Source organism: Bradyrhizobium sp. B117 (genome assembly GCF_038969555.1).
Classification (GTDB): domain Bacteria; phylum Pseudomonadota; class Alphaproteobacteria; order Rhizobiales; family Xanthobacteraceae; genus Bradyrhizobium.
Map to the genome: position 1 here is coordinate 5129081 of NZ_CP152414.1, position 110883 is coordinate 5239963.

General features: G+C 64.9%; 108 protein-coding genes, 1 tRNA gene and 1 pseudogene (2 of these 110 only partly in view). 56 read left to right on the forward strand and 54 right to left on the reverse strand.

Annotated elements, in window-relative coordinates:
- Both AAFG16_RS25165 and AAFG16_RS25170 read left to right on the forward strand, forming a co-directional pair.
- Positions 1–659, forward strand: the end of a protein-coding gene (locus tag AAFG16_RS25165) for an acyl-CoA synthetase (RefSeq protein WP_342729654.1). Its footprint begins 940 nt before the window's first position; 659 of the gene's 1599 nt are visible here — the last part of the coding sequence; its start codon lies off the left edge, out of view; the stop codon is at positions 657–659.
- Positions 660–677: 18 nt separating this feature from the next.
- A complete protein-coding gene (locus AAFG16_RS25170) occupies positions 678–1538 on the forward strand; it encodes a DUF296 domain-containing protein (RefSeq protein ID WP_342729656.1) in 861 nt (286 codons plus the stop codon).
- Positions 1539–1672: 134 nt separating this feature from the next.
- Here AAFG16_RS25170 and AAFG16_RS25175 read toward each other — a convergent pair whose 3' ends face one another.
- Positions 1673–3736 carry a DUF1217 domain-containing protein gene (locus AAFG16_RS25175; RefSeq protein WP_342729658.1) on the reverse strand — a complete coding sequence of 688 codons (2064 nt, stop codon included), beginning with the start codon at positions 3734–3736 and terminating at the stop codon, positions 1673–1675.
- Positions 3737–4758: 1022 nt separating this feature from the next.
- Between AAFG16_RS25175 and AAFG16_RS25180 the strand changes: the two genes are divergently transcribed.
- The 3 genes from AAFG16_RS25180 to AAFG16_RS25190 all read left to right on the forward strand — a co-directional run bounded on the left by AAFG16_RS25180 (position 4759) and on the right by AAFG16_RS25190 (position 6607).
- Positions 4759–5325 carry an SRPBCC family protein gene (locus AAFG16_RS25180; protein ID WP_342729660.1) on the forward strand — a complete coding sequence of 189 codons (567 nt, stop codon included), beginning with the start codon at positions 4759–4761 and terminating at the stop codon, positions 5323–5325.
- 2 nt (positions 5326–5327) lie between these two features.
- Positions 5328–6281 carry a cytochrome D1 domain-containing protein gene (locus tag AAFG16_RS25185; protein WP_342729662.1) on the forward strand — a complete coding sequence of 318 codons (954 nt, stop codon included), beginning with the start codon at positions 5328–5330 and terminating at the stop codon, positions 6279–6281.
- 98 nt (positions 6282–6379) lie between these two features.
- Positions 6380–6607, forward strand: a complete 228-nt coding sequence (locus AAFG16_RS25190) for a hypothetical protein (protein WP_342729664.1) — start codon at positions 6380–6382, stop codon at positions 6605–6607.
- Positions 6608–6648: 41 nt separating this feature from the next.
- On the opposite strand, the gene AAFG16_RS25195 is transcribed toward AAFG16_RS25190, so the two are convergent.
- The 6 genes from AAFG16_RS25195 to AAFG16_RS25220 all read right to left on the reverse strand — a co-directional run bounded on the left by AAFG16_RS25195 (position 6649) and on the right by AAFG16_RS25220 (position 13877).
- Positions 6649–7293, reverse strand: a complete 645-nt coding sequence (locus tag AAFG16_RS25195) for an HAD family hydrolase (protein WP_342729666.1) — start codon at positions 7291–7293, stop codon at positions 6649–6651.
- A 54-nt stretch (positions 7294–7347) separates the two neighbouring features.
- Positions 7348–7911 (reverse strand): DinB family protein, encoded by a 564-nt coding sequence (locus AAFG16_RS25200; protein WP_342729668.1) that lies wholly within the window; start codon positions 7909–7911, stop codon positions 7348–7350.
- Positions 7912–7958: 47 nt separating this feature from the next.
- Positions 7959–10937, reverse strand: coding sequence for an excinuclease ABC subunit UvrA (gene uvrA, locus AAFG16_RS25205; RefSeq protein WP_342729670.1), 2979 nt, complete (start codon positions 10935–10937; stop codon positions 7959–7961).
- A 336-nt stretch (positions 10938–11273) separates the two neighbouring features.
- Positions 11274–12029: an outer membrane beta-barrel protein gene (locus tag AAFG16_RS25210; protein WP_342729672.1), complete on the reverse strand. Its 756-nt coding sequence runs from the start codon at positions 12027–12029 to the stop codon at positions 11274–11276.
- A gap of 154 nt (positions 12030–12183) precedes the next feature.
- The gene (locus tag AAFG16_RS25215) at positions 12184–12873 is read right to left on the reverse strand and encodes an outer membrane protein (protein WP_342729674.1); all 690 of its coding nucleotides are present in this window, start codon (positions 12871–12873) and stop codon (positions 12184–12186) included.
- Between the two features lie 236 nt (positions 12874–13109).
- The gene (locus tag AAFG16_RS25220; protein WP_342729676.1) at positions 13110–13877 is read right to left on the reverse strand and encodes an outer membrane beta-barrel protein; all 768 of its coding nucleotides are present in this window, start codon (positions 13875–13877) and stop codon (positions 13110–13112) included.
- 452 nt (positions 13878–14329) lie between these two features.
- Here AAFG16_RS25220 and AAFG16_RS25225 point away from each other — a divergent pair, with 452 nt between their 5' ends.
- The 3 genes from AAFG16_RS25225 (at position 14330) to gyrA (ending at position 18328) form a co-directional block, all read left to right on the forward strand.
- Positions 14330–14827 carry a single-stranded DNA-binding protein gene (locus AAFG16_RS25225; protein ID WP_027559281.1) on the forward strand — a complete coding sequence of 166 codons (498 nt, stop codon included), beginning with the start codon at positions 14330–14332 and terminating at the stop codon, positions 14825–14827.
- Between the two features lie 195 nt (positions 14828–15022).
- Positions 15023–15421 (forward strand): DUF2306 domain-containing protein, encoded by a 399-nt coding sequence (locus AAFG16_RS25230; RefSeq protein ID WP_283079109.1) that lies wholly within the window; start codon positions 15023–15025, stop codon positions 15419–15421.
- 168 nt (positions 15422–15589) lie between these two features.
- On the forward strand, positions 15590–18328 hold the full coding sequence (gene gyrA, locus AAFG16_RS25235) for a DNA gyrase subunit A (RefSeq protein WP_342729682.1): 2739 nt from the start codon (positions 15590–15592) through the stop codon (positions 18326–18328).
- Between the two features lie 9 nt (positions 18329–18337).
- On the opposite strand, the gene AAFG16_RS25240 is transcribed toward gyrA, so the two are convergent.
- From AAFG16_RS25240 to AAFG16_RS25255, 4 genes are all read right to left on the reverse strand, one after another.
- A complete protein-coding gene (locus AAFG16_RS25240) occupies positions 18338–19297 on the reverse strand; it encodes an aminoglycoside phosphotransferase family protein (RefSeq protein ID WP_342729684.1) in 960 nt (319 codons plus the stop codon).
- 58 nt (positions 19298–19355) lie between these two features.
- Positions 19356–20996 (reverse strand): serine hydrolase, encoded by a 1641-nt coding sequence (locus AAFG16_RS25245; RefSeq protein ID WP_342729686.1) that lies wholly within the window; start codon positions 20994–20996, stop codon positions 19356–19358.
- A gap of 66 nt (positions 20997–21062) precedes the next feature.
- The gene (locus tag AAFG16_RS25250) at positions 21063–22916 is read right to left on the reverse strand and encodes a KUP/HAK/KT family potassium transporter (RefSeq protein WP_342740963.1); all 1854 of its coding nucleotides are present in this window, start codon (positions 22914–22916) and stop codon (positions 21063–21065) included.
- Positions 22917–23113: 197 nt separating this feature from the next.
- Positions 23114–23371 carry a hypothetical protein gene (locus tag AAFG16_RS25255; RefSeq protein WP_342729688.1) on the reverse strand — a complete coding sequence of 86 codons (258 nt, stop codon included), beginning with the start codon at positions 23369–23371 and terminating at the stop codon, positions 23114–23116.
- Between the two features lie 258 nt (positions 23372–23629).
- Here AAFG16_RS25255 and coaD point away from each other — a divergent pair, with 258 nt between their 5' ends.
- The 5 genes from coaD (at position 23630) to queA (ending at position 26823) form a co-directional block, all read left to right on the forward strand.
- Positions 23630–24127 carry a pantetheine-phosphate adenylyltransferase gene (gene coaD, locus AAFG16_RS25260; protein WP_283079113.1) on the forward strand — a complete coding sequence of 166 codons (498 nt, stop codon included), beginning with the start codon at positions 23630–23632 and terminating at the stop codon, positions 24125–24127.
- A 37-nt stretch (positions 24128–24164) separates the two neighbouring features.
- Complete coding sequence (locus AAFG16_RS25265; RefSeq protein ID WP_283079114.1) at positions 24165–24740, forward strand: peptidylprolyl isomerase; 576 nt, start codon at positions 24165–24167, stop codon at positions 24738–24740.
- A 16-nt stretch (positions 24741–24756) separates the two neighbouring features.
- Positions 24757–25167, forward strand: coding sequence for a hypothetical protein (locus tag AAFG16_RS25270; protein WP_342729691.1), 411 nt, complete (start codon positions 24757–24759; stop codon positions 25165–25167).
- A complete protein-coding gene (locus AAFG16_RS25275; protein WP_018642141.1) occupies positions 25164–25628 on the forward strand; it encodes a peptidylprolyl isomerase in 465 nt (154 codons plus the stop codon). Before AAFG16_RS25270 ends, AAFG16_RS25275 begins: the two co-directional genes overlap by 4 nt.
- Positions 25629–25749: 121 nt before the next feature.
- Complete coding sequence (gene queA / locus AAFG16_RS25280; RefSeq protein WP_342740964.1) at positions 25750–26823, forward strand: tRNA preQ1(34) S-adenosylmethionine ribosyltransferase-isomerase QueA; 1074 nt, start codon at positions 25750–25752, stop codon at positions 26821–26823.
- 108 nt (positions 26824–26931) lie between these two features.
- Here queA and AAFG16_RS25285 read toward each other — a convergent pair whose 3' ends face one another.
- The 4 genes from AAFG16_RS25285 to AAFG16_RS25300 all read right to left on the reverse strand — a co-directional run bounded on the left by AAFG16_RS25285 (position 26932) and on the right by AAFG16_RS25300 (position 31109).
- Positions 26932–27969: an aspartate-semialdehyde dehydrogenase gene (locus AAFG16_RS25285; RefSeq protein ID WP_342729696.1), complete on the reverse strand. Its 1038-nt coding sequence runs from the start codon at positions 27967–27969 to the stop codon at positions 26932–26934.
- A gap of 216 nt (positions 27970–28185) precedes the next feature.
- Entirely contained in the window at positions 28186–28788 is a 603-nt protein-coding gene (locus AAFG16_RS25290; protein ID WP_283079117.1) for a PepSY domain-containing protein, read from the reverse strand.
- A 250-nt stretch (positions 28789–29038) separates the two neighbouring features.
- The gene (locus AAFG16_RS25295; RefSeq protein WP_342729698.1) at positions 29039–29821 is read right to left on the reverse strand and encodes a TetR/AcrR family transcriptional regulator; all 783 of its coding nucleotides are present in this window, start codon (positions 29819–29821) and stop codon (positions 29039–29041) included.
- Positions 29822–29951: 130 nt separating this feature from the next.
- Positions 29952–31109, reverse strand: coding sequence for a patatin-like phospholipase family protein (locus tag AAFG16_RS25300; protein ID WP_342740965.1), 1158 nt, complete (start codon positions 31107–31109; stop codon positions 29952–29954).
- A gap of 230 nt (positions 31110–31339) precedes the next feature.
- Here AAFG16_RS25300 and tgt point away from each other — a divergent pair, with 230 nt between their 5' ends.
- Positions 31340–32473, forward strand: coding sequence for a tRNA guanosine(34) transglycosylase Tgt (gene tgt, locus AAFG16_RS25305; RefSeq protein WP_342729700.1), 1134 nt, complete (start codon positions 31340–31342; stop codon positions 32471–32473).
- A 14-nt stretch (positions 32474–32487) separates the two neighbouring features.
- On the opposite strand, the gene AAFG16_RS25310 is transcribed toward tgt, so the two are convergent.
- Positions 32488–32706 (reverse strand): hypothetical protein, encoded by a 219-nt coding sequence (locus tag AAFG16_RS25310; RefSeq protein WP_283079120.1) that lies wholly within the window; start codon positions 32704–32706, stop codon positions 32488–32490.
- Between the two features lie 223 nt (positions 32707–32929).
- On the opposite strand from AAFG16_RS25310, the gene cysK reads away from it, so the two are divergent.
- Both cysK and AAFG16_RS25320 read left to right on the forward strand, forming a co-directional pair.
- Positions 32930–33907, forward strand: coding sequence for a cysteine synthase A (cysK, locus tag AAFG16_RS25315; protein WP_342729702.1), 978 nt, complete (start codon positions 32930–32932; stop codon positions 33905–33907).
- 3 nt (positions 33908–33910) lie between these two features.
- Positions 33911–34150 carry a BrnA antitoxin family protein gene (locus AAFG16_RS25320; protein ID WP_283079122.1) on the forward strand — a complete coding sequence of 80 codons (240 nt, stop codon included), beginning with the start codon at positions 33911–33913 and terminating at the stop codon, positions 34148–34150.
- A 224-nt stretch (positions 34151–34374) separates the two neighbouring features.
- Here the strand turns inward: AAFG16_RS25320 and AAFG16_RS25325 are convergent, their stop codons facing one another.
- Together AAFG16_RS25325 and AAFG16_RS25330 are read right to left on the reverse strand one after the other, a co-directional pair.
- A complete protein-coding gene (locus AAFG16_RS25325; protein WP_342729705.1) occupies positions 34375–35802 on the reverse strand; it encodes a caspase family protein in 1428 nt (475 codons plus the stop codon).
- A 202-nt stretch (positions 35803–36004) separates the two neighbouring features.
- A complete protein-coding gene (locus AAFG16_RS25330) occupies positions 36005–36880 on the reverse strand; it encodes a DMT family transporter (protein ID WP_342729707.1) in 876 nt (291 codons plus the stop codon).
- A 147-nt stretch (positions 36881–37027) separates the two neighbouring features.
- On the opposite strand from AAFG16_RS25330, the gene AAFG16_RS25335 reads away from it, so the two are divergent.
- On the forward strand, positions 37028–37426 hold the full coding sequence (locus AAFG16_RS25335) for a RidA family protein (RefSeq protein WP_342729709.1): 399 nt from the start codon (positions 37028–37030) through the stop codon (positions 37424–37426).
- 51 nt (positions 37427–37477) lie between these two features.
- Here AAFG16_RS25335 and AAFG16_RS25340 read toward each other — a convergent pair whose 3' ends face one another.
- From AAFG16_RS25340 to AAFG16_RS25350, 3 genes are all read right to left on the reverse strand, one after another.
- Entirely contained in the window at positions 37478–38023 is a 546-nt protein-coding gene (locus tag AAFG16_RS25340; RefSeq protein WP_283079126.1) for a hypothetical protein, read from the reverse strand.
- The gene (locus AAFG16_RS25345; RefSeq protein WP_084334320.1) at positions 37968–38318 is read right to left on the reverse strand and encodes a hypothetical protein; all 351 of its coding nucleotides are present in this window, start codon (positions 38316–38318) and stop codon (positions 37968–37970) included. Before AAFG16_RS25345 ends, AAFG16_RS25340 begins: the two co-directional genes overlap by 56 nt.
- A gap of 213 nt (positions 38319–38531) precedes the next feature.
- The gene (locus AAFG16_RS25350; RefSeq protein ID WP_342729714.1) at positions 38532–39119 is read right to left on the reverse strand and encodes a formyltransferase family protein; all 588 of its coding nucleotides are present in this window, start codon (positions 39117–39119) and stop codon (positions 38532–38534) included.
- A gap of 203 nt (positions 39120–39322) precedes the next feature.
- Between AAFG16_RS25350 and AAFG16_RS25355 the strand changes: the two genes are divergently transcribed.
- Both AAFG16_RS25355 and AAFG16_RS25360 read left to right on the forward strand, forming a co-directional pair.
- Positions 39323–39607, forward strand: a complete 285-nt coding sequence (locus AAFG16_RS25355) for a hypothetical protein (RefSeq protein ID WP_342729716.1) — start codon at positions 39323–39325, stop codon at positions 39605–39607.
- A gap of 337 nt (positions 39608–39944) precedes the next feature.
- Complete coding sequence (locus tag AAFG16_RS25360) at positions 39945–40181, forward strand: hypothetical protein (protein WP_283079129.1); 237 nt, start codon at positions 39945–39947, stop codon at positions 40179–40181.
- 106 nt (positions 40182–40287) lie between these two features.
- Here AAFG16_RS25360 and AAFG16_RS25365 read toward each other — a convergent pair.
- Positions 40288–40591 (reverse strand): annotated as a pseudogene (locus tag AAFG16_RS25365) (hypothetical protein).
- A 208-nt stretch (positions 40592–40799) separates the two neighbouring features.
- On the opposite strand from AAFG16_RS25365, the gene AAFG16_RS25370 reads away from it, so the two are divergent.
- A complete protein-coding gene (locus tag AAFG16_RS25370; RefSeq protein WP_342729718.1) occupies positions 40800–41012 on the forward strand; it encodes a hypothetical protein in 213 nt (70 codons plus the stop codon).
- A 102-nt stretch (positions 41013–41114) separates the two neighbouring features.
- On the opposite strand, the gene AAFG16_RS25375 is transcribed toward AAFG16_RS25370, so the two are convergent.
- From AAFG16_RS25375 to AAFG16_RS25385, 3 genes are all read right to left on the reverse strand, one after another.
- Positions 41115–43163 carry an acetoacetate--CoA ligase gene (locus AAFG16_RS25375; protein ID WP_342729720.1) on the reverse strand — a complete coding sequence of 683 codons (2049 nt, stop codon included), beginning with the start codon at positions 43161–43163 and terminating at the stop codon, positions 41115–41117.
- Between the two features lie 170 nt (positions 43164–43333).
- Positions 43334–43561, reverse strand: a complete 228-nt coding sequence (locus tag AAFG16_RS25380) for a hypothetical protein (RefSeq protein ID WP_342729722.1) — start codon at positions 43559–43561, stop codon at positions 43334–43336.
- A 127-nt stretch (positions 43562–43688) separates the two neighbouring features.
- The gene (locus AAFG16_RS25385) at positions 43689–43910 is read right to left on the reverse strand and encodes a hypothetical protein (RefSeq protein WP_283079134.1); all 222 of its coding nucleotides are present in this window, start codon (positions 43908–43910) and stop codon (positions 43689–43691) included.
- A 145-nt stretch (positions 43911–44055) separates the two neighbouring features.
- On the opposite strand from AAFG16_RS25385, the gene AAFG16_RS25390 reads away from it, so the two are divergent.
- Positions 44056–45141, forward strand: a complete 1086-nt coding sequence (locus tag AAFG16_RS25390) for an AI-2E family transporter (RefSeq protein ID WP_342729724.1) — start codon at positions 44056–44058, stop codon at positions 45139–45141.
- A 107-nt stretch (positions 45142–45248) separates the two neighbouring features.
- Positions 45249–45641, forward strand: a complete 393-nt coding sequence (locus AAFG16_RS25395) for an NUDIX hydrolase (RefSeq protein ID WP_235546306.1) — start codon at positions 45249–45251, stop codon at positions 45639–45641.
- A 39-nt stretch (positions 45642–45680) separates the two neighbouring features.
- On the opposite strand, the gene AAFG16_RS25400 is transcribed toward AAFG16_RS25395, so the two are convergent.
- A complete protein-coding gene (locus AAFG16_RS25400; protein WP_342729726.1) occupies positions 45681–45863 on the reverse strand; it encodes a hypothetical protein in 183 nt (60 codons plus the stop codon).
- Between the two features lie 265 nt (positions 45864–46128).
- Positions 46129–46368 (reverse strand): hypothetical protein, encoded by a 240-nt coding sequence (locus AAFG16_RS25405; protein WP_342729728.1) that lies wholly within the window; start codon positions 46366–46368, stop codon positions 46129–46131.
- Between the two features lie 694 nt (positions 46369–47062).
- On the opposite strand from AAFG16_RS25405, the gene AAFG16_RS25410 reads away from it, so the two are divergent.
- The 3 genes from AAFG16_RS25410 (at position 47063) to AAFG16_RS25420 (ending at position 52069) form a co-directional block, all read left to right on the forward strand.
- On the forward strand, positions 47063–50170 hold the full coding sequence (locus tag AAFG16_RS25410) for a DEAD/DEAH box helicase (protein ID WP_342740966.1): 3108 nt from the start codon (positions 47063–47065) through the stop codon (positions 50168–50170).
- Positions 50171–50536: 366 nt separating this feature from the next.
- Positions 50537–51220: a hypothetical protein gene (locus AAFG16_RS25415; RefSeq protein WP_342729730.1), complete on the forward strand. Its 684-nt coding sequence runs from the start codon at positions 50537–50539 to the stop codon at positions 51218–51220.
- Between the two features lie 663 nt (positions 51221–51883).
- Positions 51884–52069 carry a hypothetical protein gene (locus tag AAFG16_RS25420; protein ID WP_283079138.1) on the forward strand — a complete coding sequence of 62 codons (186 nt, stop codon included), beginning with the start codon at positions 51884–51886 and terminating at the stop codon, positions 52067–52069.
- An 82-nt stretch (positions 52070–52151) separates the two neighbouring features.
- On the opposite strand, the gene AAFG16_RS25425 is transcribed toward AAFG16_RS25420, so the two are convergent.
- Both AAFG16_RS25425 and AAFG16_RS25430 read right to left on the reverse strand, forming a co-directional pair.
- On the reverse strand, positions 52152–52310 hold the full coding sequence (locus AAFG16_RS25425; protein WP_283079139.1) for a hypothetical protein: 159 nt from the start codon (positions 52308–52310) through the stop codon (positions 52152–52154).
- A gap of 114 nt (positions 52311–52424) precedes the next feature.
- Positions 52425–52583, reverse strand: a complete 159-nt coding sequence (locus AAFG16_RS25430) for a hypothetical protein (RefSeq protein WP_342729732.1) — start codon at positions 52581–52583, stop codon at positions 52425–52427.
- A 203-nt stretch (positions 52584–52786) separates the two neighbouring features.
- Here AAFG16_RS25430 and AAFG16_RS25435 point away from each other — a divergent pair, with 203 nt between their 5' ends.
- Entirely contained in the window at positions 52787–53020 is a 234-nt protein-coding gene (locus tag AAFG16_RS25435; protein ID WP_342729734.1) for a hypothetical protein, read from the forward strand.
- Positions 53021–53210: 190 nt separating this feature from the next.
- On the opposite strand, the gene AAFG16_RS25440 is transcribed toward AAFG16_RS25435, so the two are convergent.
- Positions 53211–53381, reverse strand: a complete 171-nt coding sequence (locus AAFG16_RS25440) for a hypothetical protein (RefSeq protein ID WP_283079140.1) — start codon at positions 53379–53381, stop codon at positions 53211–53213.
- A gap of 125 nt (positions 53382–53506) precedes the next feature.
- Here AAFG16_RS25440 and AAFG16_RS25445 point away from each other — a divergent pair, with 125 nt between their 5' ends.
- Both AAFG16_RS25445 and AAFG16_RS25450 read left to right on the forward strand, forming a co-directional pair.
- A complete protein-coding gene (locus tag AAFG16_RS25445; protein WP_342729736.1) occupies positions 53507–54163 on the forward strand; it encodes a methyltransferase domain-containing protein in 657 nt (218 codons plus the stop codon).
- Positions 54164–54244: 81 nt separating this feature from the next.
- On the forward strand, positions 54245–54397 hold the full coding sequence (locus AAFG16_RS25450; protein WP_342729738.1) for a hypothetical protein: 153 nt from the start codon (positions 54245–54247) through the stop codon (positions 54395–54397).
- 15 nt (positions 54398–54412) lie between these two features.
- Here AAFG16_RS25450 and AAFG16_RS25455 read toward each other — a convergent pair.
- The 3 genes from AAFG16_RS25455 to AAFG16_RS25465 all read right to left on the reverse strand — a co-directional run bounded on the left by AAFG16_RS25455 (position 54413) and on the right by AAFG16_RS25465 (position 58289).
- Positions 54413–54488: transfer RNA gene (locus AAFG16_RS25455), tRNA-Lys, on the reverse strand.
- 316 nt (positions 54489–54804) lie between these two features.
- Positions 54805–57474 (reverse strand): glycosyltransferase, encoded by a 2670-nt coding sequence (locus AAFG16_RS25460; RefSeq protein WP_342729740.1) that lies wholly within the window; start codon positions 57472–57474, stop codon positions 54805–54807.
- A 218-nt stretch (positions 57475–57692) separates the two neighbouring features.
- Positions 57693–58289, reverse strand: coding sequence for a beta-1-3, beta-1-6-glucan biosynthesis protein (locus AAFG16_RS25465; RefSeq protein WP_283079143.1), 597 nt, complete (start codon positions 58287–58289; stop codon positions 57693–57695).
- A 222-nt stretch (positions 58290–58511) separates the two neighbouring features.
- On the opposite strand from AAFG16_RS25465, the gene AAFG16_RS25470 reads away from it, so the two are divergent.
- Positions 58512–60176, forward strand: a complete 1665-nt coding sequence (locus AAFG16_RS25470; protein WP_283086966.1) for a beta-(1-6) glucans synthase — start codon at positions 58512–58514, stop codon at positions 60174–60176.
- Here AAFG16_RS25470 and AAFG16_RS25475 read toward each other — a convergent pair.
- Positions 60136–60516 carry a hypothetical protein gene (locus AAFG16_RS25475; protein ID WP_283079144.1) on the reverse strand — a complete coding sequence of 127 codons (381 nt, stop codon included), beginning with the start codon at positions 60514–60516 and terminating at the stop codon, positions 60136–60138. The genes AAFG16_RS25470 and AAFG16_RS25475 overlap by 41 nt on opposite strands.
- Before the next feature lie 101 nt (positions 60517–60617).
- Positions 60618–62000 carry a hypothetical protein gene (locus AAFG16_RS25480; RefSeq protein ID WP_342729743.1) on the reverse strand — a complete coding sequence of 461 codons (1383 nt, stop codon included), beginning with the start codon at positions 61998–62000 and terminating at the stop codon, positions 60618–60620.
- Positions 62001–62168: 168 nt separating this feature from the next.
- On the opposite strand from AAFG16_RS25480, the gene glmU reads away from it, so the two are divergent.
- Positions 62169–63521: a bifunctional UDP-N-acetylglucosamine diphosphorylase/glucosamine-1-phosphate N-acetyltransferase GlmU gene (glmU, locus tag AAFG16_RS25485; RefSeq protein ID WP_342729745.1), complete on the forward strand. Its 1353-nt coding sequence runs from the start codon at positions 62169–62171 to the stop codon at positions 63519–63521.
- A 47-nt stretch (positions 63522–63568) separates the two neighbouring features.
- Positions 63569–63751 (forward strand): hypothetical protein, encoded by a 183-nt coding sequence (locus tag AAFG16_RS25490; RefSeq protein ID WP_342729747.1) that lies wholly within the window; start codon positions 63569–63571, stop codon positions 63749–63751.
- A gap of 9 nt (positions 63752–63760) precedes the next feature.
- Here AAFG16_RS25490 and AAFG16_RS25495 read toward each other — a convergent pair whose 3' ends face one another.
- Positions 63761–63979 carry a hypothetical protein gene (locus tag AAFG16_RS25495; RefSeq protein WP_283079147.1) on the reverse strand — a complete coding sequence of 73 codons (219 nt, stop codon included), beginning with the start codon at positions 63977–63979 and terminating at the stop codon, positions 63761–63763.
- Between the two features lie 221 nt (positions 63980–64200).
- Here AAFG16_RS25495 and glmS point away from each other — a divergent pair, with 221 nt between their 5' ends.
- From glmS to AAFG16_RS25510, 3 genes are all read left to right on the forward strand, one after another.
- On the forward strand, positions 64201–66027 hold the full coding sequence (gene glmS, locus AAFG16_RS25500; RefSeq protein ID WP_342729749.1) for a glutamine--fructose-6-phosphate transaminase (isomerizing): 1827 nt from the start codon (positions 64201–64203) through the stop codon (positions 66025–66027).
- A 79-nt stretch (positions 66028–66106) separates the two neighbouring features.
- Positions 66107–66874: a DUF502 domain-containing protein gene (locus tag AAFG16_RS25505; RefSeq protein ID WP_283079149.1), complete on the forward strand. Its 768-nt coding sequence runs from the start codon at positions 66107–66109 to the stop codon at positions 66872–66874.
- A gap of 104 nt (positions 66875–66978) precedes the next feature.
- The gene (locus tag AAFG16_RS25510) at positions 66979–67836 is read left to right on the forward strand and encodes a DUF1932 domain-containing protein (protein ID WP_342729751.1); all 858 of its coding nucleotides are present in this window, start codon (positions 66979–66981) and stop codon (positions 67834–67836) included.
- A gap of 10 nt (positions 67837–67846) precedes the next feature.
- Here the strand turns inward: AAFG16_RS25510 and AAFG16_RS25515 are convergent, their stop codons facing one another.
- Positions 67847–68368: an AAA family ATPase gene (locus AAFG16_RS25515; protein ID WP_342729753.1), complete on the reverse strand. Its 522-nt coding sequence runs from the start codon at positions 68366–68368 to the stop codon at positions 67847–67849.
- A gap of 146 nt (positions 68369–68514) precedes the next feature.
- On the opposite strand from AAFG16_RS25515, the gene panE reads away from it, so the two are divergent.
- Positions 68515–69444, forward strand: a complete 930-nt coding sequence (gene panE, locus AAFG16_RS25520) for a 2-dehydropantoate 2-reductase (RefSeq protein ID WP_342729755.1) — start codon at positions 68515–68517, stop codon at positions 69442–69444.
- On the opposite strand, the gene recG is transcribed toward panE, so the two are convergent.
- Complete coding sequence (gene recG, locus AAFG16_RS25525; protein WP_342729757.1) at positions 69441–71549, reverse strand: ATP-dependent DNA helicase RecG; 2109 nt, start codon at positions 71547–71549, stop codon at positions 69441–69443. The two genes, panE and recG, sit on opposite strands and share 4 nt — an antisense overlap.
- Before the next feature lie 193 nt (positions 71550–71742).
- Here recG and AAFG16_RS25530 point away from each other — a divergent pair, with 193 nt between their 5' ends.
- Both AAFG16_RS25530 and mfd read left to right on the forward strand, forming a co-directional pair.
- The gene (locus tag AAFG16_RS25530) at positions 71743–72033 is read left to right on the forward strand and encodes a succinate dehydrogenase assembly factor 2 (protein ID WP_283079153.1); all 291 of its coding nucleotides are present in this window, start codon (positions 71743–71745) and stop codon (positions 72031–72033) included.
- Entirely contained in the window at positions 72030–75548 is a 3519-nt protein-coding gene (gene mfd, locus AAFG16_RS25535) for a transcription-repair coupling factor (RefSeq protein WP_342729759.1), read from the forward strand. The genes AAFG16_RS25530 and mfd overlap by 4 nt, the downstream gene beginning before the upstream one ends.
- Positions 75549–75666: 118 nt before the next feature.
- Here mfd and AAFG16_RS25540 read toward each other — a convergent pair whose 3' ends face one another.
- The 3 genes from AAFG16_RS25540 to AAFG16_RS25550 form a co-directional block, all read right to left on the reverse strand.
- Positions 75667–76890 carry a GGDEF domain-containing protein gene (locus AAFG16_RS25540; RefSeq protein ID WP_342729761.1) on the reverse strand — a complete coding sequence of 408 codons (1224 nt, stop codon included), beginning with the start codon at positions 76888–76890 and terminating at the stop codon, positions 75667–75669.
- An 85-nt stretch (positions 76891–76975) separates the two neighbouring features.
- Positions 76976–78478, reverse strand: coding sequence for a class I adenylate-forming enzyme family protein (locus AAFG16_RS25545; RefSeq protein WP_283079156.1), 1503 nt, complete (start codon positions 78476–78478; stop codon positions 76976–76978).
- Positions 78479–78501: 23 nt separating this feature from the next.
- Complete coding sequence (locus AAFG16_RS25550; protein WP_342729763.1) at positions 78502–80328, reverse strand: extracellular solute-binding protein; 1827 nt, start codon at positions 80326–80328, stop codon at positions 78502–78504.
- Positions 80329–80601: 273 nt separating this feature from the next.
- Here AAFG16_RS25550 and AAFG16_RS25555 point away from each other — a divergent pair, with 273 nt between their 5' ends.
- On the forward strand, positions 80602–81423 hold the full coding sequence (locus AAFG16_RS25555) for an invasion associated locus B family protein (RefSeq protein WP_283079158.1): 822 nt from the start codon (positions 80602–80604) through the stop codon (positions 81421–81423).
- Between the two features lie 75 nt (positions 81424–81498).
- On the opposite strand, the gene hspQ is transcribed toward AAFG16_RS25555, so the two are convergent.
- A complete protein-coding gene (gene hspQ / locus AAFG16_RS25560) occupies positions 81499–81831 on the reverse strand; it encodes a heat shock protein HspQ (protein WP_027559220.1) in 333 nt (110 codons plus the stop codon).
- A gap of 106 nt (positions 81832–81937) precedes the next feature.
- Here hspQ and AAFG16_RS25565 point away from each other — a divergent pair, with 106 nt between their 5' ends.
- On the forward strand, positions 81938–82891 hold the full coding sequence (locus tag AAFG16_RS25565) for an AEC family transporter (protein WP_342729766.1): 954 nt from the start codon (positions 81938–81940) through the stop codon (positions 82889–82891).
- Positions 82892–82912: 21 nt separating this feature from the next.
- Here AAFG16_RS25565 and AAFG16_RS25570 read toward each other — a convergent pair whose 3' ends face one another.
- Entirely contained in the window at positions 82913–84097 is a 1185-nt protein-coding gene (locus AAFG16_RS25570) for a UbiH/UbiF family hydroxylase (RefSeq protein WP_342729768.1), read from the reverse strand.
- Between the two features lie 87 nt (positions 84098–84184).
- Here AAFG16_RS25570 and pcsA point away from each other — a divergent pair, with 87 nt between their 5' ends.
- The 4 genes from pcsA to metG all read left to right on the forward strand — a co-directional run bounded on the left by pcsA (position 84185) and on the right by metG (position 88671).
- Positions 84185–84952 carry a phosphatidylcholine synthase gene (gene pcsA / locus AAFG16_RS25575; RefSeq protein WP_283079161.1) on the forward strand — a complete coding sequence of 256 codons (768 nt, stop codon included), beginning with the start codon at positions 84185–84187 and terminating at the stop codon, positions 84950–84952.
- Positions 84949–85683 carry a TerC family protein gene (locus AAFG16_RS25580; protein WP_342729771.1) on the forward strand — a complete coding sequence of 245 codons (735 nt, stop codon included), beginning with the start codon at positions 84949–84951 and terminating at the stop codon, positions 85681–85683. Before pcsA ends, AAFG16_RS25580 begins: the two co-directional genes overlap by 4 nt.
- 75 nt (positions 85684–85758) lie before the next feature.
- A complete protein-coding gene (locus tag AAFG16_RS25585) occupies positions 85759–86733 on the forward strand; it encodes a quinone oxidoreductase (RefSeq protein ID WP_342729773.1) in 975 nt (324 codons plus the stop codon).
- A gap of 255 nt (positions 86734–86988) precedes the next feature.
- Positions 86989–88671 carry a methionine--tRNA ligase gene (metG, locus tag AAFG16_RS25590; RefSeq protein ID WP_342729775.1) on the forward strand — a complete coding sequence of 561 codons (1683 nt, stop codon included), beginning with the start codon at positions 86989–86991 and terminating at the stop codon, positions 88669–88671.
- Between the two features lie 48 nt (positions 88672–88719).
- Here the strand turns inward: metG and AAFG16_RS25595 are convergent, their stop codons facing one another.
- The 3 genes from AAFG16_RS25595 to AAFG16_RS25605 form a co-directional block, all read right to left on the reverse strand.
- A complete protein-coding gene (locus AAFG16_RS25595; protein WP_342729777.1) occupies positions 88720–89910 on the reverse strand; it encodes an acetylornithine transaminase in 1191 nt (396 codons plus the stop codon).
- Positions 89911–90176: 266 nt separating this feature from the next.
- Entirely contained in the window at positions 90177–90818 is a 642-nt protein-coding gene (locus AAFG16_RS25600; RefSeq protein WP_342729779.1) for a hypothetical protein, read from the reverse strand.
- A gap of 121 nt (positions 90819–90939) precedes the next feature.
- Positions 90940–92088, reverse strand: coding sequence for a tetratricopeptide repeat protein (locus AAFG16_RS25605; protein ID WP_342729781.1), 1149 nt, complete (start codon positions 92086–92088; stop codon positions 90940–90942).
- Positions 92089–92213: 125 nt separating this feature from the next.
- Here AAFG16_RS25605 and AAFG16_RS25610 point away from each other — a divergent pair, with 125 nt between their 5' ends.
- The 3 genes from AAFG16_RS25610 (at position 92214) to AAFG16_RS25620 (ending at position 94101) form a co-directional block, all read left to right on the forward strand.
- Positions 92214–93161 (forward strand): hypothetical protein, encoded by a 948-nt coding sequence (locus AAFG16_RS25610; RefSeq protein WP_342729785.1) that lies wholly within the window; start codon positions 92214–92216, stop codon positions 93159–93161.
- Between the two features lie 156 nt (positions 93162–93317).
- Entirely contained in the window at positions 93318–93749 is a 432-nt protein-coding gene (locus AAFG16_RS25615) for a MerR family transcriptional regulator (RefSeq protein ID WP_342729787.1), read from the forward strand.
- Positions 93682–94101 carry a carboxymuconolactone decarboxylase family protein gene (locus tag AAFG16_RS25620; RefSeq protein WP_014495189.1) on the forward strand — a complete coding sequence of 140 codons (420 nt, stop codon included), beginning with the start codon at positions 93682–93684 and terminating at the stop codon, positions 94099–94101. Before AAFG16_RS25615 ends, AAFG16_RS25620 begins: the two co-directional genes overlap by 68 nt.
- A 211-nt stretch (positions 94102–94312) precedes the next feature.
- On the opposite strand, the gene rimO is transcribed toward AAFG16_RS25620, so the two are convergent.
- A complete protein-coding gene (gene rimO / locus AAFG16_RS25625; protein WP_342729789.1) occupies positions 94313–95632 on the reverse strand; it encodes a 30S ribosomal protein S12 methylthiotransferase RimO in 1320 nt (439 codons plus the stop codon).
- Positions 95633–95916: 284 nt separating this feature from the next.
- Between rimO and AAFG16_RS25630 the strand changes: the two genes are divergently transcribed.
- From AAFG16_RS25630 to AAFG16_RS25660, 7 genes are all read left to right on the forward strand, one after another.
- Positions 95917–96480, forward strand: coding sequence for a hypothetical protein (locus tag AAFG16_RS25630; protein ID WP_342729791.1), 564 nt, complete (start codon positions 95917–95919; stop codon positions 96478–96480).
- Between the two features lie 354 nt (positions 96481–96834).
- Positions 96835–97092, forward strand: a complete 258-nt coding sequence (locus AAFG16_RS25635; RefSeq protein ID WP_342729793.1) for a hypothetical protein — start codon at positions 96835–96837, stop codon at positions 97090–97092.
- Positions 97093–97501: 409 nt separating this feature from the next.
- Positions 97502–98092 (forward strand): ANTAR domain-containing protein, encoded by a 591-nt coding sequence (locus tag AAFG16_RS25640; RefSeq protein ID WP_283079174.1) that lies wholly within the window; start codon positions 97502–97504, stop codon positions 98090–98092.
- Positions 98089–99252, forward strand: coding sequence for a CmpA/NrtA family ABC transporter substrate-binding protein (locus AAFG16_RS25645; RefSeq protein WP_342729796.1), 1164 nt, complete (start codon positions 98089–98091; stop codon positions 99250–99252). The genes AAFG16_RS25640 and AAFG16_RS25645 overlap by 4 nt, the downstream gene beginning before the upstream one ends.
- A gap of 336 nt (positions 99253–99588) precedes the next feature.
- The gene (locus tag AAFG16_RS25650; protein WP_342729798.1) at positions 99589–101370 is read left to right on the forward strand and encodes a NirA family protein; all 1782 of its coding nucleotides are present in this window, start codon (positions 99589–99591) and stop codon (positions 101368–101370) included.
- Positions 101367–102974, forward strand: coding sequence for a sulfite reductase subunit alpha (locus tag AAFG16_RS25655; RefSeq protein ID WP_342729800.1), 1608 nt, complete (start codon positions 101367–101369; stop codon positions 102972–102974). The genes AAFG16_RS25650 and AAFG16_RS25655 overlap by 4 nt, the downstream gene beginning before the upstream one ends.
- 336 nt (positions 102975–103310) lie before the next feature.
- Positions 103311–103463 carry a hypothetical protein gene (locus tag AAFG16_RS25660; RefSeq protein ID WP_283079178.1) on the forward strand — a complete coding sequence of 51 codons (153 nt, stop codon included), beginning with the start codon at positions 103311–103313 and terminating at the stop codon, positions 103461–103463.
- Between the two features lie 110 nt (positions 103464–103573).
- On the opposite strand, the gene AAFG16_RS25665 is transcribed toward AAFG16_RS25660, so the two are convergent.
- From AAFG16_RS25665 to pxpB, 3 genes are read right to left on the reverse strand one after another with little or no spacing between them, the layout of a single operon-like run.
- The gene (locus tag AAFG16_RS25665; protein ID WP_342729803.1) at positions 103574–104344 is read right to left on the reverse strand and encodes a 5-oxoprolinase subunit PxpA; all 771 of its coding nucleotides are present in this window, start codon (positions 104342–104344) and stop codon (positions 103574–103576) included.
- Between the two features lie 27 nt (positions 104345–104371).
- Positions 104372–105409 (reverse strand): biotin-dependent carboxyltransferase family protein, encoded by a 1038-nt coding sequence (locus AAFG16_RS25670; protein ID WP_342729805.1) that lies wholly within the window; start codon positions 105407–105409, stop codon positions 104372–104374.
- The gene (gene pxpB, locus AAFG16_RS25675; RefSeq protein ID WP_342729807.1) at positions 105406–106137 is read right to left on the reverse strand and encodes a 5-oxoprolinase subunit PxpB; all 732 of its coding nucleotides are present in this window, start codon (positions 106135–106137) and stop codon (positions 105406–105408) included. Before pxpB ends, AAFG16_RS25670 begins: the two co-directional genes overlap by 4 nt.
- Before the next feature lie 257 nt (positions 106138–106394).
- On the opposite strand from pxpB, the gene AAFG16_RS25680 reads away from it, so the two are divergent.
- Together AAFG16_RS25680 and AAFG16_RS25685 are read left to right on the forward strand one after the other, a co-directional pair.
- On the forward strand, positions 106395–107093 hold the full coding sequence (locus AAFG16_RS25680) for a ribonuclease activity regulator RraA (protein WP_128951761.1): 699 nt from the start codon (positions 106395–106397) through the stop codon (positions 107091–107093).
- An 18-nt stretch (positions 107094–107111) separates the two neighbouring features.
- On the forward strand, positions 107112–107516 hold the full coding sequence (locus AAFG16_RS25685; protein ID WP_342729812.1) for a cupin domain-containing protein: 405 nt from the start codon (positions 107112–107114) through the stop codon (positions 107514–107516).
- Positions 107517–107590: 74 nt separating this feature from the next.
- Here the strand turns inward: AAFG16_RS25685 and AAFG16_RS25690 are convergent, their stop codons facing one another.
- The 3 genes from AAFG16_RS25690 to AAFG16_RS25700 form a co-directional block, all read right to left on the reverse strand.
- On the reverse strand, positions 107591–107947 hold the full coding sequence (locus AAFG16_RS25690; protein WP_342729814.1) for a hypothetical protein: 357 nt from the start codon (positions 107945–107947) through the stop codon (positions 107591–107593).
- 176 nt (positions 107948–108123) lie between these two features.
- Positions 108124–108996: a DUF2147 domain-containing protein gene (locus tag AAFG16_RS25695; protein ID WP_342729816.1), complete on the reverse strand. Its 873-nt coding sequence runs from the start codon at positions 108994–108996 to the stop codon at positions 108124–108126.
- A 229-nt stretch (positions 108997–109225) separates the two neighbouring features.
- Entirely contained in the window at positions 109226–110008 is a 783-nt protein-coding gene (locus AAFG16_RS25700; protein WP_342729818.1) for a transporter substrate-binding domain-containing protein, read from the reverse strand.
- A gap of 114 nt (positions 110009–110122) precedes the next feature.
- Here AAFG16_RS25700 and AAFG16_RS25705 point away from each other — a divergent pair, with 114 nt between their 5' ends.
- Positions 110123–110620, forward strand: coding sequence for a DUF1993 domain-containing protein (locus AAFG16_RS25705; protein ID WP_342740967.1), 498 nt, complete (start codon positions 110123–110125; stop codon positions 110618–110620).
- A 191-nt stretch (positions 110621–110811) separates the two neighbouring features.
- Here the strand turns inward: AAFG16_RS25705 and AAFG16_RS25710 are convergent, their stop codons facing one another.
- Positions 110812–110883, reverse strand: the 3' portion of a protein-coding gene (locus AAFG16_RS25710) for a hypothetical protein (protein WP_342729820.1). It continues 420 nt past the right edge of the window; the window shows 72 of its 492 coding nt (coding positions 421–492); its start codon lies off the right edge, out of view; its stop codon occupies positions 110812–110814.

Here is a 110883-nt window from a genome sequence, read left to right on the forward strand (position 1 = left end):
AGTATTTTGGATTGGGCGAGGTCACCGGCAACATCACGGTTCTGCCGGCGGCACTGCACGATCCAGAGGACGGCCCATATGCGAAGATCGGCACCTGCGGCTTCGAACGCACGGCCATGCAGGTCTCGATCCAGGACGACGAGGGCCGCGAGCTCGCAGCCAACCAGGGCGGCGAGATCTGCGTGATCGGGCCTGCGGTGCTCGCCGGCTACTACGACAACCCCGAGGCCAATGCGAAGGCGTTCCGCAACGGCTGGTTCCGCACCGGCGATCTCGGCCACATGGACGAGGAAGGCTTTATCTACATCACCGGCCGCGCCTCCGACATGTACATCTCCGGCGGATCCAACATCTATCCGCGCGAGATCGAGGAGAAGATCTTGACGCACCCCGCCGTTGGCGAGGTCGCCGTGCTCGGCGTGCCCGATGCGACCTGGGGCGAGGTCGGCGTCGCCGTCTGCGTCCCGCGTGAAGGCGCGAAGCCGGTGAGCGAAGCCGAGATGGCGGCGTTCCTGTCGCCGAAGGTCCCGCGCTACAAGATGCCGAAGCGCTTCTTCTTCTGGGAGGCGTTGCCGAAGTCCGGCTATGGCAAGGTGCCGAAGCGCATGGTGCGCGACGAGCTCGAGGCGCGTGGGTTGCTCGACCTCGACAAGACCTAGGCGGGCTGAGCGTAGGGGATGAGGAGTATCAAGCAGCCGGGCGCGCCGTTTCCCGAACGCATCCAGTGGGTGGAGGCGAGGGGGCGTGCCTTTTCGTTTACGCTTCAAGCCGGCCTGCCGTTGCTTGAAGCCGCGCGCCGCGGCTTTGCCGCGGAGGGATTTGCCGGTGGCGTGCTGAATTTCGGCCGCGGCGCGCTCGGCCCGTTCGCCTATGTCATGCCGGCGCTGTCGAAGAGCGGCGAGAACGCAGCGTTCTACAGCGATACATTTCGGCCCGGCGGCGTGGCGCGCACCAGGCTCGGCAGCATGACGCTCGGCACGCGCGACGGCGCGCCGTTCTTCCATTGCCACGGCCTGTGGACCGAGGCGGACGACAAGGCGAGCGGCGGCCACATGATGCCGGACGAGACCATTGTCGCCGAGCCGTTCGAGGTCGAGGCGTTCGGCCTCGATGGCGCAGCGTTCACGGCCGAGGTCGATCCGGAGACCAACTTTAGGCTGTTCGGACCGGTGGTCTCCACAAGTACCGACGCGGGCACGACGAGCCGCGCCTTCGCCTTGCGGCTGCGGCCTAACCAGGATTTTGCCGGCTGCCTCGAAGGCTTCTGCCGCGCGCACGGCATCGCCCGCGCGAAGATTCACGGCGGCGTCGGCTCCACCATCGGCGCGCGCTTCACCCATGGCGGCGTGACCCAGCCGTTCGCGACGGAGCTGGCGGTGACGGCGGGTACGATTGCGCCGGGCGCGTCGGGCGCACCCGAAGCGGCGCTCGACATTGCCCTGATCGACTACACCGGCGGCATCGCGGAGGGCCGCTTGATCCGTGGCGACAATCCCGTGCTGATGACCATGGAGCTGGTGCTCGAGGTTCTGGGCTAAAGCATGATCCGGAAAAGTGCGCAGGGTTTTCCCTCGCGACAAACGCGGAACGCGTTTGCGCGGAGATCATGCGCAAACAACAAGCTGAAGCGCGATGACTGATCTCATCGCGCTTTAGGATCGCCGAGCGATCATCAGTGCGAACGTAGCTTGGCAATGGCCAGGTACGTCGAGTCGCTCAACCCCGAGTTCGATCCCTGAAAGAGGTTGAGCAGAGGAGATTGAGCCTGACCGGTGCTCTGGCTGTTTCTGATGTCATACATCGCGGAGAAACGGTTCAACAGCTTTGCAACCTTGGTGGGATCGGACAGATCCGTGATCTTCATGAATCTGTCCACGAACTTGGCCTGCTGATCGATCGGCATCGCTGCCATCGAGTCCGGCAGATCGAAGGTGGTCCTGAACACCTCCGAGAGAGCCTTGTCGGCGAGGATGTCGTATGCGGAGGTGATTTCGCCCGCCTTGCGCTGGAAATAGAGCGCGAGGCGCACGCCGGGATTCGTCTCACCCTGCTGCTGCTCCAGGCTTTGCTGAAGATAGTTCGCCTGTGTTTCCCGGAATTGATCCCGCTTCTGGGGGCCCATCATCGGCAGGCGCGCGACGTTGCCTTTGCTGTCGAAATTGAACGATGCCACGATTTCAGCGAAGCGAGGATCCTTCTCGGTGTTGGCGAAGCTCTTTGGATTGTTCAGATCGGAGGCGAAGATCTTCTTGAGATATTCGGTGCTGACCTTCTTGGGATCCAGGCCTTTTGCGGCGAGAATGAAATCGACCATCTTCCGGTTATCAAGCAGCTCGGAAACGCTGTCGATGCCAGCGATGGCTTCCTGATAGGACGTCGCGTCTTTCTGGGCTTGTGCCCGAACGGCCTTCTGCTGATCGGGGCTAGCCTGCTTCACCGCTTGAATGACGTAGTCCCTCGCAATATCGAGGACTTCAGCCGGGTCCTGAGCCACCAGGGGCGTCGTCAGGTTGCCCTTTGCGTCGAAGTTGAAGGCGCGCGCAAGCTCGACGTAGCGATTGTCCTTGAGCGTATAGACGTAGCTCTTGGGATCGCTGAGGTCGCTTTCGAGCACCTTCTTGACGGTGTCCTGCGAGACCTCTGCGGGATCGAGCCCGACGGCGCCCAGCGCGAAGTCATACACCGCTGGAGTCGATACGAACGTCTGGAGCGAATTGATGGTGAGGACGGCCGTCCTGAATTGCCTGATGGCGAAAGCTTCGTTCAGCGGGCTTGCCGCCGCATAGACCGCGGACTTGCTGTCGTCGAACGCCTTTGTCGTGAGCGTGACGTTTGCGGCAGTCTGGGCGGACGCACCTGACGGAAGCGACCCGTCAGGCGAAAACTCGAACGCGCCGGCCAGGTCTACGAAGTTGCCGATCGTCGCGATCTGGTCGCCGAGGTCGGATACGCTCTTCGTGTATGATTCCAGGTGATATTTCTCGACCAGGATCTGGACCTTCAACTGGGACACGTCTGCGCCCGGCTGCGAGAGTTGGGCAGTGTAGTCGGCGATCTTCGTATTGGTGGCGCTCACGTCCGATTTGGCTTGAGCGAGCTGGGCGTTGAGGCCAGTTAGTTGAGATGCGAAGGTGGTGTTGACGTAGCTGTTGGGATCGGATGGATCGCTGCGCAGGACCTGGCTTATCGTGTCACGCGGCCACTTGCTTTCATCGATCCCGAACGCCGAATAGACGTAGTTGCGAAGACGATCGTCGTTCAGGAGCTGGTCTGCACTGGTGATGTTGCCGATTTTGGCGTTGTAGTATTTCGTGTCGTCGGCAAGCGCGTCGACCTGGCTCTTCTTGGTCGCCGTGTACAGACCGATCATCTCGTCGGTCTGATCGTCCGATTGCGCGACCGGCGTTGCCGCGCCGTTGAAGGAAAATGCCGCGGCAAACTCCCGGTAGCGCTTGTCGACCAGCTTGTTGACGAAGCTCTTGGAGTCGTTGAGATCGCTCTCCAGCACCTTTTTCATGAAAGCCTTGGCGTAGGCCATGTCCTCCAGGCCATATGCCTTCATCGCATAAGGATAGAGGCGATAGTCCTTCATGAAATCGTCGACGGTCTTCACCTTGCCGATGTTGGCCTTGTAATAGGCGGCCTCCCGCGCGACGTCCGTTTGCTGTTCGACCCGCGTCAGCGACTGCTTGAGATTGCGCGTGATGTAGCTGTAGCTGAAATAGGTTGTGACCATCGCGCATTCCTCGCGGCTTTAGTGTCCCGGACGTCCGTCAATCATTGCCGGGGTCGCGAGGTGGGAGCCGGCCTCATGCCAGCAAACTGTTTTACGTCGTCTCGGGGCGTTGCTGGCCTGCAATCTCAAGTGTTAGTTCGTGCCCAGTAACGCTTGCCGGGTCGATTTCTGTTTATTTCTAAATGTTTCTCAGATGCAGCTTTCGCGAGGGTTGCGTTCCCGTTATGTTCCGGTCGAGCGCTCTCCGTAGACGGACTGAGGTGACATGCTTTGTCTTCATTTGGCATTTAAACTCGCGGATACACTTTCGCATTCTCGCGGCACGTCGTGCCCGAGCTTTGCGGCCGCCCCCAAAAATGCCGAGGGCGCAGGGAAGGCCGGGTGCCGGCTGGGCACCCACGGTCCGCTGTGCGCGAAATGCGCTGGAAGATGATGCACAGCGGCATACAGGTGAAGCCAAACATCCGGCCTTCCCTGCGCAGTAGTTTGACGGCTTATGTCGCGCTCTCCCCGGGGAGCGATGCACTATTGCCCCCGTCGCCTTGCGGATGGCTGACGCGCGGACCCGGTCGGGCACCACGCATCACCGCAAGATTTGGCGCACAGACCCCCGGGCGCCAGGACCACACGATTTTGCCGTACGCAGGCTGCACCGGTCGTGTGCGCGCTAGCCGTTGCTCCCGGTGTGACCCGCCCTGCAAACCGCCTTCGCGCCGACGCCGCCTGCGCCCACCACGTCCCACCCCGCATGTCGTGACGATCGCGATACGCCCCTCGGCCCCGGGCTGGGATGGCCGAAATATATGCGGTACTTCCGAATTCGCGTAAAGCGAATTGTTTTCGCGCCGATACATTGACCCTGCTCTTGCGTGTGTTGCCTGTCGGGCAACGCAACGGATGGTGTGGATGGGCGAGCGCCTCCGCCACAGCCGTGCCGCGAACCGGTCTCGCCACGGTCCAAAAATGCGCTACCATGGCCTCAGCGCGCCTCAAGTCGCGCAGATGAAGAGTGAGGAAACGGTATGAGGACGAGAAGCGGAACGGCGATCGCCGGGGTGGCGGCGCTGGCGGTGGCGGGGATGGCTCTGACGGCTGCGCTCGAGCCGGTCTGGGCCCACGGGCCGACCCGGCAGAAGGTGCGGGAATCCATCGAGATCAACGCGGCCCCGGCCAAGGTGTGGGCGGTGATCGGCAATTTCCAGGACATGAGCTGGCTTCCGCCCGTGACCAAAACCGAGGGCGACAAGGGCAACGAGATCGGCGCGACGCGGAAGCTGACGCTGGCCGGCGGCGCCACGGTTGACGAGGAGCTCTACAAGTTCGACGCGGCCGCGATGACCTATTCCTACCGGATCACCACCGTTGACGTGAAGGTGCTGCCGGTGACCAATTATTCCTCGACGTTGACGGTCACGCCCGGCGCCGACGGCAAGGGTTCGACGCTGGAATGGGCTGGTGCGTTCTACCGCGGCTATCCCAACAACGATCCGCCGCCAGAGCTGAGCGACGAAGCCGCCAAGACCGCGGTGAGCGGCCTCTACAAGACCGGCCTCGAGGCGCTGAAGAAGAAGATCGAGAGCGGAAGCTGAGCGTGCGCACCCTGGTTCTGGCGGCACTCGCCGCCAGTATCTGCATCGTGGGTCTCGGCTGCGCGTCCGCCGAAGAGGCGTTCGTCACCAACCAGCTCAGCGACGATCTGATGGTCGTGGACCTCGCGACATCACGCAGCGTTGCGACCATCCCGATCGGCGGCAAGCCGGCCGGCATCGCCGTCAGCCCGGACGGGCGCTTTGCCTATGTCACGAGCCCCGACGCCAAGGCGGTGACGGTGGTCGACGCCGCAACGCGGCAGGTTGCTGCCCGCATCGAGGTCGGCGGCGGCCCGCTCGGCATTGCGGTGGCGCCCGACGGCCGCACCGTCTATGTCGCCGACTGGTATGCGGCGGCGGTGCGGGTGATCGATGCGGCCTCGCGGCGCCTCACCGCCAGCATCTCGGTCGGCGCTTCGCCCTCGGGGCTCGCGGTGACGCCCGACGGCAAGCTGCTGCTCTCGGCAGACCGTGACGACGACAGCGTTTCGGTCGTGGCTACCGCGACGGGCGAGCGCAAGGCGAGCATCAAGGTTGGCACCCGTCCATTCGGCGTGACCATCGATGCCGAGGGCAAGCGCGCCTACACCGCCAATGTCGGCTCCGACGACGTCTCCGTGATCGACATCGCTGAGGGGCGTGAGATCGCCCGCGTGCCGGTCGGGATGCGCCCCTACGCGGTCGCGCTGACGCTTGGGCGCGGCTTCGTCACCGACCAATATGGCGGCACCGTCAGCGTGTTCGATCTCGCGAGTTTGAAGCCGGTCAAGCGCATCAATGTCGGCGACTATCCCGAGGGCATCAACGCGACCGCCGACGGCAAGCGCGTCATCGTCGCCTGCTGGGAGAGCAACACGCTAAGCATCATTGACGCGGCTGAGCTGAAGGTGATCGGCGAGGTCAAGACCGGCGACGGGCCGCGGGCGTTCGGGGCGTTTTTGCGGAAGACGGAGTAGGGCGTCTACGGCATTGCATCGAACCGGATGTTGCGCTGAGCCGACAGATGCTCTCCAGGATCGATGAGCGCCGGGCGGGCGGACGTGGAGATTTTGCGATGGACAAATGGGCTGAGCTTGCGGTGTCGTGGCTGCCGTTCCTGCTGCTGATCGGGCTGTGGTTCTGGTTCTCGCGGCGAGCCGGAATGCAGGCACGCGGCAAGTCGGGCGTGACCATGATCGAGCTCTACGAGCAGCAGGTCGCCGAGACCCGGCGGATGAACGGCTTTCTGGAACGGATCGCGCTGTCGCTGGAGAAGCACGAGCCGCCGCGCGGCGGTTCGTAGGGTGGGGTTAGACTTGGGGCTGCGCGAAGCGGAGCCGCGTGCTAACCCACCCTACGAGTCCGGCATAGCGCCGACGCAATCTCATCCATCCGCTCAAACGTATAATCCGGCCCGTGGGCCCGCAGCGCCGCCGGTGCCGCGTAGCCCCAGTTCACCGCACCGCAGGTAATTCCCACCGCGCGCGCCGCCTCGATGTCGCGGACCTCGTCGCCGATCGCGATGACACGGCCCGGCTCCACGCCGGCGCGGCGGATGACCCGGCGGAATTTCGCGGGCTTGCCGAACAGCGACGCCGCGCAGTCGTAATGCGCAAACAGCGCGGCGGCATCGCCGAGCTTTTCGCGCGCATTGGCTTCGCTGTCGGAGGTCACCAGCGCGAGCTGCACGCCGTTCTCGGTCAGCGTCCGCAGCATCGCCTCGACGCCTGCAAACAGCGGAATCTCGCTAGCCGCCTCCGCCTTAAGCCGCCGCGCATGCCGCGCGATCGCCGGCAGCTTCCACAAGGGCACCTCGAGCCGGGCGAGGATCTCCCGTGACGAGGCATGCCGCAGCCCCTCGACGTCCTCATCGGCGACGCGGCGAAAGCCGAAGCGATCGGCGACGTCGTTGATGGTGCGCAGGAACCAGGGGAAGCTGTCGACGAGCGTGCCGTCGAGGTCGAAGATGGCGAGGGCGTAGGGAGGCATCGGGGGAGCTGACGACGGGTATCAAGGGCAGGCGAACGCTGTCCGGTTCATCCCCTATGATATCCAAACGGTGCTCTCGGTCCAGCCGAGGTCGGCAAACTCGGCGGCCCGGAGCGGTGCTTCTCCCTCCGCGAAGAATTCATCGAGTTGAGGCGGTGCGACGGCCGTTGCGGACAGCATGGCGTTCGCCTGCCCGCGATGATGGATCTGATGCTGAAAGAGATGCATGAGCAGCCGATCGCGGCGTTCGGTCTGAATCCGCGAATCGCGGTTGATCCTGACGACCCCGTCGAGAAGGTCGGCCGTCAGCGCATCGCAGACTGCGATCAACCGCCTGTCGATCGCGGCTTGGGCGGGCTTCAACGCGGCCAGCGTTGGGTACGGGACTTCGTTCTTCCAGGCCGCAGGTCCGAGCCATCCACCCTCCAGCGCATCGACATAGAAGAGGTCGATGACATAGATATGGTTCAGCGTGCGCTGCAGGCTCGGGAAAAAGCCGGTTCGCTCGGCTTCAAAATCGCCCTGGCTCAAAGCGGTGCAGGCAGTCAGCAGCCGGTGGTTCGCCCAGGCATTGTTGTGGGCGAAGGCGCGGTAGGTTTGCACAAAGCCAGCGGACAAGCTTGATCTCCCTTGGACCAATCGTCGGCGGATTTCGCTCGGTTCGCTTACTCCGCCGCCTCGCTCGTGCTCCTTCGCTTCGGCTTCCGTGCCTTCTTCAGCACCGGCTCCAGGAACTTCCCCGTGTAGCTCCGCGGCGCCTTGGCGATATCCTCCGGCGGACCCCAGGCCACGATCTCGCCGCCGCCGTCGCCGCCTTCGGGGCCGAGGTCGATGACCCAGTCGGCGGTCTTGATGACCTCGAGATTGTGCTCGATCACCACGACCGTGTTGCCCTGCGCGACCAGCTCGTGCAGCACCTCCAGCAGCTTCTTGACGTCGTGGAAGTGCAGGCCGGTGGTCGGCTCGTCCAGGATGTAGAGCGTGCGGCCGGTGGCGCGCTTTGACAGCTCCTTTGCCAGCTTGACGCGCTGGGCTTCGCCGCCGGAGAGCGTCGTGGCCTGCTGGCCGACATGGATGTAGTCGAGGCCGACGCGGTGCAGGGTCTGGAAGGTCTCGCGCACGCGCGGCACCGCCTTGAAGAACTCGGCGGCTTCCTCGACGGTCATGTCGAGCACGTCGGCGATGGACTTGCCCTTGAACAGGACCTCCAGCGTCTCGCGGTTGTAGCGCTTGCCCTTGCAGACGTCGCAGGTGACGTAGACGTCGGGCAGGAAGTGCATCTCGATCTTGATGACGCCGTCGCCCTGGCAGGCCTCGCAGCGGCCGCCCTTGACGTTGAAGGAGAAGCGGCCGGGTTCATAGCCGCGCGCTTTCGCTTCGGGGAGGCCGGCGAACCATTCGCGGATCGGCGTGAAGGCGCCGGTATAGGTCGCCGGGTTCGAGCGCGGGGTGCGGCCGATCGGCGACTGGTCGATGTCGATGATCTTGTCGATGTGCTCGAGGCCCTCGATGCGGTCGTGCGGCGCCGCGCCCTCGCTGGCATTGTTCAGCTTGCGGGCGATGGCGCGGTAGAGCGTGTCGATCAGCAGCGTCGACTTGCCGCCGCCGGAGACGCCGGTGACGCAGGTGAACAGGCCGAGCGGAATCTCGGCGGTGACGTTCTTGAGGTTATTGCCGCGCGCGTTCACCACCTTGATGGTCCGGCGGTGGTTGGGCGGACGCCGCTCCGGCACCTCGACCTCGAGCTCGCCGGTGAGGTACTTGCCGGTCAGTGATTTCGGGTTGCGCATGATCTCGGCGGGCGTGCCTTCGGCGACGATGTGGCCGCCATGCATGCCGGCGCCGGGGCCGATGTCGAGCACGTAGTCGGCGAGGCGAATGGCGTCCTCGTCATGCTCGACCACGACCACGGTGTTGCCGAGGTCGCGAAGCCTCTTGAGAGTATCGAGCAGGCGCGCGTTGTCGCGCTGGTGCAGGCCGATCGAGGGCTCGTCCAGCACGTAGAGCACGCCCGTCAGGCCCGAGCCGATCTGCGAGGCCAGGCGGATGCGCTGGCTCTCGCCGCCGGACAGCGTGCCGGAGGAGCGGGACAGAGTGAGGTAGTTGAGGCCGACGTCGAGCAGGAAGGTGAGGCGCTCGCGGATCTCCTTGAGGATGCGGCCGGCGATCTCCTTCTGCTGCGCGTTCAGCGCGTCCGGCACGGTCTCGAACCAATCTCCGGCCTTCTTGACCGACAGCTCCGAGATCTCGCCGATATGCTTAGCCCCGACCTTGACGCAGAGCGCCTCGGGTTTGAGCCGGAAACCGTTGCAGGCGCCGCAGGGCACGTCGTGGAAATACTTTGCGAGCTCCTCGCGCGCCCACTCGCTCTCGGTTTCCCGATAGCGGCGGTTGATGTTGGTGATCACGCCCTCGAACGGCTTCTTGGTGTCGTAGGAACGGACGCCATCCTCGTAGGAGAACTTGATCTCGTCCTCGCCGGAGCCGTGGAGGATCGCGTTCTGCGTCTTCTTCGGCAGATCCTTCCATTTGGTGGTCAGCGTGAACTTGTAGTGCTTGCCGAGCGCGGTCAGCGTCTGCGTGTAGTAGGGTGACGACGACTTAGCCCAGGGCGCGATCGCGCCCTTGCCGATGGCGAGCTCCTTGTCGGGGATGACGAGGTCCTCGTCGACATGCTGCTCGACGCCGAGGCCGCCGCAGGCCGGGCAGGCGCCATAGGGATTGTTGAACGAGAACAGGCGCGGCTCGATCTCGGGGATGGTGAAGCCGGAGACGGGGCAGGCGAACTTTTCCGAGAACAGGATGCGCTCGGGGCCGCTCTTGTCGTGGATCTTTGCGGTCTTCTTCTTCTCCTCCGCGGGCGCGGCCGCTGCGGGCGCGTCGGCGAACTCGACGACGGCGAGGCCCTCGGCGAGCTTCAGCGCGGTCTCGAAGCTTTCAGCGAGGCGCTGGCCGATGTCGGCGCGGACCACGATGCGGTCGACCACGACGTCGATGTCGTGCGGGAATTTCTTGTCGAGGCTAGGGGCTTCGGCCAGCTCGTAGAAGGTGCCGTCGATCTTGACGCGCTGAAAGCCCTTCTTGAGCCATTCGGCGAGCTCCTTGCGGTACTCGCCCTTGCGGCCGCGCACGACTGGGGCGAGCAGATAGAGGCGGGTGCCTTCCGGCAGCGCCAGCACGCGGTCGACCATCTGCGAGACGGTCTGGCTCTCGATCGGCAGGCCCGTGGCCGGCGAATAGGGCACGCCGACGCGCGCCCAGAGCAGGCGCATGTAGTCGTAGATCTCGGTGACGGTGCCGACGGTCGAGCGCGGATTCTTCGAGGTCGTCTTCTGCTCGATCGAGATCGCCGGCGACAGGCCGTCGATCTGGTCGACGTCAGGCTTCTGCATCATCTCCAGGAACTGGCGGGCATAGGCCGAGAGCGACTCGACGTAGCGCCGCTGGCCCTCGGCATAGATGGTGTCGAAGGCGAGCGAGGATTTGCCGGAGCCGGAGAGGCCCGTGAACACCACGAGCTTGTCGCGGGGAATCTCGACGTCGATGTTCTTGAGGTTGTGCTCGCGCGCGCCACGGATCGTAATTGCGCGCAGGCTCGAGCCCGCGTTCTGTTGTTGGCGCTTCGCCTTGATCACTTCATCCATCCGAGTTGCCCTCAAGGAATCCCATGGGTGCGCGACCGCGCCAACGCTGGAGGCGCGCTTCGCCCGGAACCGGGATCGGCGCCGATGGGTATGGCAGCGAACGTAGGAAGAACGAGAGCGGATTTCCAGTGGACTTTGCGAATCGTCAACGGATTGTTTGCGCGCTGGCGGCATCTGGCAGGAGCAAGGGCCTCCGGAACAGGCGAAGGGCCGGCGCGAGGCCGGCCCTTCGTTCGCGGTTGAGTGCGGAGCTGGGGAATCCGCGCTGGAGCAGGACTGGCAGTGTCGGACTCGGAATTCGGACTTGGAGTATTGGGGAGTTCCTGCGGGCCTGCCTCAGTATTTGGCGACGACCGGACCGCCCCAGCGGTAGTTGACGCGGATCAGGCCGATATCGATGTCCTGGCCGATCCGGTCGGTGTGCGCCGCCAGGCCGCCGACCAGCGTGGCGAAAGCGGCGCCATGGTGGCCGAGGAAGATGTGGTTGTATTCGCCGCCGACCGTCCAATTTTCGGTAAATCCGTACTCGATGCCGAAGCCGGCGGAGTAGCCCCAGCGGGTCTGGTTGACACTGTTGAATGCTGGCGCGCCCGCGCCCGGAACGAAAGTATCGTACTGGTCGTGGGCCACCGCCGCGCCGGCCTTGCCGTAGAACAGCAGGCTGTTCACGGCGTAGCCGAGCTGACCGGTGAACAGGCCGAAGCTGTTGATCTTGGTCTGGTTGGTCAGCGGCGCCAGCACCACGCTGACATTGCTGCCCTTGAAGTCGGCCCAGTTGCCCTGGCCTTCCACACCGAGAACCCAGTGGCCCTTCTGCCAGCGATAGCCGATCTGGCCGCCGACGGTGCCGCCGCTCGCGTTGTGACAGCCTTCGCCGATCGGCGGGTCGACCGCGACGCGGCCCGCATTGGAGATGCCCCAGCAGGAATGGGCGAGGCCGCCGCCGCCATTGATGCCGACATAGGCGCCGGTCCAGTCATAGGCGAGCACGGGCGCCGCCGGCGCCTTGTACAGCGGCAGATCGGCAGCACCGGCCGGTGCGAGCGCGCCGAGCGCGAGCAAGCTGACCGAGGCTAGCACCAACGTCTTCATGTCAATTCCCCAACGGACCAGAGCCAATCAGCGGCGCGCTATGCACACCGCACTCTCGATTCCATGACGGTTGGGCGCGAGGTCGCGCGAAAACAAAAAGGCCGGCGCGAGGCCGGCCTTCCGTGACGATGTGACGTCGGTCGTGAGACGAAGCTCAGTACTTCGCGACGACCGGGCCGCCGAAGTGATAGTTCACGCCGACCTGGACGGTATGAAGGTTGAGCGTGCCCGTGGGCACGATGCCCGAGAAGTAGGTCTCGCCGCCGAGGCTGCGATAGAGGTACTCGCCCTTGACCGACCACTGCGGAGCGAAGAACGCCTCGACACCCGCACCGACGGTCCAGCCGGAGTGGAACTTGCTGTCGGAGACCGAGAGGGCACCCAGGCTGGCGGTGAGCTTGTTGTCGATCCAGGCGTAACCACCGGTGCCATAGAACAGGACGTTGTTGACGGCCCAGCCGATGCGGCCGCGCACGGTGCCCATCGCGTCGGTCTTGGAGCTCAGCGAGGCGGGGATGCCACCGACGCCGGCGACGAAAACCGTACCAGCGGCCGAGGCGCTGACGTCAGCCCAGGCGCCGTCGGCTTCAACGCCGAACACGACGTTGCCGGTCTGCCAGTTGTAGCCGGCGGTGCCGCCGACGAAGCCACCCTTCATCTTTGGGTCGCCCGAGCCGTTTTCCCAGGCGCCGCCGCCGACGATACCGAGGTAGAAGCCGGTCCAGTTGTAGACCGAGGCCACAGCCACCGGAGCCTTGGTGTAGGGGCGGGCCGCGAGATCAGCCGCCGACGCGGGGGCAGCGAGAGCGAACAAACAGGCCGAAGCCAACAAAACTTTCTTCATTTCAACCAAAATCCCAGTCCCAGTTTCTGTTGTTGCCTTCCGCGCGCAGAAGGGTATCGGACGCCGTGGTCCAACTGGCGGCGTGCTTACACCACCAAATCCGCAAGTTGTGTCTCTCAAAAGCCACAACAGTCACAAAACGTAACGATTGCTGACACATTGTCGCGTCGCGTGCACCCAGCAAAAAAGGCCGGCGCGAGGCCGGCCTTTGATCTCTAAATGATATCAGATGGATATCAGTATCGCCCGATGACCGGGCCACCCCAGCGGTAGTTCACGCGGATGAGGCCGATATCGACGTCCTGGCTGATGCGATCAGAGCGTGTAGCGACGCCAAGCGGGCCGAGGAAGAAGTTGCCGGAGCCGCTGAAGCCGATGGTACGGGTGCCGAGGAAGAGGTGATCGTACTCGAAGCCGACGGTCCAGTTCGGCGCGAATCCGAACTCGACGCCGGCCCCCACGGCGCCACCCCAGCGGGTCTCGCTGGCCCGGTCGAATTCGAGACCGGTCGGGACATCGTAGCTGCGATAGCGATCGCTGACGACCGCGCCGCCGCCCTTCACGTAGAACAGCACGTTATTCCAGGCATAGCCCATCTGGCCGGTGATCAGGCCGAAGGCGTCGATCTTGGAGCGATCGCGCAGGCCGCTGACCGCACTGATGTTGTCGCCGGAGAAATCCGCCCAGTTGCCCTGGCCTTCCAGTCCGAACACCCAGTTGGCCGACTGCCAGCGATAGCCGATCTGGCCACCGGCCGTCCCGCCGGTCGCACTATGGCAGCCCTCGCCGAAGAGAGCGCCGCCAACGCCGACGAAGTCCCAGCACTTGCGGGCCGAGCCGCCGCCGCCGTTGATGCCGATGTAGAAGCCGCTCCAGTCGTAAACGGTCGCCACGACCGGCGGCGGGGCCTTCGTGTAGGGACGCGCTGCGAGATCCGCCGCGCTTGCGGGAGCCGACAGGCTCAACGCCATGGCACCGATTGCACCAATCAAAATCTTATTCATTGCAGTCTCCCCAGTTTCGTCCGCTTCTTTGAAGTCCCCGAAGCGGTTGATCAGGCGCGACGCCCATATGAACTCAATTCCAAGGCGAGCGTAGCTTAACGGGGAGGCAGAGTCCGTCTCCGAAATGCAACAGCCAGAGACCTTATGAAGCGCTTCTAACTTGATGAATGTTAACCGCTTTTGCCCGTTACCGGGAACTCGAAAAAGTTCCATTCGACCTTCGCGATTTTTGACGCCATCTCAGCGCGCTCCTGCCACGCGTTCACTGTGGCCTGCATAAGAACAAATCTGGAACAAGTTGAGGGCGGATGCTATATGTGGGGATAACCCCGGGGGTGACGGACTGATCGCCTCGCGCGAGCGTATAGGGTCGGCTCAACGGGGCGGCGGAGCTTCGCGGCGCGCGGGTTCGGCCTTTTGAAATTCAGTGGCATTTGGAGTGGAGAGCGGCGATGGCGGGAAGCGTCAACAAGGTCATTCTGGTTGGAAATCTCGGCAAGGATCCTGAAATCCGCCGCACCCAGGACGGGCGGCCGATCGCGAATTTGAGCATCGCCACCTCGGAGACCTGGCGCGACAAGAACAGCGGCGAGCGCAAGGAAAAGACCGAGTGGCACCGCGTCGTGATCTTCAATGAAGGTCTCTGCAAGGTCGCCGAGCAGTATCTGAAGAAGGGCGCCAAGGTTTACATCGAGGGCGCGCTCCAGACCCGCAAATGGACCGACCAGAGCGGCGCCGAGAAGTACTCCACCGAGGTCGTGCTGCAGGGCTTCAACTCGACGCTGACGATGCTCGACGGCCGCGGCGGCGGCGGAGGAGGCGGCAGCTTCGGCGACGAGCCGGGCGGCGATTTCGGCTCCTCGGGTCCCGTCAGCAGCGCACCGCGCCGTCCCGTGGCCGCCGGCGGCGGTGGCCGCAACAGCGACATGGACGACGATATCCCGTTCTGAGGCTCACGGGCGTCTCGCCGCGAACGCCGGCCGCTCGCGTAAAGTGACAGGATTCCTTACCAATTGACGGGCAAAGCTCGGTTTTTCCGGGCTCGCCTCAGGTGCTGCCTCAAGCCTTTGACCGGTGGCGATGTGAATGGTATTAACTTGATGTTAATCCTGTTTACATAGCTGTTCCGCCGGAGGATGCTCCGCATGAGCCTTGCGCCGCTGCTTGAGGCCGCTCCAGCGATCCCGCTGCATGCTTTCGCCGCGATGGCCGCCTTCGTGCTCGGCCTCGTCCAGTTCGCCGCGCCCAAGGGAACGTTGCCGCACCGGACGTTCGGCTGGATCTGGGTGGTGCTGATGACCGTAGTGGCGGCGTCGTCGTTCTGGATCCACCAGATCCGTCTGGTCGGGCCGTTCAGCCCGATCCATCTCTTGTCGATCTTCACGCTCGTCGTGCTGCCGCTCGCGGTTTGGCGGGCGCACACCCATCGCGTCGCCGATCACCGGCGAATGATGATCTTCATTTTCGCCGGCGCGCTGGTGATCGCGGGCCTGTTCACCCTGGTGCCCGGGCGCATCATGCACCGGGTGATTTTCGGGGCTTAAGGGGCGGTTCCACCCCGCTCATTCCGGCGCCGTCCTAGGCCATGCCGGGAAGGGCGTAAGTCTCTGGAAAAACAGTCGGAAAAAGCGCTTTCCTAACCCTTGCAAGGGTGGTTATCGGGGCGTCGATGCGCTATATGATTCCCAGATAAAACCTCACCGGATTTCCCCTTGGCTGACGACGACAACAAGCCCGGCGACCAGCCGGCGCAACCCTCGGACATTCGCCCCGTCTCGATCTACGAGGAGATGAAGAAGTCCTACCTCGATTACGCCATGAGCGTGATCGTGTCGCGTGCGCTCCCCGATGCGCGCGACGGGTTGAAGCCGGTCCATCGCCGCATCCTCTTCGCGATGAACAATCGCGGCGACACCCCGGACAAGAAGCACAAGAAGTCCGCCGGTGCCGTCGGTGAGGTCATGGGTAAGTACCACCCCCATGGCGACCAGGCGATCTACGACGCGTTGGTGCGCATGGCGCAGGACTTCTCGATGCGCGCGCCCCTGATCGACGGACAGGGCAATTTCGGCTCGGTCGACGGCGATCCGCCGGCGGCGATGCGCTACACCGAATCCCGCCTGACCAAGATCGCTCTGAAACTGCTCGAGGACATCGACGACGACACGGTCGATTTCCAGGACAACTATGACGGCTCCGAGCGCGAGCCGGTGGTTCTGCCGGCGCGGTTCCCGAACCTGCTCGTCAACGGCGCCGGCGGTATCGCGGTCGGCATGGCCACCAACATCCCGCCGCACAATCTCGGCGAGGTGATCGACGCCTGCGTGGCGCTGATCGACAATCCGTCCCTGACCATCGACGAGCTCAACAACATCATCCCGGGCCCGGATTTCCCGACCGGCGGCATCATCCTCGGACGCCAGGGCATCCGCAGCGCCTATCATCTCGGCCGCGGCTCGATCGTGATGCGCGGCAAGGTCACCTTCGAGACCATCCGCAAAGAACGCGAGGCGATCGTCATCACCGAGATCCCGTATCAGGTGAACAAGGCGACGATGGTCGAGCGCATCGCCGAGCTCTACAAGGAAAAGAAGATCGAGGGCATCTCCGATCTGCGCGACGAATCCGACCGCGACGGCTACCGCGTCGTCGTCGAGCTCAAGCGCGACGCCGTGCCCGACGTGGTGCTGAACCAGCTCTACAAGTTCACGCCGCTGCAGACGAGCTTCGGCGTCAACGCTGTTGCGCTCGATAGCGGCCGTCCGCAGACGATGAACCTGAAGGATATGCTGACGATCTTCGTCGGCTTCCGCGAGCAGGTCGTCACCCGCCGCACCAAGTACAAGCTGCGCAAGGCGCGCGAGCGCGCGCATGAGCAGGTCGGCCTTGCGATTGCGGTCGCCAATATCGACGAGATCATCCGCGTGATCCGGCATTCGCCAACGCCGGCTGCCGCGCGCGAGACCCTGATGACGCGCGACTGGCCCGCGCGCGACGTCGAGGACATCATCACGCTGATCGACGATCCCCGCCATCGCATCAACGAGGACGGCACCATCCGCCTGTCGCTGGAGCAGGCGAGGGCGATCCTCGAGCTGCGGCTGGCGCGCCTCACCGCACTCGGCCGCGACGAGATCGGCGAAGAGCTGGCCAAGCTCGCCGGCGAGATCGAGGACTATCTCGCGATTCTGCGCTCGCGCGCCCGCATCCTCGACATCATCAAGACCGAGCTCGCCGAGGTGAAGGCCGAGTTCGCCACCCCGCGCCGCACCGTGATCATGGAGCAGGAAGGCGAGGTCGAGGACGAGGACCTGATCCAGCGCGAGGACATGGTCGTGACCGTCTCGCACGCCGGCTATGTCAAGCGCGTGCCGCTGTCGGCCTATCGGGCGCAGCGCCGCGGCGGCAAGGGCCGCGCCGGCATGCAGACCCGCGACGAGGACTTCGTAAGCCGCCTGTTCGTGGCCTCCACGCATACGCCGGTGCTGTTCTTCTCGTCTCGCGGCCAGGTCTACAAGGAGAAGGTCTGGCGGCTGCCGATGGCCGCGCCAAACGCGCGCGGCAAGGCGCTGATCAACATCCTGCCGCTGGAGCAGGGCGAGCGCATCACCACCATCATGCCGCTGCCGGAGGATGAATCCACCTGGGCCCAGCTGGACGTGATGTTCGCCACGACCGGCGGCAATGTCCGGCGCAACAAGCTGTCCGACTTCGTCGACGTCCGCCGCTCCGGCATCATCGCCATGAAGCTCGATGACGGCGAAGCGATCGTCGACGTCCAGATCTGCACCGAGCGCGACGACGTGCTGCTGACCGCTGCCGGCGGCCAGTGCATCCGCTTCCCGGTTCCCGATGTGCGCGTGTTCACCGGGCGCACCTCGATGGGCGTGCGCGGCATTGCACTTGGCGAGGGCGACAAGGTGATCTCGCTGGCGATCCTGCGCCATGTCGAGACCACCTCCGACGAGCGCTCGGCTTACCTGAAGATGCGCCGCGCGGTCGCCGGCGAAGCCGCGGCTGACGAGGCGCCGGCCGATGCCGAGGCCGAGGAGACCTCCGGCAGCTTCCAGCTTCCGCAGGAGCGCTATGTCGAGATGTCGGCGGCCGAGCAGGTCGTGCTCACCGTCTCCGTGAACGGCTACGGCAAGCGGACCTCGTCCTACGAGTACCGCACGACGGGGCGCGGCGGCAAAGGCATCGTCGCCATGAGCGTCAACAACCGCAACGGCAACCTCGTCGCGTCCTTCCCCGTGGAGGATGCCGACCAGATCATGCTCGTCACCGACAAGGGCCAGCTGATCCGCTGCCCGGTCGAAGGCATCCGCATCGCCGGCCGCTCGACCCAGGGCGTCATCGTGTTCGACACCGCCGAGGACGAGCACGTCGTCTCGGTCGAGCACATCACGGAAGAGGCCGAGAGCGGGAATGGCGAGAACGGCAACGGGGCGTAAGGCCCCGTTCTAGGCGGTGTTCGCAAGCTCTCTCGTGAGATCGGCAAGGGCCTCGTGCTTGCCGATCTGTGCCATCCAGCACCAGAGCTCCAGCGTGCAATACATGCGGTAAAGGTCGAGCGTCTGCTGCCAGTCGGGGCGCGCGATCGTGCCATAGCCGGCGAGCAAGCCGTCGCGCTTCGGCGCATCCTTCGGCGTGAAATAGTACAGCGCTTTCGCGATATCCATCAGCGGATCGCCCGATGTTGCATTCTCAAAGTCGACGATGCCCGTCAGATGCGGCTCGTCTTCCGGCGTCACCAGCACGTTGCCGGCATGGAAATCGTAGTGGCACAGGCGAGGGTGAGACGCTGCCTCGAACAAATGCTGCCGTGCCGTGACGCTATCGCGCAAGCGCGCCGCTAGTGCGGGATCACCGCCGCGTGTGCAGAATTCCGTCAGCTTCCTCTCGAATTGCGCGGACATGTAGGCATGGTTGCTCGGATGCGCCGTCCAGACGCCGTTGGGGCCGATATAGCCAAAGCTATCGAGGGTGACGTCGTTGATCCGGCGCAGCGCCGCGCCCATCTCGGCATAGACCGCAAACAGCTGGGTCTCCGACAGTGTCGCCTCGCGTCGGCCGAGTACCGTGCCGTCGAGCCGGGTCATGAGCAGATAGTTCAGGTCGATCGCCGTTCGCGTGTCGTCGGCGAGCAGGATTTTTGGAATGGCCGCGCCGACCCCCCGCAGGAGACCCAGCACGTAGACCTCCTTCGCCATCTTCCACTGTAGCGATTCCGGATAGACCTTGAGGATGCAGGCGGGCGCATCCGCGAGCGTTAGCTCGAGGACGGTGCTGATCTCGCCGCCGTGCAGCTCGGTGACGCCGCGCACCGAGGCGCGCGGAGACATCCGGCGGATGATCGATTGCGCCTGATCGACCGAGATCGTCAGCCGGGGTTTCAGACGCAGAGGCGTGTCGCCAGTCATGGGTATTCTCTCCGAGCCGCCCGAGGCGGTCGCCTGCCACTGGACGATCGACGCAAACCTAGCGACGTTCGCCTTTGAGGACCTGTCCTCGCTGTTTCAACGTCAGCGCGACGACCTTGTCGTTGGCGTCACGCTCGAAATCGATTTCGGCGGCAACGGATTCGGCCACAAAGACATCCCGTTCGACGGATGCGAGTTCGAGCGGCCGCTGATTGGTGCCTTGCACGAATAGCTTTGTGTCGGTGGAGAAAATCCGGAGCGCGAAACCGGGTGTCAGTGGATAGTTGCCGATATAGTCCTTGAGCTGGTCTTCGGAGGGCGACCATTTGGCCGCAGCCGGACGGGTGCCGATTTGCTCGGCGTCGGCGACGCCCCCAAGTTGAAACCAGGTGAAGGTATAGGTGCCGTCCGCCTTGCGCTTGGGCCGCAGCAGGGCATCGAATTCGCGCGGATAGAAGTCGCCGGCGCTGTCGTAGCCCATCTCGAATTCCGGCTGTCCATCCGCCTGGATGGTCAAGCTGCTGCCCTTGTGGCGCAATTCCATGCCGAGCCCGCCCTTGAGGCGATATTTGCCAACGAGTGCGTCGATCAATTTGGCGTCCGCTGTGGCGACCACGCGCGGTGCGCCGGCCGACGCCGACGGATCGAGCAGATGCGTCCCGAGCTGTCCCAGGCCGCCGGTGGACGTCAATGCGGTATCGCAGAGCAGAACAACGGCCCGTTTGGTCGCGCGATCGACTCCTGCGTAGGACGAGAAGCCGCCGGTGCCACCTTCGTGCACGATGATGGTCCGCCCGTTTCGGGTGAACAGGCTCCAGTTCATGCCCATCCTGTGTCCGTCGACGTCTGCGATCTGCGCCTGGGTTTGGGCCAAGGCAGGCGTAATCGTGCTCTCACGCGTGCCCAGCTGGCCCTCGAGGTACCGGAGCATGTCCGGCAACGTCGCGCGAACGCCCCCGACCCCGGCCATGTCAGGCGGAAAATCCCAGGGACTGGTGGGCGTTGTGTTCGGGAGGTGCCCCTGAGCGGCGCGAACCTGCGCAGGGCGGTGGGCCACATAGGTCTCGGTCATGCCGAGCGGAACGAGCAGACGTTCGTGAAGGAGCGTCTCGGAGTCCTTGCCTGCGCGCTTGGCGAGCGCGTAGGACAACATCATCATGGCAAAATTCGAATATTCCCACTTCGCGCCGGGCTCGCGTGTCAGCTTGGTTTCGGCCAAGGCGTCGAGCAAGTCGCGCTCGGTTACGGCGGCATAGGGATTGTTGATGTCGGGCGGGCGATAGTGCGCTGGAATGCCCGGCAGGCCAGACATATGCGTCACGATTTGTCCGATGGTGATGTCGTGGCCGTTGAACGCGGGTACGTGCGTCCCCGGCGGCAGCAGCCTGGCGATGGGATCGCTGAGGGCGACTTCACCGCGCGCGATGAGCTCAGCGAGCAGCGCCGCCGTCATCGTCTTGCTGATCGAGCCGATCTCGAAGGCAGTGTGGTCGTCGTAGGGACGCTGTGAACTCGGGTCGGCGCAGTAATAGGCTGTCGCGATCGTGCCGGCGTCGATCACCCCGGCTGCGATGCAGGCGCCGGTGCGGTCGCCCTTGAAACGCAGCTCGAGCGCCGCGCGCACATCGTCATTGCTGATGGCAAGGCCAGGCGTCGCGTAGAGCATGATGGTCGAAACAAGAAAGAGCAGCGCTCTCATCGTCTCTCGCAATCCGTCGTTCGGCGCGACCCTGCCGGTTCATCGGGCCCTGAACGAACCGACGCCCTAAATCTCCAGCTCCGTCCCGAACTCCACCACCTGCTTGGTCGGCACGCCGAAGAACGCGGCCGAGCGTTCGGCGTTGCGCTGCAGGAAGGCGAACAGGCCTTCGCGCCAGACCCACATGCCCGGGACATCCTCGCGCGGGATGATGGTCTCGCGGCCGACGTAATAGGTGATGTCGGCGAGGTCGATGCCGGGCAGCTTGCCCTGCCGGCACGTGAGGGTCAGCCCTTCGTAGATGGTCGGGTTCTGCATGAAGCCGTAATGCAGGACCACGCGGGTGATACCGGGGATGATCTCGATCACCTCGGCGCGTTCCTCATCGGGAATGTGCGGGGATTCCTCGATCAGCACGGTGACCAGCAGCACGCGTTCATGCAGCACGCGATTGTGCTTGACGAACTGGGTCAGCGCGAGCGGCACGCCGCGCGCCGCCGACGCCAGGAACACGGCGGTGCCGGGGAGCCTTGCGCTGCATTTGTTGACGGCGGTCTCAATCAGGTCCTCCTCGGGCTGGCGCAGCCGGGCGCGGGCCGCCTCGACCAGCTTCACGCCGGCGCGCCAGGTCAGCATCAGGAAGGCGACGAGGGCCGCGAGCAGCAGCGGAAACCAGCCGCCCTCGAACAGCTTGATCGAATTCGCGGAGAAGAAGATCACGTCGATGATGAAGAAGAAGCCGTTCACGGCGACCACGAGCCAGGGCGAATAGCCCCACTGGATCGCGACCAGGGCCGCGAGCAGCGTCGTGATCGCCATCAGCAGCGAGACCGCGATGCCATAGGCGCCGGCGAGCGCGTCGGAGGTGCCGAAGCTCAGCACCGCGCCGAGCGTGGCGGCGGCGAGCAGCCAGTTCACCAGCGGCACGTAGATCTGGCCGATCGCATCGCTGGTGGTGTGGCGGATCTGCATGCGCGGCAGGAAGCCGAGCTGGATCGACTGCTGGGTCAGCGAGAACACGCCGGAGATGATCGCCTGCGAGGCGATCACGGTCGCGACCGCCGAGAACGCGACCAGCGGATAGTGCAGGAAATCAGGGCAGAGCTGGAAGAACGGATTCTCGATCATGCTGGGGTCGGTGATCAGCAGCGCGGCCTGGCCGAAATAGTTCAGCACCAGCGCCGGCAGGCAGATCGCGAACCAGGCAAGCCGGATCGGGAAGCGGCCGAAATGCCCCATGTCGGCATACATGGCTTCGCCGCCGGTCACCGCGAGGAAGGCGGCGCCGAGGATAGCGAACGAGATATGAAAATCCTGGTGGATCAGGAAGTCGAAGGCATAGAACGGGCTGAGCGCGGCCAGCACCGCCGGCGCCTTGACGATGCCGTGGATGCCGAGCGCGGCCAGCGCGACGAACCAGGCCAGCATCACCGGTCCGAAAATGCGGCCGATGAAGCCGGTGCCCTGCTTCTGCATCATGAACAGCCCGATCAGGATGGCCACGGTGATGGGCACCACGACGGGCGCGAGCGAGGGCGCGTCGACCTTGAGGCCCTCGATGGCTGAGAGCACCGAGATCGCCGGCGTGATCGCGCCGTCGCCATAGAGCAGGGCGGCGCCGACGAGACCGACGACGAGCAGATGCGCGCGCCAGGTGCCGGCCTGGGCGTGGCGGGCATGGAGCAGGGCCAGCAGCGCAACGATGCCGCCTTCGCCGCGATTGTCGGCGCGCAGGATCAGCAGCGCGTATTTGAGCGAGATGATCAGCAGCAGCGCCCAGAGGATCAGCGAGGCAACCCCCAGGACAGCGTCGTGACTTAGGGTGCCGCCATGGGCCGCCGCCTTGGCGGCTTCCTTCAGGGCGTAAAGGGGGCTGGTGCCGATATCGCCATAGACCACCCCGAGGGCGCCCATGGTCATGGCAAGTGGCAGCGGATCAGGATGATGGTGGCCGGAGGCGACTGCGGGCGTACTGGACAATGGCGACCCCCCGATGGGATCGCGCCCGGCGGGCCATTCCGACGGGCGCGAACATCAGACAGTCTGCGACGAGACGTCGCAAATTTCCATGAAATTTATATCAGTAAGCTTTTCTGACGCGAAGCTGACAACCGCAACTACGGCGTGCGATCGGCGGTCACGAGGCGCGCCTCGCGGACGTCGGCCTTGGTGCCGGCGCGGCGCAGGCAGGAGGCTTCGAAATTCGGCCAGGTCTGCTGCGAACAGTCCTTGCCGATGGTGCGGATGTCGAGACGGTCGCTCTTGGCGAGCGGCTGCGGGACGCTGGCCTCGACCTTCGGGGCAAAGCCTGGCAGGAGGGTGAGGGCGGCAGCAACACACGCAGAGATGGCGATGGCCGAGAGAGCCTTGATCATTGACAGTCCCCTGTGATGCGGCCGCGACGCCCAGTGTGCGGCCCGTCGTTTGTTGGGCGGATTAGTAACCATGGCCAGTTTCCGGACGTCTTCGCGGATGTCGGAAATGGTTTCGTTCGCGCTCCGTTTTGTTTCGTGGCCGCCCCGAGGACGAAACAAACGGGCCGCAGCCGACAGGATAGGCCGCAGAATCCGCGCTGAACGGGCAGGGAACCTGTCCGGCTTGCCGGGCCGGGCCGGGCGCGGTAGGACGTGGCCATGCCGCGCATTGCCTTCTACCCAGGTTCCTTCGACCCCATCACCAACGGCCATCTGGACGTGGTCCGGAGCAGCGCCCCGCTGTGCGACCGGCTGGTGGTCGCGGTCGGGATCCACCCCGGCAAGAAGCCGCTGTTTTCGACCGAGGAGCGGCTCAAGATGCTCCATGACGTCTGCGGGCCGGTGGCAGCCCAAGGCGGCTGCACGCTCGAGGCTGTGACCTACGACGATCTCGCGGTCACCGCGGCGCGCAAATACGGTGCGACCATCATGATCCGGGGTCTGCGCGACGGCACCGATCTCGACTACGAGATGCAGCTCGCCGGCATGAACGGCACCATGGCGCCCGAGGTGCAAACCGTCTTCCTGCCGGCCTCTCCGCTGGTCCGCCCGATTACCGGCACATTGGTGCGTCAGATCGCCGGCATGGGCGGAGATGTCTCGGCCTTCGTACCGCCGCTCGTCGCAAACCTGCTCAAGGCCAAATTCGCCGGATAACGGCGCGCTGTTTCATCTCACCTGATCCGGAGTTTTCATGATCCGTCGTCTCGCAATTCTTGCCACGATGTTCGTCGCGCTCTTCAGTGCAGCGCCGGCGATGGCGCAGCAGCTGCCGGCGAACCTCGACAAGGCCAATGCGCTCGTCATCGACACCACCAAGGGCCGCATCGTCATCAAGCTGCGCACCGACATCGCGCCCCAGCACGCCGAGCGCCTCAAGCAGCTCGCGCGCGAGGGCTTCTACAACAACGTGCCGTTCCACCGCGTCATGGACGGCTTCATGGCCCAGACCGGCGACGGCCAGAACGGCAACGGCACCGGCGGCTCGAAATATCCGAACCTGAAGCAGGAATTCTCCAAGGTGCACTTCGCGCGCGGCATCGTCGGCATGGCCCGGCGCGGCGACAGCGTCGACAGCGCCAACTCGCAGTTCTTCATCATGTTCGCCGACGGCGGCAGCCTCGATAACCAGTACACCGTGATCGGCGAGGTCGTGCAGGGCATGGACGTCGTCGACAAGCTGAAGAAGGCTCCGCCCGGCTCCCCCGGCGGCACCGTCACCGATCCCGACAAGATGGTGAAGGTGCAGGTCGCCTCCGACATCAAATAGGACACAGGAGAACGCCATGGCGCGCTGCGGCAACAGGCTTGTGCTGATTGCCGCGGCGCTGCTCCTCGGCGTCTCCAGCGCGGCTGCCGAGGACGCGAAGGTCAATACCATCGCTGATATCTCCAGGTATCTGCAAACCTGCTGGAAACCGCCGCCGCCGGCCAAGGCCCGCCCTATCGACATCACCGTCATCGTGAGCTTTAACCGGGCCGGAAACATTTTGGGCCATCCGCGAATTTCCTATGAGTCCGCGGAGGCCTCCGACGAGGACCGGCTGCAGTACCGCATTGCGGTGATGGAGACATTGCAACGCTGCACGCCGTTGCCATTTACCGATGCAATGGCTGGCGCCGCCGCGGGGCGTCCCTTCGTAATCCCGATCCGCAGACGGAAGACTTCACCCCCAACGCAAGAGAGACGAGCATGAGCGTCACCGAAAACACATTGATCCTCGAGACCACGCAGGGCCCCGTCACCATCGAGATGCGGCCTGACCTCGCGCCCGGCCATGTCGCGCGCATCAAGGAGCTGGTCCGCGAGGGATTCTATGATGGCATCGTGTTCCACCGCGTCATCGAGGGCTTCATGGCGCAGACCGGCTGCCCGCACGGCACCGGCACCGGCGGCTCCGGCAAGAAGCTGAAGGCCGAGTTCAACAAGGAGCCGCACGTGCGCGGCACCGCCTCGATGGCCCGCGCCGCCAACCCCGATTCCGGCGACAGCCAGTTCTTCATCTGCTTCGACGATGCTCGCTTCCTCGACAACCAGTACACGGTGTGGGGCAAGGTCACCGAGGGCATGGAGAACGTCGACAAGATCAAGCGCGGCGAGCCGGTGCAGAACCCCGACAAGATCGTCAAGGCGCGCATGGCGGCGGATAAGGAATAAGCGGTTTTGCCGGTGTCATGCCCCGCGCAGGCGGGGCATCCAGTAATCACCGGCGGTGGTTACGACTGAGATAGTGAGTACTGGATCGCCCGCCTGCGCGGGCGATGACAAGTTCGAGGGCATGCGCACCGATCTCTTCGATTTCGACCTGCCGCCCGAGCGCATCGCCTTGCGCCCGGCGAGCCCGCGCGACTCCGCGAGGATGCTGGTCGTGGAGAACGGCGCGTTGCGCGACCAGACCATCGCCGACCTCGCACAATGGCTGAGGCCGGGCGACCAGCTCGTCGTCAACGACACCAAGGTCATCGCGGCGCAGTTGAAGGGCCGCCGCATCGGCCGCGAGACCGAGCCGAAGATCGAGGCGACGCTGATCAAGCGGCTCGACGGCTCGCGCTGGCAGGCGCTGGTGAAGCCGGCGAAGAAGCTCACTGCCGGCGACCGCATCCGCTTCGGCAATGAGGGCAAGGTCTGCCTGCTCGGCCATCTCGATGCCGAGGTCGAGGCCAAGGGTACCGAAGGCGAGGTGACGCTGTCGTTCTCGTTCCACGGCCCCGCGCTGGATCAGGCGATCGCCGATCTCGGCAGCCCGCCGCTGCCGCCCTACATCGCCTCGAAGCGTACGCCCGACGATCAAGACCTCGCCGACTACCAGACCATGTTCGCGGTCAACGAAGGCGCGGTCGCAGCGCCCACTGCGGGCCTGCATTTCACGGCGGCACTGGAACAGGCGCTGCGCGAGCGCGGCGTCGGCATCAACCGGATCACGCTGCATGTCGGGGCAGGGACGTTCCTCCCCGTGAAGGTGGACGACACCGAAGGCCACAAGATGCATGCCGAGTGGGGCACCATCTCGGCCGAGACGGCCGAGCGGCTCAACAGCGTGCGGAGGAACGGCGGCCGCATCGTTGCGGTCGGCACAACGTCGCTAAGGCTGCTGGAGAGCGCGGCCAGCGAGGACGGCACAATTCAGCCGTTCGCGGCGGAAACCTCGATCTTCATCACGCCCGGATACCGCTTCCGCGCCGTCGACGTGCTGATGACGAACTTCCACCTGCCGAAGTCGACCCTGTTCATGCTGGTGTCGGCATTCGCCGGCCTGGACACGATGAAGCAGGCCTACGCGCACGCGATCGCGAGCGAGTACCGGTTCTACTCGTATGGAGATGCGTGCCTGCTGTTTCGGGCGGTGCCGTAGGGTGGGCAAAGGCGCACAGCGCCGTGCCCACCATCAAGAGTGCACGGGACGTAAAGGTGGGCACGCTTCGCTTTGCCCACCCTACGATACCGGTCGCTGCGATGCTGATTACGCCATCACCCGCTGCGGCAGCAGCTCGGCGATCTGCACGGCATTCAGCGCGGCGCCCTTGAGCAGCTGGTCGGCCGCGACGAACATCGAGATCGAATGGCCGCTAGGATCGCTGAGGTCCTTGCGGATGCGGCCGACCAGGACGTCGTCCTGGCCCGAGGCGTCGATCGGCATCGGGAAGTAATTCTTCGCGCGGTCATCGACGATCTTCACGCCGGGCGCCTGCGCCATGATGGCGCGGACCTGGTCCTCGGTGATCTCCTTCTCGCATTCGAAGGTGATGGCCTCGCAATGCGCGCGCAGCACCGGCACGCGGACGCAGGTGACGCCGATGGCGATCTTCTCGTCCTCGAAGATCTTGCGGGTCTCCTTGATGACCTTGGTCTCTTCGTCGTTGTAGCCGGTCTCGGGGTCGACCGCGGTGTTGTGGTTGAAGAGATTGAAGGCGTAGGGGTGCGGCATCACCTTGGGCGTATAGACCTGCCCGTTGAGATTGGCGCGGGTGGATTCGACGAGTTCCTCCATCGCGGCAGCGCCGGCGCCTGAGGCCGCCTGGTACGTCGAGATGATGACGCGCTTGATGCGGTTCTTCTGGTGGATCGGCCAGAGCGGCACCAGCGCGGTGATCGCGGCGCAGTTCGGGTTGGCGATGATGCCCTTGTGGTCGCGGATGCGGTTGCCGTTCACCTCGGGGATCACCAGCGGCACGTTCGGATCCATGCGGAAGGCCGAGGAATTGTCGACGACGACGGCGCCGGCCTTGACCGCGATCGGCGCGAACTTCTTCGAGATGCCGCTGCCGGCGGAGAACAGCGCGATATCGACGCCCTCGAAGGCGCGCTCGGTCAGCTCCTCGATGACGACGGTCTGGCCGCGGAACGACACCGTCTTGCCGGCGGAGCGGGCGCTCGCCAGCGCCTTGAGCTTGCCGACACGAAAACCGCGCTTGTCCATGGTGGCGATGAATTCGGCGCCCACCGCACCGGTGACGCCGACAATCGCGACGACGGGATCGTTACTCACTGTGTCCTCCATTGAGATCGATTGAGACAACAAAAAAGCCCCTGACCATCGAGGGCGGGGCTTCGGTAGAGCTGATGCGTTTTAGTCGACGACTACGCGCGCACGCCTCCCCGGGCCCCGAAGGCCGTGGTGGTTTTGGTCGTGCGTTTGGTGGTCGTGAACATGGCGGCGACTTATGCGGGAGAGTCTTGCGCCCGTCAATGGCTTTTCGGCGGGATTGTGGCGGAGTTATTTGGCCCGGGCGCCGGGCGGCTCGAGGGTGACCTCCTTGAGGTCGTCGCCGCTGACGACGACGATCGAAAAATTCAGCCGGCCGCGTTCGCGCACGAGGCCGCCGCTGATCGCCTTGCCTGAGGCCGCGCGCTCGGCGACGCGTACGGCGTCGGCGAGGCGGTGCCTGATCGCGCCGAGCGCTGCGAGGTTGTCGCGGTCCTCGAGGTCCAGCTCGGCAAGGGGGAGGGCAGCCTCGCCGCCGACGAGCTCGCCGGTCCTGGCGTTGATGGTATGGCGCCAGATCCGGTCGTTGTGCAGGGTCTTCACCCGATACACTGGCACGCCGGAGCCGCCGTCGAAGCTCACATCGGCGGTGGTGGCGCCGGCGTGACGGGCCTCCGCGATCGCCATGGCCTGGCTGATCGAGATCGACGAGCTGCGGAAGCGTTCGATCTCGCGGCTGACCGCTTGGCGGTCGGCCTCGGCATCACCATCTGTGTCGCTGGGAAGGGCGGTCGGCGTCCCAGTGGTCACGATCGCGCGCGCGGGCGCGGCAAGAAGGAGCGCGGACAGGCTGATCGCCAGTAGCGGCAAGGTCCATCGTGTGGCTGTCGTCATGCTCGAAACCTTTGGTCGGCGAGCGGGCTTGGTCACTCAGAGAAGACGCGGCCGACCTTGGGCATCGGTCGGCCGCTGAACGTCGTGGCGGGCTGTACCCGTCGCGGCGATCAAAGCGCGGCGGACCCCTTTGGGGCTGGTGAAAAAGTGGTCCGCATCGCCTTATAATTAAACCATACCGTATCGTTTTGTTTTGGTCAATGGCGAGAGCGCGGCCCCGTTGGGGATAGATCGCGAGCTCACGGAATTGTCAGCGGGAGGGGCGGCGCCGTTGCGGGCTCTTAGCGGCGTCCTTGGCACCATCCTTGGCACCATCTTTGGCCGCGTCGTGGACGCGATCCGCAGGTCCGAGCGCACCGGCCAGGAACAGCTTGATCGCGGCGCGCATGCGTTTCTCGGCGGCCTTCAGTTCCAGCGACATTCCGAACGTCGCCATGCGGTGGGTGTGACCGGCAACGACGTCGAGGAACACTTCCGCTGCGATCGTGGTGTCTTCGACGTCCAGCGCGCCCTGCGCCACCAGATGGTCGAAGAAGCGCGCCGTGGTGGCGACCGCCTTGAGCCAGCCTTCCTCCTTGCCGAGCTTGGCGACGTCGGGGAAGTTGATGGCCTGTGACGTCATCATGCGGCTGAAGGCGACGGCATCGGATCCGCAGGTGAAGGTCAGCATCTCGCGCCCGATCTCGACCAGGCGCTGCTCGACAGAGATATCCGAGGCGCTGGAGAGCTGGGTCTCCGCCGCTGCCGACAGCGGCGCCAGCCAGCGCTCGATCTCACGCCTCAGCACGGCGGCAAACAGGCCGCGCTTGTCGCCGTAACGGGAATAGACGGTGGGCTTGCTGACCCGCGCCGCTTCTGCGACCGCATCGAGCGAGGTCGCATCAAAACCGCGGTCCAGGAACAGGCGGGTGGCGACCTCGATCAGCCGCTGGTCGCGCTCGATCGCGGCGGTTTTGGTCGGCCGGCCGCCGCGCGATTTCGGCACCTCGCGCCGTTGCGCTGCCGATCTGGTCCTGGTCGCAGTCAATCCCATGCCCAATGATTCCTGCGCGTTGCCTGTCATTCGCTCTATATCGCGCGGGAGCGAGGGCGTCATCGCGAATCTGGCCGAATTGGCCGTATCGTCAACGGTCTCGATACGACCTCGTTCCGTCACGGCGTGCTCATGGGAGCGTCGAGGTCCAGGCCTCGCCCGCCGCCGCCTTCTCATATCCGTACTGGTACAGTGCCCGCATATAGGCGGTGTCGAACCCTTCGGAAGGAGGCGCGGGATAATCGCGCGCGATGTAGGAGAGATGGAAGCCGAGGCGATTGCGCTTGGCGAAATCATAGGTGGAGAAGATAATCGAACGCGTCTGCGACTGTGTGATCGCCGACAGGCTGCGCGAGGCGACGTCGATGGTGCCGTTGGACACCAGCTCGAAATTGCGTTCGATCTTCTTGTTGACGAGGATGTAGATGTCCATCTTCGCGGTGCCCGGCAAGCGGCTGCCCTGGAACAGCAGGGCCTCCGGCAGCGTCAGCACCGGGGCGGTCACGCCGCCGTCGACATGCATCTCCTGAAATTTGCGGCCCTGGCCTTCGGCGTCGATCATGATCGGCGGAAACACCAGCGGAATGCTGGCGGAGGCCGCCATCACGTCGCGAAACAGCTTGAGCGCCTCGGGCGTGCCGACCGCGGCGATCTTGCCCATGTCCCAGATGGCGGTCCGCTGGGTGTCGAGATCGGTAGTGACCACCAGCAGCCTTCGGCCCTTGGCATTCTCGCGCGCGACCTGCGCCAGGATTTCCGGCCCGACATAGCGGGCGACCAGCTCGCGCAGCCGCGTGTTGCCGAACAGGCCGGATCCGAACAGCACGCGTATGATGCTGGGATCGTTCAGGAGGCTCTCCGCGATGCCGCTGGTGTAGACCTCTTTCAGCGTGTCGTCGTATTGCGACCCCAGAAACGCAAACGGCGCGATCAGGCCGCCGGTGCTCACGCCCGAGACGACCGAGAAGGTCGGACGGGTTCGGGCCGCGGTCCAGCCGTTGAGCACGCCGACGCCATAGGCGCCGTCGGCGCCGCCGCCGGAGAGCGCCAGATAGGTTTTCGCCGCGGTGCTGGTGTCCTTCTCGAAACTGAATTTCGTGACCGGCTCGTCGGCGTAGCGCCTGAGGCCGTCGATATCGAGCACACGCGATGCGCTCGCCTCGGCTGCCGTATAGGGCGTGCGGGGCAGGGAGGTGCAGGCTCCGAGCGCCAGGCTGCACGCCAGGGCCAGGATTCCAGTCAGGCGGGCACCTTGCTGCCTGATCCAGCCGCGCGCGGGGCCGAACATCTCGGTCGAACATGAAGCGGGGGACATTGTCGGTGGCTGGCGATCACGCATCTATGGCCGCCGGCAATTTTGCCGCGGCATCCCGTCCAGCCCCAGGGTAAAACTACACTGTATCGTTTTATTTAACAAGCGCGGCGGACGGTAATATCCGCGTCGATTGTGTCCCAGTCTGGCGCATAGCGCGGCCTGAGCGGTTGATCGGCCTCGTCCGACACGCAATAAGCACGGCCATGACTCTACCCAATCATTTCGAACTGCTCGCCACCGATGGCTCCGCCCGCACCGGGCGCCTGACCACGCCGCATGGTGTGGTGCGCACGCCCGCCTTCATGCCGGTCGGAACCGCCGGCGCCATGAAGGGCATGCACTGGCGCGAGGTGCGCGATGCCGGCGCCGACATCGTGCTCGGCAACACCTATCACCTGATGCTGCGTCCCGGCGCCGAGCGGATCGCGGCGCTCGGCGGCTTGCAGAAATTCACCGGATGGAACGGGCCGATGCTGACGGATTCCGGCGGCTTCCAGGTGATGTCGCTGGCCGACTTACGCAAGGTCAGCGAGCACGCCGTGACCTTCCGCTCGCATATCGACGGCGCCAAGGTCGAATTGTCGCCGGAGCGCTCGATCGAGGTGCAGCGCTTCCTCGGCTCCGACATCGCCATGCAGATGGACGAATGCGTGCGGCTGCCGGCCGAGCGTGACGACATCGACCGCGCGATGCGGCTGTCGCTGCGCTGGGCCGAGCGCTCAAAGCGCGCCTTCGAAAGCGCACCCGACGGCTACATGCTGTTCGGCATCGTCCAGGGCGGCGACATCCCGCAGCTTCGTCACGCCAGCGCGCAGGGCCTCGTCGAGATGGGGTTTCACGGCTATGCGATCGGCGGCCTCGCCGTCGGCGAGCCTCAGGCGGTGATGCTGGCGATGATCGACGAGACCGCGCCGGCGCTGCCGACCGAGCGGCCGCGCTATCTGATGGGTGTCGGCACGCCCGACGACATTCTCGAGGCGGTGAAGCGCGGCGTCGACATGTTCGATTGCGTGATGCCGACGCGCAATGGCCGCCACGGCGTCGCCTTCACGCGTTTCGGCCAGGTCAATCTGCGCAACGCGCGCCACGCCGACGATCCGCGCCCGCTCGATGAGGAGAGCACGTGGCCGTCGGCGCGCAACTACGCACGCGCCTATCTGCATCATCTCGTCAAGGCCGGCGAGACGCTGGGGGCGATGCTGCTGTCCGAAATCAACATCGCCTACTACCAGTTCCTGATGCAGGGCATCAGGGACGCGATCGCACATGGAACGTTCGAGGCGTTCTATCAGCGTACGCGCGAGGACTGGGCGAGGGGCGACATCGCCCCGCGCTGATCAATGGCGCAACGTCAGTTGCAGACAATCCGCTGCTTGACGGCGTGCTTGGTCACGAAGCCGTAGCCGCAATTGTCGCAGGTCCAGAGATAGGAGATCATTTGGTCCGAGACGTAGGCAGATGCTTCGGCGGCGACCATGGAGTCAGCGCAGACGGGACAGGTGGGCAATTCGCTACAACGCGGATCGCGATGATGCGCGACGGTCGACAACACTTCAGCAACTGCTGACATCGTGGTGACCTCCCTGCTTTGAGACCTAAGTCTAACATAAGCAGAATCAGTTGACGAGGTCGCAACACAAATGCGTTGGTTTTCTGCTAATTACAGCTCACGCGATTTTGCGATGCAGCGTATTTAACATGTGCCGCATTGCCGCTTGCGTGCCGTCGCAAGCTGTCCGTAATTGCGCAAGAGCCGTGAAAGAAGCGCGAATTGTCGCCACAGGGAGTTCATCATGGACGCATCGTCCCAGACGGGTGCAGCGCACCAACCCGGCCGCGGCCGGATCTATTCTTCGATCGTCGAGGCCTTTGGCGACACGCCGATCGTGCGCTTGCGCCGCCTGCCGGGCATGCATGGCGTGAACGCGACCATTTTGGCAAAACTTGAATATTTCAACCCTGCCGCGAGCGTGAAGGACCGCATCGGCGCGGCCATGATCATCGCGATGGAGAAGGCCGGCATCGTCAAGCCCGACACCGTGCTGATCGAGCCGACCTCCGGCAACACCGGCATCGCGCTCGCTTTCGTCGCGGCGTCGCGCGGCTACCGGCTCAAGCTGGTGATGCCGGAATCGATGTCGATCGAGCGGCGCAAGATGCTGGCCTTCCTCGGCGCCGAGCTGGTGCTGACGCCGGCCGCGCAGGGCATGAAGGGCGCGATCGCGACCGCCGAGGAGCTCTTGAAGACGACGCCGAACTCGGTGATGCCGCAGCAGTTCAAGAACCTCGCCAATCCCGAGGTGCATCGCCGCACCACCGCGGAGGAGATTTGGAACGACACCGCGGGCGACATCGATTTCTTCGTCGCCGGGGTCGGCACCGGCGGCACCATCACCGGCGTCGGTCAGGTGCTGAAGCCGCGCAAGCCTTCGCTGCGTGTCGTTGCGGTCGAGCCTGAGGAAAGTCCTGTGCTGTCGGGCGGCCAGCACACGCCGCACAAGATCCAGGGCATCGGCGCGGGCTTCGTCCCTGACATTCTCGACCGCTCCGTGATCGACGAGATCGTGAAGATCAATTCGACCAGCGCAATCGAGACCTCGCGCGCGCTGGCGCGGCATGAGGGGATTCCGGGCGGCATCTCCTCGGGCGCGGCGATTGCGGCGGCGCTTCAGATCGGCAAGCGGCCGGAAGCAGCGGGAAAAACCATCCTTGCGGTGGTGCCGTCGTTCTCCGAACGTTATCTTTCGACGGCTCTGTTTGAGGGAATCTAGGACATGGCGGATCAACCGAGGCGGCCGCGCACATTGGGTGACGCGCGAACCGAGGCCGAAGCGGCATTCAAGAAGGTGACGGCCAAGGTCGCCGCGGCGCCACCGAAGCAGAACGTGGCGCCGGGGGTCAGGGAGCAGGTCACACTGCGTATCGACCAAGACGTGCTGGAGTTCTTCCAGGCGGGCGGGCCGGGCTGGCAGGACCGCATCAACGAGGCGCTGCGCAAGGCGGCGGGGAAGTAAGGCTCGCTCGGTTGCCCGCCCGCCCGCGGGCTGAGGCGTCCGCGAGCGGCGCATCTCTGTCCTCGTCATTGCGAGGAGCCCTTGCGACGAAGCAATCCAGACTGTTGGCGCCGAGAGAATCTGGATTGCTTCGCTGCGCTCGCAATGACGGAGGTTGCTGAGTGCGACCAAAAGAAAAAAGCCCGGCGCGAGCCGGGCTTTTGTGTTTCGCGAACTGGCCTGCCTCAGCGGCGGAACATGCCGCCCATCATGCCGCCGACGACACCGCCGACGAAGGCTGCGCCGGCCGCATCACCGGGGCTGCTGCGTTGGGGCGCCGGTGCCGGCGCGCTGCTGCCCGCGGGGGCGCTGGCACGGCGGGCCGCCTTCTGGCTGTTATCGCTTGCGGTCGGCGGCGCGGCCACGACCTCGGCGAGCAGGGCCTTATGCTGGGGCCTGTTGAGATAGCCCGACGAAGGATAGCCGCGCGCGGCCTGCCAGCGCTTGATGACGGACCGGGTCTCCTCGCTGAACACGCCGGTCTGCTTGGTGTCGAAGCCAAGCCCGGTGAGGCGACGCTGCACGTCGCGGCGCTGGTTCTTGTCGAGGCCCATCTGGTCCTCGGTGAGCTGAGAGGCCTCATCGGTGAAGGCTGCGGGATCGACGCCAGCATTGAGGGTGCGGGTCGCCGTCGACGGGCCGCTCTTGATCGCGGCGAGCCGCGCCAGCGCGAGCGCTTTGAACTGGCCGTTCGGATAGGCCGCGAGATAGGCGTTGAGCTCTTCCGGCTTGTTGCTCTCCTTCACCGAGCGCCAGTATTCGAGCTCGACACCGTCATTGCTGCCGCTTGCCGCCGGTACGACGCCGGAAGCGGTGGGGGCCGCGTTCGCAACCTGGGTGGTCGGAGCCTGGTTGAGATAGACCGCGCCGATCAGATTGGTATGGCCCCAGGGCAGCTGGCCCTTGTGGGTCTCTTCGTTGACCTGGGCGCGCACCGACGTCATCGCCTGCTGGATCTCGACGCCGGGCCTGGTGATGTTGTCGATCAGCGCGCGGGTGAACGGGCTGTTGTTTCCTTCCTGGCCGTCGAGCGCGGTCTGGCCCGGACCGGTGGCGAACGCGATCAGCGTGCCTTCGCCGGACTTCATCTCGGCCAGGCCGCTCTGCACGTTGACGCTGCGGGTTGCCGAGTTCGATTTGATCTTGGCGGCGAACGGATTGTCGCGGCAGGCATCGAGGAACACGAGCTTGACCTTGGCATCGCCCATGGTCTGCTCGAGCGTCAGGTCGATGTTGATGGCGGCGCCAAGCTTGACGTCCATCTCCGACTTGATGTCGGCGTCGACCGGCAGGAGATAGTTGGTGCCGCCGACGGCGATGCCGTGGCCGGCATAGTAGAACAGCGCGATGTCGGAGCCCTGCGCCTTGCGGCCGAAATCGAGCAGCTTCTCCGTCATCTGGTCGCGGCTGAGGTTGGATCCTTCGATCACGTCGAAGCCGACATTGCGCAGCGTCGCCGCCATCGCCTTGGCGTCGATCGGCGGGTTCGGCAATTGCGCGACGTTCTTGTAGGAGCCGTTGCCGACGACAAAGGCGACGCGGCGGTCCGCTTTCGCGGCGCTGACCGACAAGGCCATGCACATCAGCGACGCGAGGAGGGTGAGATAGCGCATCTGAAATCCCCAGAATCGAATTGCAGGCAGCAACAAATCGACAACGAACCTACACGAAGTGCCCGACTTCGCGCCACCAGAACGGCGGTACGGTCCACTCAACCCATTGCTGTGTGGCCGAATGTGCACGATGGAGTGCCCCTCCAAAGTGATCCAAATCACGCTCGACCACTTTGTTTGGTCGCGCGAGGCGGCGCTGGGTTCACTGCGCGCGGGCGGGAACCGGCGAAGCCGGCTTTAAATTCAGGAGATTGCCGCAGAGGATCAGCGTTGCGCCGAGGACGGTCCAGGCATCGAGCCGTTCGGAATAGAGCAGCCAGCCAGCGGTGGCGGTCAGCGGAACCCGCAGGAAGTCCATGGGAACCACGATCGTCGCGTCGGCGTAGCGGAGCGCGCTGGGGAGGCAGTAGTGCGAGAATGTGCCGCAGACCCCGATGACGAAGAGCCAGCCCCAAAGGGTGGCTGACGGCCAGGTCCAGACATAGAGCGTCGGCAGCAGGCCTACGACAAACTGCACCACGGTCATCCAGAACAGGATCGACAATGCGCTCTCGGTCCTGGTCAGCGATTTCGCCAGGATCATGGAGATGCTGAAGCCGATTGCGGCTCCGAGCGCAATCAGCTGGCCCGGATTGATCTCGCTGGTGGCGGGACGCACGATCATGACGACGCCGACGACACCCAGCGCGACCGCGGCGATCTTCCAGACGGTCATGCGCTCGGACAGGAAGGTTGCGGCCATCAGCGCGGTCCAGATCGGCATGGTGAATTCGATCGCCACCACCTGGCCGATCCCGATCAGCGTCAGGGCATAGAACCAGCCGAGCTGTGCGAAATAGTGGACGCCGTTGCGGGCGAGGTGCTGGGGCAGGCGTTTGGTCGCGACCGCCTTGAAGCCACCGCTCCGGTAGATCATCGGCAGCAGCAGCGCGAACCCGATCACCGAGCGCACTTCTATGATTTGGAAGACGTTGAGATCGCGCGTGGCCTCGCGCCCGGCCACCGCCAGGACCAGCATCAGCGCCAGCCAGCCGGCCATCCAGAGTGCAGCCATCGATTTGGACGGTGTCGGGGGCATTGGCGGCGCGGGAGATCGAACGTGAGGGGACGGCCGGTATCGGCGACATCGGCGCGGTTTGCAACGGCCAAAACTGCGGATGCAGCGATGCAGGATGGCGTGCTAAGGCTTGGGTGAACAACGACAAAAAACGGGAGAATTTCGCTCATGCGCATCTTGCAGCCGGCCGAATGGAAAAAACCGCGCGGCTTTTCTCATGGCGTGGAGGTGGAGGGGCCTGGCCGATGGGTAGTGCTGGCCGGCCAGACCGGCGGCGACGAGGCCGGCAATTACGCGCCCGACATGGCAGCACAGGTTGCGATCGCGCTGAAGCGGATCGTCAAGCTCCTGGGCGAGGCCGGTGCCGGTCCCGAGCACATCGTCCGCCTGACCTGGTACCTGACCAGCCGCAGCGAATATGAAGCTGCGGGCGCCGGCATCGGCGCAGCCTGGAAGGAAACGCTCGGGCGCAACTTCCCGCCCTCGACACTCCTCTATATCGGCGGTCTCGTCGACGAGCGCGCCAAGGTCGAGATCGAGGTCACCGCGTTCGTGCCTGTCGCATAAAAAAATCGACCCGGCGCGGACGCCGGGTCGATTGTCGTATCACTGACAGTCCTACTTCGACAGCGAGATGTTGGCGCCGCGGAACTGGCTGTCGGCGCGCATCGCGACGCTCTGCTTGTTGCCACTCGTCTTCAGCGAGATGTTGGCGTTGAAGCCGGCGGTGGAGGCGACCAGCTCGTAATTGCCGCCGGCGCCACGGCCCTGCAGCGATCCCGAGATGTTGCGGCTGGCCTCGGACCAGCTGCCGGCGATGGCGCCGCCTTCAGCCCTGACGTTGGCGCCGAGGTTGAACTTGTAGGCGTCGCTGGCGCAGGTCAGCGACATCTCCATGGTGGGGCCGATCGGGGCGTATTTGGCCCGGCAGCGGATCCGCTCGGTCGAGCCGTCGTCCAGCGTCACGGTGCCGCTACCGTTCCACGTACCCGCCAGTGGAGCAAACGGGCCGGACTGGGCCTTGCCTTCAGAGTGGGCGAGCCCTGCCGCAAACAAAACGGCGGCCGCGATCAGCAGCCGCCGGTTTCGGGCGCGAGCCTCGATAGGTTTATTGGCGCGATGCTTCCCACCGCCCACTGCACGGTATGCCTGCAGATGCTCCATTCCACTTCCCCGATCCGGCGTTGCCGTTGAGTTGACCGTTGGCATATGCACCATTGATCGAAACTTTCACAAGTCCCCCGCTGCCGATGGTGCCGGAAACGTTAGCGCCGGGCGCGGTGATCTTGCCGTCGGCGACGGTGAGCATGGAGCTTGCGGTGGGCTCGCAGGAGCCGGTCTTGGTCACGATGGTGACGTGCCAGTTGCCGTCATAGGGGCTCTGGGCGAAAGCGGGAGCGGCAAGGGTGCCGGCGACAACTGAAGCGGCACAGAACGCCGCGATGCGACCAAAACGCATGAATTCCGTCCTTGAATGTGTCTGAGATGCTGACGCTTATTCGGACGAAATGTGACGGAAATTTGTTGCAATGCCAAAGCGAAAATTGTTCCAGTGGAAACAATAGTTTATTTGCGTTTTCGGCTCCAATTTTCGAAGCAAAATCAATGCGGCCTCACGTTAATTGTAAACGTGAGGCGAGAGACTCAGGGGTGGGACTTAGGAAAGGCCTGCTTAGGAAAGGCTTGGCGCCGAAGTCGCGAACTGCTCGTCCTGGACCTTGGCCGGCAGCGCCTTGTGGACCTTGGCATAGTCGATCACGTCGGCCAGCAGCTTGAGGCCCAGGGGGGCGAGGGCGCGCTCCCAAAGTTCGCGAGGGGTCTCGCCCTTTTTCACGAAGCACCAGTCCTGGGCGGCGATGGCGCCGGCGTCCATGCGGTCGGCGAGATGATAGATCGTGCCGCCGGCGATCGGATCGCCCTCCTTGATGGTCCATTCCACCGCAGCCTTGCCACGATGTCGCGGCAGCAGCGAGGGATGATAGCCGATCCCGCCGAGCTTCGCGGCGGCGAGGGCGTCCTTGCCGATCCGGGCGTGGCTGTGTGCGGTGATGATCAGATCGGTGTCGGGGGCGATTTCGGAGGCGACCACCAGCTTGGGATTGGTCTGCACCGCCACCTCGATCCCGGCCGCCTTGGCGGCCGCAGCGAGGCGATCCTCGGCGTCGGCCACCACGACCCGCACAACCGGAAAGCCGTGCTCCCGGAGCATGTTCAGGGTGGTCACGCCGAAATGGCGGGAGCCGACAAGGGTAATGCGCATGGGTGTCCGATCTCTCTCGCAACTGCGTCATACTCCCGATAACACGCTGGAGCATCCTGTCACCACCCACGAGGCATTACGGCCGGTTATCAACAATGCTTCGGGCGGGGACTGCGCCGAACTCGGCGATTGCGCGGCCGTCCGCACCGGTGTTTCCATTGGCGCGTTTCCATGGGCGCACCTTGAGGGCCAGGAGCGAGCGAATGCGAAGCGCGTGGTTTGTTGGTCTCGCCGCACTGATCGTGGCGGCTCCGGCGCAGGCCGGCGGGCCGTACCCGGCGATACCGCCCGAAATCGGCATCGCGCCGTTCATCGGCCCGACCTGGGACGTTTACCGTTGCGCCGAAGGGCTGCCCTATAATTTCTACCACGGCGCCTATTACGGCGAGGAGCCACCGGCGATCTATCGCGGCTACGCCTACCGGCCGTATTACCGCTACAGCGCCTATCGCAAATGGCCGCGCAAGTATTTTTGCGTGGTCGATTGAGCGTTGCCGTGCGGCCACGATCGGACGGCAAATGCGGATGCGCCGGTTCCTGTGTTTCTTTTCAGACAGAAGGCCACCCGGCGCGCCGCTAGACTAGCGTCCACCGGGGCTGGCGACATTTCAATCCGGATCCCTTTTCGAACCCGGCTTAAGCCGCTGGCGTGATCGCCAGCGGCTTTTTCATGCCGCGCACCACGAAATCATACAACGGTAACACGTTCTCAACCTGGCTGTCGTATCGACGAATCCGTCGCGGATTTGTATTGCGTACCGCGACACCAAGAATGTCCCGCCGGCGTGGGTGCGCCGCGCGGGCATTTTTGCCGGGATCGATTTCATGCCGAGCGCAATTGAGCAGATCGTGGACGCCTATGTGCGGCTGAAGAACCGCCGTGGGCTCGACCAGCTCATGATGCACAGGCAGCGGCTTGCGGTCGATCTGAAGAGTAGGTCGGGCTACGATTTCAGCGAGCCGATCGAAAAGATCGACGAGGAGATCGCCGTCATCGAGGCGGGTCTCAGCCGGCTGAAGGCCGGCGATTCCGCCACATCGGGCGGCCGCCAGCCAATCTGACGGAGCAAAGCATGATCCGGAAAAGTGCGCAGCGGTTTTCCGAAAGATCATGCGCAAAAAAGACAGGCTAAAGCGCGATGACGATTCATCCTGATCTCATTGCGCTTTAGTCGCGCCGGCCGCCGTCGATGACGGTGAACAGCGGCCGTGCCGGGGTCGGCTCGACCAGCAATTCCTCCACCAGCGCGGTGGCCGCATCGACATATTTGCGCGTCGGCTTGTCGAGCTCACGCTTGGCCTCGTCGTCGAGCGCGACCTTGGCGGCCTCGACCAGCTTGCGCATCCGCGCCGCGTGGTCGTCGCCTGCCGTCAGCGTCGCGCGCGCCAGGCGAGCGCAGCACGAACAGCTCCCCCTCGAGGCGGAGCAGGCGGTCGTTGAGCCTGGTGAGGACGGCGTTGAGGTCGGCCATGGCAAAATATTCGTTGCAGAGATCCATCCTGATCTAGCGGCGATCGGTGAACGGACTCCAAACGCGGTCGGCGCAATTGGGCCGATCTTTCGAGCCGGCGGCACGGTCGATGCCGTCGATGTGACCGATTGTGAGCCGCGGAGCCCGTGGGGCGCAGCATGGTCAGCAACGACATGACGTTGCGGGTGGACGTCTGGAGCACCGATCGATGCGCTCTGTCCTGATCCTGGTTCTGGTGACCGCAACGGCGGCGCCGGCTGTCGCTGCGCCGGCCCGTCACGCCCACTCGCGCCAGCATGTCGTGGTTCGTCCGGCCGAGGACGCACCGGTGCCGCCAGGCTGGTACAAGTTTCCCGGCTATCCACCGATCCCGCCATCGGAGAACAGGAATTTGGATCCGTCCAACTTCGGCGGCGGCTGAAGCATGATCCGGAAAAGTGCGCAGCGGTTATCCGAAAAGATCATGCGCCAACAACAAGCTCAAGCGCGATGACGATCCCGATCGCATCGCGCTTCAGGCGGCTCATGCCGCGGTCCGCGCGAGATATTTGCGCGCGAATTCCAGATACCAGTCGAGGCAGGCGGGATTGGCCATCGCCTCCTTGTTGATGACCTTCTCGAGGGGCTGGCCGAGCAGCAGCTTCTTGATCGGCAGCTCCTGCTTCTTGCCGGAGAGCGTGCGCGGGATCTCGGATACGGCAAAGATCTCGTTCGGAAGGAAGCGCCGCGAAAGGCTGGCTTCGATGGCCTTGTTGATCTTGGCCTGCATCGCGCCGTCGAAGGTGACACCTTCGCGCAGCACGACGAACAGCGGCATGTAGCTGTCGCGGCCGAGATATTCGAGGTCGACGACGAGGCTATCGAGCACTTCGGGCAGCACCTCGATCGCGGAATAGAGCTCGCTGGTGCCCATGCGCAGGCCGTGCCGGTTGATGGTCGCATCGCTGCGGCCGTAGATGATGCAGGAGCCGTCCGGATTGATCTTGAGCCAGTCGCCGTGCCGCCACACCGGCCCGCGGCCACTGCCGTCAAAGTTGTCCGGATAGGTCTCGAAATAGCTGGAGCGATAGCGCGCACCGTCCTTGTCGTTCCAGAAATAGAGCGGCATCGACGGCATCGGCTCGGTGCAGACGAGCTCGCCGACCTCGTCGATCACGGCGCGGCCCTGTTCGCTGAAGGCTTCGACGGCAGCACCGAGCAGGCGGCACTGCATCGCGCCCGGCGTCTGCGGCAGCTCGCGATTGCCGCCGATGAAGGCGCCGGCGAAATCGGTGCCGCCGGAGATGTTGGCCCACCAGATATCGGCCTGCGCCTTGCTGCCGTTGGTCTTCGACAGCGCCGCGAAGCAATCGTTGAACCAGGCTTGCGTATCGGCGCTGAGCGGCGAGCCGGTCGAGCCGAGGCAGCGCAACCGCGACAGATCGCCGGCGGCGGCAAGATCGACCTCGGCCTTGACGCAATTGGCGAAGAACGCCGCGCCGGCACCGAAGAAGGTCGCTTTCGACTGCGCCACGAAGCGCCACAGCGTGCCCCAGTCCGGCTTGTCCTTGGTGCCGCCGGGGCTGCCGTCGAAAATGCAGCAGGTGGTGCCGCTGAGCAGGCCGCCGACCTGACTGTTCCACATGATCCAGCCGGTCGATGAGTACCAGTGATAGCGCTCGCCGAAAGAATTCTCGTGGTAGGAGCAGCCGAGGTCATTGTGCAGGCCGAGCAGCGCCAGCACCACGATGACGATGCCGCCATGGCCGTGCACGATCGGTTTCGGCAGGCCTGTGGTGCCGCTGGAGTAGACGATCCAGAGCGGATGATCGAACGGCAGCCACATCGGCTCGAACGCGTCGACCGCCGCGCCCGTCCTGGCGAGGAGATCGGACAGCAGGGCGTCAGGCGCGGCGCCACCGCCGGTTTCGGTGTGCAGGATCACGTGCTCGACCGTCGGTAGCGATTGCCGCAGCTCGGCCACCACATCGCGCCGGTCGTGCCGCCGCCCGGCATAGGTGACGGCATCGCAGGCGATCAGCACCTTCGGCTCGATCTGCTTGAAGCGGTCGATCACGGCGGGCGCGGCCATGTCGGGCGCGCAGACGCTCCAGACCGCGCCGATGCTCGCGCTGGCGAGAAACGCGATGATGGTCTCGGGAATGTTGGGAAGGTACGCCGCAACGCGATCACCCGGCTTGACGCCTTTTTCCCTCAGATGCAGCGCGAGCGCGGCCGCCTTGCGTCGCAGCTCCGGCCAGCTCGTCTCTGTGAGCTTGCCGTCCTCGCCGCTGCTGACGATCGCGGGCAGGCCGGCGGCTTGCGCCGCATCGACATGCCGGAACACCTGCCGCGCGTAGTTGACCTGCGCGCCGGGAAACCAGACCGAGCCTGGCATCTTGCGCTCGGCGATCACGGCCTCAAACGGCGTCGGCGATTGCAGATCGTAATAGTCCCAGATGCTGCGCCAGAACGCATCGAGATCGCGCACCGACCACTGCCGCATCTCCTCATAGCTTGCGAAGGTGAGGCTGCGCTGCTCGGCGAGCCAGTTGCGGTAGAGGGCGATCTGGGGAACGAAGGGAGCGGTCATTGCATATCGGCTTCAATTGCGGGGAGGGGAATCTAACCCGTGCCGCAGAGTAGCAGAAGCCGCAGTTCGCGCAGGCCGTAATGACGGCATGGAGGTGTCGTCGCCTCAATCGGTAGCCTGGATTTCGCTGCGCTCCATCCGCGCTACGCGACCGAGAGCGTCGTCTCAGCCTACCACTGCACGCCGGCCCAGCGCCGTCCGAACACGGGGGGCTTGGTCTTCACAGCTTGCCACCCGAAGAAGTGATGCTTGCCGGACCAGCTGTGCACCACGCCGCTGCAGATGCTGCATTTGAAGCTGCCGGAGTGCGCTTCGGCGTGCTCCTCGCGTGTCGCAGTGTAGTTCATGCTGCAACCCGCACAGGTGAATTCTTCGATCGTCCAGATGCTGTTGGCCATTTGCACGGAATGTTTTTGGGACCTCGATCCACGGTAGCCACGGGCCTTTGCGGCGGCGTAAACCGGGCGTGGGAAATCCGGTTAACGGGCGTTAGCCAAGCCCGGACGCCGTGCTGCCGCCGCAAGGTCATTCGTTGGTCTGACCATTCCGCATGTCCCGGTCGATGCGCATCTGCACGCGCCTGATGGCGAGCAGCGCCAGCCTGCCTTGCACCCGGCCGGAATGGATCTTCTCGCCAATGGCGTAGGCGTAGCGCCAATAGCCGGGCGCGCCGTTCCGTCTCAGCGAATAGTGGATGCCGCGGTGGATTCCCGCATGTTCATCGGGCTGTCTGGGAGCGGACGCCATCACCGCGGAATGCAGATGGGCCCGATGCGTTCCTAATCACCGAGGCGCGGGACAGGCCAGTTGTCTTGACGCCGGTGGCCGGGCTGGCAATAACGCCAAGGTTGCGCAAGTCTGGGAACCCCGCGTTGATACCGCAAGGAAGGTCGTGCCAGTGAAAAGCCTCCGTCAGCTCCTGACGGGAGAGGACATCATCCAGCTCCTGATCCGGGTCGTCCTGCTCGGCCTGCTGATCATCTGGACCTTCCTGATCATTCGCCCGTTCGTGCCGATCCTGGCCTGGAGCGGCGTACTCGCGGTCGCGTTCTATCCGGCGTTCAGCTGGGTCGCCAAAGTCCTGGGCGGCCGGCCCAAGACCGCGGCTGCGATCCTCACCTTGATCACGCTCGGCATCGTCATTGGACCGGCGACCTGGCTCGGCATCAGCGCCGTGGATGGCGTGCGCGAACTGGCACGACAGCTCGGCACCGGCGATCTCGCGCTCCAGTCGGCGCCGGAGCAGCTCAAATCCTGGCCGGTCGTCGGCCCGTGGCTCTATGAGCTCTGGGAGCAGGCCTACAACAACATCCGCGCTGTGCTGCGCGAGGTGGCGCCGTATCTCCAGCCGCTGGCGGGACCGCTGCTGTCGCTCGCCGGCGATGCCGGTGTCGGCACCCTCCAGTTCCTGGTCTCGGTGTTCGTGGCCGGCTTCCTGTTTCCGCATGGGCCGCGGCTGGTCGCGGCCGGCCGCGGCTTCCTGTTTCGCATCGTGCCCGAGCAGAGCGAGCATTTCCTGGGGCTGGCGGGCGCGACCATCCGCGCCGTGGCACAGGGCGTGATCGGTGTCGCGATCGTGCAGGCGCTGCTCGCCGGCATCGGCTTCAAGCTCGCGGCGGTGCCGAGCGCGGGCCTGCTTGCCTTCATCGTGCTGCTGCTCTCGATCGTGCAGATCGGCGCCTTCCTCGTGCTGCTGCCGGTCATCATCTGGATCTGGACTGCCAAGGACGTCACCACGGCGCTGCTGCTCACCGTGTTTCTCGTCCTGGTCGGCTTCATCGACACCATGCTGAAGCCGCTCGTCATGGGGCGCGGCCTGACCACGCCGACCATCGTGATCTTCGTCGGCGTGATCGGCGGCACGCTCGCCCACGGCATCGTCGGCCTGTTCATCGGGCCGATCATCCTGTCGGTCGCCTGGGAGATGATGATGGCCTGGATCAGGACCGAGGACCGCGCGGAGACGGGCGAGGGCTGAGCGTCCCGCAAGGCTGTGATCAACGGTCCCGCCGAACTTGTCTAATCAGCTAGACAAGTTACGATATGCGAGATTCTGTTTCGAGCCTGCAATAGTCTACGAAAGTAATGGCGAAGTCTTCCAAGCTCGTCGCCGCCAAGCGCGGCAAGGTTTTGTTGGTCAGACGGCGATCGGACGGCCTTTGGATGTTCCCGGGCGGCCGCAAGCGTGCGCGCGAGTCCGACAAGGACTGTCTGCGGCGGGAGATCAAGGAGGAGCTGCCCAAGCTCAAGCTCGGCAGGATCAGCCTCTGGAAGGAAGTGACGGCCAGGAACAAGCGCTCGGGCCGCAAGATGAGCGATGCGATCTTCATCGCCAAGAACGCCAAGGGCAGGCTGGCGATCGGCGACAAGAACGAGATCGACCGCGCCGCCTGGCAGAAGCCGCGCGGTATCCGCCTGACCGCGACCTCGCGCTACATCCGCGATCGCCTGTTTCCGCGGAAGCGGTCGCGCCGGTAGCGGCGCGGCTGCGACAAATCGCCTGCGCCAGGGCGGATTCTAATCCGATCTGCCCGCCGACCGCTTGCGGCCTTCGAACGACCGTGGCGACGCTGCTTGCGTCTCCGGCGCGAGGAGCCTGGCCGCTTCGGCCTCGCGCAGCTCCTTGCGAACCTGGCGCGCGCTACGCATCGCACGCTTGATGAACGGGTGCTGGGAGTCCTCGGCGAAGAACAGCACCACCTCGCAGCTCGGACATTGCCTGGAATAGCCATCCTGCAACCGCCCAGCACGATCGCGGAATACGCTCTTGCACCGCGTGCACTGAATCTGAACCGAACTCATGCGCGGACAACAATGACTGACGGAAATGGATCGTCAGCTGATCCCAAATGTCTGAAGAAAGTTTGAACGCGCTCCAGAACTCATCGCGCGCGTCGTCTGTCAGCGCGGCATGCGCTCGCGCCGCCAAAGCCCGCCATCCGCGAACGCGCGACATCATCGGCCGCTATTGCTTGGCCGCCATCATGTCCAGGCAATGATTGAGATAGGCGGTGCGATCCCTCGGCAGCACCTTCTCGAGATCCGCCTTGATGGCGCATTCGCGCTGTCGCAACTGCTCGGCGCGACGCTTCTCGGCGGCTTCGCGGTATCCGGGGGCAACCTTGTTGGGATCGACCAGCGGCTGTGTCCGCGCAGGAGCCGCAAAAGACAGTGCAATGGCCGCAATGATAATGATCTGTTTCAAATGAGCCCCCATGAAAAAGCGCGATCCTAGCGCCGCTCGCGCGAACGCTCAAACGGGGGGGCTCCGGTACCCCGTTCCGCCATAATGGCCGGCCCAAGCCAAGCGAACTTCCGGCACTCCGGCTTTGGAACGACTGCGCGCGCAAAGCGTAGACTCTGGGCTCCCGGCCCATCCCCAAGCCCCCCAAGCCCCCGGGCCGCGAGAAAACCTTCCCACAAGGTTGGCGACCTCAGTAGCCCCCCGCACTGGGGTCGTTTGCTTTGCCGCGCCAGATGTGAACCAGTTCACAAGCGCCGAGCGAAATCGCTGCTATGAGGGTGTCGTTGCTTGACCAATTCATTTTGAACGAAACGCCCCAGCGTGGCTCCAAGCGCTGGGGTTTTTTGTGCGTGCCATGCGCGCCTTCGATCGCACCCTGAGCAAGGGGGCGAGTTCCCGGCTGGGCTTGGTCAACAGCTAAATATTTAGCAGCGCGACGGCGGCCCGAACGTTGCCAGGAGGCGTGCGTTCGCAGGACAAATCCCATATGCAGGGCGGCGCGCCGCCGAATCGACATGCGGACCGCGCGCGTTCAGTTGACGACCAGAGACGGGTTCAAGTGAGGCTTGCCAAAAAAGCGCGGGTGACCAAGACATCGCCCAAGAAGAGCAAAGGATCGCAGCGCGCCACGATCTCGTCCTCGTCGCCTCTCGGTTTGCTGGCGCTGCATCTGCTTGCACAATGGAAACAGTCCGGGCAGAGCGGCATCGTCTTTCTCGCCGAGAGCGAGACCAGGGCGGAGCGGCTCGGCAGCATCATCCACGCGCTCGATCCGTCCTGCGAGGTCCTGGTGTTTCCGCGCCTGAACACCTTGCCGTTCGATCAGCTCGAGCCGTCCCACGAGCTCGCGGGGCGCAGAGCCTCCGTGCTGCGACGCCTCACCAAATCCAGGAAGCCAGTATTTCTCGTCGCGACGGCGGAAGCCGTGATGGAGCGCCTGCCGCCGCCTGCGAGCCTGTCGCGCCTGAGCGTGAGCCTGAAGGTGGGCGGCGCGTTTTCCGAGCCCGAGCTCGAGGCGCGGCTTCAGTCACTCGGATATGATCTCGACGACGAACCGGACTATCCGGGCGGGGCGCTGTTTCACGGCCAGACCTTCGAGATCTTCCCTGCCGGCGCGCTCGGCCCGTTCCGGATCGAGCATTCGGATCGCACCATCGACCGCATCGTGGCGTTCGACCCGAAGGAGCACGAGATCATCTTCGAGACGAAAGAGCTGCTCGTCGATCCCATGTCGGAGCGGCTCGCCTTCGCCGGCAAACGCGGCAAGCGCGCGAGCCTGTTCGACTATTGCGGTCGCGCCAAATGGATCGCCGACGCCGGCGTCCCGACGCATGCCGACGGCTGGCTGAGCACGATCGAGGAGGCGGCGCCGCGCGCGGAGCGGGAGCGCGAATATCTCGGACAGCGTGACTGGAAGCAGCTTTCGAAGGGCATGAAGGTGCTGCCGCGAACGGCCGCCCTCCAGACCGTGCCGGACTTCTCGAAGGTCACGTCCGCGCGGAAGGTGCTGCGCGCCTTCGTCGAGGACGTGCAACGGGCCGGCTCGCGGCTGATCTTCGTCGCAGCGCAAGAGGACGATCTGCGCGTGATGGAGCGGATGAGCGGCGTCAAGACGGAGCGCTGCGACGACTGGGACGAGGCCGCGAGCGGGCGGGGCGGCGAAGCCTCGCTCCTGGCCGATCTCGATGCGGGCTTCATCGTGCCCGGGAAAAAGCCTCTCGTCGTCGTGACCGCGTCCGACGTGCTCGGCAGCCGGGCGCATCACGCACAGCCGATGGCGCGCGCCTGGAGCGCGGCGTTCGACCATGCCGACGTGCCGGAGCAGGGCACCGTGGTCGTGCATCTCCAGCGCGGTCTCGCCGTGCTTGACGGCTTGCAGACGGTGAACACCGGCGGCGGCGCGCTGCGGGAGATGGTCAGGCTGTCCTTTGCCGGCGACAATGCGGTTCTGGTCCCGCCGCCGGATCTGGCGCTGATGTGGCCTTATTCAGCCGAGCTCGGCAAGCTGGCGCTCGACAAGGCGGACGGCAGCACCTGGTGGGCCCGCCGCACCGAAGCCGAGCGCGAAATCCAGATCGCCGGCAAGGCGCTTGCCAAGCACATCAGCCAGCGCCGCCGGCGGCGCGGAGAAAAGCTGGTTCCGCCGGGATCGGCCTACGAGAAGTTCGTCGCGCGCTTCCCTTACTTCACGACCGTCGATCAGGCCAACGCGATCCGCGACGTGCTGGATGATCTCGCCTCGGGTCACCCGATGGACCGGGTGGTCTGCGGCGATGTCGGGTTCGGCAAGACCGAGGTGGCGCTGCGTGCGGCCGCCGCCGTGGTGCTTTCGGGCAGGCAGGTGGCGGTCGCGGTGCCGACGACCGTGCTGGCACGGCAGCACACCGCAACGTTCCAGAAGCGCTTCGCTCCATTCGACATCGACGTCGGCAACCTGTCGCGGGCCACATCAGGCGCGGCGCTGCGCGAGACCAGGGAGGGCCTGCGCAGCGGCCGCATCAAGGTCGTGATCGGCACGCAGGCGCTGACCGGCAAGGACGTGAGGTTCGACGATCTCGGCCTCGTCATCATCGACGAGGAGCAGCATTTTGGCGCGGCCGAGAAGGCGAAGCTCGCCGGGCTCGCCAAGAACGTCCATGTGCTGATGATGAGCGCGACGCCGATCCCGCGCACGCTCGCCGCCGGCCTTGCCGGCTTCCGCGACCTCAGCGTGATCGCTTCGCCCCCGGTGCACCGGCTGCCGGTCGCAACCAGGATCGCGCCGCTGTCGGATGCGGCCATTGCGTCTGCGCTGCTGCGCGAGCAGCGGCGCCATGGGCAGAGCTTCCTGATCTGCCCGCGCATCCAGGACCTCGAGCCGATGCTGGCGCGGGTGCAGGCGGTGGCGCCGGACCTGCGCATCGTCTGTCTGCACGGCAGACTGCCGGCCGAGGAGATCGACGACCGCATGATGAGCTTCGTCGAGGGCGAAGCCGACGTCCTGCTCGCCACCAACATCGTCGAGAGCGGCCTCGACATTCCCCGCGCCAACACCATCGTGGTGTGCTGGCCGGAAAAATTCGGCCTCGCCCAGCTGCACCAGCTCCGCGGCCGGGTCGGCCGCAGCGGTATCCGCGCCTTCGCCCATCTCTTGACCGAGACGGCGTCCGGGCAGTCCGAGAAGCGGCTCGCCGTGCTCGAGGAGTTCAGCCGGCCCGGCGCGGGCTTTGCCATCAGCGAGCGCGACCTCGATCTGCGTGGCGCCGGCGACCTGTTCTCGGAGCAGCAGTCCGGCCATGTCCAGGTGTTCGGGCCCGTGCTCTACAGCCACCTTCTGAAAATGGCCTCGGAGAAGGTCGACGAGGAGCGTGCCGCGGTCTGGGTGCCCGACCTGAACCTGCCGGTCGGAGACATGCTGCCCGAGACCTATGTGCAGTCCGAGCCGGTGCGGCTCGAGCTCTATGCGCGCGCCGCACGATGCGGCAGCGAGGACGAGATCGACGACCTCGAGGAGGAAACCTCCCGCCGCTTCGGGCCGCTGCCGAAGGCCGCGCGCGATTTCTTCGCCGCGGCCGGGCTCAGGATCGAGTGCAAGCGCAGAGGCATCATTCGCCTCGACGTCGGCCCCGAAGCGGTCGCCGCGACGTTCCTGCCGGGGCGGCTGCGCAAGTCGCGCGGAAAGTCACTGCAACGCGACGGCGATCGCGTAGTGTATCACGCCAAGATGCAGGACGCGCCGTTCGAGCGGGTCGAGGAGTTGTTCGAGGTGCTGGACGAGGGGTAGGGCGCCTCAAAACGCGAAAACAACCCCATGCACAGTAGCAAACTACAGCCGGCACAATGACTTGTGCAATCCGGCTAAAAGATCGGTTTGACACGTCGGGCAAAACAGTGGCATTCTGGCAATATTCGGAAAATCCGTTGTAGCTCTGCGAGGCCGCAGGAGCGCATTTTCGGCGCAGCTCATTCCATCGCATGGACCCCGTAATCGGCCGGGGGTGGCGAGGCCCGTCAGACGGCTACGCCGCTAACGTGGAATTAATCAAAAAAGCCCACAATTTTAGGCAGTTGTGTAAGTGGGTGCTGCGTAAAGGACTCGTCGCGAGGACGTTCCAGCGTCGGCTTCCTTTTGCTCGCTCATTTGAGGTCAATGCCAGTGACCACGACACCCGAAGCGCAAGGCCTTGTCGAACAACTCGATCCCGAAGCGCTCGCGCTCGCCGCAGCGCCCGAACCCGCAAGCCTGGAAGCCGAAGTCCCGATCAGGCCTTCCAGCCGGAAGTCGGCGGTGGCCCTGGCCGTGTGTGCCCTGGCCATCAATGGCGCGGCGGCGATCTATACGCTGCCGTCCGATCTGCCGTCGCTAGATGTCGGCCGTCTGGCCGAACTGCTTCCGCGCCCGAAAGCTTCCGCACCGAAACCGGATCCGGTCGTCGCGGCCTTGAAGGACATTCAATCGGCCCAGCAGCAACACACGGCTTCGCTGCAGGCGAACAACGATCTGGTGCAGCAAAATGCGGCTCTGCTCCAGCAGGACTCGATGGTGCTGCTGTCCCTGCGCCAGAGCATCACGGACGAGCGGGTCGATGTGAGGAAGATATCGTCGCAGCTCTCCACGCTGATCGCGAAGGTCGATACGCTGCAAAACACGATGATGTCGGACGTCACGTCGTCCATTCGACACGCGAATGCCCGCTATGGGCTGTCCGCCGCGATGCGCAAGCGGCTGGTGCGGCAGTCGAAGCCAGTCGGGCCTGTCGGGCCACTCGGACCTGTTTCCGTCGGAGGAGCTCCGCTGAGCACGCCGGCTGCGTCTTCGGCTCCGGAGAGCTGAGGGCAGATCGCGGCACCATGTCCGCATCAAGCTGGCCGTCGCCCCTGTCGACTAGGGATCGCCGGTTCGTGTTGGCGCGCCGCTTCTGAGATCAAATCTTTCAATTGTCCTCCGCTGAATTCAGAGAGCACCCGGTATGCTTCGTCTGCTTGCTCCCTGGTCAAACTGGCTGCCCAGTCCGTTCCGATCAGCGCCGGCCCCTTGCGCTCTCGATCGTAGACCATCCAGCCGACGCCTCCCGTCCGAACCAAAAATCTGGCCTGCGCCAGCACTCTGTCACTCACTGTTAGCCTCCCACTTACCTGCCGCACCAAGTAAGCCGCATCATTTTCTCGAATGCATTTGTGCATGTGAATCGAGTCGGGAAAAACTGGCAATTTCTATCGCGCCGAGTTCCTGCCCGGAACACGTCTCGAATGTGCTGAAACGAACAGAGCGCGGCTTCGATCTCAGGGTAAGCTCCCAGCTGCTTGGGCCTTCCCCTAAGGCCGAGCACCTCCAGCGGCCCCGGCCTTACACCCCCAAAAGCCCCCATGGCCGGGGCCGTCTTGCGGCTCTGATTCGTTAACGGTGAGGCCTTCCCAGGTCTTGCCCCGCGAACCCGATTGACTCTGCAGTTTCCCTGTCAAATTATTCGGGAAAATATGGCAACTAGGGCGAGCCATGAAAGATTACGAGGCTCAGCTGGAGAAGTTGCGCACGGACGCGGCCGAGTGCGCACTGATCCGTGATCTTGCGACCGACAAAGCCAAGCGCGAGCTGTTTGATCGGCTGGCCAATCATCTGACCGTGCTCGCGCAACAAGTCGAGATGGCGATGCTGGAGCGGCGCAAAGGCGCTGGACAGTAAGGCCGCCTGAGGTGCTGACGGCTTACAACCCGTCTACGAGGACGGTCGCCGGATCATTGCGGCGGAGGTCGAGCGCGAGGGGTTAGCGGGTCGGAGGCGCCTTCCAGTCGTAGGACTGACGCGCGATCTGGCCAGTGACCTCGAGCTCCTTCTCGTCAGAGAGGCGCCAGGCTGCCACACCGAAGCAGACGGTCAGAACCACGGCGGCAACTAGCAGCAGCATCGATAGAAACTGGCTCACGCCTACACCTCTGAACGCGACCCATCAGTGGAGCGACCACAGAACCTCGATTCGGAAAATGCAGACGCGCTGACCCATCCCCGATTGTCCCCATCAAGTCACACCGGACCCAAGTCACGTGGGGCCAAAGGCGCTCACGAGTCCGATCGTGATTGGGACCAGCGCCACGATGGTCCACAGGGCAGGCGAGCTGGAGGAAAGGCCAACGACCAGTATCCAGGCACCGAAGCCCACGAGGAGCGCCGAGATGGCGTAGGCAAGGGCTTTTTCCATCGTTCGATCTACGCGCAACACAGGATCGATTTGCGCCTGTAAGATTCCCCACTCAAGGAAACGTTCCTATGCCCGTGGTTCGATCGGCGGTTGAGCCGCATGAGCGCAACGTCCATCGCCAAGCCGTGATGCCGCCTCATGTTGCGGTGGGATCGTCGGCACATCAGATCAGCCCGGGCGGTAGCCCGATAGGAGCTGATACGATGCGCTCTGTCCTCGCCAAGGGGCTGTTGATGGGTCTGTTGATTGTCCTGTGCACCGCTGCGAACGCTGCGCCGGCGCATCGCTCCCGTGCACATCACCCGCGCGATCCCGCGGTCGATCGTTCCGGCCCGGACGTGAATCCTCGGGCGCGCTTCGCAGTTCCGGGCTGGAGCGACGAAGCAACGCAGCGCTGGCTGGACAATGCCTCGTCCAATGTCGGCCGAGGGGGATAGCGATCGATTGCGCTGTCAGCCCGCACCCGCGATCCGATGGGGAGCAGATCTGTGGATGGCGAAGGCGGAGCGGCTGAAACGCGATGAGATTTGGATCGTCATCGCGCTTTAGGTTGTTGTTTACGCATGATCTTTCCGGAAAACCGCTTCGCACTTTGCGCTCGCGCGCCCTTCGGGTCCGGATCGCGCTTTAGGCGGCTTGCTCTTCAAACGAGGTGTAGATCCGGCCGGTTGGATCAACGATCTGAACGTCCCAGCAGCCGTCCGCGACTAGCTCTCTGGCCTTCTTGAGGGCCGCCGCGAGTGACAGCCGCTTGAGGCTGACGACGCCTGCCGTGTCGAAACCGCTGATTTCAAACATGCCGCTCCCTCCTGATTTTCTTGAATCCTACACCCTTCCGGCGCGTTGTCTCCCGGCTTTTTTGGGGGCAGGCTGTTGGAACCGACGAGGGTGAGGGCAGTCACCGTAATTCCGGAGCAACCGGTATGGACTTCGTTCAGAGAGTAAAGCGTAAGCTGTTTCGGCCGCGGGAGGTCATTGAGGGGTACGAAAACCCAGAGTTGGTGGAGACGATCTTCCTTAAGACAATCAACTACGAGCCGAGTGGGGACTGGCCGCTCGTCATGGGCGTGAACACCGTTCTCGATTTCGGCGGCGGGGCTGGCTTGCATTACAAGCTTGCCCGCCAGCAGCGCCCGGACATCCGTTGGGCTGTGGTCGAGACGCCGGCCATGGTGCATCGCGCTCGGGAGCTCGCCACTGACCGGTTGATGTTTTTCGAGCGCATCGAGCAGGCCGCGAATTGGCTTGGGATCGTCGATCTCGTCCATTCGAACGGAGCCATACAGTATGTCCGCGACCCGATCGAAACCATCAGAAGCCTCTGTCTGGTGCGGCCGGCGGCGCTTGCTTGGCACCGCGTGCCGCTCAGCGATGAGAGCAGGCGTGAGATGCAGACTTCATACCTGAGTGACAACGGTCCAGGCACATTACGCGCTTCGTCGGAGAAGCTCGTAAGATACGATCGGACTTGGATTTCCGAACAAGCCTTCATTGAGGCGCACAAGAGCTATCGCGTTGCTGAGCGCGGCCCAGATCCTGCCGAGCGGGGAACACAGCAATTCAAGTTCGAACGCTGTTGATTGCGAATTCGACGACATCCCGCCGACCGGAGTTGATCGGCCGCATGGGGCGGGATCAGCAGGACATCGACGAGCTCGCGCATGGAGCGCATCTGCCTGGATCTGGCGGCCACTTCGCCAGAGGAGCGGGCGGGCCTTGCGATCATGACCGGCAACTATCGCGCGGCCATCCTCGATCGCCGTAATCGATCTGCAGACACAGAGCCTTTTCTATCGGCTGGAGTTTCGGCCTAAGTCTTTAATCTTGTTTGGTGAGCGCGCTGGGGCTCGAACCCAGGACCCCGTGATTAAAAGTCACGTGCTCTACCGGCTGAGCTACGCGCTCCCATGGCCGCGGATGGCTTCGAAGAAATCACCATCGCCTTCGGACATTTGAGAAGCATGTCTTGCCGCGACGTCTGACTTGGCGCTGCGGGGAAAACCGGCTGTTTCCGGATCATGCTTTCGGCCCGCGCTGTGTAGGGGCAGTGGCTGCGGAGGTCAATAGTGCGGGTGGCTGCCGAAACTGGCGGCAGAGGCGGGGATTTGCCCGCGGTGTCCGTGACTTAAGGCGGATTTTTCAACCCGATTGGCGGGCCGTCATCCACGCCGAAGAGCACGTGACTTTTAATCACGGGCTCTTGGATGACCGGGCCGCTCCGTCAGTTCGCCTCCCGCCGGACCTCGCTCGGCACCGGCTGCGGCGTTCCGGCCGGGGTCGGCAGGGCGACGGGGCGCAGGCCAATCAGCTCGGCGGTGCGGATCGCGCTGTCGCGCCAGAACTGGAACGAGTTGATGCGGCTGAGCTCGAGGATGGCGATCGCCACCGCCGCGAGGAACGGCAGGCTCTGCAGCACCAGCACGCCGGCGAAGATGTAGATCTCGGTGATCTGGCGGAAGCTGTTGGAGGCGACCAGCACGCCGGCGCCGACCAGCAGAAGGATGCCGATCACGGCTTCCCAGAACGCCTGGAACTCGATCGACATCCGCGACAGGCCGCCCTTGGAGGTGCGCGCGAAGGCGATGTGCTCGGTGATCAGGCCTTGCGCCACCGCGCGCGACACCGTCCATTGCACGCTCATCGCCGCGATCATGGCGCCCAGCATCTGGCCGGGTTTGATCGCGACGCGGGCGCGGTACATCGACAGGAAGTGGGCCAGCGAGACGATGAAGGCGCCGATGATCGGCAGCGTCAGGATCTTGTCGGGGATGGCGATGTCGGCAAAGGCGACGATCGGCACCCAGACGAGGTTGAGCAGCGCCACGACCACGCCGAGGCTTTCAGCACCCAGCCAGTTCAGCCAGCCGAGGCCGTATTCGCGCTTCTGATCGGGCGTCAGCCGGCTCTTGCCGGGCAGGAAGTGCCGCCAGTGCTTCTTGACGATCTGGAGGCCGCCATAGGCCCAGCGGTGACGCTGCTTCTTGAAGGCCTCATAGGTGTCGGGGAGCAGGCCGCGGCCATAGCGGTGATTGGTGTAGTGCGAGACCCAGCCGAGCTCCTGGATCGCAAGGCCGAGATCAGAGTCCTCGCAGATCGTGTCGGACGACCAGCCGCCGGCCATGTCCATCGCGGCGCGGCGGATCAGGCACATCGTGCCGTGCACGATGACGGCGTTGACCTCGTTGCGCTGGACCATGCCGATGTCGAAGAAGCCGGCATATTCGCCGTTCATGATGTAGTGCATGATCGACAGGTCGCCGTCGCGATGCTCCTGCGGCGCCTGCACGAGGCCGACGCGCGGGTCGGCGAAAGCCGGCACGAGGTCCTTCAGCCAGTCGGGATCGACGACATAGTCGGCATCGATGATGCCGATGATCTCGGCATCGACGGCAGTGCGGTCCATCGCGATGCGCAGCGCACCGGCCTTGAAGCCCTGCACCTTCTCGGCGTTGATGAACTTGAAGCGTTCACCGAGCGCGCGGCAATGGTCCTGGATTGGCTGCCAGAAGGCGGGATCCGGCGTGTTGTTGATGATGACGACGCATTCGTAGTTCGGATAGTTCAGCCGCGACAGCGCATCGAGCGTCTGCTTCATCATCTCGACCGGCTCGAAATAGGCCGGAATGTGGATCGAGACCTTCGGGTAGTAATTCTCCGGCACGTTCTCGGCCGGCTTGCCCTTGGTGAGCAGCCGTTGCGGCGGCCGGCCGAAAGCGACGGCCGCGATCTCGTCGATGCGCGCCATCGCGATGAGGACGAGCGGAACGAGGAGGATCATGCCGAGCGTCAGCGCGAAGGCCGAGCCGAAGATGAAATAGTGGCTGTTCCAGAACGCGAACACGGTCGCGGTCCAGGCACCGACGCCGTTGGCGGTCGCCGACAGCAGGAAGGCCTGCTTCGCGGTCGGCTTTTCAAGCCGCAGGATCGGCAGCGACAGCAGGATGCCGACCAGTAGCGCGATTCCCATCAGCTTCCAGTAGTCGGGATTCTCGACCGGGCCGGTCCAGGCGAATTTCGGCTCGCGGCTGGCGTCGAGGATGCCCCAGTACGGACCGACGCCGCCTTCGAAGTATTTCCAGGGCTGATCGATGGCTTCGACGATGTTGTATTCCATGCCGATGGCTTCGGCGCGGCTGACGAAGTTGCGCAAGGTCAGCGCCTGCTGGAACGGACCCGGATCGGCGTTGCGCAAATTGTAGCCCTGACTCGGCCAGCCGAACTCGGCGATCACGATGCGCTTGCCGGGGAACAGGTTGCGCAAGAGATTGTAGCGATCGACGGCCTGGTCGACCGCCTGGTCGGAGCGGAAGTTTTCCCAATAGGGCAGCACGTGGGCGGCGATGAAATCGACGTTGGAGGCAAGGTCGGGATTGTCGCGCCAGATGTTCCAGATCTCGCCTGTCGTGACGGGCACGCGGACGGCGCCCTTCACCTTCTTGATCATGTCGATGAGGTCTTCGACCTTCTGCTCGCCGCGGTAGATCACCTCGTTGCCGACCACGACGCCGACGACGTTACTGTTCTTGCGGGCGAGCTCGATCGCGGCCTTGATCTCGCGCTCGTTGCGGTCCTTGTCCTTGTCGATCCAGGCGCCGACCGTGACCTTGAGGCCGAACTCGGCCGCGATCGGCGGCACCAGTTCCACGCCGCCGGTGGACGAATAGAGACGGATCGCGCGCGTCATGGTCGACAGCGTCTTCAGGTCGGCGCGGATTTTCTCGATGGTCGGGATGTTGTCGATATCGGGGTGAGCCGAGCCCTCGAACGGCGCATAAGACACGCTCGGCAGGAGGCCTTTGAAGTCGGGTGCGGGCTCCCTGTCGCGCAAGACTCCCCACAGCCCCGCGTGAAGCACGGACACAAGCAACAGAACGGCGGCGACAACGCGCATCGCGGCTAAACCAAAAGGGGCTGAGATGGCAGGGAAGCGGATCCGACCCCGAGATCCGACCGAGTCCGCGGCAAATGGAGCATACCTCTGCCGCGCGGTTTCACAACTGTCATGGCCTCATGTCCTTATGAGGGCATGGCCTTTTCAGGAAATGCGCGGCAGTGCCAACCGTTTCTCTGGACGATCGTTCCTGAACGGCGGCTGAAGGTGCCTTCCGACTATTTCTGCGGCGCCGGTGCCGGGCTTGCCGCAGGCGAGGGGCTCGCGGCTGGCTGCGGAGCCTGCGAATTGCCTGACGTCGCCGCCGCCGGCTGGGAGGCCGCGGCCGCCGCCTGTTGCGGCTGGGACGCCGGGTTGATCCAGCAGGCATGCACGCGGCTGTCCAGGGTCTCGGCGACCTTGGGATCGATCTGTCCCCCGAACCGGGTCAGGCAGCGGAAGGCGGCCTGGATGTGGCCGCCGGGGCAGCCGAAGCGGTCGTAGAGGTCGAGATGGCGGAATGCGGTATCGAGGTCATCCCGCCACATCAGCCGCACCACGCGCCGGCCAAGCCAGACGCATTCGGGATTGCCGGCCGGGCCGTTGATGACCTGGGCGGCTTCGGCGAACTCGTCGGTGCGGCGCTGGTTCTGGGCGGCGTCCTTGGCGGCTGCGTCGGCGGGCTGGGCGGCGGCTTTGCCCTGGTCCGGAGCCGGCGCGCCGCTCTGGGCGAAGGCGCCACCGAAACCGACCATGACGACCAGGGAGGAAGCGGCCAAGGTGGCGGCGAACTGCCGCAGGACCGCATTTCGTAACTGACGCACCCGTTGCCGCATGAATTCCCCAATTTCTCCGCTGACCGCCCGCGTCAGGATCCCGCGGACGCGCCGGTCATGGCGTCCAAATGGGTCTCCAATGCGGCGGAAAAGTCCCGCCGAGTCCCATGACCTGTATTTGGAATTTTGTCCAGCAAAGTCACGATCCTAGGCCTCTGTCGAACGGCCGCAGGTAAATTCCTTGGGGGCGCGGGGGATCCACCTGGAGTGCCCCCTTGGCAGATGGCGTGCGAGCAGGTAATCGACGGCCCTTCGCGGAGGACGGAACAAATTTCTCTTCGTACGCCACTGGCGCTTCTGCTCGTTTCACTGGGTGTGATTGCTGCCGTGTGGTGGTGGCTGGCCACGCCGATCACGCTCGCGCGCGCGCCGATCGATCCCGCCGAGAAGGTTCAATGCGTCTCCTACGCGCCGTTCCGCGGCGAGCAGTCGCCACTGAACGCCTGGACCCATATCGAGGCCGATCAGATCGAGCAGGACCTGCGCCAGCTCAAGGAGATCACCGACTGCGTCCGCACCTATTCGATGGAGAACGGGCTCGACCAGGTGCCGGCGATCGCCGCCAAGGTCGGCGGCATCAAGGTGCTGCAGGGCATCTGGCTGTCCAGCAACCGCACCAAGAATTTCGAGCAGGCATCGCTCGCCGTCCGTCTCACCAAGCAATTCCCTGAGGTCATCACCGCGGTCATCGTCGGCAACGAGGTGCTGCTGCGCGGCGAGATGACGACGGCGGACCTCGTCTCCATCATCCGTGCGGTGAAGGCGCAGGTCAGCGTGCCCGTCACTTATGCCGACGTCTGGGAGTTCTGGCTGAAGAACCGCGAGGTCTATGACGCCGTGGATTTCGTCACGATCCACATCCTGCCCTATTGGGAGGATTTCCCGGTCAAGGCGAAATTCGCAGCCGCCCATGTCGAGACGATCCGCGAGCGCATGGCGGTGGCGTTTCCGGGCAAGGAAATCCTGATCGGCGAGACCGGCTGGCCGAGCGAAGGCCGCATGCGCGACGGCGCGCTGCCCTCGCGCACCAACCAGGCGCGCGTCGTCTCGGAAATCCTCAGCCTCGCAAAGGCGCAGAAATTCCGCGTCAATCTGATCGAGTCCTACGACCAGCCCTGGAAGCGCAAGCTGGAAGGCACCGTCGGCGGCTATTGGGGCCTCTATGACTCGGTGCGGAGGAACCTGAAATATCCGCCGGGCCAGCCGATCAGCAATTTCCCGTACTGGAAATGGTACATGGGCGCGGGCATGGGCCTGTCCGTGCTGGTGTTCGCGGTGGCGTTGATCACGCTGCGGCGGCGGCCGTGGACGCCGCGCTTCTCGGCCTGGCTCGGCGTCGCCATCTCGGCCACATCTGCGGGCATCCTGCTCGGGATCGGCGCCGACAAGATGTATTACGAGAGTTACGGCATCGGCGGCTGGCTGCATTGGGGTGCGCTGCTGCTCGCCGGCATCCTGTCGCCGATCTTCTGCGCGCAGGCGATGGTGATCGGCCGGAGCCTGCCGACCTTCCTCGATCTGCTCGGCCCGCGCGAGGGGCGGAAATGGTCGAAGCTGACGGCGGTGCTGGGTCTCACGCTGGCGCTGACGGCGGTGATCGCGGCGCAGACCGCGCTCGCCTTCGTGTTCGACCCGCGCTACCACGACTTCCCTTACGCCTCGCTGACGATGGCGGTGGTGCCGTTCGCGCTGTTGATGCTGAACCGGCCGCAGATCGGCCAGCGTCCGATCGCGGAAGCGGTGTTCGCAGGCGTGCTCGCGCTCTCGGCGGTCTATGTGCTGTTCAACGAGGGCCGCGAGAACTGGCAGTCGCTGTGGACCTGCGCGATCTATCTCTTGTTCGCGCTCACGCTGTGGCGGGCGCGGGCCGAGCAAATCCAAGAATGAGCAGGCCGATCGCAAGGCCCGACAGCACGACATTGTAGAGCACGATGCCGAGCCCGGCGGCGATGATGCCGACGGTGAGCAGCACGATCGACGGTCGCATCAGGTTCAGCGTCGCCGCCACCAGCGCGACGATCCCGAACACCGAATTCTTGAACAGCACGGTCGCGACCGAACGCGCCTTGCAGATCAGCGTCTGCAGGCCGGCGTCGCAGGCAAGCCCGACGGTCGAGAGCTCGATCCCGAGATAGCGCAGATAGAGCGCGTAGCCGACCGATGCGAAGCCGACCACGATCAGGAACTGGACCTGGTAGGGCGTGAGGCGAAAAGGCTTTTTTGTCATGGGCGCAATATGGTCGGGATGAAGGGAGGGGGCAACAGGGGAGAGCCGGGTTTCCTGCGAATTGACGCAAGGATCTCCGGCCAAATCAATTGGCGAGATGCCTACCGCCTGAAGAACGACGACAATGTCGATCCTGCCGACGCGGTCTCCGGCTTTGCCTGAGCCGTTGGCTGGGGCGCCGCAGGCGCAGGCGTGGGCTCCTCGCGCTTCGACGAGCGTTTTGAGGAGTAACTGCGGCGGTGCTTCTCCGGTTTGGCGGCCGGTGCGGGAGCAGGGGCGGTCTCGGCTTGGGGGACGCCCTCCTGGTTCTTCTCGGAGTTTTTCTCCTGGACCCGGTCCTGAGATTTCTCCTGTCCCTTTTCTTGTCCCTTCTCTTGCCCTTTGTCCGAACCGCCGCGCATCGACAGCCGCTGGCCGTCGAACACGGTGGTCTCGCAATGACGGTCGTTTTCGGTGAGGCCCGCGCAGAGCTTTGCGGCGGCGGCGGCGTTGATCAGCGGGCCGGCCCCGAGGCGAAGCTGCATTCCGAGGCCGCTGCTGCCTTCCTTGATCATGATGATCGGTCGCAGGCCCGCCACTTCCGGGTTGGTCTTGGTCACGCCGCGCCAGAGCGCGCGCAGGCCGTCGATCGAATTGGCGCCGCCGAGGTCGATCGCAAAGCGCGTCTGCTGGACCGCGATCGCCGGCGCCTCGCTCTCGGTGGCTTCCGGCGGCTTGGCTGACGCGGCCGCGACCTCGGTCGGGACGGGCGCTGGCTCGGTCTTCTTCTCGGCGGCCTTCTCGGTCGCCTCGGGCTGCATCAATTTCGATGCAGCCGGATCGGGCGGCGCCATGATCGACTTGGACGGCACCAGCGGAATCGCCGGCAACGCCGAATTCGCCGGCGCCTGCTGGACCAGCGAGGCGGCGGCCGCGGTCTGCGGCGGCGGGCTTGCCGGTTCCTTGGCAGCTTCCTTCTGAGTGTCCTTCGAGGTGTCCCTGGACGCCTCGGTGCGCGGCTTGTCACTGCCGGGGGCCGGCGTCGAGGCAACCGGCGCGACGCTCGGGGCCGCGGGTGCGGCGTCCTGGGGCTTTGCCGCCTGCGGCGTCGCGGCGGTCTGCCTGGCGATGGCGCCGGTGACGGAATCGAGCCCTTGCTCGAGCACGGTGACGCGTGAATAGAGCCGGTCGCGATCGGTGTTCAGCGTCTCGATGGCGGCGGCGAGCCGGCGCGCCTCGTTCTGGCTCTCCTTGGTCAGCAGCTTGAGCCGGTCGGCCTGGCGGGCGAGATCGGCGGAGGCGACCTGATCGCGCCGCCAGCCGAGCTGGGCCTGATTGGCCATCACCGCCACCACGACGGCGCCGACGGCCGCCACGCCCCACGTGCCCAGCCGCCACATCGTGCTGCGATCGACTGTGCTTTCCTCGGCCAGAAGTGCGGAGAACAGCCCGCCGGTCTCCTTGGTGCCGAAGGCATCCGCCAGTGGGTCGGAATCCTTTGCCATGAACGTTAAGTGCCCAGCCCCATCGGGCATCCCCGAATCAATGGGGAACATTAACAGGAAAACCCCGTCGCACTTGAATTCCGGGCGTTTGCGGAGGTAGCAAGGCGCCCATGAGGGCGGCTCGCCACCCGTCGCGCAATTGATTCGGCCATATCTGACAGGATTTCGATGACCGCCCGCTCAAGCCTCACGATCGTGCTCGCCGCCGGCGAGGGCACGCGCATGCGATCGAGCCTGCCGAAAGTGCTGCATCCGGTCGCACATCAGACGCTGCTCGCCCACGTGCTCGCCGCCGCGCCCAAGGGAACCGGCACGTCGCTCGCCGTCGTGATCGGCCCCGACCATCAGGCGGTCGCGGACGAGGCGAGGCGCATCAGGCCCGATGCGCTCACCTTCGTGCAGGCCGAGCGCCTCGGCACCGCGCATGCGGTGCTGGCGGCACGCGAGGCGATCGCGCGGGGCGTCGACGATCTCCTGATCGCGTTCGGCGACACGCCGCTGATCTCGGCCGAGACGTTTGCGCGGCTGCGCGCGCCGCTGGCCAAGGGCGCTGCGATTGCCGGCCTCGGCTTCCGCGCCGCCGATCCCACCGGCTATGGCCGCTTCATCGTCGAGGGTGACCGCCTGGTCGCGATCCGCGAGCAGGCCGACGCCAGCGAGGAAGAACGCAAGATCGACCTGTGCAATGCCGGGCTGATGGCGATCGACGGACGCCGCGCGCTCGATATCCTCGGGCAGATCGGCAATGCCAATTCCAAGGGCGAATATTATCTCACCGACGCGGTCGACATCGTCCGCAAGCAGGGATGGGAGTCCGTCGTGATCGAGACCAGCGAAGACGAAGTGCGCGGCATCAACACCAAGGCGCAGCTCGCCGAGGCCGAAGCCGTGATGCAGGCGCGGCTGCGCAAGGCCGCGATGGAGGCGGGCGTGACACTGATCGCGCCGGAGACCGTTTATCTCTCCGCCGATACCGTGTTCGGCAAGGACGTGACCATCGAGCCGTTCGTGGTGATCGGCCCGGGCGTGTCGATTGCCGACGGCACGGTGATCCACTCGTTCTCGCACATCGTCGAGACCACGCTCGGCAAGAAGGTCTCGATCGGCCCCTATGCGCGGCTTCGGCCCGGCACCTCGCTCGGCGACGGCGCGCGCATCGGCAATTTCGTGGAGACCAAGGCCGCGACGCTGGAGGCCGGCGTCAAGGTCAATCACCTCTCCTACATTGGCGATGCCACCGTCGGCGCCAATTCCAACATCGGCGCCGGCACCATCACCTGCAACTACGATGGCTTCAAGAAGCACAAGACGGTCATCGGGCAGGGCGCCTTCGTCGGCACCAATTCCTCGCTGGTCGCGCCGGTCAAGATCGGCAACGGCGCCTATATCGGCTCGGGCTCGGTGATCACGCGCGATGTGCCCGACGACGCCATGGCGCTGGAGCGCAATCAGCAGACCATCCGGGAAGGCGGCGCGACGCGCTATCGCGAGATGAAGACCGGCAAGAAACCGGAGAAGTGAGCGGCGGAGGTCCGCGCCCCTTCCGGGGGCGTTGGGAGTGCGCGCTCATGGTCGAGTTCATCGGCAGTCTGATCGATTTTCTCGTCGAGGCCTTCATTACGGCGATGGGACGAGGCGTGCTGAAGCTGTTCGGCGTGCGGCGCCCGCAGGAAATCGCCTCGCTGTTCGCAGGCATGGCGCTCTGGGCGCTCGTCGCCATCCTCGTGTTTGCCGCGGTCCTGAGATGGTGAGGCGCGCCGCTATTCGTCGTCGGCGAATTCGGAGAAGATCGCGCGGGTCAGGCGCCAGCCGCGCGGCTTGGCGCGCTTGGCCGGCTCGCCTTGCACATGCTTGACGAAGACCGGCTTGCTTTCCTTGCCGCGCATGGGGGGCGGCCAATGCGCAAGGTGCGTGCCCGAGGTCTCGCTGGCACGCAGATACAGGGACGACAGACCTTTGCGGTCGGATGAGCCTTTCATGGCCTTGTTCTCCTGGCCGGAATCGTTGGTCAAACTTGTTGACAAGGAGTTAACGCGCGCGGTTAAAGGCCGGCCACATCGACGCAGGCGGACGACGCGCCGTCATCCGCTGCTGTCGCAATCCGTCATAATTATTGAGTATCTGGTTCCTTAGGAACTTCGCTAGAAAACGGGCGCGTCGTTTAGGCGATTTTTCGACGATTTGGGGGAGAGTGATCCGCATGTGCGGGATTGTCGGCATTCTCGGGCGCGAGCCGGTTGCAGAGCAATTGGTGGATTCGCTCAAACGTCTCGAATATCGCGGTTATGACTCCGCGGGCGTCGCCACGCTCGAAGGCAAGCATCTCGAGCGCCGCCGCGCCGAGGGTAAGCTGAAGAACCTGGAGAAGCGGCTCGAAGCCGAGCCGCTGAAGGGCACGACCGGCATCGGCCACACCCGCTGGGCCACCCACGGCAAGCCGACCGTCAACAATGCCCATCCGCACGCGACCGATCGCGTCGCCGTGGTCCACAACGGCATCATCGAGAATTTCCGCGAGCTGCGCGAGGAGCTCGAGGCCAAGGGCACGGTGTTCCACACCGAGACCGACACCGAGATCGTGCTGCACCTCGTCGACGACCTCTTGACCCGCGGCAACAAGCCCGTGGAGGCGGTGAAGCTGACGCTGGCGCGTCTGCGCGGCGCCTTCGCGCTCGGCTTCATCTTCGCCGGTGACGACGATCTCTTGATCGGCGCGCGCAACGGCCCGCCGCTCGCGATCGGTTATGGCGATGGCGAGATGTATCTCGGCTCCGACGCCATCGCGCTCGGCCCGTTCACCGACACGATCAGCTATCTCGAGGACGGTGACTGGGTCGTGCTGACCCGCAAGAGCGCCACCATCTTCGACAAGGACGGAAACGCCGTCCAGCGCGAGAAGATCAAGCACGCCGCCTCGACCTCGCTGGTCGACAAGGCCAATTACCGCCACTTCATGGCGAAGGAGATCCACGAGCAGCCGGAAGTGGTCGGCCACACCCTCGCGCGCTATGTCGACATGGCGACCGAGCGCGTCGCGCTGCCGGTCAAGCTGCCGTTCGACTTCAAGACCATCCAGCGCATCAACATCACCGCGTGCGGCACCGCGAGCTATGCCGGCTTCGTCGCGAAATACTGGTTCGAGCGTTTTGCGCGCGTGCCGGTCGAGGTCGATGTCGCCTCCGAATTCCGCTACCGCGAGGCGCCGCTGCGCAAGGGCGATCTCGCCATCTTCATCTCGCAATCCGGCGAGACCGCCGACACGCTGGCGGCGCTGCGCTATGCCAAGGCCGAGGGCGTGCACACCGTGGCCGTCGTCAACGTGCCGACCTCGACCATCGCGCGCGAGAGCGAGACCGTGCTGCAGACGCTGGCCGGGCCCGAGATCGGCGTCGCCTCGACCAAGGCCTTCACCTGCCAGCTCATGGTGCTGGCAAACCTTGCGATCGCGGCCGGCAAGGCTCGCGGTGAGCTGTCCGAGGAGGACGAGATCAAGCTCGTCCATGGTTTGGTCGAGATCCCGCGCCTGATGGCGGACGCGCTCACCAACGAGCTGCAGATCGAGAAGCTCGCGCACAGGATCGCCAAGTCGCGCGACGTGCTCTATCTCGGCCGCGGCACCAGCTTCCCGCTCGCGCTCGAAGGCGCGCTGAAGCTGAAGGAGATCTCCTACATCCACGCCGAGGGCTATGCCGCCGGTGAGCTCAAGCACGGGCCGATCGCGCTGATCGACGAGACCATGCCGGTCGTCGTCATCGCGCCCTATGACCGCGTGTTCGAGAAGACCGTGTCCAACATGCAGGAGGTCGCCGCCCGGGGCGGCAACATCATCCTGATGACGGACGCCAAGGGTGCGGCGGAGGCGACTGTGGACTCGCTCGTCACCATCGTCATGCCGGATATGGCCGCGGCGTTCACGCCGATGGTCTATTCCATTCCCGTGCAGCTGCTCGCCTACCATACGGCGGTGGTGATGGGGACCGACGTCGACCAGCCGCGCAACCTCGCGAAATCGGTGACGGTGGAATAGGCTGAAGGGATCAGGCCGCACTCTTCCAAAACCTGCTAGAAGCCCCTAGCTTGTGTGCTGCGACCGACCTGGAACCCGAATGACCACCCGCGACGACGCGCCTGCGCCACTTGATCCCCTGCCGGAACCGCATACCGGCCTGATGGGCCGCTTCCGCAACTATTTCCTGACCGGCCTCGTGGTGACGGGGCCGATCGCCATCACGCTCTATCTGGTCTGGTGGTTCGTCACCTGGGTCGACGGCGTGGTGCGGCCGTTTGTCCCGCTGGCCTATCGCCCCGAAACCTATCTGCCGTATGGCGTGCCGGGCTGGGGACTGATTGTCGCATTCTTCACGCTGACGCTGGTCGGCTTCCTCGCGGCCAACCTGATCGGCCGGACGCTGGTCGATGTCGGCGAGACCTTCCTCGGCCGCATCCCGGCGGTGCGCGCCATCTATCGCGGCCTGAAGCAGGTGTTCGAGACGCTGTTCTCGGGCAAGGGATCGAGCTTCCGGAAAGTGGGCCTGGTCGAGTTTCCCTCGCCGGGCATGTGGTCGATCGTGCTGATCTCGCAGTCGCCGAACGAGGACATTTCGCGCAGCCTGCCGGGACAGGAGGAGCATGTCTCGGTGTTTCTGCCGTGCTCGCCGAACCCGACCACCGGGTTCTTCTTCTATGTGCCGAAGAGCAAGATCATCGAGGTCGATCTCAGTGCCGAGGACGCCGCGACGCTGATCATGTCGGCCGGCGTGGTGCAGCCGGGCTCGGCGCCCGATCCGAAGAAGGCCGCCGCGCTCGCGGGCATGGCGAATGCGGCGCGCATCGCCAACGCTTCGCTCCAGCCAGAGCCTGCGAAGGCGGAGTAGGGCCATTCCCGCGCGGGATGGCCGCGTTCACGCAGGCATTCGCATCCTCTGTTATGCTCCGATCGAACTGAGCGCCTCGCTCGGAATTCGATCTGGAGTGCACGATGTCAAAGACCATTGCGATCCTCGCGCCCGGTGCCATGGGCAGCGCCGTGGCCCGCCGTCTCAGCGAGAACGGCGCGCGCGTGCTGACGTCGTTGAAGGGGCGCAGCGAAGCGACGCTGAAACGGGCGGCCGAGGCCGGCATGATCGGCGCCGAGGACGATGCGATTGCGGACGCCGACATCATCCTCTCGATCGTGCCGCCGGGCGAGGCGGTTGCACTCGCCGAGCGCTTGGCCGCGCTGATCGTCCGGCGCGCGAAGAAGCCGGTCGTGGTCGACTGCAACGCCGTCAATGTCGATACCGTGCAACGGATCGAGGAGATCATCGGCTCGGCGCAGGCGCCGTTCGTGGACGGCGGCATCATCGGCTTTCCGCCGCAGCCGGGCGGCAAGAGCCCGGCCTTCTACATGTCCGGCGAGCATGCCAAGGACGTCGCGGTGCTGAAGGACCTCGGCCTCGACGTGCGGATCGTCGAGGGGCCGGTCGGCGCGGCCTCGGCGCTGAAAATGTCCTATGCCGGCATCGTCAAGGGCCTCGCCGGCATCGGCTCGGCCATGGTGGTTGCAGCAACGAAGGCGGGCGCTGCGGATGCGCTGCGCGACGAGCTCGCGCTGAGCCAGCCCGCGATCCTGGCCCGGCTCGAAGTGGCGCTTCCGGACATGATCCCGAAAGCCTATCGCTGGGTCGCGGAGATGCGGGAGATTTCCGGCTTTCTCGGAGCCGATCATCCCGCGAGTCAGATCTACGAGGGCTTTGCGCGCTGGTTCGAGCATCTCGCCGCAGACGCGAATGGGGAGGCGGTCGATGCGGAATTGCTGAAGGCGTTCGCCGCGCGTGTTGCCCAGAAGAAGTCCTGACCGGCCGGCTTCACTCGCCGTGCACTGAGACGGACTCCAGAAAGCCCTGGATGTCCCTGTCGCGCCTCAGCCGCACGACCGGGACCTCAGGGCCGTATTGCATGCGTTCGGCCTCGATGACCGGCACGCGCTCGACGTCGTAGCGCCACGCTTCCTTCATCAGTTTCCAGTCGAACTGTTCCGGGCACCCTTCCGGCAAGTCGGGCCGTGTTGTGTCGCGATGGAAAGCGGAGCGCCAGAGAATGCGCCACTGGCAGACCCAGCGCGGGCGGTCGATGACGACAAGAACATCTGCGCGAGCGATCGTGAGATCGAACGCCAGCCCCGAGAAGCTTCCGTCGATCACCCACGCTTCGCCCGCGATAGCATCCGCGACTCGCATGCGAAAGCTGGCCTTGTCGGAGGGTTTCCAGCCCGGCTGCCAGTACAGCACGTCGAGATGCACCACCGGCAGCTCAAGCTTTCGCCCGAGATTGCGGGCGAGCCGCGTCTTTCCGCTTCCCTGGGAGCCAACCACGATGATCCGGCGCATCGCTGCAAGGTTCCATAAAGTCAGCCGCGGCGAAAGGGGCGCCTGCTGAACCGGCTGTACTCACACCGTCCTCAATGACGATGAGGAGACGTCGCAGGGGCCATCTGTTATTGTTTCTACGCAATCCCTCGGCAATGGGAGTTCGAATGAAGGTGCTTGTCATCGGCGCGGGCGCGCTTGGCGGCTATTACGGAGCTTGCCTGGTCCGAGCGGGTAGCGACGTGACCTTTCTGGTGCGCGAGAAGCGGGCCGAGCAATTGCAGCGGAATGGATTGCAGGTCGTGAGCCCACACGGCGACTTCGCCGTGCAGCCGAAGCTTCTTGTGGCTGGCGATCTCAAGGACCCGTTCGACGTCGTCCTCGTCGGCGTGAAAGCCTACTCGCTCGACGATGCGATGAGCCAGTTTGCGCCCGCCGTCGGCCCCAACACGATGATTTTGCCGATCCTCAACGGGTTGAAACATATCGATGCCCTGAGCGCCAGGTTCGGCGGTGCTTGCGTTCTCGGCGGGCTCGCGAACGTCAGTGCCGGACTCGATGCGGATGGTCGTGTCGTCCAGTTCATGGCCAATCAGACGATTGTCTTCGGTGAGATCGAGGGGACGCTGAGCGAGCGTGCGTCCGCGCTGGAGGCACTGCTTCAGGTTCCCGGTATCGACGTGCGCGCCAGCGAAGCGATCATGCAGGACATGTGGGAGAAATTCGTCCAGCTCAGCACGCTCGCCGGCATCACCTGCCTGATGCGCGCGAGTATCGGAGACATCCTGGCCGTGCCCAACGGCGAGCAGTCCATTTTCCGCCTGTTCGCGGAATGCTGTGCCGTCGCGAACGCCTCCGGCTTTGAGCCGCGCGCGCCGTTCATCGAGTTCGACCGGAAGCTGTTCACCACCCTGGACTCACCGCTCAAGGCCTCGATGCTCCGCGATATCGAGCGCGGCTCGATCACCGAGGCGGAGCACATCCTCGGCGATATGGCCAATCGCGCCCGTGCGCTCGGCATCGACACCCCGCTGCTCGACCTCGCCAGAGCGCATGTGGCGGCCTACGAGATCGGGCGACGGCGAGCAGGGGGTTAACCAGCCCCGATCAGCGGGATCGCCTCGTCCCGCTCGTAGAGATACAGCAGGCAGCGCAGCGCCTCGCCGCGCTCGCCCTTCAGCTTCGGATCCTCTTTGAGGATGCGGAGCGCCTCGTCTCTCGCCTGGGTGATGAGCTGGCCGTGCACCTCCGAGCGCGCGATGCGATAGCCGGGCAGGCCGCTCTGGCGCACGCCGAGGACATCGCCTTCGCCGCGCAGCTTCAGATCCTCCTCGGCGATGCGAAAGCCGTCCGTGGTCTCGCGGATCACTTTCAGGCGCGCCTTCGACATCTCGCCGAGCGGTTCGCCGTAGAGCAGGATACAAGTCGAGGCTTCCGAGCCGCGTCCGATGCGCCCGCGCAACTGGTGGAGCTGGGCGAGGCCAAAGCGCTCGGCATTCTCGATCACCATGATGGTTGCGGCGGGGACGTCGACGCCGACCTCGACCACGGTGGTCGCGACCAGAAGGCCGATCTCGTGGGCGGCGAACTGACCCATGACGCCGTCCTTCTCGGTCCCTTTCATCTGGCCGTGGACGAGGCCGACGCGGTCGCCGAAACGTTTTTGCAGGCTCTCGAAGCGCTTGGTCGCATTCGTCAGGTGCTCGGTGCCCTCGGCCTCGGATTCCTCGACCAGGGGACAGATCCAGTAGACCAGCTTGCCGGATTCGAGCGCGCGGCCGACCCCCTCCATGACCTCGCTGATCCGGCTCATCGGCACCGCGCGGGTGTCGATCGGCTGGCGGCCGGCGGGCTTTTCGCGCAGCTCGGAGATGTCCATGTCGCCGAAATAGGTCAGCACCAGCGTGCGCGGGATCGGGGTGGCGCTCAGCACCAGCACGTCGACGGCTTCGCCCTTGGACGTCAGCGCCAGCCGCTCGCGCACGCCGAAACGATGCTGCTCGTCGACGATGGCGAGGGCTAGATCGCGGAAGATCACGTCGTCCTGGATCAGCGCATGGGTGCCGACGAGCAGGTCGATCTCGCCGGCGGCGAGCTGGGCGATGATCTCACGTCGCTCCTTGCCCTTTTCCCGGCCGGTGAGGATGGCGACCCGCATCCCCGCGCGCTCGGCGAGCGGCGCGATAGTCTTGATGTGCTGACGCGCCAGGATTTCGGTCGGGGCCATCAAAGCGGCTTGCTTGCCGACCTCGGCCACGGCCGCGGCCGCCAGCAGCGCCACCACGGTCTTGCCAGAGCCGACATCGCCCTGGAGCAGGCGCAGCATGCGCACCGGCTGCTTGAGGTCCTCGGCGATGGCTGCTGCGGCGCTGCGCTGGGACGGCGTCAGCGCGTAAGGAAGGGCGTCGATGATCTTGTTGCGCAGATGGCCGTCGCCGGCATTGCGCACGCCGGCGGGCCGTCGCAGTTGCGCGCGGATCAGCGCAAGCGCGAGCTGGCCGGCGAGCAGCTCGTCGAAGGCGAGGCGGGACCAGAAGCGCTGATCCGGCAAGATGTGCGTCAGCTCGACCGGCTGGTGCACGCGATTGAGCGCTTCCGTAACCGACGGAAAATTGCAGCGGCGCATCACCTCCGGGCTGATCCATTCGGGCAGGGCCGGCAGCTTCTGCAGCGCCTGCGCGATCGCGCGGCGCAGCGAGCCGAGCGCGAGGCCCTCCGTCAGCGGATAGACCGGATCTATCCCTGAGAGCTTCGAGATCGCCTCCTCGTCGAGCACGCGGTCGGGATGCACGATCTGCGGGATGCCGTCATACATCTGCAACGTGCCGGAGACGAAGCGCTTCTCGCCAACCGGCAGCAGTTTTTCGACATAGCCGGGCTTGGCGCGGAAGAAGGTCAGCACGACGTCGCCGGTGTCGTCGCTGGCATAGACCAGATACGGCGCGCGCGAGTTGCGCGGCGGGGGCGGGCGGTGGCGATCGACGGTGACCTCCAGCGTCACCATGGTTCCCTGGGCCGCGTCGCGGATTTTCGGTCGGGCGCGACGGTCGATGACCTGGCTCGGCAGATGCAGCAGCAGATCGACCAGCCGCGGCGTCTCGCTCCGGCTGAGCAGATACTGCAGCAGCTTGTCCTGCTTCGGACCGACGCCGGGCAGGCTGGTCACGGGAGCAAACAGCGGATTGAGCAGGCTGGGGCGCATTCTCGCAACATTCGTCATGCGCGGGCCTGACCCGCGCATCCATCTTTTCAAGGACGATGGATTGCCGGGTCAAGCCCGGCAATGACGGTCCCCAAACAATTGCAATAACAAAGGGCTGACACAGGCGGTCCCAATGGCTATATCACCCCGGCCCGGCACGTCCGGGCTTTTGGCGTTTGACTGGATTTGAGACATGACGGGAACGACACGATCGAGCAACGGTCTGGACGACCGCCGCAAGCGGCTTCTGTTCCGCTGCTGGCACCGCGGCACGCGCGAGATGGACCTGATCCTCGGCCGCTTCGCGGACGCCGAGATCGGCAACCTGTCGGACGCCGAGCTGACCGAGCTCGAAACCCTGCTCGAGGTCAATGATCCCGATCTCTATGCCGCCATCACGGGTGACAAGGTGCTGCCAGCCGATGTCACCGGCGCGATCTTCGCGCGCATCAAGGCGTTCCCGATCGCGGACGGCAACGTATGAAACAGGGCATGAAATCTCCGGCCGAGCTGCTCACGCCCGGCCGCGCGGTGACGCTTGCCAATGTCGCCGAGGGTGCCGAAGGCCTGGTCGTCTCCGACCTGGCGCGGGCCATCGCGGCGCGGCCGAAGAAGCCGGCCGTCAGCCTTGCCGTGGTCTGCCGCGACGGCGGACGCATGCAGCAGCTCGAACGCGCGCTGAGATTCTTCGCGCCCGATCTGCCGGTGCTGACCTTTCCGGCCTGGGACTGCCAGCCCTATGATCGCGTCTCGCCGCATGGCGGCATCCTGGCGCAACGCCTGACCACGCTGGCGCGGCTCGCTTCGCTCACCGGCAGCGACAAGCCGCTGATCGTGCTGACCACGGTGAACGCGGTGGTCCAGCGCGTGCCCGCGCGCGAGCTCGTCGCGGCCCAGGCGCTGTCGGTCGCGCCCGGCAACGTCGTGCCGATGGACACCATCGTCGCCTGGCTCGAGCACAACGGCTACAACCGCTCCTCGACCGTGCGCGAGCCCGGCGAATATGCGGTGCGCGGCGGCATCCTCGATCTGTTTCCGGCCGGCCTCGAACAGCCGGTGCGGTTCGACTTCTTCGGCGACAGCCTGGAGTCGATCCGCTCATTCGATGCCGAGACCCAGCGCACGCTGCTCGACATGCGCTCGCTCGACCTCGTGCCGATCTCGGAATTCCAGCTCGTCACCGACACCATCCGCCGCTTTCGCATGGGCTATGTCGCCGAGTTCGGCGCGCCCGAGCGCGACGATGCGCTGTACGAGGCGGTCAGCGAAGGCCGCCGCCATCCCGGCATGGAGCACTGGCTGCCGCTGTTCCAGGACCGCATGGACACGCTGTTCGACTACCTGCAAGGGGCCGCCGTTGCGATCGAGCCGCAGGCCGAGGACGCGGTGCGCGAGCGCTTCAAGCAGATCCTCGACTATTACGAGGCCCGCCGCGAGGCGATGGAGCATCCCGGCGGCGGCGCGATCTACAAGCCGATGCCGCCCGACCGGCTCTATCTGACCGAGGAGGAGTGGGGCAAACGCCTCGGCGATATCCCGCTGGCGCGGCTGACGCCGTTCTCCGTGCCGACCGACGGCACTTCGGTCGTCGACGCCGGCGCGCGCAAGGGCCGCGATTTCGCGCCGGAGCGCAACGACACCACGGTCAACGTGTTCGAATCCGTGGTCAGTCACGTCATGGCGCTGCAAGCGCAACGCAAGAAGGTCGTGATCGCGCTGTGGACCGAAGGCTCGCGTGATCGCATGACGTCGATGCTGCGCGACCACAAGCTCGCCCACACCACCAGCGTCAATAGCTGGCGCACCGTGCAGGCGACCCCGCGCAACGAGACCATGCTCGCCGTGCTCGGCCTGGAAAGCGGTTTCGAGACCGACGAGATCGCGCTCATCAGCGAGCAGGACATTTTGGGCGACCGCCTGGTGCGGCCGCGCAAGGCGAGCCGCAAGCTCGACAGTTTCATCTCTGAGGTGACGAGCCTCACCGCCGGCGACATCGTCGTCCACGTCGACCACGGCATTGGCCGCTTCATCGGCCTGCAGACCCTCGACGTCGCCGGAGCGCCGCATGACTGCCTCGAGCTGCACTATGCCGCCGAGACGAAACTGTTCCTGCCGGTCGAGAACATCGAGCTGTTGTCGCGCTACGGCTCGGACCAGACCACGGTCGAGCTCGACCGCCTCGGCGGCTCCGGCTGGCAGAGCCGCAAGGCCAAGCTGAAGAACCGCATCCGTGAGATCGCGGGCGAGCTGATCAAGATCGCGGCCGAACGCATGCTGCACGAGGCGCCGAAGCTGCCGGTGCAGCAGGGCGTCTACGACGAGTTCTGCGCCCGCTTCCCCTATGACGAGACCGAGGACCAGCTGGGCGCGATCGAGTCCACGCTGAAGGATCTCGAAAAGGGCCGGCCGATGGACCGGCTGATCTGCGGCGACGTCGGCTTCGGCAAGACCGAGGTGGCGCTGCGTGCCGCTTTCGCGGTCGCGCTCGATGGCAAGCAGGTCGCGGTCGTGGTGCCGACCACGCTGCTGGCGCGCCAGCACTACCGGACGTTCAGCGAGCGCTTCAAGGGCTTCCCGGTCAACGTCGCGCAGGCTTCGCGCCTGGTCGCGACCAAACAGCTCAACGAGGTCAAGAAGGGCATTGCCGATGGCTCGGTCGACATCGTGGTGGGCACCCACGCGCTGCTCGGCAAGGCCATCAAGTTCCGCGATCTCGGCCTGCTCATCGTCGACGAGGAGCAGCATTTTGGTGTCAGCCACAAGGAGCGGCTGAAGGCGTTGCGCGCTGAGGTGCATGTGTTGACGCTGTCGGCGACGCCGATCCCGCGCACGCTGCAACTGGCGCTCACAGGCGTCCGCGAGCTCTCGATCATCGCCTCGCCCCCGGTCGACCGCCTCGCGGTCCGCACCTTCGTCGCCCCGCACGATCCCCTGATGATCCGCGAAGCCTTGCTGCGCGAGCGCTATCGCGGCGGCCAGGCGTTCTACGTCGTGCCGCGCATCGACGACCTCGCCGAGGTCAAGGACTTCCTGGACAAGAACGTGCCGGAGATGAAGGTCGCGGTCGCGCACGGCCAGATGCCGCCCGCCGTGATCGAGGACATCATGACCGCGTTCTACGACGGCAAGTTCGACATCCTCTTGTCGACCACGATCGTCGAGTCCGGCCTCGACATCCCCAATGCCAACACGCTGATCGTGCACCGCGCCGACATGTTCGGTCTTGCCCAGCTCTACCAGCTCCGCGGCCGTGTCGGCCGCTCCAAGCTGCGCGCTTACGCGCTGTTCACGCTGCCGGCGCAGCAGAAGATCACGGCGCAGGCCGAGCGCCGGCTCACCGTGCTGCAATCGCTGGAGACGCTGGGTGCAGGCTTCCAGCTTGCCTCGCACGACCTCGACATCCGCGGCGCCGGCAATCTGCTCGGCGAGGAGCAGTCCGGCCACATCAAGGAGGTCGGCTTCGAGCTCTATCAGTCGATGCTGGAGGAGGCGATCGTCAATCTCAAGGCCGGCGTCGCCGAGCCCGCCGCCGACCGCTGGTCGCCGCAGATCACCATCGGCATGCCCGTGCTCATCCCGGAGGACTACGTCGGCGATCTCTCGGTACGGCTGTCGCTGTACCGGCGCCTTGCCGATCTCGACACCGAGGAGGAGATCGAGAATTTCGGCGCCGAGTTGCGCGACCGCTTCGGGGTGCTGCCGGACGAGGTGCGCTACCTGTTCAAGGTCGCCGCGATCAAGGCGTTCTGCCGCCGGGCCAATGTCGAGAAGATCGACGCAGGTCCCAAGGGTGCCGTCATCGTCTTCCGTGACAATTCCTTCGCCTATCCCGACCGCCTCGTCACCTTCATCCGCAGCTACGGCCAGGCCGCCAAGGTGCGGCCCGACATGAAGGTGGTGTTCCTGCAGGACTGGGAGACGCCGGAAGAGCGCCTCGTCGGCACCACGGAGATCATGCGGCAATTGGCGCAGCTGGCGGAGGCTAAGAAGGCGGCGTAGCAACAGGCGCCGTAGTGCCGTAGCGTGGGCAAAGCGTGCCCACCACCTCTATCCACCTTGAAAAATGGTGGGCACGGCGCTGCGCGCCTTTGCCCACCCTACGGCATCGCAATCGGAGCTACGACGCCGCCCTTGACGCGTCGGCCGACAGCCGGGCCAGCAGCGACCTTGCGGTATCCGACGACGACAGCGAGTCCACGCTGACCACGGGATCGCTGCGCATCTCGTGCTTGCCGTTGGACGTATGCCGCATCACCGCCGATAGACGGCGCGCGATCATATGCGCGGTGCGGAAGTCAGTCTCCGCGAACACCACGATCACCGATCCATCCTTCTGTGCCACGCCGAAATCCATCTGCCGCATCAGGCGGCTGAGGATGCGCGCGGCGTCGAGCTGGGCGCGGGAATTGCCGGGGTCGAAGGCGAAGCGGGCGACGGAGAGGCCGCCGCCGCGGGCCAGCGCCTGCTCGACCGCCTTGGCAAAATCGCGCGCGAAAGCTTCGACCGTAAGCAGGCCGCTGCGCGGATCGAGCCAGCCGCCGGCATCGATCGAGCGGAGCGTGCGGCTCGCTTGCGCTTCCATCGCGTGCTGGCGGATCAGGGGCAGCGCGTTGGCGGCGATCTTGGCCGGCTCGCCCGGGATCAATTCGAGATTGGGCAGGTCGTAGCTCTGCGTCAGCTGGTGCGCGGTGACGACGACAGGCAGGCTGCGGAATCGGGTATCCTCGGCGAGCACGGTCAGGAAGGCATCGGTGACGCGCGCGGTAAAACCTTCGGCCAGCACGACGCCGTCGAGGTCGCGGGTGTTGAGATGCTTGGCCGCAGCCTCGATCGAGAGCGCGCCGACGACGCCGACGCGTTCGCCGAGCGCAACGGAGAGCGCCGGGTAAGCCGCGCCGCGGCCGATCAGCAGCACCGTGGCATCGCGTGCGGGATCGCCGTCCGGCAGCGACACCTTGGCTTCCGGCAGCCGGCGCAGCACGGTGGCATGAAGTGTGCGCACGCGCAGCGCGGCGCGCAGCCGCGCGACCAGGCGATTGGAATTGCCGCCGCGCGCGAAGAAGGGCAGGGCGTTGTGCGGCAGCATGCCCGCGGGATCAAGGGCCACGAAAGGCAGGTAGGGCAATTGCTCGGCGATCTTCCTGGCGAGCGGTGCCAGATACGGCTCGTGTCCGGCATGCATCGCAGCGAGGACCGCGGCCGGCTGCACCTGCTCGACCGCGCGCGCCGCGCTGGCCCAGTCGGTATCGATCACGGGAAACAGCCGGGCCTCGTCCAGCGCCGCAATGTACGGCGGCCGCTCGGCATTGGACACAAACAGGATCGGGCCCGCCTGGGACATTCGGAAACTCTGATCACGCAACAGATGCTGCGCAATCTAGTCCGGCCGCCTTAATGCAGCGTCAATGGTTCGGTCGAAACTGTGCTCAAGTCGGTCCGGAGCGGTCGCGAAAAGCCTCGACCATCAAGGGGTTAAGCCCGAGCTGGCTGAGCGCCTCGCGGGCCCTCGCATTGTCCTGGGCCCGTCCTGCCAGCCGGTGGCCGGAAAGGCGGTCGGGCAGCGCGGTGAGCAGGGCGCCCTGGCCGAGCCGGCGCGCCCATTCCTGGAGGTCATTGGAGAGGAAGCGGTAGCCGCCGACGGCCATGATGCCGGAGGGCGGGGCCGTGATGCAGATCGCGCCGCTGGGACGGTCGAGCCGTGCGGCATAGCCGGTGTCGACATAATCGCGCGGCGGCTGCGCCGTCAGCGTCTCGCCGACCGGCTGCGGCGGGGCATAGGCCGCGATCGGCACCATCGCCCCGCGCAGGCCGAGCGTGCCCTTCGGCGTCAGCAGGATCTCGCCGGCGATGGAGGAGCCGGACTGCTCGCGCGGGGCGCCGTGCGGTCCGGGCATGACCGGCACCGGCATGCCATCCTCGCCGCGCCGGGCGCCGAACAGCCCGGCCTCGCCGAACAGATAGACGTCGGTCAGCGGCGCGTGCGGAGCGATCCAGGCGTCGCTCGTCGCCACCTGCTCGGGTGCGCGCCACAGGCCGATGACGTTGCGTAAAGTGGGCATCCGCGCCGCGAGATCGGAATCGCCGAGCCGCAGCGCGAGCTGCGCCGGCGCGATCAGCACCTCGCATTCATGCTCGTTGATCTGCTGCTCCAGCACGTCGTTCTCGAACGGATGATGCAGCGCCAGCGTGCCGCCTGAGAGCAGCCACACCGCGAGCGAGGAGGCGAGGCCCGCAAACGACATCGGCGCGAACGCCGCCATCACGGTCGCACCCTGCTTGACGTCCGCCTCCAGCGACATCGCAAGGCCGCCGGCGATCAGGCTGAAATGCGGCCGCGGCACCGGGCGGAAACCTTCCGCGGTGACGTCGAACGAGATCATCGCCGCCTTGCGGCCGTCCTGGATCACGGCGCGCGTCATGCCGGGCGGGCGGGCCAGCACGTCGTCGAGCGAGGCCATGCCTTCGGGCAGGTCGGTGCCAAAGCCGCAGACGTGACGGATCGAGAAGGCTTCGGCCGCAGCATGCATCGCGAAGTCGGCATAGCTGACGCCGTCGACCTTGCTCATGGTGACGATGGCGCGCGCCGCGGTGCGGTTGAGCGCGGCGGTCAGTTCCGCATGCCGCCACAGCAGCGGCAGCACGGCGACGACGAGCCCGGCGCGATGTGCGGCGAGCACAGTGAGTACGAACTCGACCGTATTCGGGAGCTGGATCGCGATGACGGAATTGGCCGGCAGGCCCGATTCGACGAAATGCGCCGACAGTGCCTCGATGGCGGTATCGGCCTCGGTATAGGTCATCCGCCGCGGCTGGTGGCCGGTGACGCGGGCCTTGTTGAGGGGATCGAGCAGAGCGAGCGTGTGCGGCTGCCGCATCAGCGTGCGCTGAAACAGCGTGTCGAGCGTCGGCGATACGGCTGGCTGGTTCACGGCGTCACTTTGCTTGACTGGCTCTAAGGCGGCCCCTTCGACCACCAGGTCTCCGGCAGATAGCCGGACAGCGCGGTGGCCTTGGGCCGTTCTATCCGATTCCAGCGCGCGATCCATTGCTCGGATACGTTAAACAGGGGGATTGTGTAGAAGCCCGCGATCAGGGCGCGGTCGAGCGCCCGCACCGCCGCGACGAATTCCGTATGATCCCGGGCCTCCAGCAGCGCGGCGATCATGGCGTCGACGGCGGGATCCCTCGCGCCCATGTAGTTGCGCGTCCCCGGATTGTCGGCCGCGGCGCTGCCCCAATAGAAATACTGCTCGTTGCCGGGCGAGAGCGACTGGTCCCAGCGGTTCTGGATCATGTCGAACTCGTAGCCGAGCCGACGCTGGTCGAACTGCACGGGATCGACCGTGCGCACGCTTGCCGCGATGCCGGCGCGCTTGAGGTCGCGCTGGAACGCGAGTGCGATGCGCTCCTGGTCGCGGGTCGTCACCAGCATCTCGAAGGTGAAGGGCGCTTTCGTCGCGCGGTTGCGCAGCACGGTGCCGTCGAGATCCCAGCCGGCCTCCGACAACAGCTTCAGCGCAGCGCGCAATGTCGTGCGGTCGCGCCCGGAACCGTCGGTTACTGGCAGGCGGTAGCTGCCGTCCATGACGTCGGGCGGGATCCGCGCGGCGAAGGGTTTGAGCAACTCGCGCTCGCGCGCATCCGCAGGCCGGCCATAGGCGGAGAGGTCGGAGCCGGCGAAGTAGCCGGCGACGCGCGAATAGAGGTTGAAGAAATAGTTGCGATTGACCAGCTCGAAATCGAACAAAAGTGTCAGCGCCTGGCGCACCCGGATGTCGGCGAAGATCGACCTCCTCGTATTGAACACCAGGAATTCCGAGGGCTGCGGCACGCCCGGCTTGATGGTGTCGCGGATCACCTCGCCGCTTCTGGCGGCGGGAAAATCGTAGCCGTCGTGCCAGCGCAGCGGCTCGTGCTCGATGCGGAAATCGTAGAGGCCGCGCTTGAAGGCTTCGAACTGGCCATTGGCCTCGCGAAAATAGTCGAGCCGGATCTCGTCGAAATTGAAGAGCCCGCGATTGATCGGAAGATCGCGGCCCCAATAATCGGGATTGCGCGTCAGCGTGACGCTGGCGCCGGGCTTCACCGCCGTGACGCGATAGGGGCCTGAGGCGATCGGTCCCGATAGCGTCGTCTCCTCGAAGGTCGCGACGTCGACGGCATGCTTCGGCAGGATCGGCATCAGGCCGAGGATCAACGGCAGCTCGCGGTCATTGGCACCGGTGAGGTCGAAGCGAACGGTGAGGGGATCGGATGCCTCGGCCTTGGCGACCTTGGCGTAATACTGCCGAAGGTTGGGACGGCCATGGTCGCGCAGGAGCTGCCAGGAGAACAACACGTCCTCGGCAGCTACCTGCTTGCCGTCAGAGAAACGGGCGCGGGGATCGAGACGGAACGTGACGTAGCTGCGCTCGTCGTCGGTCTCGACGGTCTTGGCGAGCAGGCCGTACAGTGTGAACGGCTCGTCCTGGCCGCGCGCCATTAGGCTCTCGACCACGTAGGCGCGGATCGGCTGCACGGCCAATCCCTTCACGATGAAAGGATTGAGGCTGTCGAAGGTGCCGAGAATGCCCCAGGTCAGCCGGCCGCCCTTGGGCGCATCGGGATTGACGTAGGGCATGTGGGTGAAATCGGCCGGCATTGCCGGCTTGCCGTGCATGGCGATCGCATGGGCTTCCTCGGCGCGCCCGCCGGTTGCCGACAGGCTGACGATGAGCGCGAGGGCGAGGCTGCAAAGGCGGACGCCGGGGCCCTCGAACAGGCGGTGGAACATGAACATTCGGGCACGTTGATTCGAGGACCGGTAGCCTTGAATCCTATCACAGGGATTTTCCCCCGGCGCAGGCCAAAGGCGGGGTTCTCAGTGCAGTCAAAGACGCTTGTCGGCATTGATCTTTTCGTCGGCCACGTTAAGAAGGCACGCAATCGCGCAAGAGCGTCGAGCCCGTCACTTATCCGCCTCAATTGACGGGGAGAGAGCCGCGCCCAAGGCGGCTAGGTTCGGCGCTTCGGAGCGGTTCGGGCGCTTCCCGTTCAGAAAGGGTTTTCCGCAATGAATTTCCGTTACTTGGCCGCGTGCATCCGGCCGCGCGGGCGGCTTCTCGCCCTGTTGACGGCGACGGCGTTGGTCGTTCCGTTTGCCGCCGAGGCCCAGACCCCGGCGCCGGCCCCCGGTGCACCCGCCGCGCCCAAGGCGGCTCCGAAGGCCGCTCCGAAGGCTGCTCCCAAGGCGCCGGCACCGGCGGCCCAGGCACCCGCGCAGCAGGCTCCCGCCCAGGGCGCTCCGGCGCAGCAGGGCGCGGCCCAGCCGGCGGACCAGCAGATCCAGCTGATCTACGCCCCCTGGACCAAGTTCTGCCTGAAGGGCCAGGACGCCAACGCCAAGCAGGTCTGCTTCACCGGCAAGGACGGCCGGATCGAGTCGGGCCAGCCGGTTATCGCGGCCGTGATCATCGAGCCGGAAGGCGAGCCCAAGAAGATCCTGCGCGTGACGCTGCCGCTCGGCATGCAGCTCGTGCACGGCACCCGCATCATCGTCGACAGCAACGCGCCGCTGCAGAGCCCGTATGTGATCTGCTTCCAGAACGGCTGCATGTCCGATTACGAGGCGACGCCCGAGCTCATCAACAGCATGAAGAAGGGCCAGAATCTCGTTGTCCAGGCGATCAATGCCAACGGCGCGCCGCTGACGCTGCCGCTGCCGCTCGCCGGCGAATTCCAGAAGGCTTATGACGGTCCGCCGACCGATCCGAAGGTGTTCGAGGAAAACCAGAAGAAGCTCCAGGAAGAGCTTCAGAAGAAGGCCGACGAGCAGCGCAAGAAGCTCGAGCAAGGCGGTGGCGTCCCCGGCGCCGCGGCGGCCGGCCAGAAATAATCGGGAGCAAATCCCTGATATGAAAAAGGCGCTCACACGAGCGCCTTTTTTATTGGCCGGTTGCGGCGGCGAAACTCAGTTTAGGGACGGATTGCGCGGGCGGTAGCCGCCATCCTTGCTCTTGATGAAGATCTCGGCGACCTGGGAATGCCGGATCGGCTCACCGGAATCATCCGGCAACAGGTTCTGCTCCGAGACGTAGGCGACGTACTCGGACTCCGCGTTCTCCGCGAGCAGGTGATAGAACGGCTGATCCTTGTGGGGCCGCACCTCCTCGGGGATCGACAGCCACCACTCCTCGGTGTTGTTGAATTCCGGATCGATGTCGAAGATCACGCCCCGGAACGAGAAGATCCGGTGGCGCACGACCTGTCCGATCTGGAATTTGGCGGTCCTCGCTTTAATCATCCCCCGTCGATAGACCAGGATTGTGGCCGATGCTAGTGCCCTGATCCGGAATTAACCTTCGGTTCAGGGGCGGATAGACCCCAAGTCCTCAGAAAACACTTCATCAATGGTCGATATCCTCAATCTGGCGCTACCTTATTTTGGCTTGATCTTCGTTGGATTTGCTTGCGGCAAGGTCAAATCCCTGCCGGAATCAGGCCTCGCCTGGATGAACTTCTTCCTGCTCTACGTGTCGTTGCCGGCGCTGCTGTTCGCGATCATGTCGAAGACGCCATTCGCGGAGCTGAACAACCCGCCGTTCCTGGTCGCGACGACGCTGTCGACGGTTGCGGCGTTCACGCTGGCACTTGTCGTCGGCAAGGTCTTGGGTCGGCTCACGCTGCGCGAGGCGACGCTCGCGGGGCTCTCGGGCGGCTACGGCAATATCGGCTACATGGGCCCGGGGCTTGCGCTGGCGGTGCTCGGGACCAAGGCGGCGGCGCCGACCGCGCTGATCTTCTGCTGCGACAGCATCTTCCTGTTCACGATCGTGCCGCTGTTGATCGAGCTCTCCGACCGCGACCATCCCTCGATCGTGCATGCCTTCGGCGTCGTGCTGAAGCAGATCGTGCTCAACCCGCTGATCATGTCGGCCTGTTTTGGCGCGGCCGTTGCGGCTCTCCATATCGAGCTGCCGGTCGCGCTCGACCGCACCATCATCTTCCTCCAGAACGCAGCCGCGCCGACCGCGCTGTTCGTGCTCGGCGTGACGGTGGCGCTGCGCCCATTCGACCGCGTGCCCTGGGAGGTGCCCGGCGTGATCGCGGTCAAACTCCTGATCCATCCGCTCGCAGCGTTCGGCCTGATGCTGGCATTCGGTCCGTTCGCGCAGCCCTGGGCTGCGACCGCCGTGCTCATGGCCTCGCTGCCGCCAGCGCTGAACGTGTTCGTCATTGCCCGCCAGAACGATGCCTGGATCGAATCCGCCTCCGTCGCGGTGCTGCTCGGCACTTTCGCCTCTGTGGTTACGCTGACCAGCGTGATGTGGTTGCTCCAGACCGGACGGCTGGCGTTTCCTTAAGCCGTGGCTACCGCCGCCAATCTACCTGCGCCACGTCGGCGTCAGGCCCTCGCGCATCGCAAAGCGGCGGAGCGGGCCGATGGCACTTAACAGGTGCATGCCGACGGCGCGCACCGGCTGCAGCGGCAGGAAGTCGTTGAGCAAGGAGCGGTTGGCGATGTCGATCGCAAATGTCCGGCTCAAGATGTCCGGGCGCCGGGCCCTGTCGTAGCGCTTGAGCACCTCGTCCGCGCCGGGGTCCTCGCCCGATGCGATCGCCTCGCCGGCGAGCCTTGCAATGTCGGCGGCATCGCGCAGGCCAAGGTTGAGGCCCTGGGCGCCGATCGGGGGAACCACGTGAGCGGCTTCGCCGACCAGCGCGATGCGGTCGCGGCCAAAGGATCTTGGACGCTCGATTGCCAGCGGGAACAGGTTGCGGCCGGGCTCGACCGTCATGCGGCCCAGAATGGAATGCGACTGCTTCTCGATCGCGGCGGACAATTCGTCATCGCTGAGGCCACGAAGCCGCTCGGCGTCCGCCGGCGCCGAGACCCAGACGATGCTGGAGCGGTTGCCGGGCAGGGGCACGAACACGCAAGGCCCGTGCGGTGTGTGGAACTCGGTCGAGACGTTGCGGTGCGGGCGGGCATGGCCGACGTTGAAGGTCAGCGCGGTCTGGTTCAGCTCGCGCCGGGTCACCTCGATGCCGGCTGCTCCGCGGCACAGCGAATGCCGGCCATCCGCGCCGACCACGAGGCGGGCCGAAAGGAATTGCGCGGAGGCGGTACGGATCGCGACAGCATCGGCTTCGATGACGATGCTCTCCGCCTCGTCGTCAAACCGGACGAGATTGGGCAATTCGCCCGCGCGCGCTTCCAGCGCCAGCATCAGCGAGCGGTTGTCGATGTTGTAGCCGAAGGCGTCCAGCCCGATCTCATGGCAGGAGAACCGGACCTCCGGTGCGCGGAACAGCCGGCCGGTGTCGTCGACGAGACGCATCACTTCGAGTCCGGCCGCCTTGTCCTTGCAGCGCGGCCAGACATCGAGCGTCTCCAGAAGCTCAATGGAGGCACCTAACAGGGCGGTGGTGCGGTTGTCGGCATAGGGCACGTGCCGCGCCACCAGCGCGGTCCGCGCGCCCGCCTGCGCCAATGCGATTGCCGCCGCGAGCCCGGCCGGTCCGCCGCCGATCACGGCTGCGTCAAACAGTGTCGATGCGTCTGTCATGGACTGACAATTGACACGCCCCGCGGTAAATTCAAGCCCACCTATTTTTCCCTGATTTTATGACGAATTGCGCGGCCGAACGCCGCAATGGCTTATGTGCAAATCGGTCCCATTCTGATAGCAGAAGCCATGGATACCCAGCAGGACTCCCTGAAGCCGAGACCGGCGATGCGCGCCGCGGCCTTCTCGGTGCACATCTTCACCGCCTTCGGCGCGGCCATCGCGCTGCTGGCGATGCTCGAGGCCGTGCGCGAGCACTGGGCGGCGATGTTTCAGTGGCTGGGCGTCGCCCTCGTCATCGACGCGATCGACGGTCCGATCGCGCGCCGGCTCGACGTCAAGAACGTGCAGCCGAACTGGTCGGGCGACGTGCTCGATCTCGTGGTCGATTTCGTCACCTACGTCTTCGTGCCGGCCTATGCGATCGTCGCCAGCGGGCTGCTGCTGCCGGTCGCGGCGCCCTTGCTCGGCGTCGCCATCATCGTCACCAGCGCATTATATTTCGCCGATCTGCGCATGAAGGCCGACGACAATCATTTCCGCGGCTTTCCGGCGCTGTGGAATGCGGCGGCGTTCTATCTGTTCCTGCTGCACTGGTCGCCGCTGTGGTCGACGCTGCTGGTCGCGGCTCTGGTGGTGCTGACCTTCGTGCCGTTCCACGTGCTGCATCCGGTGCGTGTCGTGCGGCTGCGCTGGTTGACGATGTCGCTGATTGCGATCTGGGCCGTGCTCGGCCTCTACGTGCTGGACATGGACTTTCGCGTCGGCACCGGCGTGACGGTCGCGATGTGCGCCATCGCGCTCTGGATCAGCTTCAGCGACGCCATGATCCGCCTGGTCCGATCCTTCGCATGATGCACCTCATCACCAGCCCCGAAGCCTGGGCCGCGCTGCTGACCTTGACTGCGCTCGAGATCGTGCTCGGCATCGACAACGTCATCTTCCTGTCGGTGATCGTCTCGCGCATCCCCGAGCCGCAGGCGCTCCGCGCCCGCCAGATCGGCCTCGCGCTGGCGCTGGTCTTCCGCATCATCCTGCTCAGCGTACTGGTCTGGCTGATCGGCCTGACCGCGCCGGTGTTCTCGCTCGCCGGTTACGACTTCTCCTGGCGCGACCTCATCCTGATCGGCGGCGGCCTGTTCCTGATTGCGAAAGCGACGCACGAGATCCACGCCGAGGTCGAAGCCGATGACGGCGAGGGCGATCAAAAGTCCGTAGGCAGCGCTTTCTTCTGGGTGATCGTCCAGATCATCGTCATCGACATCGTGTTCTCGCTGGACTCGATCATCACCGCGATCGGCATGGCGCAGGACATCGAGATCATGATCGCCGCCGTCGTGATCGCCTGCCTGATCATGTACATTTCGTCGGGGCCGGTGTCGCGATTCGTCGCGGAGCATCCGACCACCAAGATGCTGGCGCTGGCCTTCCTGGTGCTGATCGGCGTCGCGCTGGTCGCGGACGGATTCCATTTCCACATTCCACGCGGCTACATCTATTTCGCAATAGCGTTCTCGGCGGCAGTCGAATTCTTCAACGTGCTGGCGAAGAGCAACCGCAGGAAGGCCGGCAAGCCGTCCGCCTAGCCGCTTGGGCTAGCGTCGAGTTGACAAGGCGGGCGCGATGTCTTTCGCTGGCCTTGGAGAAGAGGAGGTCAGGTGATGACCAAAGCCGTCCGTGTGCACAAGGTCGGAGGCCCCGAAGCTCTGGTCTATGAGAGCATCGACGTGCCGGCGCCGGGACCCGGCGAGGTGCGCATCCGCCAGCATGCGGTCGGGCTCAACTTCATCGACGTCTATTACCGCACCGGCCTCTACAAGGCGCCGGGGCTGCCCTTCATCGCCGGCAACGAGGCCTCGGGCGAGGTCGTTGCGGTCGGGCCGGGCGTGACGCATTTCCATCCCGGCGACCGCGTTGCCTATTACTACAATCTCGGCGCCTACACCGGCGAGCGCAACATTCCCTGGGAGAAGCTGGTCAAGCTGCCCGACCACATCACCCACGAGCAGGGCGCCGTGCTGATGCTGAAGGGGCTGACGGTCTGGTACCTCCTGCACAAGACTTTTCGAGTCGAGCCGCATCATCGCGTGCTGATCCATGCCGCCGCCGGCGGCATCGGCCTCTTGGCCTGCCAATGGGCGAGAGCGTTAGGGGCCCACGTCATCGGCACCGTCGGCTCGCGCGAGAAGGCCGAGCTTGCGGAGGCCAATGGCTGCGATCACGTCATCCTCTACAACGAGGAAGACTTCGTCGCGCGCGTGAAGCAGATCAGCCGCAACGAGGGCTGCGACGTCGTCTATGACGGCGTCGGCAAGGCGACCTTTCCGGGCTCGCTGTCCTGCCTGAAACCGCGCGGCATGTTCGTCTCATTCGGCAATGCATCGGGTCCGGTGCCGCCATTCTCTATCGCCGAGCTCAACAATCACGGCTCGCTGTTTGCGACCAGGCCGAAGCTCAACGACTACGTCGGCACGCGCAAGGAATTGCTGGAAGGCGCCGACACGCTGTTCGCCGCCGTCATCAACGGCAAGCTGCACGTGCCGATCAACCACGCCTACGCACTCAAGGACGCTGCGAAGGCGCATATCGATCTCGAAAGCCGCAAGACCACGGGCGCGTCGATCTTGAAGCCGTAGCAAGCTACCTCCGAGCGCCGCTTGATTGTCGTGCTGAAACGATGCTACTTTCATCGGCAGAGGTGTCCGCAGTGAAGTCTGCCAACGCACGGGTTTTGAATCGAATGCCCCGGCCCGACCGCAAGGAGGTTTGCCGGAGGGGATAGCGCGCTTGGCGCGTCGAATGTGAGCTGAATCCAGCCCTTCCGGTCCATGCGGGAGGGCTTTTTCGTTTCATCGGATTCAGCGCCACTTCAACGCGAAAGAGCGCTTCCCATGACCAAGATTCTCATCACCAGTGCGTTGCCTTACGTCAACGGCATCAAACATCTCGGCAATCTCATCGGCTCACTGCTTCCTGCCGACGTGCATGCGCGGTTCAGGCGACAAATCGGCGACGAGGTTCTCTTCATCTGTGCGACCGACGAGCACGGGACGCCGGCTGAGCTCGCCGCGCTCAAAGCAGGTGAGGAGGTCGGCGAATTCTGCGCCCGGCAGCACGCGATTCAGGCCGACATCTATCGCCGCTTCGGCCTTTCGTTCGATCATTTCGGCCGGACCTCATCGCCGGAAAATGCGGCGCTGACCCAACACTTCTATCGCCGGCTCGATGCCGGCGGGTTGATCGATGAACGCGAATTGCGGCAGGTCTGGTCGCCGGTCGATCAGCGATTTCTTGCCGACCGCTATGTGCTGGGGACCTGCCCGCATTGCGGGCACCGTGAGGCGAGGGGCGATCAATGCGACGGCTGCGGCGCGCTACTCGATCCCTACGAATTGGTTGCGCCGCGCTCGGCGCTGTCTGGCGATACGGCGCTCGAGATCCGTCCGACGCGGCATCTGTTCCTGCGTCAGTCTCGTCTGGTCGAAACGCTGCGGAGCTGGATCGACCAACGCTCCGGCTGGCCACCCTTCGTGGTATCGACGGCGAAAAGCTGGCTGACAGCAGAGCTCAGGGATCGCTGCATTACCCGCGATCTGACCTGGGGCATTCCGGTTCCGCGCGCGGGCTTCGAGACCAAGGTGTTTTACGTCTGGTTCGATTCGCCGATCGGCTACATCGCCGCCACGCAGGAATGGGCGGCGGCCGCGCCCGGCCGTGATTGGCAACGCTGGTGGTGGCAGGCCGACGACGTCAGATACATCCAGTTCCTCGGCAAGGACAACGTGCCGTTCCATGCCGTCAGCTTTCCGGCGACGCTGCTTGGATCGGGCGAATCCTGGAAGACTGTGGACGTCATCAAGGGCTTCCACTGGCTCACTTATGAAGGCGGCAAGTTCTCGACCAGCGCCCAGCGTGGCGTTTTTGCCGACGCAGCTTTGGAAGAACTGCCGGCCGACCTTTGGCGATGGTGGCTGATCGCCAACGCGCCGGAGAGCGCAGACACCGATTTTTCCGTGCGGCGCTTTGTAGCCGACGTGAACAAGGACCTCGCCGACGTCTTCGGCAATCTCGCCAACCGGATCATCAGCTTTGCGCATGCCGTTTTCGACGGCCGTATTCCCGAGGGCGGCGAGCCTTCGGATCTGGAGCTTGAGCTGGCAGCCGAGCTCGACAAGCGCATCGTCTCGCTGCGTCGTCATCACGAAGACCTGGAATTTCGTGCTGCCGCTGCAGAAACGCGGGCGATCTGGAGTGCGGCGAACGCCTATCTTCAGCAGGCAGCGCCCTGGACTGCAATCAAATCCGACCGTGTCAGGGCTGCGGTTGCAACACGCACCGGCCTGAACCTTGTGCGTCTGTCGGCGGTGCTTGCATGGAGCATCATCCCTGAACTGTCGGGGAAGGTCTTGGATGCCTTCGGCGTTGATGGCGTCGTCCCGGATTGGCCAACGAAGCCGTGTCTCGAATTGCTCGATAGCCATGCCGGCAGTCCGGTCGCGAAGCTTGCCCCGATCGTCACAAAGATTGACCCCGACAGGGCCGCGCATCTCGCGAAACGTTTTGGCGCTGCGTGAACCGTGGCGGCATGGCGGAGGGAAGTTCCGCCATGCCGATCGCGAAGCCTAGGCGACGCGCCGTGCCGCGCCGGCCCTGGTCAAAATCCCGTCGAGACAGTCGATCATCTCGGCGATCTCGGCGCGCGTGACGTTCAGCGCCGGCATGAAGCGCAAGCTGTCGACCTGCGGCGCATTCATGAGCACGCCGGCATCGAATGCCTGCGCGACGATGCCGGGCGCGATCGGCAGCTTGAGGTCGAGCGCAAGCAGCAGCCCGCGTCCCCGCACGCCGCCGAGCCCGTGCCGGGCCGAGACCTTCTGCAACTCGCTTTCGAGCAGCAAGCCGGTCTCGGTGACCGTCTTCAGGAAGTCCGCCTTGGAGACCTCCTCGAGCACGGCGAGCCCGGCCGCGCACATGATCGGGTTGCCGTTGAACGTGCCGCCCTGATCGCCGTGCTCGAAGCAGGAGGCGCGTTCGGTCGCGAGCAGCGCGGCAAGCGGCACGCCGCCGCCAATACCCTTGCCGAGCGTCATGATGTCGGGCGCAATCCCTGTGTGCTCATAGTGGAAGAGCTTTCCGGTCCGGCCCATGCCGGTCTGGATCTCGTCGAAAATGAGCAGCAGGCCGCGCTCTTCAGTGAGCGCGCGCAGCTCTTGCAGGAACTGATCGGTCGCCGGCCACACGCCGGATTCACCCTGGATCGGCTCGAGCATCACCGCGACCGTATTGCCGCCGATCAGCTTTTCGACCGAGGCGATGTCGTTCAGCTTCGCCTTCTTGAAGCCGGCGACTTTCGGCTCGAACAGCGGCTCGAATGCTTTTTTGCCCGAGGCCGACATCGTCGCCAGCGTGCGGCCGTGGAAGCCGCCCTCGAAGCTGATGATCTCGAACGCGCCGTTCCTGTGCAGGCTGCCATATTTGCGCGCGAGCTTGATTGCGCCCTCATTGGCCTCCGCGCCCGAATTGGCAAAGAACACCTGATCGAACGCGCTGTTTTCGACCAGCGCCGCGGCGAGCTTCAGGCTCGGCTCGTTGTAGAATGCCGGGCTCGGCGTGAGTAGCCGCTTGGCCTGCGACGCGAGCGCGTCGGCGATCGCGGGCGGGGAGTGGCCGAGGCAGTTCACGGCCCAGCCCTGCACGAAATCGAGATAGCGCTTGCGGCTGTCGTCCCAGAGGTAGGAGCCCGCGCCGCGGACGAACACGGCTTTTGGCCGTGCGGTGATGTCCATCAGCGCGTCGTAGGGATGCGTCGTCATATCGAACTCCTCTGGAGGCGGTGAAAAAGAGGCGCAAAAAGCAGAAAGGCCGCACCTTGCGGGTGCGGCCTTCGAAAACTCGGCTGAATTTAGTGGTTCAGCGGCGTCGTCGGACAAGGCGCACCCTCTCATCGTCGCGGAAGCGACGACGGAGCATTTCGGTGCGCTGATGGGTCCGAGCGTTGATCATGGGGCGCGTCCGTACAGCCGAATGGCAGGGCTTGTCAAGCGGCTCGTTTGCGCGATGCTCGCCGAGCGTGCATCGATCAGGCCGAATGCGCCGCTTCCTCGCCGTCCTCGTCGCCCCAGTCCGCATCCGCAATCGAGGTGTCGATCAGCTCGCCGCGCATCAGCTTGAGCGGCGATGACCAGTACAGCGCGATGTTGTGGAAGGGATCGGTCAGCACCTTGAACACCCAGACCAGCCCGGTCGCGCCGTCGCGCGTCGCGAACAGCTGGAGCATGCGGGCAAGTCCGCCACTGACGCCGATCGCAAGCCAGAGCGCGCCGACATGGCGGATGAAGTCGACGCGGCCGGCGGGAGGATCGAACAGCCCGAACAGCGTCGGATAGGCATAGAGCGCGATCGGCGCGCTGCCCCAGACCAGCAGCAGGATGATCTTGCGGGTCTGGTTGTAGCCGACCTTGACCGCTTCCTTGTATTCGTTGCTGACATCGTTGACGGCGTCGTAGCCGTTCGGCTCGAAGAAGAAATGCCCGGTCTGCCGCGTCAGCATCGCGAGCCAGCCGACCAGTCCCGCGAGCGCGGGGTCCTTGAAAAGCAGCGCGTAGCAGCCGAGGAAGATGATCGCGCTGACGAGGTGCAGTGTCTGGTTGACGGTGCTCTGGTGGTAGAATCGGTAATCGTCGAAGCGCTGCGTGCGCAGCATGTGTGAGAGGCGGCTCATCAAAGATCCTCGCTCGCGTTGAAAGCGCGGGCAGAGTTAGGACGAGTCGGTGACCTCTGCGTGAATGCATTATAGTGTCACATCGCACGCGAGTGCCGCCCGGCATGCTTGCGGTAGAGGGTTACTTGACGCCGTAACGGACGAACGCATCGGCGATGTCGGCATTGATCGCCTTGGCCGCCGCGATGTCGCGCTCCGCACCCTCGTTGTCGCCCTTCATGCGCTTCGCGAGTCCGCGGCCGTAGAGCGAGCTGTCGTAGGCAGGCTTGGTGCTCAGCGCCGCGTCGTAGTCCGCGATCGCCGCGTCGAGATTGCCGAGCTTGAGATAGGTGAGGGCGCGGCTGTCGAGCGTATCAGGGTCGTTCGGCCGCATCCGCAGCGACTGCTCGCAATCCGCCAGCGCCTCCTGCAACCGGCCGAGGATCGCGCGGGTCATGCAGCGGTCGTTGAACACGGCGGAATAGCTCGCGTTCGCCTTGATGGCGCGGTCGTAGTCCTCCAGCGCCCGCGCATAGTCGTGCCCTTCGAAATACATGTTCGCGCGCGCATAGTAATCGAGGTCGTTATTCGGAGAGAGTTGCAGCGACCTGTCGAAATCGGCCAGCGCGCGGGCAAGGTCGCCGCGGTCACGATAGACGCGCGCGCGGTTGCCATAGGCCGGGCCATAATTCGGATCGAGCTGGATCGATCTGTCGAAATCGGCGAGAGCGCGATCGGCCTCGTCGTGCTCACGCAAGGCGGTACCGCGATTGTAATAGGCGAGTGCGAATTTCGGATCGAGCTTGATCGCCCGATTGTAGTCGGCGAGTGCATGCTCGTAGTCGTCCTTGCCGCTATAGGAATTGCCGCGGTTGTTGTAATAGAGGGCGTCATTGGGGGCGAGCCGGATCGCGCTGGTATAGTCGGCGATGGCGTGATCGCGATCGCCGAGGTCGTCATAGGCGATGCCGCGATTGTACCAGGCGATGGCGTCCTTCGGATCGAAATCGATGGCGCGATTGAGGTCGGCCACGGCCCGCTCGGCCTCGCCCTTGCGGCGGAACGTCTCGCCGCGGTTGGCCGGCGCCCGTGCATGGGAAGGGTTGGTTTTCAGCACAGCCGTGCAGCCGGCGAGGCGCTCGTCGTCGCTGACCTGGTCGGTGCCGAAGCACCATTGCCGGGCCTGCGCGGGCGATGGGGATTGTGCGGCGGCCGGAAGCGCAAGCAGGATCAATGCGGTGCTGATCGCGCACAGCGCGGTCGGGGTAGCGGTCTTGGGGTTGCATGTCATTTGATTGCCGGGCAGAAACAAAGGAGCCTCTAGCGCGTTTGTGATCGAGGGACGCGAATTGGTTCGAACCGGACGTGCGCCGGAACCGACCAAGAGGGGCGGGACCAACCAGACAGTTTTCAGCCTTGTCCGACACGCTTTACCCGATCGACCTCGACAGCATTCGCGGCGCGTTTCCGCCGGGCATCGACGCGTTGCCCCTGCTGGTCGAGTTCGCCGGCTGGCTGCAGGGGCGGCCGTGGGGCAGCGTCGGCTGCTTCTCCTTGCAAGGCCAGTTCTCCGATCATGCGCCCATCATCGACGGCAGTCCCTTGCGCGACCGGTTCTCGCTGTTCATGCGGCTGCCGGACGGCTCGGCCGTCGGCGGCTGGTATGGCGCGGGGCTCGACCGGGACAACCCGCCGATCGTGGGGCTGGGATCGGAAGGCGACTACGAGCTGCTCGCGCCGAGCCTTGACGCCCTGCTGGCGAAGCTGACGTCGCAGCAGTTCGACAAGGCCTGGAGCGATCTCAAGCCACGCGACGAGGTCGAGTCCCAGACGGTCGAGCTTGCGCGCTGGCTCGCCGAGCGGCCGGCCGGCGAGCCCGCGGCGACCGAGGATATGCCTTCCGAATTGCCCGACTTCCGCGGCTTCGTCGAAAAATGGAGCCGCGACCGCGAGGACTATTGGGCCAATCACCGCCTGATGGCCGAGCTCGGCTGGCGACTGGCCGCGCATCTGCCCAAGGGCAAGAAGCCCTGGGACAAGACCCATTTCGAGGTCGCGATCGTCGGCAAGCAGTATGAGGCGCGCGTGCTGTCGCGCGGGCCGCAGCCGTTCGAGGAGGCCGCCTCGATCGAATCCCTGCTGCGCGATTTGCGCGAGGAGATGCGCCGCGCCCAGCCCGAGCTTGGGCTGTGGTACGCGATGAAGTTCGGCCTCTATGCCGACGGCCGCGTCATGCCGAATTTCGAATACGACGTGCGGCCGACGATAGATGGCGAGCCGGCGCTGCTATCCGAGGCGAAGGCCGACCTCACCCGCGCCCCGCGCCCGGAGCGCTGGGTGCCGAAATGGCTGGCGGCATCCTGAAGCTCGGAATCCCGCGACGCTGCCGCCCAGCCGTCGCGCCGAAATGCTCTGCTGTCGTGCGATCTTGACCTCGCGGAAACGGCACCTTCGATCCCCTTGACTTAGAGTGCGCTCGAAGGGGTATCTGTACGTGCGTCAGTACGAGAACGGGCACACATGAAGATCGGCGACCTCGCAAAACGAACCGGCTTGTCGACCCACACGTTGCGTTATTATGAGCGCATCGGGCTGCTGCCATACGCAGACCGGGATCGTTCCGGCCAGCGTGACTTTGACGCATCGATCCTCAGATGGATCGAATTCCTCGGCCGGCTCAAGACCACGGGAATGCCGATCCGGGACATGTTGCGTTATGCGGCGCTTCGTGATGAAGGCGAAGCCACCGGGCCAGCCCGGCGGCAGCTGCTGGAAATCCACCGGGAACAGGTTCGCACGCAGATAGCTGAACTCCAGGAATGCCTGCTCGTCCTTGATACCAAGATTGCCGGCTATGCCAGCGGCGAACAGAGGACGAAGGAAAATGACGCACGCCCAAACACAAGCCGAAAGCCGCTTCGATCGCGGCCAGCGGGCCCTGTCGCGCATTGACGGCAGAGCCGGCGAAAAGGTCGTCGCCTCGCTCGCCGACATCGCTCCGGATTTCGCACGCTACGTGATCGAGTTTCCCTTCGGCGACATTTACAGCCGCCCGGACCTTGGCCTGCGCGATCGAGAGATCGCGACGATCGCCGCGCTGACGGCGCTCGGAAATGCCGCGCCTCAGCTCAAAGTGCATATCGAGGCGGGTCTGAACGTCGGGCTGTCTCGCGACGAGATCGTGGAGATCATCATGCAGATGGCCGTCTATGCGGGCTTCCCGGCGGCGGTGAACGGGCTGTTCGCAGCCAAGGAGGTGTTTTCCGCGCATGACGGACGGCAGGCGTCGGGAGAAGCGACGTGATGAACTTGTGTGACGGAGCTGTAGCTTAGCGACACGCCATCGCATGCGAACATTCACACGTGGTCGTCATGCCCGGGCTTGTCCCGCCTGCGCGGCCGAAGCCGCTTCGGCGAGGCGAAGGCCCGGGCCTCCACGTACTTCGTACCGTGCGTCAAGGCGTGGATGGCCGGGACAAGCCCGGCCATGACGCTGTGGAAACGCCTGCGCGCCGTCAGCACCCCGCGACGCTGCCGTGCAGGTCGTATTGGTCGGCGCGCTCGATCTTCGCGGTGACGATCTCGCCGACGCGCAAGGGGCGGCGGCTCGACAGGTACACCGCACCGTCGATCTCCGGCGCATCGGCTTTCGAGCGGCCCTTCGCAACCGTCGGGCCGACCTCGTCGATGATGATCTGCTGGCGCGTGCCGACCTTGCGTTTCAGCCTACGCGCCGAGATCTTCTGCTGACGGGCCATCAGCGCGTTGTAACGCTCCTGCTTGACCTCTTCCGGCACCGGGTTCTCGATCGCGTTCGCCGTCGCGCCCGCGACCGGCTCGTATTTGAAGCAGCCGAGGCGGTCGATCTCGGCTTCATCGAGCCAGTCGAGCAGATAGGCGAAATCCGCATCGGTCTCGCCGGGGAAGCCGACGATGAAGGTCGAGCGCAAGGCAAGATCCGGACATTCCTCGCGCCAGCGCTTGATGCGCGCCAGCGTCTTGTCCTGCGCCGCCGGGCGCTTCATCGCTTTGAGGACCTCGGGGCTTGCATGCTGGAACGGGATGTCGAGATAGGGCAGCACCGTGCCTTGCGTCATCAGCGCGATGACCTCGTCGACATGCGGGTAGGGGTAGACATATTGCAGCCGGACCCAGGCGCCGAGCTCACCGAGCTCGCGCGCGAGGTCCAGAAACTTGGCGCGGACCTGGCGGTCCTTCCACGGGCTCTCGGCATATTTGAGATCGACGCCGTAGGCCGAGGTGTCCTGCGAGATCACCAGCAGCTCTTTCACGCCGGCGCCGACCAGGCGCTCGGCCTCGCGCAGCACGTCATTGGCCGGGCGCGAGACAAGATCGCCGCGCAGCTTCGGGATGATGCAGAAGGTGCAGCGGTTGTTGCAGCCTTCGGAGATCTTCAAATACGCATAGTGCCGCGGCGTCAGCTTGATGCCCTGCGGCGGCACCAGATCGAGATGCGGATTATGGGCGGGCGGCAGCGCGCGATGCACGGCATCGAGCACACTCTCATATTGCTGCGGGCCGGTGATGGAGAGCACGCCGGGATAGGCCTGCTCGATCGCTTCCGGCTCGGCGCCCATGCAGCCCGTCACGATCACCTTGCCGTTCTCGGCCATGGCCTCGCCGATCGCCGAGAGCGATTCCTGCTTGGCGCTGTCGAGGAAGCCACAGGTGTTGACGATGACGATGTCGGCCCCGTCATGCTTGCGGGCGAGCTCGTAGCCCTCGGCGCGGAGGCGCGTGATGATGCGCTCGGAATCCACCAATGCCTTGGGACACCCGAGTGACGTGAATGAAATGCGGGGCGCTCTGTCCATATCGCCTGGAGCCTAAAAATCTGAACTGTCCGGATTTAGCGATCCAAGTAATTGAACCGATGGCGAAATTCAACAACTAACCTATGCGGTGCGATGCTAAAGCAGTACTCGCGCGTATATGACCCTGATCGGCCGGTCACAAGGGAGGTATGGACTGACTGAGGGCTCCTGATGTGGGAGGCCGGTTCCGATTGTGTGAGTGGAGGAGCCGAGCTGAATTGCTCCAGCGCACACGTTTTAGTTGTTATTTTCTTTCTCGCATAATTCCACGGAGCTAAACTGCGATGCGCCGTTTCATCTTCGGCATGGCTTTCGTTACCGCCGCCTGCGGCGCGATGTTTCCGGTACGGGCTGAAGTCGACAAGATCATCCATGTCTGCGATCGGCAAGAACGAGTGTGTCCGGAATTCAGGCCGCGCGTGAAGGCACCCGATGGGTGGACGAGGGACGAGGCCGCGAGTCTCAAGTACGGCGCCTCGATGTTCGTGCCCAATGGGAAGAAATTCGGTAAAGCCGAGGCAATCATCTATGCCGAAGGCCGCTACAACAAAGATCGGACCGAATTGGTTCAATGGATCGCAACGAGCGATAGGGATTGGGCGACGACATCCGGCGAGAATGCCAAGATCACCACGCTTCCCTCGGTGAACCCCGAGGTCATTATCAACCGCTATGACAATCCGTCCCTGAAGGACCAGCCGATTGAAGTGATCGCGCATTACGCCGATCTCGACAAGGACGGCAACTTCTACGTCGTGCGGCTAGCGGTCTCCGGCCTCAACGAGACGGCGGTGATGGCTGCCGTGCCACTTCTCGACAAGATGATCGTCGGCGCCAAGATTCCGTGATACGCGGCGCTCTGTCCATGTGGTCGCCCGGAACCTGCATCTGAATTGTTCGGATATGCGAACTAACTGATTGCTCCGATAGCGAAATTCAATAACAAAAGCGCGCATTGCGATACTCGAGTCATGCTCGCGCGTAGAGAAGTGCGGCAATCAGTGGACGGACTGAAGGTTCCCGATTGGTAGGAGTCCGGTCCGATCGAGTTCTCCGAATCTCCATTCGATCACTTCGTTGGCGCGCCGATCGCCGAAGCGTGATTGCGCCACCCCTGCGCGAGGGGAATGCCAACGCCTAGGTGTCGGTCATGTCGATGGATCGCGCGCGCATGGGTTGCGCACCAACAACAAGAGGAAAGCATGACCAGCTTCAAAGTTTTGGGCGCGACGCTCGTTCTTTCCGCGCTCCTTGCAACGCCGGCCTCGGCATGGCAGTCGGCCTCGGAGCCCGCCGCGGCCGCAGCCGCGGACCCGACCTTCTCCATCTATTCGAACGATAACCGCGGATATTCTGCGTACGGGATGGCCCCGCAGGCACCGCTCGGCGACGCGACGGGACTGCAAAGGTTGGTACGGCCGCATCACCGAAATCACACCGCCCGCGTCAGGCGCTACTGAACACGGACTTCGAATCGCCAGCCTCCCTGATTGAGGGCCAAGCTGATTGAGGGCCAAGCTGATTGAGGGCCAAGGCACGACGTGCGTAGGCCAATGCCTCGTCGTGATTTCCGACGAATGCGAGCGACCGACTGCGTAGAGACCTTGACTGAGATTGATCGCCAGGACCGAGAGATGTCGACAGCCGTCTTCGGGCGGCATTTTTCTTTTCGTAGCGCGCCGCTCAAAAAGCTTACCTTCGTTGTCTCAGGGACACCCGAGCGACACGAAGCTGACCTCAGGCGTAGCCGTCTGATCCATATCTGATCTGCCTGATTGACGGGCCTCGGCTAGTCCCAATTGCCATAATTACAACCCTTTGCATCGGCGTCCGGCATGCTATGGATGAATCGCCTGCCGTGAGTGAGCCATGAGCGCCGAACAGTCGCCGAAAATCGTGATTGTCGACGAAAGCCCGATCCGGGCTGCGATCCTCGAGGAAGGGTTGCGGGAGGCTGGATTCACGCAAGTGGTCCATATCCGCGAGATGCAGAGCCTGCTGGCCCGTATTTATGCGGTAGACCCCGAAATCATCCTGATCGATCTGGAAAACCCCAGCCGCGACGTGCTGGAGGCGATGTTCCAGGTCAGCCGCGCCGTGAAGCGGCCGATCGCGATGTTCGTGGACCAGAGCGATTCCGCCTCGATCCAAGCCTCCGTGGAGGCGGGGGTCTCCGCGTACATCGTCGACGGGCTCAAGAAGGAGCGCATCAAGCCGATCCTCGACCTCTGCGTGTCCCGCTTCAACGCCTTCGCAAAACTCCAGGAGGAGCTGGAGCGCACCAAGTCGCAGCTCGAAGACCGCAAGATCATCGAGAGGGCAAAGGGCATCCTGATGAAGGTGAAGGGCCTCACCGAGGATGAGGCCTATGTGCTGCTGCGCTCCACCGCGATGCGCGAGAAGAAGAAAATCGGCGAGATCGCCCAGTCGATCATCACCGCGTCGGAGATGCTGAAATGACCGCTCCCCTCCGCATCGGGTTCATACCGCTGGTCGATGCCGCAGCCCTGATCGTCGCCGTCGACAAGGGCTTTGCCGCCGCCGAGGGTCTTGAGGTCGAGCTGGTGCGCGAGGTGTCCTGGTCCAATGTCCGCGACAAGCTCAATATCGGCCTGTTCGACGCCGCGCATCTGCTCGCACCGGTCGCGATCGCATCCTCGCTCGGGCTCGGCCACGTCAAGGTGCCGATCGCCGCTCCCTTCAATCTCGGCGTCAACGGTAATGCGATCACGGTCTCGCCGGCGTTGCATGGCGCGCTGATGGAGGAGATCGACGGCGACCGTTTTGATCCGATGGCCACGGCGAAAGCGCTGGCGAAGGTCGTCGCCATCAGGCGCAAGGCAGGGGCCGAGCCGCTGACCTTCGGCATGACCTTCCCGTTCTCGACCCACAATTACCAGCTGCGGTTCTGGATGGCAGCGGCCGGCGTCGATCCCGACGAGGACGTGCGCCTCGTCGTGCTGCCGCCGCCCTTCATGGTCGACAGCCTCAGGAACGGCCATGTCGATGCGTTCTGCGTCGGCGCGCCCTGGAATTCGATCGCGGTCGATCTCGGCATCGGCCACATCCTGCATTTCTCCTCCGATATCCTGGCCCGCGCCGCGGAGAAGGTGCTGGCGCTTCGCCAGGTCTGGGCCGACAAGAATCCGGACGTGGTCGCCGCCCTGGTGCGCGCGGCGGTGAAGGCAGCCGCGTTCATCGAGGAGCCGGCGAACCTGACCGAGGCGGCGCAGATCCTGGCGCAGCCCGAGCGGATCGGCGTCGATGTCGAGGTGATCCAGCGGACGCTGGTAGGACGCCTGAAGATTTCGCCTGACGGCACCATCCGCGAAAGTGGCCGCTATCTCCTGGTCGGACGTGAAGGGGCAGGGCGTCCGGATCCGGTTCAGGCCGCCTGGCTCTATGCGCAGATGGTGCGCTGGGGGCAGACGGCGCTGACGCCGGATGGCGTCAAGACGGCGATGGCCGTGTTCAGGCCCGACCTCTACGACGCAGCCGTCGGCCGCCGGCCGCCCGATGAAGCTCCCGCAGGGCTCGGTGCCTTCGCCGGCCCGGCGTTCGATCCCGGCAACATCTTGGGGCACCTGAAGGCCTTCGACGTGGGGCGCTGGACGGCCTGATTCGGCTTTGCTTATATTTTGGGCGGTCACCTTAATCGACTAAATTTTAGGCCGACTGCTCGAATTTCGTGAGGGTGCCGAGGGCGGCACTTCTGCGGACGCTTCCGCAATCCTGTGAAATCACTTCAGTTTTCGTTTCGTTGAAGCTGGCACGCAACTTGTATGTTGCACTGCGGCCAGCTTGTCACAGGTGCCTGCTGAGCCGAGTCCCACAGCAACGAAGCTGATCGGACCGTTGGGCAGCAAAGCCGGCTCCAGGGCCAGCCGAGTGCCCCACGGGTCGCGCCAATGTCCGTCGATGCCACCGAGGTGGCCGCAGGAGCTTCGTACCCGATCATGAAACTCGATACCGTCTCAGTCGACTTTACCGACGAGCAGAAGCGCTATCTCGAAGGTTTTACGACCGGCCTCCAGATCAGCCGCGTCGGTCGCGGTCTCGGCGGCGGCACCGGCAAAGCGAACGCAGAGCCTGTTGGTCCCGACGCCGTGCACATCAAGGCGCAGGACAAGGTGATCGCGTCGGGCAAGAAGCTTGCCGACCAGGAGAAGTTCAAGCGCGACGAGCATCCCTTCGACGCCTATCCGCGGCTGCGCCAGCAGGCGCTCGACAACGCCCCGCCAAGCCCGGCGGACAATTTCCGCTGGCGCTATTACGGCATCTTCTACGTCGCGCCGACGCAGGACTCCTACATGAGCCGCCTGCGCATCCCGAACGGCATCATGAAGCACTGGCAGCTGTCGGGCCTTGCCGATCTCGCCGATGAGCTCTGCGGGCCCTACAGCCACGTCACGACCCGCGCCAATCTCCAGCTGCGCGAGATCCCGCCGAAGCACGCGATCAAGCTGATCGAGGGCATCCAGGATCTCGGCCTGTGCTCGCGCGGCTCCGGCGCCGACAACATCCGCAACGTGACCGGAACGCCGACCGCCGGCATCGATCCGCAGGAAATCATCGACACGCGGCCCTATGCGCGCGAGTGGCACTACCACATTCTCAACGACCGCTCGCTCTACGGATTGCCGCGCAAGTTCAACGTCGCCTTCGACGGCGCCGGCAGGATCGCGGTGCTGGAAGAGACCAACGACATCGCCTTCACGGCGTATGAGGTGAAGGACGGTTTCGGCGTCGAGCCCGGCGTCTGGTTCCGGCTCGGCCTCGGCGGCATCACCGGCCACAAGGATTTTGCAAAATACTCCGGCATCATCGTCAAGCCAGAGCAGGCGACCGCCGTCGCGGACGCCATCGTGCGCGTCTTCATCGACCATGGCGATCGCACCAACCGCAACAAGGCACGGCTGAAATACGTGCTCGACGCCATGGGCCATGACGGCTTCCTCAAGCTGGTCGAGGAGCGGCTGAAGACGCCTTTCGCGCGGGTGCCAGAGGAGGCATTTGCGCCGCGACCTGCCGCGGACCGAATGGCGCATGTCGGCGTGCACAAGCAGAAGCAGGCCGGCCTCAACTGGATCGGCGTGTCGCTGACGCTCGGCAAGCTCAGCTGCGACCAGATGCGGGGCCTCGCAAAAGTTTCGCGGGACCTCGGCGACGGCGAGATCCGCCTGACTGTTTGGCAGAACCTGCTGATATCAGGGGTGCGCGACGAGAATGTCGATCTCGCCATCGCCGCGATCAAGCAGATCGGGCTCGCGGTCGAAGCCTCCCACATCCGCGCCGGCCTGATCGCCTGCACCGGCAATGCCGGCTGCCGCTTCGCGGCGTCCAACACCAAGCGGAACGCCGCCGAGATCGGCGACTGGTGCGAACCTCGCGTCGCGATGGACAAGCCGGTCAACATCCACGTCACCGGCTGCCACCATTCCTGCGCGCAGCACTATATCAGCGACATCGGACTGATCGGTGCACGCGTGCCCGTGAACGAGGAGGACACCGTCGAGGGCTACCACCTCTTCACCGGCGGCGGGTTCGGCCCTGACGCCGATGTCGGGCAGGAGGTCTATCACGACCTCAAGGCCGAGGACGCGCCGAAGACCGTCGAGGCGCTGCTCAAGGCCTATCTCGCCCATCGCGCCTCGCCCGACGAGACCTTCCTCTCCTTCGCGCGCCGCCATGACGGCGAAACGCTGCGCAAGCTTGCCGATGCACAGGTGTCCGCATGAACCAGATCACGCCTCCGCCGAAGCTCGACATCATTCCCGCCAGCGCGCCGTTTTCCGACGCGCAGCGCTCCTGGCTGAACGGCTTCTTTGCCGGCCTGCTGTCTCCTGATGTGGCAACGCCGCTGTCGGCGGAGCAGGGTGCCGCCGTCATGCAAAGTGGGGACGGCGACGATGGCGAAGCGCCATGGCACGACCAGACCATGCCGATCGCCGACCGGATGAAGCTCGCCGAAGGCCGTCCCGTGCGCCGCAAGATGATGGCGGCGATGGCGCAGCAGGATTGCGGCCAGTGCGGCTACAATTGCCACGACTATTCCGAGGCGATCGCGAGCCGTAGCGAAGCGCGGCTCAATCTCTGCGTCCCCGGCGGCAAGGAAACCGCGCGGATGCTGAAATCGCTGTACGAGGAGCTGGACAAGGCCCCCGCGGCGAAAGCACCCGAGAAGACGGACGCGGTGGCCGCGCCCGCCGTGACCGTGACCATCGCCGAGCCCGGCCGCTCGCGCGACAATCCGACCGAGGCGACCTTCCTGTCGCGCCGCCTTCTCAACAAGGGCAAGTCGGAGAAGGAGACCTATCACATCGAGTTCGATCTCTCCGCGAGCAAGCTCGACTACGTGGTCGGCGACAGTTTTGGCGTGTTCGCGCGCAACGATGTCGGCCTCGTCGACCAGATCATCGCACTGCTCGGCGCCTCCCACACCACCAAGGTCAACGGCAAGACGCTGCGTGAAGTGCTGATCGACGACGTCTCGCTGTCGCCGGCGCCGGACTCGCTGTTCGAGCTGATCTCCTTCATCACCGGCGGTGCGCAGCGCGAGAAGGCGCGAGCGCTGGCGCAGGGCGAGGACCCCGATGGCGATGCCGCAACGCTCGACGTCATGGCGGCGCTGCAGAAATTCTCGGGCACGCGGCCGCATCCCGAAGCCTTCGTCGAGGCGCTGGAGCCGCTGCAGCCGCGGCTCTACTCGATCTCGTCGTCGCACAATGCGACGCCGGGAAAACTGTCGCTGACGGTGGATTCCGTGCGCTACATCATCGGCAAGCGCAAGCGCGTTGGTGTTGCCTCGACCTTCCTCGGCGAGCGCATCGCCGAAGGCGACAAGCTCAAGGTCTATGTGCAGAAGGCGCATGGCTTCGGCCTGCCGCAGGACCCGAAGACGCCTGTCATCATGATCGGCCCAGGCACCGGCATCGCGCCGTTCCGCGCCTTCCTGCTCGACCGCAAGGCGACTGGCGCGCCCGGCAAGAACTGGCTGTTCTTCGGCCACCAGCGCAGCGATTGCGACTTCTTCTACCAGGAGGAGCTCAATGCGATGAAGACGTCGGGCCAACTGACGCGGTTGTCGCTGGCCTGGTCGCGCGACGGCGAGAAGAAGTTTTATGTGCAGGACCGCATGCGCGAGGTCGGCCGCGAATTATGGACCTGGCTCGCCGAGGGCGCCCATCTCTACATCTGCGGCGATGCCAAGCGCATGGCCAAGGACGTCGAGCGCGCCCTGGTCGATATCGTCGCCCAGTTCGGCGCACGCTCGACCGACGAGGCCGTCAGCTTCGTCGCCGAGCTCAAGAAGACCGGCCGCTTCCAGGCCGACGTGTACTAAGCTTCAGCTCGATCAAGACGAGGAAACTCGTTTCGATTTTGCTCGGTGCTGTAGGGTGGGCAAAGGCGTGCCCTTCGCGCGCCGTGCCCACTATCCCTAAGTGGTGGGCACGCTTTGCTTTGCCTACCCTACGAGAGCTGTCATCCCAGCGTCATCCAGCGGGTTCCATCTAGCTTGGATCTTAACGAATATGATTCTCGGAACCGCGCGGTGAAGAGAATTTGCGCCTGCGGCGCGGGGCTTTCAGAGAAGGCGCATCGCTATTTCCGCCGCCGTCTTGTCACCCGCCAGGGTTGATCCTTCATACTCCCGCAAATGGGGCGTTGGAGATCGACCATGCGCGAACTATCGGCTGAAGCCAGGCTGCACCTCTACGCGCGCTCGCTCTCGCGTCGGAGCGGGGCGAGCATGCACCATGTCGCGCTCTACAGTGCGTTTGCCGTCATCGCGGCCATCGTGTTCGGCACGCTGTCGGTGCATCCGTTTTGACGATCTCGTAGGGTGGGCAAAGGCGCGCAGCGCGGTGCCCACCATCTCTCATACAAAATCGATATCGTGGGCACGCTCCGCTTTGCCCACCCTACGGCACCTGATGTGCCTCACGTCCCGCGCTTGAACGGCGCGACCTCGATCCCTGCTTCCTTCAACGCCTGACGCAAGGTGCGTGCGATCTCGACGGCGCCGTGCGTGTCGCCGTGGATGCACACCGTGTCCGTGCGCATCTTGATGACCTTGCCGGTCACCGACACCACCGCGCCGTCCTGCACCATGCGCACCACGCGGTCGGCGATCACTTTCGCATCGTGCAGCACCGCGCCGGGCTTCTTGCGCGAGACGAGGTTGCCGTCGTCCTCATAGGCGCGGTCGGCGAACACCTCGTGCACCAGCGGCAAATTGGCGTCCTCGCCGGCCTTCACCAGCTTCGAATTGGCGAGCACGACGAAGATCAGATTGGGATCGACCGCCCTGATGCCGGCGGCGATCGCCTTGGCCGTCATGTCGTCCTCGCAGGCGACGTTGGAGAGCGCGCCATGCGCCTTCACATGCGTCACCTTGTGGCCAGCCGCGGTCGCGATCGCCTGCAATGCGCCGATCTGATAGGCGACGAGGTTCTCGATCTCGGAGGCCTTCAGGCCGGCGATCGGATGCCGGCCGAAGCCGTGCAGGTCGCGATAGCCGGGATGCGCGCCTACCGAGACGCCGCGGGCCTTCGCCAGCTCAACCGTTCGCCGCATGATGTCGGGGTCGCCGGCATGGAAGCCGCAGGCGACGTTGACCGAGCTTGCGAGCTCGATCATGGCTGCGTCGTTGCCCATCTCCCACGCGCCAAAACCTTCGCCGAGATCGCAATTGAGATCGATCGTCTTCATGGGGGGCTCCTCTGGTTTTCTTGTCGTTTACGGCTCGGCCGTGACCTGCCAGGTCCCGGCATCCATGGCGCTCACCGCATAGCCCGCGACATTAGCATCGCTGAGCGCCTCGATGTTGAGCGCGACGGTGTCGGAGGAGCGCAGCCGATCCGGAAGGTTTTTGATCAGCAGCGCGAACTTGCGCGCTTCGTCCTGCGCCTCCGCCATGGTGACCTCAAGGAAGCGGAACGCGGTTCCAGCGGAGGTCTGCGCGAGGCGGCCGACATCGGCCGTGATCACGGTTGCGATCTTCGGATAGCCGCCGGAGGTGCCGCGGTCCATCATCAGCGCGATCGGCGCGCCGTTGCCGGGCACCTGGATGCTGCCGTTGACGGTGCCATCGGAGACGATGTTGTGGCCGTGCAGGTGCTTGATGGCGGGGCCTTCGAGCCGGTAGCCCATGCGGTCGGAGGTCGCCGAGATCTTCCACTCGCTCTCCAGAAACAACGCCTTGTTGGCATCGTCGAACTCGTCGTCCTGCGGACCGAGCAGAACGCGGATCGGGCCGCTTACGGGCTTCGGCAGCTCGATGCGCAATTCGGGCGCGCCGCTCGCGGCATCGACCGTGAACTCGTCGCCGTCCTGGAGCGGGCGCGGGTAGGGGCTGCCGAGCCCGGCGCGCGCATTCACGGCGAGACTGCCGAACACCTGCTCGCCTTTGATCGCGCCTTCGATCGCGAGATATGTGAACGCGCCGCCGCGGGCAAAGCCGAGCGTCAGCGTCTCGCCGTCCTTGAGCGTCACCGAGGTGTCCATCGCCACCGGCTTCCCGGCGATATCTGCGTTGCGCGGCGCGCCTGATATGGCGAGGCGCACCGCGCCGTCCCTGGCGGTGAACGTGGCACCGAACGGGCCGATCTCGACGGCGGCTGCAAACGGATCATTGCCGACCAGCGTGTTCGCCGCGGCCAGCGACAGGCGGTCCATGGCGCCGCTGACCGTCAGGCCGTAGCGCTGAGCGCCGTGGCGGCCGCCGTCCTGGACGGAGCTTGCGGGACCGATGCTGGCGACGATGAGCCGGCTCATGCGTCGACCCGCTCGGCGACGATCTCGCCGGCCTCGGCGGCGCGGTCCAGCTCCTCGAACGTCTTGTGGTCGATGGCGAAAAACGTCACGCGATCACCGGGTTCGGTGAGGAAGGTCGGATTGCGGTGGAGCTGATAGGTTCGCACAGGCGTGCGGCCGAGCAGGTGCCAGCCGCTGGGCGCGGCCAGGCACTGGATGCCGGCCTGGATGCCGCCGATCGAGATGGTGCCGGCCGGAGTCAGCACCCGCGGCGACTGCCGCCGCGACATGTGCAGGGATTTGTCGAGCCCGCTGAGATAGGACCAGCCCGGCGTGAAGCCGATCATCGCAACCTTGTAGTCGCCGCCGGCGTGCCGGGCGACGATGTCGTCGGGCGTCGTGTTCAGCGCTTTCGCGACATCCTCGAGGTCGATGCCATGCTCGCCGCCATAGGCGACCGGAATGCGCCAGCGCCGGGCCTTGGTGACGGGCGGCAGCGGCCGGGTGGCGATCGGCAGGATGTTTTCGCCGAGCGCCTCGAAGCCGATCTTGCCGGGATCGTAGTGCACCAGCAGCGAGCGATAGGTCGGCACGGTCTCGGTGATGCCGTCGATGGGGCTTGCGGCGAGCGCCTTGTCGAGCGCCAACACGCGCTGGTTGGCGTCGTCGTCGATGGTGCGGCTGAACTCGACCGTGACGGCGCTGTCGCCACTGGGCAGAAGGCGGGGCGGGGGAAGCGTCGCGGCCATGAGCTGTCGAAGAGCTGTCGAAATCGGGCTTCTGAGAGAACGCGGGCTCGCCCTTGAGTTCCGCGTCCCCCTGCTTCGCGTAAATGCGCCCGCAAGTCCAATAAATTAATGCAAGGGGAGGCGATAAAGCCTTGTTATCGCATCGCATAACGGCCCTGCCGCCCTGCATTCCTGTGGGTCTTTTGGCCCTTGACGGAAGGGCTGCACCTCGCAAGATGCGCGCGTTCTTTCCCGCACCTCGGAGCTCGTTCTCGTCCATGTCGCTGTCCCCCGAAGCCCGCAAGACCCTCGCCGGCATCACCACTGCCACCATCACCACGGTCCTGCTGAAGAAGGGCCTGCGCAATGTGTGGATGCGCGGCGCGCGTCCGCTGCGTCCGGGCCTGCCGCGCCTGGTGGGCCCGGCCTTCACGCTGCGCTTCGTGCCGGCGCGCGAGGATCTGGCGACGCCGGAATCCTGGTCCTCGCCGATCTCGACCCGCACCGCGATCGAGGCGATGCCCGAGGGCTGCATCGCCGTGGTCGACGCCATGGGCATCACCGATGCCGGCATCTTCGGCGACATCCTCTGCGCCCGCATGATGAAGCGCGGCGTCACCGCGCTGGTCACCGACGGCGTGGTACGTGACGTCGAGGGCGTGCTGGGCACCAACCTGCCGGTGTGGTGCGACGGCTATGCCGCTCCGCCGTCGGTCGCGGGCCTGACCTTCGTCGGCTGGGGCGAGCCGATCGGCTGCGGCGGCGTCGCCGTGTTCCCGAACGACATCGTGGTCGCCGACCAGGACGGCTGCGTGCTGATCCCGCAGGCGATGCTCGACCACGTCCTCGCCGAGGGCGTCGAGCAGGAGCGGATGGAAGCCTGGATCGTCAACGAGGTGAACAACGGCGCGGTGCTGCCGGGCCTCTATCCCATGAACGCCGAGACCAAGGCGCGCTACGCCGCCAGCAAGAAGTAACAGGAAACGAGGTATCCCATGGACATCACGCTCGCCGGCACGCGGCCGACCCGCCGCGCGCCGAAGGAAAACTTCACCGGCACCGTGTTGCAGGACCCCATCAACATGGCGCCCGCACCGGCGCGGCTGAACGTCTCGCGCGTCTCGTTCGAGCCGGGCGCCCGCACCAACTGGCACCACCATCCGCTCGGGCAGACGCTGTATGTGATTTCGGGCGTCGGCCGCGTCCAGACCAAGGGCGGCCCGGTCCAAGAGATCCGTCCGGGTGACACCGTCTGGATTCCGCCGGGTGAAGTGCACTGGCACGGCGCCTCGCCAAACAACAGCATGTGCCACATCGCCATGCAGGAAGCGCTCGACGGCGTCTATTCGACCTGGCTGGAGCCGGTGACGGACGCGGAATACGGCGCACCGCTCGGCTAGCCCTCTTTCAAGATTTCTCTGTCCCGGTTCAGCGGTGCAGCGTTACGCGCCGCACCGCGTCCGGGACACACGACCTACATCCGCTCCGCCGTCCACGTGCCCGTGCACATGGCGCCGCGCCAGGTGCCGGAGCCGGAGGTGCGGTTGAGGCGGCCGAAGCCGACCGCGCGCTTGATGCCGGTGCTCAAGGTGACGTTGATGTTGCCGGCATCGGCCACGCGGCCCGAAGCCGTCACGGCTGCGCTACTCGAGGCGATCTGGCCGTTGCTGATGCCGATCGCGACCGTCGCGCCATTGCCGCACGTCTGGCTCGAGGACGAGATGCGGACATTCCACGTGCCGTCGAAGGTGGAGCCCGCAGCATCAGCCTGCGCGAGCGGGAAGGCGATGGCGATGATGCTGACGAAGAGACCTCTGCGAAATCCGTTCATGACACGCCCCTTGGGGTTGACCATGCGGGGATCGTGTCACCGGTGCTGAACCCGTGATGTGAGGGCTGTCACGCGCGCAAGACGCTGCGTGAGGTGGCGCACGTCGCAATGATGCAGGCCAAAAGCAAAGGGGCCCTTGCGGGCCCCTTGTCTCAGTCAGAGCGCGACGCTCGAGTTCAGTTCACTCGCGTCCAGGTCTGGCCGCCGCAGAACATGCCGCCGAAGGCGCAGCCCTGCACGCGTAGCCGGTCGGTGCCCTTCATCGCGATCGTTGAATCGTAGGTCGAGCCGGAGTTCGGGTCGAGGATGCGCCCGGACCATTTCTGGTCCTTGCCGGGCTTCATGTTGATCAGGACCTGCTCGCCGTTCTGGTTCGATTTTGAATCGACCGAATAGCCGCAGAGATTGTTGCCGCATTGCTCGATGCGGACCTTGCCTTCCTTCTCCTCGGTGAGCCAGACGCCGAGCGGCGAATTGAGATCGCGCGCGTGCGCTGCCGCGGGAGCCGGCGGGGCAACGGCGGCGGACTGAGTGGGGGCGGGCGCAGGCGCGGGGGGCGGAGGCGGCGCCGGAGGTGCAGCGGCCACGGTCGGAGCCGCGGCCGGAGCGGCCTGCTGCTCGACCGGCGCGGGGGCCGGAGGCGGTGCGGGCGGCGGCAGCACGGCCGTCTCGGCCGGAGCGGTGCTGGCGGTCGCTGCCGGAGGCGGAGCAGGTGGGGGCGGCGCCGGCGGCGGTGCTGCGGCGGCCGGCGCAGATGCCGGCGCTTGCTCCGCGGGCGGCGCTGTGACTGGAGCGGGGGCTGGGGCAGGCGCGGCTGGCGGTTGCGGATCGACCTTGGTCTGCTGCGGCGGCTGTTTGTCCGCGGGCGTCTCGTTCTTCTTCGCCTTCTTGGCCTTGCCCTGGCCGGTGTTGTCGTACACGCCGGGGATCTGCACCGTGCCGCGGTCGGGATCGATGCGGATGGTGCGCCCGCCATATTCGAAAGTGTACTGCGCCTGGGCAGCGGTGCTCGCCAAAAGGAACGCGGCCGTGGCCAACAGCTTCCTCATTTCCATCTCCTGAACAGGTGGTCCCCGCACCGACCCTTACGCGCCGGCTTCATTCCAAAACGTGATCTACATCACTGTCTCGGTATGAGTCGTCGTCCCGCTGTTCCGGGTTCAATAGGCCTGGGGCCGGTCCAAAGTTTGGCAGAGGCCGGCGACAGGAGGACGCGGCCTGGAGCGCCGTTCCGACGGAATCGGAACGGGGACCGAGATCGAAACGCTCGAAAACGCTCTAGTCGAACCAGGCGGCGTAGATCTTCTTGTAGCTGCCGTCTTCCATGGAGATGTGCAGCCACTGGTCGACAAAGGCTTTGAGCGCCATGTCGCGCTGGAGCCAGTAGGCCTTCTCGGAGAAGTCGAACGGCTTGTCCGGATGCACCGCGCAGAGCACGCCCGAATGCTGCTTCTGCTGGTAGCGCGTCTCGGAGGCGTCCGTCATCATCAGATCGGCATTGCCCTTGGCGATCTCGTCGAAGATCACGGTGTTGTCGGAGAAGACCGTGATCTCTGCGTCCTTGATGTTGGCACGCGCGAAGCGCTCGTTGGTGCCGCCGGGATTGACGATGACGCGGGTGCCCTTCTTGTCGATGTCGGCGATGCTTTGATACTTGCCGACGTCGGCGCAGCGGGTGATCGGCGTCTTGCCATCGCGCATGATCGGCGTCGAGAAGAAGCCCTTCCTCTGCCGGTCGAGCGTGACCGAGACGCCGCCCATGGCGATGTCGAACTGGTCGGCCTCGAAGTCCTTCATCAGCTTCGGCCAGGCGGTCGGTACGAACTCGACCTTGACGCCGAGTGCCTTGCCGAGCGCCTCGGCCATGTCGACGTCGAAGCCGGAGAACTGCTGCGTGGCCTTGTCGAGATAGGTGAACGGCTTGTAGTCGCCGGTCATGCCGACGCGCAACGTGCCGCGCTTGACGATCTCGTCGAGGCGCGAGGGCGTCGCCTGCTGCGCGTGCGCCGAAAGATTTGCCAGCACGACCACGGCCAGAGCCGCCACTATACGAACGATCATCTCTTTTCCACCCATGCCCGAGCTGTCATTGTGCAGCCCTCGACGTGTGGATTTAGACCAGATGCCAGTTGCTGGCGAGCCGGAATTGAAGGGAATCTTGTCGTGACGATCTCGATGTACGAGGCCTCTGTCGGCCTCTTCGTGCCGTATTTGCGCAACCTGTCCGTCCTGCTCGACAAGGGCGTCGCCTATGCCGAGACGCGCAAGTTCAATCCGGCGGTCCTGCTCGGCATGCGCATGGCGCCGAACATGTACGATCTGGCTCAGCAGGTCGGCGAGGCCTGCCGCCACGCCACGGTCACCTCAGCCTTGCTGGCAGGTCGCGAACCGGTCGCGCTGCCGGCGCTGGAGCACGACATGGCCGGCCTACAGGCGCGGATCGCAACGTCGCTTGAATTCATCGAGAGCCTGCCGCATGCCGAGATCGAAGCGGCTGCGGAACTAGAGGTCGTCTGGAGGCTGAAGAACGGGACCGAGCTGCCCTTTACCGGGCGGACGCTGCTGCTCGTCAACTGCATTCCGCAGTTCTTCTTCCACGTCACGACCGCCTACGACCTGCTGCGGCACGCCGGCGTCGAGCTCGTGAAGAAGGATTTTTTGGGAAGGAAGTAGGAGCCTGGTGCTCACCTCTCCCCAGCGGGGAGAGGTCGGATTGCGCCTGGCGATGCGGAGCATCGTTCAGTGCAATCCGGGTGAGGGGCAACCGCGCGCAGTAAGACCTTAACCCCTCACCCGGATCGCATCTTCGATGCGCTCCGACCTCTCCCTTCGGGAGAGGTGCATGGAGACCTCCGGCCGGAGCGCTAGGCTTCGCCCTTGCGCTCGAACTCGGCGAGCGCGCTGCGGCCGGCGATCTCGCTGCGCAACAGCTCGAA

What these genes read in the sequence shown, in the direction of transcription:
- tgt (WP_342729700.1), top strand. Translation starts at nt 31,340, where the DNA reads ATGACTCTACCCAATCATTTCGAACTGCTCGCCACCGATGGCTCCGCC.
- cysK (WP_342729702.1), top strand. Translation starts at nt 32,930, where the DNA reads ATGGACGCATCGTCCCAGACGGGTGCAGCGCACCAACCCGGCCGCGGC.
- AAFG16_RS25395 (WP_235546306.1), top strand. Translation starts at nt 45,249, where the DNA reads ATGGCGAAGTCTTCCAAGCTCGTCGCCGCCAAGCGCGGCAAGGTTTTG.
- AAFG16_RS25290 (WP_283079117.1), bottom strand. Translation starts at nt 28,788, where the DNA reads ATGACGACAGCCACACGATGGACCTTGCCGCTACTGGCGATCAGCCTG.
- AAFG16_RS25700 (WP_342729818.1), bottom strand. Translation starts at nt 110,008, where the DNA reads ATGATCGTTCGTATAGTGGCGGCTCTGGCCGTGGTCGTGCTGGCAAAT.
- AAFG16_RS25430 (WP_342729732.1), bottom strand. Translation starts at nt 52,583, where the DNA reads ATGGAAAAAGCCCTTGCCTACGCCATCTCGGCGCTCCTCGTGGGCTTC.
- AAFG16_RS25435 (WP_342729734.1), top strand. Translation starts at nt 52,787, where the DNA reads ATGCGCTCTGTCCTCGCCAAGGGGCTGTTGATGGGTCTGTTGATTGTC.
- AAFG16_RS25655 (WP_342729800.1), top strand. Translation starts at nt 101,367, where the DNA reads ATGAACCAGATCACGCCTCCGCCGAAGCTCGACATCATTCCCGCCAGC.
- AAFG16_RS25660 (WP_283079178.1), top strand. Translation starts at nt 103,311, where the DNA reads ATGCGCGAACTATCGGCTGAAGCCAGGCTGCACCTCTACGCGCGCTCG.
- metG (WP_342729775.1), top strand. Translation starts at nt 86,989, where the DNA reads ATGACCAAGATTCTCATCACCAGTGCGTTGCCTTACGTCAACGGCATC.
- glmU (WP_342729745.1), top strand. Translation starts at nt 62,169, where the DNA reads ATGACCGCCCGCTCAAGCCTCACGATCGTGCTCGCCGCCGGCGAGGGC.
- AAFG16_RS25620 (WP_014495189.1), top strand. Translation starts at nt 93,682, where the DNA reads ATGACGCACGCCCAAACACAAGCCGAAAGCCGCTTCGATCGCGGCCAG.
- AAFG16_RS25250 (WP_342740963.1), bottom strand. Translation starts at nt 22,916, where the DNA reads ATGACCATGGGCGCCCTCGGGGTGGTCTATGGCGATATCGGCACCAGC.
- AAFG16_RS25530 (WP_283079153.1), top strand. Translation starts at nt 71,743, where the DNA reads ATGACGGGAACGACACGATCGAGCAACGGTCTGGACGACCGCCGCAAG.
- AAFG16_RS25640 (WP_283079174.1), top strand. Translation starts at nt 97,502, where the DNA reads ATGAGCGCCGAACAGTCGCCGAAAATCGTGATTGTCGACGAAAGCCCG.
- AAFG16_RS25340 (WP_283079126.1), bottom strand. Translation starts at nt 38,023, where the DNA reads ATGGAGCATCTGCAGGCATACCGTGCAGTGGGCGGTGGGAAGCATCGC.
- AAFG16_RS25510 (WP_342729751.1), top strand. Translation starts at nt 66,979, where the DNA reads ATGTCAAAGACCATTGCGATCCTCGCGCCCGGTGCCATGGGCAGCGCC.
- AAFG16_RS25190 (WP_342729664.1), top strand. Translation starts at nt 6,380, where the DNA reads ATGGACAAATGGGCTGAGCTTGCGGTGTCGTGGCTGCCGTTCCTGCTG.
- coaD (WP_283079113.1), top strand. Translation starts at nt 23,630, where the DNA reads ATGCCGCGCATTGCCTTCTACCCAGGTTCCTTCGACCCCATCACCAAC.
- AAFG16_RS25555 (WP_283079158.1), top strand. Translation starts at nt 80,602, where the DNA reads ATGAATTTCCGTTACTTGGCCGCGTGCATCCGGCCGCGCGGGCGGCTT.
- AAFG16_RS25255 (WP_342729688.1), bottom strand. Translation starts at nt 23,371, where the DNA reads ATGATCAAGGCTCTCTCGGCCATCGCCATCTCTGCGTGTGTTGCTGCC.
- AAFG16_RS25670 (WP_342729805.1), bottom strand. Translation starts at nt 105,409, where the DNA reads ATGAGCCGGCTCATCGTCGCCAGCATCGGTCCCGCAAGCTCCGTCCAG.
- AAFG16_RS25595 (WP_342729777.1), bottom strand. Translation starts at nt 89,910, where the DNA reads ATGACGACGCATCCCTACGACGCGCTGATGGACATCACCGCACGGCCA.
- AAFG16_RS25705 (WP_342740967.1), top strand. Translation starts at nt 110,123, where the DNA reads ATGTACGAGGCCTCTGTCGGCCTCTTCGTGCCGTATTTGCGCAACCTG.
- AAFG16_RS25665 (WP_342729803.1), bottom strand. Translation starts at nt 104,344, where the DNA reads ATGAAGACGATCGATCTCAATTGCGATCTCGGCGAAGGTTTTGGCGCG.
- AAFG16_RS25265 (WP_283079114.1), top strand. Translation starts at nt 24,165, where the DNA reads ATGATCCGTCGTCTCGCAATTCTTGCCACGATGTTCGTCGCGCTCTTC.
- AAFG16_RS25335 (WP_342729709.1), top strand. Translation starts at nt 37,028, where the DNA reads ATGCGCATCTTGCAGCCGGCCGAATGGAAAAAACCGCGCGGCTTTTCT.
- AAFG16_RS25320 (WP_283079122.1), top strand. Translation starts at nt 33,911, where the DNA reads ATGGCGGATCAACCGAGGCGGCCGCGCACATTGGGTGACGCGCGAACC.
- AAFG16_RS25375 (WP_342729720.1), bottom strand. Translation starts at nt 43,163, where the DNA reads ATGACCGCTCCCTTCGTTCCCCAGATCGCCCTCTACCGCAACTGGCTC.
- AAFG16_RS25615 (WP_342729787.1), top strand. Translation starts at nt 93,318, where the DNA reads ATGAAGATCGGCGACCTCGCAAAACGAACCGGCTTGTCGACCCACACG.
- AAFG16_RS25245 (WP_342729686.1), bottom strand. Translation starts at nt 20,996, where the DNA reads ATGAGAGCGCTGCTCTTTCTTGTTTCGACCATCATGCTCTACGCGACG.
- AAFG16_RS25175 (WP_342729658.1), bottom strand. Translation starts at nt 3,736, where the DNA reads ATGGTCACAACCTATTTCAGCTACAGCTACATCACGCGCAATCTCAAG.
- AAFG16_RS25550 (WP_342729763.1), bottom strand. Translation starts at nt 80,328, where the DNA reads ATGTTCATGTTCCACCGCCTGTTCGAGGGCCCCGGCGTCCGCCTTTGC.
- AAFG16_RS25445 (WP_342729736.1), top strand. Translation starts at nt 53,507, where the DNA reads ATGGACTTCGTTCAGAGAGTAAAGCGTAAGCTGTTTCGGCCGCGGGAG.
- AAFG16_RS25325 (WP_342729705.1), bottom strand. Translation starts at nt 35,802, where the DNA reads ATGCGCTATCTCACCCTCCTCGCGTCGCTGATGTGCATGGCCTTGTCG.
- AAFG16_RS25180 (WP_342729660.1), top strand. Translation starts at nt 4,759, where the DNA reads ATGAGGACGAGAAGCGGAACGGCGATCGCCGGGGTGGCGGCGCTGGCG.
- AAFG16_RS25295 (WP_342729698.1), bottom strand. Translation starts at nt 29,821, where the DNA reads ATGGGATTGACTGCGACCAGGACCAGATCGGCAGCGCAACGGCGCGAG.
- panE (WP_342729755.1), top strand. Translation starts at nt 68,515, where the DNA reads ATGAAGGTGCTTGTCATCGGCGCGGGCGCGCTTGGCGGCTATTACGGA.
- queA (WP_342740964.1), top strand. Translation starts at nt 25,750, where the DNA reads ATGCGCACCGATCTCTTCGATTTCGACCTGCCGCCCGAGCGCATCGCC.
- AAFG16_RS25380 (WP_342729722.1), bottom strand. Translation starts at nt 43,561, where the DNA reads ATGGCCAACAGCATCTGGACGATCGAAGAATTCACCTGTGCGGGTTGC.
- pcsA (WP_283079161.1), top strand. Translation starts at nt 84,185, where the DNA reads ATGGCTTATGTGCAAATCGGTCCCATTCTGATAGCAGAAGCCATGGAT.
- AAFG16_RS25605 (WP_342729781.1), bottom strand. Translation starts at nt 92,088, where the DNA reads ATGACATGCAACCCCAAGACCGCTACCCCGACCGCGCTGTGCGCGATC.
- AAFG16_RS25495 (WP_283079147.1), bottom strand. Translation starts at nt 63,979, where the DNA reads ATGAAAGGCTCATCCGACCGCAAAGGTCTGTCGTCCCTGTATCTGCGT.
- recG (WP_342729757.1), bottom strand. Translation starts at nt 71,549, where the DNA reads ATGCGCCCCAGCCTGCTCAATCCGCTGTTTGCTCCCGTGACCAGCCTG.
- AAFG16_RS25450 (WP_342729738.1), top strand. Translation starts at nt 54,245, where the DNA reads ATGGAGCGCATCTGCCTGGATCTGGCGGCCACTTCGCCAGAGGAGCGG.
- AAFG16_RS25650 (WP_342729798.1), top strand. Translation starts at nt 99,589, where the DNA reads ATGAAACTCGATACCGTCTCAGTCGACTTTACCGACGAGCAGAAGCGC.
- AAFG16_RS25370 (WP_342729718.1), top strand. Translation starts at nt 40,800, where the DNA reads ATGCGCTCTGTCCTGATCCTGGTTCTGGTGACCGCAACGGCGGCGCCG.
- AAFG16_RS25480 (WP_342729743.1), bottom strand. Translation starts at nt 62,000, where the DNA reads ATGGCAAAGGATTCCGACCCACTGGCGGATGCCTTCGGCACCAAGGAG.
- AAFG16_RS25460 (WP_342729740.1), bottom strand. Translation starts at nt 57,474, where the DNA reads ATGCGCGTTGTCGCCGCCGTTCTGTTGCTTGTGTCCGTGCTTCACGCG.
- AAFG16_RS25360 (WP_283079129.1), top strand. Translation starts at nt 39,945, where the DNA reads ATGCCGAGCGCAATTGAGCAGATCGTGGACGCCTATGTGCGGCTGAAG.
- AAFG16_RS25210 (WP_342729672.1), bottom strand. Translation starts at nt 12,029, where the DNA reads ATGAAGACGTTGGTGCTAGCCTCGGTCAGCTTGCTCGCGCTCGGCGCG.
- uvrA (WP_342729670.1), bottom strand. Translation starts at nt 10,937, where the DNA reads ATGGATGAAGTGATCAAGGCGAAGCGCCAACAACAGAACGCGGGCTCG.
- AAFG16_RS25565 (WP_342729766.1), top strand. Translation starts at nt 81,938, where the DNA reads ATGGTCGATATCCTCAATCTGGCGCTACCTTATTTTGGCTTGATCTTC.
- AAFG16_RS25585 (WP_342729773.1), top strand. Translation starts at nt 85,759, where the DNA reads ATGACCAAAGCCGTCCGTGTGCACAAGGTCGGAGGCCCCGAAGCTCTG.
- AAFG16_RS25685 (WP_342729812.1), top strand. Translation starts at nt 107,112, where the DNA reads ATGGACATCACGCTCGCCGGCACGCGGCCGACCCGCCGCGCGCCGAAG.
- AAFG16_RS25215 (WP_342729674.1), bottom strand. Translation starts at nt 12,873, where the DNA reads ATGAAGAAAGTTTTGTTGGCTTCGGCCTGTTTGTTCGCTCTCGCTGCC.
- AAFG16_RS25420 (WP_283079138.1), top strand. Translation starts at nt 51,884, where the DNA reads ATGAAAGATTACGAGGCTCAGCTGGAGAAGTTGCGCACGGACGCGGCC.
- mfd (WP_342729759.1), top strand. Translation starts at nt 72,030, where the DNA reads ATGAAACAGGGCATGAAATCTCCGGCCGAGCTGCTCACGCCCGGCCGC.
- AAFG16_RS25580 (WP_342729771.1), top strand. Translation starts at nt 84,949, where the DNA reads ATGATGCACCTCATCACCAGCCCCGAAGCCTGGGCCGCGCTGCTGACC.
- AAFG16_RS25600 (WP_342729779.1), bottom strand. Translation starts at nt 90,818, where the DNA reads ATGAGCCGCCTCTCACACATGCTGCGCACGCAGCGCTTCGACGATTAC.
- AAFG16_RS25465 (WP_283079143.1), bottom strand. Translation starts at nt 58,289, where the DNA reads ATGCGGCAACGGGTGCGTCAGTTACGAAATGCGGTCCTGCGGCAGTTC.
- AAFG16_RS25350 (WP_342729714.1), bottom strand. Translation starts at nt 39,119, where the DNA reads ATGCGCATTACCCTTGTCGGCTCCCGCCATTTCGGCGTGACCACCCTG.
- AAFG16_RS25540 (WP_342729761.1), bottom strand. Translation starts at nt 76,890, where the DNA reads ATGTCCCAGGCGGGCCCGATCCTGTTTGTGTCCAATGCCGAGCGGCCG.
- AAFG16_RS25515 (WP_342729753.1), bottom strand. Translation starts at nt 68,368, where the DNA reads ATGCGCCGGATCATCGTGGTTGGCTCCCAGGGAAGCGGAAAGACGCGG.
- AAFG16_RS25300 (WP_342740965.1), bottom strand. Translation starts at nt 31,109, where the DNA reads ATGTTCGGCCCCGCGCGCGGCTGGATCAGGCAGCAAGGTGCCCGCCTG.
- AAFG16_RS25475 (WP_283079144.1), bottom strand. Translation starts at nt 60,516, where the DNA reads ATGACAAAAAAGCCTTTTCGCCTCACGCCCTACCAGGTCCAGTTCCTG.
- AAFG16_RS25220 (WP_342729676.1), bottom strand. Translation starts at nt 13,877, where the DNA reads ATGAATAAGATTTTGATTGGTGCAATCGGTGCCATGGCGTTGAGCCTG.
- AAFG16_RS25570 (WP_342729768.1), bottom strand. Translation starts at nt 84,097, where the DNA reads ATGACAGACGCATCGACACTGTTTGACGCAGCCGTGATCGGCGGCGGA.
- AAFG16_RS25345 (WP_084334320.1), bottom strand. Translation starts at nt 38,318, where the DNA reads ATGCGTTTTGGTCGCATCGCGGCGTTCTGTGCCGCTTCAGTTGTCGCC.
- AAFG16_RS25645 (WP_342729796.1), top strand. Translation starts at nt 98,089, where the DNA reads ATGACCGCTCCCCTCCGCATCGGGTTCATACCGCTGGTCGATGCCGCA.
- glmS (WP_342729749.1), top strand. Translation starts at nt 64,201, where the DNA reads ATGTGCGGGATTGTCGGCATTCTCGGGCGCGAGCCGGTTGCAGAGCAA.
- AAFG16_RS25695 (WP_342729816.1), bottom strand. Translation starts at nt 108,996, where the DNA reads ATGAGGAAGCTGTTGGCCACGGCCGCGTTCCTTTTGGCGAGCACCGCT.
- rimO (WP_342729789.1), bottom strand. Translation starts at nt 95,632, where the DNA reads ATGGACAGAGCGCCCCGCATTTCATTCACGTCACTCGGGTGTCCCAAG.
- AAFG16_RS25310 (WP_283079120.1), bottom strand. Translation starts at nt 32,706, where the DNA reads ATGTCAGCAGTTGCTGAAGTGTTGTCGACCGTCGCGCATCATCGCGAT.
- AAFG16_RS25225 (WP_027559281.1), top strand. Translation starts at nt 14,330, where the DNA reads ATGGCGGGAAGCGTCAACAAGGTCATTCTGGTTGGAAATCTCGGCAAG.
- AAFG16_RS25635 (WP_342729793.1), top strand. Translation starts at nt 96,835, where the DNA reads ATGACCAGCTTCAAAGTTTTGGGCGCGACGCTCGTTCTTTCCGCGCTC.
- AAFG16_RS25490 (WP_342729747.1), top strand. Translation starts at nt 63,569, where the DNA reads ATGGTCGAGTTCATCGGCAGTCTGATCGATTTTCTCGTCGAGGCCTTC.
- AAFG16_RS25415 (WP_342729730.1), top strand. Translation starts at nt 50,537, where the DNA reads ATGCCAGTGACCACGACACCCGAAGCGCAAGGCCTTGTCGAACAACTC.
- AAFG16_RS25240 (WP_342729684.1), bottom strand. Translation starts at nt 19,297, where the DNA reads ATGACTGGCGACACGCCTCTGCGTCTGAAACCCCGGCTGACGATCTCG.
- AAFG16_RS25275 (WP_018642141.1), top strand. Translation starts at nt 25,164, where the DNA reads ATGAGCGTCACCGAAAACACATTGATCCTCGAGACCACGCAGGGCCCC.
- AAFG16_RS25630 (WP_342729791.1), top strand. Translation starts at nt 95,917, where the DNA reads ATGCGCCGTTTCATCTTCGGCATGGCTTTCGTTACCGCCGCCTGCGGC.
- AAFG16_RS25470 (WP_283086966.1), top strand. Translation starts at nt 58,512, where the DNA reads ATGGCGTGCGAGCAGGTAATCGACGGCCCTTCGCGGAGGACGGAACAA.
- AAFG16_RS25170 (WP_342729656.1), top strand. Translation starts at nt 678, where the DNA reads ATGAGGAGTATCAAGCAGCCGGGCGCGCCGTTTCCCGAACGCATCCAG.
- hspQ (WP_027559220.1), bottom strand. Translation starts at nt 81,831, where the DNA reads ATGATTAAAGCGAGGACCGCCAAATTCCAGATCGGACAGGTCGTGCGC.
- AAFG16_RS25440 (WP_283079140.1), bottom strand. Translation starts at nt 53,381, where the DNA reads ATGTTTGAAATCAGCGGTTTCGACACGGCAGGCGTCGTCAGCCTCAAG.
- AAFG16_RS25680 (WP_128951761.1), top strand. Translation starts at nt 106,395, where the DNA reads ATGTCGCTGTCCCCCGAAGCCCGCAAGACCCTCGCCGGCATCACCACT.
- AAFG16_RS25330 (WP_342729707.1), bottom strand. Translation starts at nt 36,880, where the DNA reads ATGCCCCCGACACCGTCCAAATCGATGGCTGCACTCTGGATGGCCGGC.
- AAFG16_RS25385 (WP_283079134.1), bottom strand. Translation starts at nt 43,910, where the DNA reads ATGGCGTCCGCTCCCAGACAGCCCGATGAACATGCGGGAATCCACCGC.
- AAFG16_RS25505 (WP_283079149.1), top strand. Translation starts at nt 66,107, where the DNA reads ATGACCACCCGCGACGACGCGCCTGCGCCACTTGATCCCCTGCCGGAA.
- pxpB (WP_342729807.1), bottom strand. Translation starts at nt 106,137, where the DNA reads ATGGCCGCGACGCTTCCCCCGCCCCGCCTTCTGCCCAGTGGCGACAGC.
- AAFG16_RS25285 (WP_342729696.1), bottom strand. Translation starts at nt 27,969, where the DNA reads ATGGAGGACACAGTGAGTAACGATCCCGTCGTCGCGATTGTCGGCGTC.
- AAFG16_RS25195 (WP_342729666.1), bottom strand. Translation starts at nt 7,293, where the DNA reads ATGCCTCCCTACGCCCTCGCCATCTTCGACCTCGACGGCACGCTCGTC.
- AAFG16_RS25230 (WP_283079109.1), top strand. Translation starts at nt 15,023, where the DNA reads ATGAGCCTTGCGCCGCTGCTTGAGGCCGCTCCAGCGATCCCGCTGCAT.
- AAFG16_RS25270 (WP_342729691.1), top strand. Translation starts at nt 24,757, where the DNA reads ATGGCGCGCTGCGGCAACAGGCTTGTGCTGATTGCCGCGGCGCTGCTC.
- AAFG16_RS25690 (WP_342729814.1), bottom strand. Translation starts at nt 107,947, where the DNA reads ATGAACGGATTTCGCAGAGGTCTCTTCGTCAGCATCATCGCCATCGCC.
- AAFG16_RS25355 (WP_342729716.1), top strand. Translation starts at nt 39,323, where the DNA reads ATGCGAAGCGCGTGGTTTGTTGGTCTCGCCGCACTGATCGTGGCGGCT.